Genomic DNA, 80,896 nt, shown 5'->3' on the forward strand with positions numbered 1-80,896 from the left:
TGGTTTTTCTGAGGCTGCGTTTGTTGAGGTTGCGGAGATTATTGCGCAGGCGTTGATTGCTGGTGCTGATGGTAATTCTGCTGTTCTGCCTGAGCTTAAGGAGCGAGTTCTCAAGCTCGCCGAGGCCCACCCACTGTACCCAAATCTGCCGAAGATCGGAGAATAATCATGGCTGACTTGCTACCTGAACACCCAGAATTCCTCTGGAACAATCCGGACCCGAAAAAATCCTATGACGCTGTGATTGTCGGCGGCGGAGGACATGGACTGGCCACCGCGTACTACCTAGCCAAGAACCACGGCATGACCAACATCGCGGTATTGGAAAAAGGCTGGCTGGCTGGCGGCAACATGGCCCGCAACACCACCATCATTCGTTCGAACTACCTGTGGGACGAATCGGCAGGTATCTACGAGCACTCCCTGAAGCTCTGGGAGCAGCTGCCCGAAGAGCTGGAGTACGACTTCCTCTTCTCCCAGCGCGGAGTAATGAATCTGGCCCACACCCTCGGAGACGTACGTGAATCGGTGCGCCGAGTCGAAGCGAACCAGCTCAACGGTGTTGACGCCGAATGGCTGAGCCCGGACCAGGTCAAGGAAGCCTGCCCGATCATCAACACCAGCGATGACATCCGCTACCCGGTCATGGGCGCCACGTGGCAGCCACGTGCAGGTATCGCCAAACACGATCACGTCGCCTGGGCCTTCGCCCGCAAATGCAACGAGATGGGCGTAGACCTCATCCAGAACTGCGAAGTCACTGGAATTATCAAGGACGGCAATAAAGTCACCGGGGTAAAAACCAACCGCGGCACCATCCTGGCCGGCAAAGTCGCCCTGGCCAGCGCAGGCCACTCCTCGGTAGTGGCAGAAATGGCCGGAGTGGATCTTCCCATCCAGTCCCATCCACTGCAGGCACTAGTCTCGGAACTCTTCGAACCGGTCCACCCCACGGTGGTCATGTCCAACCACATCCACGTTTACGTTTCCCAAGCACATAAGGGAGAACTGGTGATGGGTGCGGGCATCGACTCCTACAACGGGTACGGTCAGCGCGGCGCGTTCCACGTGATCGAAGAGCAGATGGCGGCGGCCGTGGAACTCTTCCCGATCTTCGCCCGAGCCCACGTACTGCGTACCTGGGGCGGCATCGTGGACACCACCATGGATGCCTCGCCGATTATTTCCAAGACCCCGGTAGAGAACCTCTACGTCAACTGCGGTTGGGGCACCGGCGGATTCAAGGGCACCCCGGGCGCAGGCTGGACCTTCGCTCACACCATCGCCAACGATGAGCCGCACAAGCTGAACGCACCGTTTGCGCTGGAACGCTTCGAAACCGGCCACCTCATCGACGAACACGGCGCCGCAGCCGTGGCCCACTAAGAACAGGGGAACCAACTCATGATGCTGATTGACTGCCCGAACTGCGGGCCACGCAATGAAACAGAATTTAAATTCGGTGGACAGGCGCACGTCGCCTACCCGGCGGATCCCCACGCGCTCAGCGACAAAGAATGGGCTCAATTCCTGTTCTACCGCAAGAACCCCAAGGGCATCAACGCCGAACGGTGGGTTCACGCGATGGGTTGCCGCAAGTGGTTCAACGCCCTGCGCGACACCGTCACCTACGAATTCAAAGCCATTTACCGAGCCGGCGAAGAACGCCCGGCATTACAGAGCACCGACGGAGGCACCCGATGAGCAACACCGGTTCATACCGCTTGGACGCCGCGCAGGCTGCCGGCGCCCGCGTGAACTTCGAGGAAAAACTCGACGTCACCCTCAACGAACAGCCACTGGCAGCGCTCCGCGGTGACAGCCTCGCCAGCGCCATGCTCGCCTCCGGCATCCGCCGGGTAGGTGACTCGCTCTACCTCAAGCGTCCACGCGGCATCTTCGCAGCCGGAGTGGAAGAGCCCAACGCGCTGGTCCACGTGAACGCCCGTCACGCCAAGGACGTCGGCGAATCGATGCTGGCAGCTCCCGTGGTCACCGCGGTTAATGGCCTCAGCGCCCGCACACTGTCTGGCTTGGGCACCATGGATCCGGCTAAGGACGAGGCCTACTACGACCACGTACATGTGCACACCGACGTGCTCGTTGTCGGCTCAGGCCCGGCAGGCCTAGCCGCAGCCCGCGAAGCATCGCGCAGCGGAGCCCGAGTGATGCTGCTCGACGAGCGTCCCGAAGCCGGCGGCCGGCTGCTTGATGCGGCTCACGAGCAGATTGACGGGATGGATGCTCATCACTGGGTTGCGCAGACCACCGCAGAACTAGCAGAGGCCGAAGAGACCACCCACCTGCAGCACACCACCGTGCTGGGCAGCTACGACGCGAACTACATGATCGCCGTGCAGCGCCGTACCGCACACCTGGATGCGGCTGCCGCTGACGGTGTGTCACGTGAACGCGTCTGGCACATTCGCGCCGGTCAAATTGTGCTCGCCACCGGCGCGCACGAACGCCCGATGGTCTTTGAGAACAATGACCGCCCAGGCATCATGCTGGCCGGTTCGGTGCGTTCCTACCTGAACCGTTACGGCGTCCGGGCTGGCCAGCAGATCCTGGTGGCCACCACCAATGACTCGGTATACCCGCTGGTGACCGAGCTGGCTTCCAGCGGGTCGGTGGTTGCCGTGATCGACGCTCGTGAAAACGTCTCGGTGGCCGCCGCGGAAGCGGTTGGCGCCGGCGTGCGGGTGCTCACCGGATCGGTCATCGTGGACACCGACGCCGGGAGTAACGGCGAACTGTGCGCCGCCTGGGTGGCGAGCCTGGATGCACAGAACAACATCGGTGAGGCCACCCGCTACGAGGCGGATACCCTGGCGATTTCCGGCGGCTTCAACCCGGTAGTGCACCTGCACTCCCAGCGTCAGGGCAAGCTCGTCTGGGATACCACCGTGCACGCCTTCCTCCCCGATACCGCGGTGGCTGACCAGCACCTTGCCGGTTCACTCACGGGACGCTTCGATACCGCCGGTGCACTATCTACCGGTGCCTCCGCCGGTGCAGCGGCAGCGGGCAAAGCCGGGTTTGACACGGTCGCGCGCATTCCCGAAGCTGTCGAAGTTCCGCTCGGTGAAACCCGCCCGGTCTGGCTGATCGCCTCACGCCACGGCGAAGACGCGGTGCACTACAAGTTCCACTTCGTGGATCTGCAACGCGACCAGACCGTCGCCGAGGTGCTGCGCTCTACCGGGGCCGGCATGCGCTCGGTGGAACATGTGAAGCGCTACACCTCGATCTCCACCGCCAACGACCAGGGCAAAACCTCTGGAGTGGCAGCGATCGGGGTGATCGCCGCGGTCCTTGGTATCGAAAACCCTGCAGAAATCGGCACTACCACCTTCCGCGCCCCGTACACCCCGGTGTCCTTCGTAGCACTTGCCGGGCGTAACCGCGGCCAACTGCTCGACCCGGCTCGCACCACCGCGATGCACTCCTGGCACCTTGACCAGGGCGCAGAATTTGAAGATGTCGGTCAGTGGAAGCGCCCCTGGTATTACCCGCAGGCGGGGGAAAGCATGGATGAAGCGGTCTACCGTGAATGCGCCGCGGTGCGCGAATCGGTGGGCATGCTTGATGCCAGCACGCTGGGCAAAATTGAGATCCGGGGCAAGGACGCAGCTGAATTCCTCAACCGCATCTACACCAACGGCTACTCCAAGCTGAAGGTCGGCATGGGGCGCTACGGCGTCATGTGCAAGGCCGACGGCATGATCTTCGACGACGGGGTGACCCTGCGTCTGGCCGAGGACCGCTTCTTGCTGCACACCACCACCGGTGGCGCCGCAGATGTGCTGGACTGGATGGAAGAATGGGCGCAGACCGAATGGCCTGAGCTGGATGTCGTCTTCACCTCGGTCACCGAGCAGCTGGCTACCGTTGCGGTGGTTGGCCCGAACTCCCGCAAGGTGATCGCCAAGCTTGCACCGCAGCTGGATGTTTCCAATGAGGCATTCAAATTCATGGCCTTTGTGGACACCACCTTGGAGAACGGCACCCCGGCCCGGATCAGCCGGATTTCCTTCTCCGGTGAACTTGCCTTCGAAATCGCGGTGCCAAGCTGGTACGGATTGCGCACCTGGGAAGCGGTCTACGCGGCCGGTCAGGAATTCAACATCACCCCGTACGGCACCGAAACTATGCACGTGCTGCGTGCCGAGAAGGGATTCATCATCGTCGGTCAGGACACCGACGGCACGGTGACCCCACAGGATGCCGGCATGGAATGGGTTGTTTCCAAGCTCAAGGACTTCATTGGCAAGCGTTCCTTTAGCCGCCAGGATAACCAGCGCGAGGACCGCAAGCAGTTGGTCTCCGTGCTGCCGGTAGACAAGTCCCTGCGATTGCCAGAAGGTGCGGCCCTAGTGTCCGCGCAGGCACTGAGTGAAAACGGGATCACCCCGATGGAAGGCTGGGTCACCAGCTCCTACAACTCCCCGGCACTGGGCCGCACCTTTGGCCTGGCACTGATCAAAAACGGGCGCAATCGCATTGGCGAAGTGCTCAAAACCCCATACGGCGGCCAGCTGGTCGACGTGGTGGTCTCAGAAACCGTCCTCTACGATCCGGAAGGCAGCCGCCGAGATGGCTAAGCACAGTGTTATTGAATCAACCACCGAGCTGCGCCGCTCACCGGCAGCGCATCTCGATCAGCTAATGGCCGCGGCCACCGTCACCGGTGAACGCGCCGTCGCATTACGCGAGATTGCTTTCGCCACCCAGGTCTCGCTGCGTGCGGTTCCGGGCAGCGCGGGCCATCAGGCATTGGCCCAGGCTACCGGAGTGGGCTTGCCGCAAAAGGTAGGCCAGGTCGCCGGAGAGGTGTCAGGGACCGCGGTGCTCTGGTTGGGACCGGATGAATTTTCGGTCTTCAACGCAGCCGGCGAAAGTCTGAGCCCCGCCTTGGAAGCTGCCTTGGCAGAGCATGAAGGCCAAGTCACCGACCTGTCGGCAAACCGTACGGTGCTTGAACTCACCGGGCAGGCGGCATCATTGGTGCTACGCAAGAGCTGTCCTGCTGATCTGCACCCACGCAGTTTTGCGGTCAACCAGGCGATCACCACCACGCTGGCCAACGTGCCCATTCTGCTTTGGCGCACTGCCGAAAACGGTTGGTACCTGATGCCCCGCGCGTCATTCAGCGAGCATGTGGTGCACTGGCTGGTCGACGCAATGAAAGAGTTTGCTTCCCAACCGGTAATCTAGCCACAGAACGATCAACATCTCCCGCACAAACTTGGGAGCATGGAGGCAATCGTTGGGCCGGTCCACACGCTGGACCGGCCCAACAGTTGCCTGAACTAGGCTTCAATGACGAACCACGGAAGGACCTTGATGGGCAACCAGATCCGACATGTACTGACGTTGCAGTGCCCCGAGGGCATGGGCATCGCGCACGATGTCACCGGCTTTTTAGTAGAACACGACCGCACCATCGTCGAGCTGAAACAGTATGACGACATGTCCTCCCAGCGCCTGTTCATGCGTGTGGACTTCGCCGGGGAGGACGTTCCTGGTCTGCTGGAAAAGATGCGCGAAGAATTTGCACCGATCGCCGCCGAGCGCCAGATGGATTGGCAGCTACGTGAGCGTGGGCAGCGCACTCAGGTGCTCATCATGGTCTCTAAATTTGAGCACTGCCTCAACGACCTGCTGCACCGGGCGCACACCGGATCGCTGCCTATCGACATCGTTGGTGTGGTCTCCAACCACCCAGATCACCGCTCTCTGGTGGAATGGCACAAGGTGCCTTTCCACCACATCCCGGTAACTAAGGACACCAAGCCTGAGGCCGAAGCGAAACTGGAAGAGATCATTGAAGCGACCGGCACCGAACTGGTGGTGCTCGCCCGCTACATGCAGATCTTCTCTGACCAGCTATCCACCAAGCTTTCGGGGCGCACCATTAACATCCACCACTCCTTCCTGCCTTCCTTCAAGGGAGCCAAGCCGTACCACCAGGCTTGGGACCGCGGGGTGAAGACCGTGGGTGCTACGGCGCACTATGTGAACGCAGAACTGGACGAGGGACCGATTATCGCCCAGCAGGTCCAAGAAGTGGACCACACGTACACCGCCGAAGACTTGGTGATCGCCGGGCGCGATACCGAGGCCAAGGCTCTGTCCAATGCGGTGAAGTGGCACTGTGAGGGACGCGTCTTCCTCTGGGGCAACCGCACCGTGGTGCTGCGCTAAATACTGTTCAAAATTTGATGCCCGGCGCTCTGTGCCGGGCATCAAATTTTTGGGTTAACGGCCGGCTTAGTTGTTACTGGCCGCTTCCAGCGCTGAGGAAACGCCTCAAGGCACGGGTCGGGCCGACCTTCTGAAGCAGATATGGGAAGTCGGAGCACTGTTCGGGGATCAGCTGCTGGCTCTCAGAACCCCACAACCCGCCATTGATATTCAGAGACCGCAGCCGCTCATGCAACGCGAACTCAGCGCTCAGATCCGACGCATCCCGCAAGGCGGTATCCACCGCATCCGGCAGCAGCGAAAGAATCAAGGCCAACAAGTCGGGGTTCACCCCGACTTTTTCCCACCGCATCGCAAAGTCACGCCAGAGATCCAAGTGCAAGGCCGAGGTCCCGTGAAGCAATCCGCGGCTGACACTGTTCAGACCCATGAACTGGGAAAACTTATTATCGTAGAGACCCGTTGGAGTGTAGTTGTGCTCTAAAAGCACCGCCGTCCACCGGCGCTCCCAGGCCAGCCTGGAATTTTTGGCTGCCAGCTCGGTTTGCGGCAATCCATATGCGTCAGTTAGCTCGGAATGAGACATGGTAGATCCTTTCATCAACTTGTCCTCGGATGTTCCCCGCGGACCGGTTCTTCCCCTGGGGCACCCCACTGATGGAGGAGGGTTGCCGCGTAGTCAGCCAGGTACTTAGGACTACGGCTCTTGAACCTGGTAAACAGCATAAGCCAAAGCACCGACACTTTAGCTAGGCCCGCTATATGCCCCACGAATACACCCGGCGTTGATCTTCACCGGTGTGAATATTCGGCGTAAGATGTGGCAAACGTAGCTACGGGTCTTAACCTGGCTGCGTGCGCGTCATCCGGTGCCGTATTTAGCCCGGTAGTGGCCTTGGATCGTGGGGATCAAGGGCTTCGGGAATTCGCCGCCCACGGCGTCATCCCATGATGGTGGCCCGGCCGTACGGGCAATTCGCGCCGTGTTCCAGACACCGCGCACACTGGAAACTGGGGGACAATCCAATGAACGGCATGAAGAAGTCCAGAGTATTGACGCTCATCACCGCCGGCATCGCCAGCGCCGGCCTCATGGTGGCAGGCATGGCACCGGCCACGGCGCTTGCTCCAACCACACGAAGCGATAATGCCGCAGTCATCAACTACGTAAATTTGGGTGATTCCTACTCTGCCGGTTTTGGCTCGGGATCTATCAAACCTGGCCCCTTCGACGGTTGTTTCCAAGCCACCGGCCCGACACATGTGACCGCAATCGACCAGCTGCCCGGCGTGGAACTCACCGCCGACGCGGCTTGCGCAGGGTTCAACACTGCGCAGATTGCCCAGGCCGCGGCCGTAGTAGCACCACAACTGGCGGACGCAGATCTGGTGACACTCACCTTGGGTGGAAATAATCTGCAGTGGGGTAAAACCGTCGCAGCCTGTGCCACGGGGAGCACCGCCGGGGCATGCCAGGCGATGCTGCAGATTGGTTACGCATCAATGCCGGCACTGCGTGCCGACGTGCGATCCACACTCAAGCAGATCGATGCGGCTACCGAAGCGAAGATCCTTGTGCTGGGATATCCGCGCTTGTTCACCAGTTCCAACGGTGACCAGCCCTTGATTACGGCCAAGAATGCCCGGGCACTGAATAAGTTAGGTGACACGCTCAATCGGAATATCAAGGCTGCGACTCAAGGCACGGATAGCTCCTTCGTTTCGGTGTCCGGAGCGTTTATGAACCATGGACTGGGTGCCGCCCAATCCTGGATCAGCTTCAACCTGGCTAACCCGGAAGATCCATTCAACTTGCACCCAACCACCACCGGTTATCTCTACGGGTACTATCCAGCGGTCAAACGCCACATCAACCTGAAAAAGTTGGCGCATCACGACCGGTCTCAGCACGAGCACAAAAATTCACGCGCCGGGCATCAGCACGGCTAAGTTAGAGCGCGAGCATGTTGGGGTTCCGGCTAACTTGCCGGACCCCAGCAGCGTGCCATAGAGGCCTCTTAGCCTTGGCAGCCAATGGGGCTCCAGACGTTTGCAGAATTTTGCAGACAACGCAGAAAGTCCCTGTCATACTGGGTTTAACGGCGAAATATGCCGCGAGCAAAGCCGGATACCAACTCGGCCTGAGCAGTGGGAGTACAGATGACCGAGCGTATTTTAGTTGTTGGTGTTGAACCTGGGCAGTCGTCGTCGGTACTGGAAGCGGTCATCGCACTGGCAAGGCCTGCGGACACAAAGATTATGTGCATCTACGTAGATTCCGGTCGATTTGTCACCGAGCGGCTACCCACCGGAGAAATCATCGCCGACACCACTTTCGACGATGAAGAGCAGATCCCGCAGGATTTTCCGCCAGCGCTGGCTGCGCAACTCACCGCGTCTTTTGAAGGTCATCAGGTGCATTGGGAAGCTCGCAGCGTCGCTGGGGATCCAGCCAAAGCATTGGCCCGTGTTGCCGAGCAGCTCGACGCCCAGCTAATCGCCATCGGCACCCGGCGACCGGGGATACGCAGCCGCATGGAAGAGCTCATGGACGGTTCTATCGCCGTTGCGCTGAGCCACAAGCAAAGCCGTCCGGTCCTCGTGGTGCCGCAAAGCCCGCAACTAGCTGACCTGTCGGCCGAAACGAAGTAACCTGGCTTCGCTCCGAGGCGAAAACTCGGCCCACCGCCACGCGCTGAATTACGATGAGTCCATGACATCACACAACGTAGATCTCGCTATAATTGGCTCGGGTTCGGGCAACTCGCTGATTACCAATCACTGGGATGACAAGAAGGTGGCTATCGCCGAAGGCTCAACCTTCGGCGGTACCTGCCTGAACGTTGGATGTATCCCGACGAAGATGTTTGTCCGCCCGGCCCATCTGGCCCGTGGTGTGGAAGAAGCTGCACGGCTCGGCGTGAAAATGTCGGTAGAAAATGTCGACTGGCCCGCCATCCGTGATCGGATCTTCGGCCGTATCGACGCGATTTCCGCCGGCGGTGAGGACTACCGCAAACGCCTGGAAAACGTCGAACTCATCTCCCAGTACGTCACCGTGGGACAAGACAATACGCTGACCGCCCAGGACGGTACCACGATCACCGCCAAGCAGCTCGTCATTGCCGCCGGATCCCGCCCCAGCATGCCCGATATCGAAGGTATCGAGCTTGACGCGGTGCACACTTCGGACAGCGTCATGCGTCTGGACAAACTGCCAGAGTCTCTGGTGATTATCGGCGGCGGGTACATTGCTTGCGAGTTTGCGGCCATGTTCTCCGGGCTCGGTACCAAGGTCACCCAGTTGGTGCGCTCCGGAGCATTGATGCGCCAGCTGGACACCGACATTTCCGAGGCTTACAACAAGGAAGCCGCCGCACATTGGACGGTTCGCTACCACACCGAGGCGCAGGCTCTCCGCCAGACAGATTCCGGTCTGGACGTGGTCTTGGGCGATGAAACATTGAACGCTGAGGCGGTACTGGTCGCCATTGGGCGAATCCCCAACACCGATAAAATTGGCGCCGAACAAGCCGGGCTGGACCTGCACCAGGACGGCCGGCTCAAGGTCGATGAATACCAGCGGGTGCTACGCGCTGGCAAACCTGTCACCGGTCTCTACGCACTAGGTGACATCAGCTCAGCATCGCAGCTGAAGCATGTGGCCAACTACGAGGCACGCCTGGTTGCGTACAACTTAGAGCACCCGGAAGCTTTGCGTAAGAACTCGAATAGAGCCGTTCCGGCTGCGGTGTTCACTCACCCGGAGATCGCAATCATCGGGCTCACCGAAGATGAAGCGCGTGAACAGCTTGGCGCGGAAAACCTCACGGTGAAGACGCAGAAGTTCGGAGATACTGCCTACGGTTGGGCGATGGAAGAACAGAGCGGATTGTTCAAGGTGCTGGCTGACAAGCGCACCGGCAAGCTGGTCGGTGCCCACGCGATGGGCCCGGAGTCTTCAAACCTGATCCAGCCGGTCATCATGGCGATGAACCTGGATATTGACGCACACACCGCGGCCGCCGGCCAGTACTGGATCCACCCGGCGCTGATGGAGGTTGTGGAGAACGCGCTCCTCGGGTTGGACGTTCCGGACTCGGGCTTGCTCTAATCCTCGAAATACAGCTGACGGTGCAACTTGCACCCTGGATTGAACAGCGCATCACAGGCTGGACAAGTGTTCGCCTTGAGGTATTCGTTGACGCTTAGCTGCAGTGAGCAGACCCCGCAGAGTACTGCGGGGTCTGTGAACTTCTCGGCGGGCCACAGCACTACCGGATGTCCGGCAGTTTCTTCATGGCAGAGATGGCATGGGTAGTACTTACCGCAGCAGTAATGCTTGATCGCAATGACGTCGATGTCTTGGTGGTAGTGTGCGCACCGAGTCTGCGCATCTACGTCAACCCCATAAACCTCAGGTTTTTCATTCATGAGTTCTCCTGTTCCTACACCGAGACTACTTGTCGGTGAAGTCCAGGAGTCAAATTTTATGTTGCCTCGACGGAGGATAACGCGGTGTTTAGACGCAGCACTCGATCTCGGACATTCGACAAGCTACCGACGCGTGGTGGGCGTACTTTCAACCTGTGCAGCTCTTAGCGTTCAGATGATCGCGAAGAGATGTCGACATAAGATTTCGCTGATTTCGTCAATCCTGACCATAGCCGACTGGCCCACCGGCTCCGCTTATTGAACACTGCGCAGCTGCACAACCGACTTTGCAATTTTATGGAGTGCAGCGAATTTTCGCTAACAACCTGACGCATGCTGTGCACTGGTGCACCCTTGATGTGCGAAAGAGGCTACTGGTTTGGGACGTTTTCACCTACCATCGCACTGTGACCTAGGACATACTCATTCTTAGTCATCACTGGTGGGTCCGGGTTCGGACCCTCACGCTGGAAGGAAAACCATTGGTATCCGAAACCTCAACCAAGGCCGAACGTAAAGGCTTACGCCGGGTCGTCTCCGCCTCCATGGCCGGCACCGTCGTGGAATGGTACGAATTTTTCCTCTACGCCACCGCCGCCACATTGGTCTTCAACAAGATCTTCTTTCCCGACGCGGGCAACGAGCTAGACAACATCATCAAAGCCTTCCTGACTTACGCGGTAGGCTTCATCGCCCGCCCTATTGGCGGCATCGTCTTCGGCCACTTTGGTGATAAGTACGGTCGCAAGCACCTGCTGCAAATCGCCATCGTACTTGTTGGTGCCACCACCTTCCTCATGGGTTGCCTCCCAACATTCGACTCCATCGGCTATGCGGCTCCGATCTTGCTGATCGTCTTGCGCTTCCTGCAGGGCTTCGCCGTCGGTGGCGAATGGGGTGGAGCGGTGCTGCTTGTCGCCGAACACGCACCAAATAAGGAACGCGGATTCTGGGCCTCTTGGCCACAGGCTGCGGTGCCTATCGGAAACCTTTTGGCCACCATCGTGCTGCTTGTGCTCTCCTCAACACTGAGCGAAGAAGCGTTCTTGGCTTGGGGTTGGCGCGTAGGTTTCTGGCTTTCGGTGATCATCGTGATCGTCGGCTACTACATCCGCACCCGAGTTTCAGATGCCCCGATTTTCCAGGAAGCGAAGGCCGAACTGGAAGAAAACGCGGCAGCCGGTTACGGCGTCAAAGAGGTCTTCAAACGTTACCCACGAGGCGTATTTACCGCCATGGGACTGCGATTTGGTGAAAATATCATGTACTACATGGTCGTCACCTTCTCGATTACCTATATGGCCACCCAACTGAAAATGGATACCTCCGAGATTCTTGGGTTGATGCTGCTGGCACATGTATTCCACGCAATCATCGTTCCTTTGGTCGGGCGAATGACCGATACGCGAGGACGTCGCCCGGTCTACGCAACCGGAGTGATCCTGATGGCAGTCTGGGGAGTCATCGCTTTCCCACTGTTCAACACTTCCAATGACTTCATCATCTTGCTGACTATCACCGGTGGGTTGGCGGTGCACGCATTGATGTATGCCGGGCAGCCTGCCATTATGGCCGAAATGTTCCCCACTCGGATGCGTTACTCCGGTGTATCACTGGGTTACCAGGTCACCTCGATCGTGGCAGGTTCGATGGCACCGATCATCGCAACCTTCCTGTTGAAGGTCTACGGATCCTGGGTGCCCGTCGCCGGCTACATCGTGTTTGCCGCGATAGTCACGATGGTGGCGGTGTACTTTATGAAGGAAACCAAGGGCATCAGCCTTGCCGACATCGATGAGCAGGACCGAATTCAGACCGGGCTTCTCAAGGAAGCAGCCAAGGTCAAGTAACTAGCGGCATGAGCAAAAGGTCGGTCCCGCGGGACCGACCTTTTATCTTATGGATTATCAAGCTGGCATTGCTGGTTTCTCAAGCGCCTATCTTAAGAAATGTTGGCGCTTTGAGCAGTCTCAGCAAGGACTCTCCAGAAGCGATAGTGCGCGCCGCAAAATTGCAGTAATTTCCGGGCTAGGAGCTCCTCCGTAATCGTGAATACCTTTGTGTGAAAGACCCACGCAAAGATGCAAGATGACTTGGCGCCAACGGCGACTCACGATCTGGTATGCGAAAGAAATAGGCTATTTCATGTCGGCCTGTAGTGCACGGTATGTGCGATTGCGCGCGCCAAGAATAAGTGCTCCGATGATTGCTGCCAGCAGCGAGCCGCACAGCACACCGACCTTCACATATTGCGCTTCCTCGCCTTGCGCGCCGAAGGCTAGTTCTCCGACCAGAAGTGAAACGGTGAAACCGATACCGGCGATAAATGACATACCAAGCAAGTCGATCCACTTAATGCTGCGGTCTAACTCGATACCGGGAAGCTTGGTGACCAAGAAGGTCGCGGTGGTGATGCCTATAGATTTGCCGAGGATCAGACCCGCGATGATGCCTAGTGCAACGGGGCTGAGCAGGGATTCGCGCAGTCCCGCAAAGCCTCCGATAGCAACGCCGGCGGCGAAGAAAGCGAAAATTGGGATGGCGATGATCGAGGAAGCAATGCTCCAACGGTCAGCAAAATGAGCTGCTAATCCTTCGTAGACTGGTTCCCCGTCTTTGTTCTTTCCAACGTTGACTCGTGCACGCTTAGAAGCGATAACGGGCACCATGAAGCCCAAAAGCACTCCGGCAACAGTGGCATGAATACCGGAAGCATGAACTAACGCCCACACGCTCACTCCGAGGGGAACAAGGATCCACCACGCACGGACTCCGCGCTGCACTGCAATAGTAAAGAGTGCTAGCGGAAGTAGTGCAATGAGCAGTGGGAGCCACGCCAGATCATCGGTGTAGAAGATGGCGATGATAGAAATGGCGAGCAGATCATCTACTACCGCCAGAGTCAGTAAGAAGGTGCGCAGGGCCGGGGGTAGGAATTTTCCGACCACCGCAATCACTGCTACGGCGAAGGCGATATCGGTAGCCGCCGGAATCGCCCATCCATTGATTGCGTTACTGCCGGAAGTGGTGATGACGAGGGTGTAAAACACTGCAGGTAGCGCGACGCCACCAACGGCAGCGGCGATGGGGACAAGCGCGGTGCGTGGGTTGCGTAGTTTGCCAACTACGAACTCCTCTTTAAGCTCCAGGCCCACCACAAAGAAGAAGATGGCTAGCAGGCCGTCGGCGGCCCAGGCTCCGACGGATAGATTCAAGTGCAGTGATTCGGGACCAAAGGTGAAATCTCGCAGATTCTCATACCAGGGTGCGGCCGGAGAATTGGCGAGAATCAGAGCGGCAATTGTCGCGCAAAGCAACAACAGGCCACCCATGGAATCTTGTTTGAGCGTCTGATTGATTCCGCGCCAGATGGCATGCGGTGCTTGACGGGTTGCGTCAGAAGTTGGGTGCGACAAAGTAAGGTGTCCTTCTTAGAGAAAGGGAAAATGGCGTGAAGGCGCGCGAAAGGTACTTAATAAAAGTGTGTGGGGCGCGCGATTAGTAGCGCGGTGGTGGGCAGCCAGCGATTTCGCCGTGCGCGTTCGTTCCCCAGGAACTCATCCACCCGTTGGTGCCACTGGCACGCTTGGTCAGCAGTTTCCCCTTAGGGAAAACGGCAGCGGTCAAGCGCTGCACATGCGTGATAACCGAGTAGGACATACTTCAACTCTATAGTGTCGGGCCACTGGTCCCTAATGCGGTTTTTGTCCGCTACTTCCTGCTAGCGGTAACTAGACAAAGTCCCCGAAATGGTCCGAATGTGCGAGCAATGCTCACTCACTTGGTATGCAGGTCGGCGATGAATGATTCGGCTCGTCCAAGATTTAGTGCCAACTTGTCGCGCTTGGTGATGGCTCGTTCGGTGTATTCGTCGAGCTTAACACGTGCGGTTTTGTTGCCCGGTTCAGCGTCCAAAATGTCTACTGTGTCTAGCAGTTCGCCCATCTCTTCCAAGGTGAAACCCAGTGGCTTCATAGAACGGATGACCAGCATGCGCTGTAAATCTGATTCGGTATATAAGCGAAATCCGCCCTCGCTACGGGTACTGGCCGGCAGGAGTCCCACCTCGTCGTAGTGACGGATGGTGCGGTGTGAGAGTCCCGTGGCTTCGACCATGTCGCCAATATGTAGGGTGCGCTTGTTGGTGGCTGTTGGTTCGGGTTCATTCATGGGATCCTCCGTGATCGTCAATTACAACCCTACCCTCGCGTTAGGTTAGGGTTGTACTAGATTTTGCAAGCCCTACCGAAGAGGTAGCCCTTGACTCCTGCTGAGCGCAACGACGCGCTACCAAGAATTCTATGCAATCCCAAGGGCTTATGCCCTAAATCCATCAATGAATGGAGTCTCATTCGTGAGCACACAAGCACCCGCAGAACACCAAGCTCTCACACCCGTGGAGCGGCAATCGGTGCTACGCACCCTGAAGTCCCCGCGCCTACTTAAAACCGAAGTACTCGCCGGACTGGTCGTCGCGCTGGCTCTCATTCCAGAGGCCATCGCCTTCTCCATCATCGCCGGTGTTGACCCACGCATTGGTCTCTTTGCGTCCTTTACCATGGCGGTCTCAATCGCCTTCCTTGGCGGACGTCCCGCCATGATTTCCGCCGCTACCGGTGCCATCGCCCTAGTGATCGCACCGTTGGTGGAAAGCCACGGCATTGACTACTTCATTGCCGCAGTAATTATGGCCGGCATTTTCCAGGTTCTTCTTGCGGTCTTAGGAGTTGCCAAACTGATGCGGTTCATTCCGCGTCAGGTGATGGTTGGCTTCGTCAACGCGCTGGCGATCCTGATTTTCATGTCCCAGGTCCCAGAACTACTCGGTGCCCCTTGGCTGGTCTACCCACTGACCGCGTTGGGACTTTTGATCGTCTTCGGCCTACCGAAACTGACTACCGCGATCCCAGCTCCGCTGGTTGCCATCGTCGTCTTGACCCTCATTACCGTTTTTGCGTCCCTGGCTGTTCCCACGGTAGGGGACAAGGGAGAGCTACCTGAATCTCTGCCGGCGCTGTTTTTCCCGGATATTCCGTTGAGCCTTGAAACGCTGCAGATTCTTTTCCCCTACGCCCTAGCCATGGCCTTCGTGGGACTTCTTGAATCACTGATGACTGCCAAGCTGGTAGATGATGTCACCGACACGCACTCGAACAAGACCCGCGAATCTTGGGGTCAGGGTGCCGCAAATATTATTACCGGCTTCTTTGGCGGCATGGGTGGTTGCGCGATGATCGGGCAAACCATGATCAACGTGAAAGCTTCCGGCGCGCGTACACGAATTTCCACCTTCCTGGCCGGTGTCTTCCTGCTCATCTTGGTGGTCGTCTTAGGCGATATTGTTGCGCTGATCCCGATGGCCGCTCTGGTTGCTGTGATGATCTTTGTATCGATTGCAACCTTCGACTGGCACAGTATCAAGCCCTCCAGTCTGCGCGTGATGCCTAAGAGCGAAACCACCGTCATGCTGGTGACCGTGATCTTCACCGTTGCCAGCCACAACCTCGCAATCGGCGTCGGTGCCGGTGTACTGACCGCGATGGTGCTCTTCGCAAACCGTGTGGCACACTTCGTGACGGTGACCCGCACGGTGGAAAACCATTTTGATCAGGAAATTGCGAAGTATGTGGTTAACGGCGAGCTGTTCTTCGCTTCGTCCAATGACTTGTACACGCAGTTCAACTACGCTGAGGATCCTGAGAACGTCGTCATTGATATGCATCAATCACATCTGTGGGATGCCTCGACCATAGCGGCTTTAGATTCCATTACGGACAAGTACGAGAAGTATGGGAAAAACGTGGAAGTTTCAGGTCTGAACCTGGCCAGTACCAATATGCGTGAACGCATGCGTGGAAAGCTCAGCGGTCACTAAGCGAAATGGAATAAAAAGGTGGCGACGGAATCAAACCCGTCGCCACCTTTTGAATAAGAACTCTGCTAGTTTGCCCCGAGCACGTCAATCGAGTCGATCGCCGCGTTTGCATCCTTAGCCAAACTGTCTGGCATCGGTGCACTCTTTGCGGAATCAGCGGCGATCTTCTGGCCTTCATCGCTCACTACGTAGTGACCGAAGGTTTTGATCAGCTCAACGGTCTGCGGATCCTCGTATGAACTGCAGAACAGCAAGTAGGAGACCAGTACCAGCGGATATGCTCCGGGTGCGGTGGTCTTCCGGTCTAGTTCAAGGGCAATATCGTGGGTATCCCTGCCTTCGACGCGTTTAGATTCGGCTACTGCTAGGGCGGCTGCCTCTCCGCTAACCTCGACAAACTCGTCACCAACCTTGAGCTTCACCTTGCCCAAGGTCGCGTCAACGAGTGAATCGTCGGCGTAAGCGATGGTGCCTTCGGTACGCGCCACGGTGGTCACCACACCGGCGTTACCCTGCGCTTTTTCCAAGGAAATATCGTTAGGCCAGCTACCATCGGGCTCGTACTTCCAGACCTTCGGCGCGGCGCTATGCAGATATTCGGTGAAGTTTTCGGTGGTGCCCGAATCATCCGAGCGGGCCACTACCGTCATCGGGACATCGGGCAGTTCCACCTCTGGATTGAGCTTGGCGATCGCAGGATCTTGCCAAGAGCGGATGTCCCGATTGAAGATTCCGGCGATGGTGTCCGCGTCAAGGTTCAATTCACTGATGCCTGGCAGGTTGAACGTGATGGCGATAGGGGAAATGTAGGCGGGGATGTTGATGGCACCGCCGGGACCACACGTCTGTTGGGAGCGCTGGACTTCTTCGTCTTTGAGGTACGCATCTGAGCCAGCGAATTCTGTTGCCGAAGCCAGCAGGCCTTCGCGTCCGGCGCCGGAGCCAACCGAGGCATACTGCACCTGTACCTTGGGATGCAGGACAGAGAAACCGGTAGTCCACGCGTTCATGGCGGCATTTTGTGCGGTGGAGCCACCACCGGTCAAGGTGCCACGCAAGTCGGAGGTATTTGCCTTAGCGCCCTCCTTCTGCGCTTCACCGAGCGGATAATCGGAGCCACACCCGGTAAGTAACACCGTGACTCCAAGTCCGAGTGCCGCGATGGAACGAGGGGATCGAAGAGCAAAACGTCGAGGTGGATTAGCGGGGCGCATCAGGGCTCCTGAGGTACTGGGAGAGTCAGGGAGGGGGAGAAAAAGTTAGCAGTGGTGCCACGGCAGCTGCGAACAGCCACCGTGACACCGGAGGGTTATTTTTCTGCTAGTTCGACATTGCCATGCAAAGTGCCAGTTGCAAAACCGATGGCCAGTGGTTCCTTCGATCCACAGCAAGAATCGGCAGCAGGCGGTGCTTCACTGCCACAGGAATTTGCCGTCGCTGGTGCGTCACAGGAACCGCCCAAATCGGTAGAGCACACTCCAGTTTCCGGGAGGTCCAGCTCGACTCTGCTGGCAGCCTTGTGATCTCCGGACAGGTGAGCGGCGATGGAGCGAACCTGCTCATAACCGGTGGCCATGAGGAAGGTGGGGGCGCGTCCATAGCTTTTCATGCCAACGATGTAGAAGTTCTTCTCCGGGTGGGAAAGCTCCTTTTCACCGTGGGCACTGACGGTGCCGCAGCTGTGGAATTCTGGATCGATCAAAGGACCCAACGCGCGGGGTGCTTCAACGGTCTGGTCCAGATCCAAGCGCAGTTCGCAGAGCATGGCCAGATCGGGGCGGAATCCGGTAGCCGGGACGATGCGGTCCACTTCCAGCACCCGGCCGTCAGCCAGGTTCACGCGCAACTTCTCGCCGGCCGTCAGGGATCTGATGGACACGTTTTCCACCAAGCTGACGTGCCCGTTTTCTACCAGTCGGCGTAGCGAGGTGCCCAGCTGCCCGCGTGCGGGAAGCTGATCTGCTGCCCCGCCGCCGTAAAGTCGAATCGGGTGTGCCTGGCCGCGCAGGCCCCATAGCACCTTGGTGTTCGGATGCTCTTTCTGTAAGCGGCCCAGTGCGATGATGGTGTTCGCCGCCGAGTGGCCGGCGCCAAGTACCAGGAGGGTTTTGCCTGCAAAATCTTCGCTGTCTGCACCTAATGGATCCGGCAACGGGGAAGTGATGAAGCCTGCGGCGTGGGCTTCAGGCTCGCCAATTGCCTCGATACCGGAGCGTCCCACCGGATTTGGCTGGTTCCAAGTGCCGGTGGCATCAATGACCGCGCGTGCCTGGAGGTCCACGGTGCCCTGCGCTGTTTCGGTGCGGATCAAGAACAATGACTCATCGCGGTCTGCGGTGCGTGCCTTATCAATGCCTCGGCCGTCCTGATGCAGGCGGCTGATCTTGGTCACTCGATGACCGTAATTGATCTGTGAGGCCAATTTGGGGTGGTTTGCCAGAGGCTGGAGGTATTGCTCCAGCAATTCAGCTCCGGTAGGCAACTTGGTGTCCCGTGGGGCTACCCAGCCGCCGGTGTTTTCCAGCAAGCGCCGTGCGGCGGCATCGATGTTGAAGCGCCAGGGGGAGAACAACTTGATGTGCTTCCACTGTTCAATGGCGGCGCCAACGCTCGCCCCTGCTTCGAGAACTAGAACTTCTTGATTCTGTTCGATCAGGTGTGCGGCGGCTGCCAGACCGATTGGTCCGGCGCCAATGACAACTACGGGATGGTCCTGGGTCATTTTGGCTCCTAGCAGATGCAATTACGTGGTGGGCAGAAGCTCTGCGATGAGCGTTTCGATACGGGCACGGATCTCATCGCGGATCGGCCGAACAGCATCAACACCTTGGCCGGCCGGGTCATCCAGCTGCCAGTCTTCGTAACGTTTGCCGGGGAAGATTGGGCAAGTATCACCGCAACCCATGGTGATGACGACGTCTGAGTCTTTGACGGCCTCAGTGGTCAGGATCTTCGGGGTTTCGGCGGATATGTCGATGCCCAGCTCGTGCATGGCTTCAACCGCTGCCGGGTTGACCGTGTTGGCCGGGGCCGAGCCTGCTGAGCGGACCTCGATACGCCCTTCAGAGAGATAGGAGAGGAACGCTGCGGCCATCTGCGAACGGCCGGCATTGTGGACACAAACGAAGAGTACCGAAGGCTTTTCTACGTTGCTCATGAATGATCTCCTAGGAAGAAATAGTTGTCGAAGTGGTGGGGAAGAACTTTCGGGCCCACAAAGCTACGTAGACCAATGCAATGAGGATTGGTACCTCAATCAGCGGCCCGACCACGCCGGCGAGAGCCTGGCCACTGGTCGCTCCGAAGGCCGCGATAGCCACGGCGATGGCTAGTTCGAAGTTATTGCCAGCTGCAGTGAACGCCAGCGTGGTGGTACGTGGGTAACCGAGCTTCAAGGCGTGTCCGATAAGCATTCCGGCGAAGAAGACCACAACGAAGTAGATCAGTAGTGGAATCGCCATGCGCACTACGTCCAGTGGCTTGGAAATGATGTTGTCCCCTTGCAGCGCGAAGAGCAGCACGATGGTGAACAGCAACCCGTACAGTGCCCACGGTCCGATTTTCGGCAAGAATTTATTCTCATACCAGTGCCGTCCCTTGACCTTTTCGCCGAAGGTCCGTGTGAGGAATCCGGCGAGTAGCGGAATGCCAAGGAAGACTAGCACCGAGAGCGTGATCGCGGCGATGGAGAATTCTGCGCTGGTAGTTTCCAAACCGAGCCAGGATGGAAGCAGTTGCAGGTAGAACCAGCCCAGGGCGCCGAAGGCGAAAACCTGGAAGACGGAGTTGATAGCAACTAATACTGCAGCAGCTTCGCGGTCACCGCAGGCCAGATCGTTCCAGATGAAGACCATGGCGATACAGCGAGCAAGGCCTACGATGATCAGACCGGTGCGGTATTCGGGAAGGTCTGCGAGGAACACCCAGGCCAAGACGAACATGAAGGCCGGAGCCAGCACCCAGTTGATCACTAGCGAAGTGATCATAAGTTTCTTATCGGCTAAAACTCGGCTAGTTTCGTTGTATCGGACCTTGGCGAGGACCGGATACATCATCACTAGCAGGCCGATGGCAATCGGCACCGAAACTCCTGCGACGGTGAATCGATCTAAAAGCGCGCCTAGTTGCGGGAAGATACGTCCTAATCCCAAACCGACGCCCATTGCTAACAGGATCCACAACGCAAGATATCGGTCCAGGAAAGAAAGTTTTACCGACACGGGGGCCGTGTCAGGCGCGGTCGTAGGTGTCACGCAGGCATCGCTCCAAAAGTAGACATCGACGAACGTCGATGTCTCGAGTATCGTTGTCTATATCGACGTTTGTCAATCTCTGTAAAGCGTGTAGAAAAGGGCCGCCTAAATGAGCGCAACCACCACAGGTACTGCTGAGCTGGGTTTACAGGTGACCGATGAGGCGTGCTGTGTTCCAACTCCTGGCGAAAAGGTTCTGCAGCTTACGGAAGCCGAGCTTCTTGCCGCGCGCTTTAAGGCCCTGAGCGATCCCAACAGACTGCGTATTCTCTCCATCGTGTCGTCAAGTGAAGAGTTGGAAACCTGCGTCTGCGACTTATCTGAGCCGCTTGGGTTGAAGCAACCCACGGTCTCCCACCATTTGAAGATCCTGGTTGACGCGGGCATCCTGCATCGCGAAAAGCGTGGCGTGTGGGCATACTTTTCTGTAGTTCCCGGAGCCTTGGAATCCTTGGCCTCAAGTTTATTGCCCAAGAACTAAGCTACGACCCAATCTTTGGCGAGTGACGCGATTTTTCAGTCACTTGCGACGAGACATCATGAGAATGCTCAGGCCTGGCTTGCTTCACAGTCAATTATCTTCCAAAGCATGTAGCTAAGAACATTGTTCTCGTAGTGGCGCAAAAGAAGAGCAATCCGAGGGCGCAGAATTTCTCTTTTGAGTAGTCCACAACCCGTGGAAACCCCGCCAAAATGTCGGTGCTGCGCGGGAAAATAGACTATGAGCATCCAGCATGCATTCACCAATGACGACGACGAACACCGTCTACCGCTGAACCCGCCAGGAACCCGGAGCATCTCCCACCTCGACGGGCCATTAACTAGCGCGATTGAACACGACAACGAATTCGCTCAAGTCCTGGACCTCGCCTCCACCCTCTTCCACGGGCCCCCACGCAGCGACCCCAGCCAAGGACTCATCGAGCTGCAAGCCATCGCGTCCCTGCGCCGTGCCCTCGACGCAGCAGAAGCGATAATCCTCACCGACAGCATCGAGCTCGTCGCCCACGCAGCGGCCGAATACGCCGCCGACACCGCAAGCACCGCCGTCACAGGTGAAACTGAGCAGCAACGCAACCAACGCATCAGCGCCCACTACTACGGTGTGGACCCAGCCAGTGACCAGATCATCACCTCCAGCTTCGTGGCTGAAGCGGCCGTGGCCTTACGCGAGACCGTGGAAAAAACCCGGTCGAAACTGTTCACCGCCAAAGGGCTGCGCTACCTATGCCCCGACACGTTGAATGCCTTATCGCGCGGGGAGATCACCACTAAAGCCGCCCAGGAGATGGTCAAGCAAACCCAGGACCTGGCCCCCGAGGACATCCGCCGAATGGAGCACTCGCTGTTACCGGTGGCGAAAACCGCCAGCGATGCGAGTTTCAGCCAGCGCGCCCGGCGGTTGCACCGTAAATTGGATCCTGTCTCGGCTGCTGAACGCCACGAAACCGCCGCCGAGTCACGCTGCCTGACGCACTGGAATGAACCCGATGGCATGGCGGCGTTGAAACTCTACGCCCCGGCTGCCGATATTCACGCCATCGTCAACACGGTGAAGTCTTTCGCCAGGCAAGACGTAGATCCAGACGATTCCCGGACCCAAGCTCAGCGTGAGGCCGATATCCTGCGTGACGCCCTGCTTGACGGATGGCCTGCTGGTGGCGGAACCCCATTGAAGCCACGGGTAGTGGTGACAATCCCGGCGGTGGAAGCACTCGCTAATCCGAAACGCGGGTTGGCTGAACTTGAAGGGTACGGTCCGATTCCGCTCGGGGTGGCTTTAAATCTAGCCAAGGACGCACCGTCGATGCTGCGGGTGCTGACCGATCCGTGGACCGGGGCGGTCATCGATGTGGGCCGCAGGCAGTACCGTCCGGCAAAGGCGTTGAAGGACTTGCTGATGGTCCGTGATCAGTGCTGCCGGTTCCCCGGGTGCCGGCGTACCGCGCAGAGCTGCGAAGTTGACCATATTGATGATTTTGCCAAGGGCGGGCATACCAACCGGAGCAATTCGCAGTTGCTGTGCAAGCGGCATCAGATGTTCAAGCACGCGCTGGGCTGGAAGCCGGCCAGCCGCCCTGACGGGTCGGTGGGCTGGCGGACGCCGCATGGGCTGAATTATGTGTCGTTGCCCGGCAGTGTGGAGAATGTGGGGAGCTTTGAACACATCCATGACCGTACCCCGGTGTTGGAAGTGGGTCTGACTGATCAGGTGCGGCGGGTGCTGGGGTGGCCTGATCCGCCTGATCGGGTAGCCAGCTGAACGCTGGCTGCCCTAGATAATTTGTTGAGTGACTGAAATTTTCGTTCACTACCGCTGTATCACATCACCTATTGAGAGTTTCGTTCTCACCCCCTTTTTCGTTTCAGTGGTTTGTGTCCGCTGAACCGAGGTGGTGACTGGTTTCCTCTGGTGTTGTTCACTGACTCCCTAGATCTCCGGCGATTAGATGCACAGCACGAAACTAGGACATTGAGACTCACTGACTGAAAATTTCGGTCAACGCTACGTCTGCAGGGAGACAGATTTTCCCGCTGGAAGATCGGTCCGATGAAAGTTTCTAAGCCAGTAGCTCCGGCTGGCTGTTTGGCAGCGATGCTTCAAACCAATGAAAGCTATTGGTATGGAGAAAATGGTGGGATGAACCAATCACCATTCACCGCAGCATCGTTCAGTGCCCGCACGGTTTCTTGCACCGCCTTATTGCGTAGCGCTTCTTCTCGGCCAACCAACCAATATTCGGAGTGATAACTGAACTCGTCGTGAAGTACCGGAACCATGTTGGCGTAATGCTTGGACAAAAATACTGGCAGCAAACCGATCCCGGCATGATTCATGGTCGCCGCATATTGCACAGCAATGCTCGTTGAAGAGATTGCACGCCGCATGGGAGGCAACGCGCTGGTAGCCTCGTCGAGTTTGTCCACGGTGAGCGCGGTATCAATGTAGTAATTCAGACTGTGAGTCGACAGTTCAGATAGCTGCTTCGGGGTTCCATGAGCTTCAAGGTAATCAGCGGTGGCGTATAGCCGTAATTCGTAGTCCAGCAACTTGGTCGAGGCTGCTTTGCGCACGCTCGGTTCACCAATGACAATCTCCAAATCCATGCCGGTTCGGGTTTGCCTCGCACGGGTGGTTTCCGAAACGATCTCGAAGACCAACTGCGGGTGGCGTTGCTGGAGTTTAGCCAGGGTAGGAGCAGCCAAGTGGGCGCTGAAAGCATCCGGTGCAGCAATTCGCACGTGTCCACTGAGCGCATCTGGGTCTTCCTCGGTGCCGATGGCAGCCACGGCTTGTTCGATGGCTTCGGCGCTGGTCATTGCCCGCCGCCCCAGATCGGTCAGTTCCCATCCGTTGGGGGAGCGGGTGAGCAGGTGCCCGCCCATCGCCTTTTGCAACGCATCGATGCGACGGGAGATCGTCGAGTGATTCACCCCAAGGACGGTCGCTGCTGCGGTATACCGGCCAAGCCGCGCCACGGTCAGTAGTGCAATCAAGGATTCAAGGTGGCGGTAATCGATCTGGCGGTCCATGGCTCTTAGTCTGCCATGACCGGTGTGCGCTAGCGCACAATAGGCTTGCGTTATTGGCGTGCCTCCTCTCATTGAGACTTCGTTCTTATCCCGTTTACGCTGGCCTGACAAGGACATTAACCTAAGCACAAGAAAAGACGCGGGGTAGGGCGATGAGCACGTATGCATGGATTGGACTAGGGAATATGGGCGGGCCGATGACCGCGAACCTGGTAAACGCCGGGCATGCGGTGCGCGGTTATGACCTGAATCCGCAGGCCTGTGGCACCGCTGCCGAGGCTGGGGTGCAGATCAGCGACTCCATCGCGGAGGCGATGGAAGGGGCAGATGCGGTATTCACGATGTTGCCCAAGGGCGAGCACGTACGTTCGGTTTATGAAGCGGAAGGTGGCGTATGGGCCAACGCGACCCCGCAGATGCTGCTACTGGATTCATCTACCGTTGACATCGAATCTTCGCGAGCGCTGCATGACGAGGCGACCGCGCGCGGGCTCAGTTTTGTCGATGCCCCGGTCTCCGGGGGAATTTCCGGGGCTGCTGCCGGCACGCTCGCCTTCATGCTTGGCGGAGCACCGGAACTCATGGAGCGCGCGCAAGAACTGATCTCACCAATGTCAGGAAAAATCATAGTTGCAGGTGGTCCCACCAGCGGTATCGCAGCAAAAATATGCAATAACATGATGCTGTTCATCGACCTGATGGCCAGCGCCGAAGGATCTCAGCTAGCTGAAAAGCTCGGGTTGGATCCGAAGGTGTTCTGGGAGATCGCCTCGGTCTCTTCCGGGCGTTCCTGGGCTCAGCAGACCTGGTATCCGGTACCAGATGTTATTGATACGGCCGCGGCAAACAACAACTTTGAAGCAACCTTCCGGGTAGACCTGGCACGCAAAGATGTGGGACTTGCGCTTGATGCGGGTGCGATGACCGGGCTGGATCTGCCGGCCGCGGCTCTTGCCCGTGAACACTTCGACCGGCTCATTGGTGAAGGATTGGGCGACAAAGACTGCTCGTTGATCGTGAAGAACCTGGCGCCCGATGGCAAGGTGCGCGGTTACACCCCGATGACTGCTGTTCCGGCTGGAAAATAAATCCATGCGCACCATTACCGCTGCGGTCCTGCACTCCACCGGGGCAATGCGCCCCTACGCCCAGAGTAAGCCGCTGGTGATCAGCGAAATACAGTTGGCTGATCCGGGGCCTGGAGAAGTACTGGTGCGCATCGAGGCCGCAGGCCTGTGCCATTCGGATCTTTCGGTTATCGAAGGCAACCGGCCGCGTCCGTTGCCCATGGTGCTCGGACATGAAGCCTGCGGCATCATCGAGATGCTCGGCGAGGGAGTCACCGATCTGCATCTGGGCCAACGCGTGGTGAGCGTATTTCTGCCGCGCTGCGAAAAATGCGCCGCCTGCGCCACCGGTGGCAAACTGCCATGCACCGCGGGAAGTGCGAGCAATGCAGCAGGAGAATTGCTCACCGGAACCAGACGTCTGTCCAGTGTTGGGCAACCGGTCAACCACCATTTAGGCGTCTCTGCATTTGCTAGTCATGCGGTACTTGACCGGCGTTCGGTGGTCCCGGTGGGTCAGGACGTGCCGGCCGAAGTGGCCGCGGTCTTAGGCTGCGCGGTGCTCACCGGAGGTGGCGCACTATTAAATGCGGGCAAACCGGAACTCGGTCAAACGCTGATGGTGATTGGCTTGGGAGGGGTCGGGATGGCCGCTTTGCTGGTGGCCATCGCGCAGAGTGCAAAGTGGCCGGAGCCGGCTCGGCTGATTGCCGTGGACATGAACCCCGGCAAGTTAAACAGCGCGTTGGAGTTTGGTGCCAGCGAGGCTTATACCCCGCAGCAGCTAGCGACCGCGGAAATTACCGCCGACGTGGTCATCGAAGCGGCCGGGCACCCGCGGGCCTTTGAAACCGCGGTGCGGGCTACGGCGCCCGGAGGAACCACTGTCACCGTGGGGCTTCCTCCACCTGGGGCGTTGGCTGAAATCGAACCGCTGGCCCTGACTAGTTCGGCGCGTACCATCATCGGCTCATATCTAGGCTCGGCAATCCCTGCCCGGGACATTCCCTACTATGAAAGTCTCTGGCGCAGCGGCTTGCTCCCGGTGGAAAAACTATTGTGCGGAAATAAAGAGTTGAGCGAAATCAATGAGGCTTTTGACCAACTTGCCGACGGCAGTACCATCCGCCAGCTGATCACCTTTCCCTCGCCGAGCAGGCTGGCTGTCAGGCCGTGATAGTTTAGCGATTATGTCCGTGAAGAATTACCCCTCCAGCCTGCCGAACCTGCGTGAGGCCGGCGGGCTGCCAGCGGCCGGGGGAAGAATCCGTTCGGGTTTGCTCTACCGCAGCGCCGTGCCGCACACTATTGATGAACCACTGACCGGGTGGTTGGGTACCGAAAATATTACTCAAATTTTTGATCTGCGTTCCACCGTGGAGACCAGCCGGCTAGCGGGCTTCCCCGAAACCTTGCAAACGATCACACGCACCAGATTGCCCTTGCTCGAAGGCGCGCTAGCGGTACCGAGCACCATGCCGTCATTAGATGAGCTCTACCTTCCCCTGGTGGCAAACCATGGGGATGTGTGGGCCAAAATCGCCGGTGCCGTCGCCCGATCGAACGAAGCCACGCTAGTGCATTGCACCGCGGGCAAGGATCGCACCGGGGTGGCGATCGCCGTGCTGCTCTTGGCAGTCGGCGCCGATCGTGATGCAGTGCTGGCCGATTACACCGCGTCTACCGCCGCACTGTCCGGTCCTTGGCTTGAATCAATGCGTGCGATGCTCGCTGCCCACGACATTACGATGACAGAGAAAATGCAAAACCTGATGGTTGGTACCAGCATCGCCGGGTTGGAGCGCGCCCTGGATCTAGCCATTACCGGGCACGGTTCAATCGCCGATTATCTGCTGGCTCACGGATTAACCGCTAAGCAATTTGAAGCCTTGGGACGGCGGTTGGTGAGCGGCTCATGAATCTGCCTGCGTCACCTGCGGGGCCCAAGGCCCTAGCGACGTTGACCGACCGGCAGATCTTTGACTATCTATGCTTAAATCAACCGGCCACCCGCACCCAGATCTCCACCGCGTTGGGGTTGTCTAAACCCACCGCCTCGCAGGGTATTTCACGTCTCCAGGAAAATCGGCTGGTTAGCCCAGTTGAGGTATTGCCGGGTGCCGACGCTGCGGTGCGCCGTGGCCGTGCTCCGGAAAGCTACGGGATCAATCAGGGCTACGGGCACCTGCTCGGGTTGAGTTTGGAAGCCGGTACGCTGCTCGGGCGCACCACCGACCTTGCCGGGTGCATCGTCGTGCAGGGGCATCGGGTGGTACCTGCCGAGGCGAGCGCCGCTCAGGTGCAACAACTGGCAGGGAGCATGGTTGAAGAGCTCACTGCCGCCAGCTCAGGGCGCACGCTTGGCGCGGCGCTGTCGCAAAGTTCACCGGTGCTCCGTGTCGGGGTGGACGCCACCGCGCTGCCTACACCGGTCTACCCAGGCTCTTCGGCCTCGCTGGTGCCGGTGGTTCAAGAGTTGACCGGCGCACCAGCGGTGCTGGATAACGATGTGAACTGGATGGCTGTGGCGCAGGCTCGGCACGATCAACCGGCGGCTGCCTCATCGATGATGCTGCTCTATGTGGGTCCGGGGATAGGCACCGCGCTGGTGATCGATGGCACGGTGCATCGCGGGGCCAGCGGCACCGCCGGCGAGCTCAATGGCTTGCGGCTGGCGCACCAGACTTTTCTGCAGCGGCTTGCAGCAGCCGGCCTCACCGAGGAGGGCAGTTCGAAGGTGGACTGCACGCGATTGGCCAAACTGCTGGCCGCTGGCGGACCTGTTGATCCGTTGGTAGATAGCTTTACGCTGGTCTTAGCCGAGGTGCTGGGCAATCTACTGGCATTTTTTGATCCACAGCGTTTGGTGCTGTGCGGACCGCTGGCGCATTTCGAGGCTTTTACGAACAGCCTTAATCAGGCGCTGGCTAGTAGGATGGGATCCAGCAGTAGCGTTGTTGAAGTCAGCGAGTTAGGCGAGGACGCGGCTTTGCGCGGTGCCTTATTTGGGGCGCGTGCGCAGTATCTGTCGCGGCTGTGGTCCAACTACCGCATCGAAGAGGCGTAGGCGTTGACGGTATACGCCAGCAGTAGCTATTGTAAAGAGTCCTTATAATAGTTTTTGGTTTGTTCATTTGAGTTGCTCAACTACATGAACCACACGCAGGGGAGTAACCGATGTCAGCAAAACATTCGGCGTCAGCCGGAACACCGGCGCAGTTTGCGGCCATCGGACTGGACCTGGGTGGTTCGTCGATCAAATACGGGCTGGTTGATACCTCCGGTGAGCTGGTGCAGAGCACCTTTGGGCAAGCGACCACCCCGGAAGGTGCACATCCCGATGCCGTGGCCGAAGTTATGGCGCAGATCCTGCGCGACTTGGCCGAGCTCACCGGCGAAGACCTCGCCGGGCTGCCTGCCGGAATTACCGTTCCGGGGATAGTCATCGACGGAGTAGTGCATTCGGCGGCTAATATCGACGAAGCCTGGATCGGCTTGGACGCCGCGGCGCTGCTGAGCAAAACACTGGATCGCCAGGTAGCGATCCTCAACGATGCCGATGCCGCAGGCATGGCCGAGGTCTATGCGGGAGCCGGAGCCAGAAATGGTGAACCAATTCTGGGCAGCACCATGCTGCTCACCTTGGGTACCGGCATCGGCTCGGCTTTCTTCCGCGACGGGGTACTTTTCCCCAACATTGAGTTCGGGCATCTGGAAATTGACGGGTTCAACGCCGAAAGCAAGGCCGCTGCCCGGGTCATGCGTGAAGAAAACCTCAGCTGGGAGCAGTACATCACCCGGTTGCAGCGCTACCTGTCGCAGGTCGAATTTTTGTGCAGCCCAGACTTGATCATCATCGGCGGGGCCATCTCCGAGGACCATGAGAAGTTCTTGCCGAAGTTGAACCTGCGGGCCAAACTGGTGCCCGCCAAATACCACAATGCCGCCGGAGTGCTTGGCGCCGCACACCGCGCCATGCACCTAAGCACCTAGGATTTAAATGCACACGATCAACCCGAACGCTGAAATCAAACTCGTCGCCGTGGACATGGACGGCACCTTCTTGGACGGGGAAGGCCAAATCCCGGAGGCCGCTTGGGCGGTCATTGAGGGGCTTCAGGCCAAGGGGATCAGCTTTGTTCCGGCCTCTGGACGGCAGTTCGCTACCCTGCGTGAGCAGTTTGCAGCCCTCGGCGAGATCGCGATCATCGCCGAAAACGGCACCGTGGTGATGCACGGCGAGCAGGAAATCTATTCCAACATCATCGACGCGCAAGCGGTCACCTCGGTGATTGCAGCGACCCGCGCGCAGCGGGCGCTGGATGCCGGGCTGGTGCTCTGCGGCCGGCGTACCGCCTACGTGGAACGCGACGACGAGGTCTTCCTTGCAGCCATCGCCCCGTACTACCGCGCGGTGCAAGTTGTCGCGGACCTGGACCTGGTCGAGGATGAAATCATCAAAATGGCGGTCAACGTCGCAACCGGCCAAGTGCAGGCGATGGCCACTGCCCTGGATGTCCCCTTGCAGGTGGTAGTTTCTGGAAGCCACTGGGTGGACGCGATGAACCACGGAGTGCACAAGGGGCTGGCGCTGAAGGCACTGCAGGACAAACTCGGTGTCACCGAAGATGAAACCGCGGTCTTCGGGGACTATCCCAATGATTTGGAAATGATCAAGGGTGCTACCTATTCCTTCGCCATGGCCAACGCGCACCCGGTGGTTGCGGCTGCGGCGAACTTCACCGCGCCGGCAAACACCGAGCATGGGGTGCTGCAGGTCTTGCGGGCCTACCTGGAAGGGCGCAACGAGCTCTAGGAGTTAGATGCCGTCTTGCTGCGCTAAATGGTTGGCGATGGCGTCGAAGGCGCGAATCGTAGGAAATAGCTTGGAAGCATCCTGCGGATATGGCCAGCTGGAGAGCTTCACGCCAATCATCTTGGTGGCCGGGTTCATGTAAATCATCTGCCCGTGGATGCCAAGGGCCAGTGCGACATTTGAATTCGGGTAAGGGAACCAGATCTGGTTGCGGTAGCGTCCGCCGGGCATCATATTATCGCCTGGGGAGTCCGCAAAGGCTTTGAGCTGATCCTCGGTGCTGTCAAATGTATCGGTGATCCAGGATGGGTCAAAGACCCGCTGTCCACTGAGCGAGACCCCGTCGTTGATGTAGAGGTGGCCAAAGCGGGCGAGGTCGCGCAGGGTTGCATTAAAGCCGCCGTCGAACATGCCGGTTCCGAACTGGTCGGTACCCATCACCAGGTCCTGCTGCGCACCGATCTTGGCCCAGACATATTCGGAGATTAGCTGGTGCATGCGCGCCCCACCGGCAGCCTCCAGCACCCAGCCGAGCACGTCGGTCTCGCAGGACCGGTATTCAAAGGCACCACCATGGGAGGTTTTAGCCTTCAGCGTCAGCAGGTAGTCATACATGCCGATGGGTCCAATGGCGCCGCTGGGCGGCGTCCAGCCAATGGCTTCCTCCAGCATGCGTACCTCGGCCTCGGGATCCAGGTACTCCTCGGAGAACTGGATTCCCGAACGCATATCCAGCAGGTGGCGTACTGTTGCCCCGGCGTAGCCGGAGCGTTCAAGCGCTGGCACGTAGTCGGTGACCAGCTTGTCCACGTCGAGCTTTTCCGCACTCACCAGCGCTGCTGCCACCGTGCCGACGACTGTCTTACTCATCGACATCAGCAGGTGGTCGGTCAGCGAGGTCATGGTGTTGTAGTACTTCTCCACCATCACCTTGCCCTTGCGCATGATCAGCAAACCGTCGGTGTTCGTCGAGTTGATCACTCCGCGCACGGTCAACGAGGGATCCGTGGCGCTGCCTTTAGCGACCTCGAGATCGCCAATCTCCATTTCGGTGAACGGCAGCTTGGTGATCGATTCGTCGCCGCGTGAGACCTTGGTGGTCGGCAGGAACTCGGCGATATTCTGGAAGGATACCTGGATGTTTTCCGGGTACTGCCAGTTAGCGATCGTTAACTCGGGTACCGTGAGGCCGCTGGACATCTAGTGGTCGCTCTTCTCTTAGAAACGCTGTGTGCTCTATCTTTTGGAGCCTACCACCAGCACTTGAACGGGACTGACAAACTAACCTACTGCGCGGTAGCCGGTGGAACGTCGATGCCTTTGTACTGTGCACGGATCGAAGAGATGAAATGCTTCGCGTCAATGGTCAGCTTGGTCTTCTTCTTGCCCTCGTACTGCAGCTTCGACTTGGTTACAAGTACGCCCAAGTCAGCACCCTTCCAACGGTAGTCTTCAACACCATAGATGCGCAGGAAGAACGCTTCCTTATGGTTCTGCAGCTGGTGCCAGTCCAGTGCGCTGCGCGAGAACTGCAACTTGCCCTTTGAGTCCAGGAAGTACTTGCCGGTGCGCGGCGCGTGGGTGATGTACTGCACGATGTCATCAGTTTCCTTGATGATCATATGGCTCCACACATCGGCCCCGGACAGCTCCTCCCAGCGCGCATTAATCTCATCCACGTCCAGCTCGAATTCCACATCCAGGTACTCCAGCAGGTGGAAGAGGAAAAGCGGAACGTCCGCGTAGGCTCCGGCGGTCACATTCGTGATCGCGCTGGCCCCGGAGATGCGTGGGTTCAATTCGCCCAGGTACACCTCGTCGGTATCGGTGTCTACCAGTACGTCGACCTCGAAGAAGCCGCGGTAGCCGGTGGACTTCAGCCCCGCACCCACCTTGCGGACCAGTTCAATAGCGCGCGCACGCTGGCCGTCGGTGACCACATCCGGGTGCATCTCGTTACCGCACCAACCACCCTTGTAGGGAGTCAGTTCCTTGTAGCCGGCCAGTTCGGTAAGGATTGGTCCGACCACGGTGCCGCAACGGGTAAGTACCGCTTCTACGGCCACGGGCTGATTGTTAATCCGCTTCATCACCTTGAGCTGTTCGCCGATGATGTCCTTGGAATGTTCGTTCCAGTCTGCTTCGTTCGTGATGAAGAAGGTGGTTTTACCCGAATCTCCATATGGGGTCTGCACTACCAGGTCGTCACCGAGCTTCGCGTCACGCGAAAGCTTCTGCAGCGCGGAGTAAGTATCGGCGGTGCCCAAGACGTTCGGGACCGAGTGGGCGCCGGCGGCATTGCCCAGTTCGGTGGTGACAATCTTCGAATCCAAATGGTTGCGCAGTTCCGCCGAAGGCAGGATCAGGTCATAGCCCAGTTCTTCACAGATTGCCTCGGTTTCCTCATCGAAGAACACCATTGCGATCTTCGGACGAGGCCCGCCCGGAGCGGTATGCGTGTCGATGTACTCGCGTACCTCGGGATTTTCCAGCAACCAGTTGTTGATTTCTTCGGCGCTCTGGAAATCAATTTGCGGCTTCTCGCTCGGGGTGAATACCCGCGGGTGGTGGCCATCCCAGCCGTCGTAGTAGCTGATGTAGCTGAATTTGCGCACCCACCGATCAAGACCCAAAAGATTCACCGGGGTGGCGCCGACGAAGTAAATCGGGGTGGAATTGGTGCGGAAGAAGTGGCGCACCTCGCTCATATTCTTCAGCTTGCGACCAAAGTTCACCACACGTGGAATCTCGAGGTCGGGATCAACATCGTTATACGCGGCATCAACCGCAACGTTGGCGGTCATATCATCGAGCACAGTTTCCTGCGCTTGTGCGGCATCTGCCTGCTTACGTAATTTGGCTAGATCGCTGGGTTTAGGCATCTGCGGTCGTGCAGCGCCTTCGCTCGCCTCAAGAAAATTTGCCATGGTGTCGTTCCTTCAAACTGGTAGACCTAAGTGATGATGCTCTGCGCCCGCCGTTGGACACAATCTGAACCGGATAACTCACTCCATGGTTGTCGGTGCGAGTAAGCCGGGTGAAGCCGGGAGGTTAATCGGGAATGAATATTTAGTTTGTAGACGCGTTAGCGTTGAGCATTAGCTTAGACGCGCCAAAGTCCTAACGTGAAGTAGATGACACGTTAGGATTTTGGACGTCATAAGGCTTAGTCAGCTTTTCTATGCGAGGTAGTATCCGATGGCAGACAACGCCGCGCGAACACCGGTATCCAGCGCCGGAATGTAGTCGGGCAAGAAGTGCGGAGAATGATTGACCGGGGCAGGACCATTACTGAGGTCAAAACCGCCGAACATCCAAAACACGTTGGGTACATCCAGCGCGTCCGCCAGCGCCCCAAAGTCTTCCGAACCCATGGCCGGCGGAGCGAAGCGAACCTGGCCCGCCCCGAATTCCTGGCCGAAGGCCGCGGCTACCGATTGAGTTTGTTCGGGATCATTGTAGAGCCGTGGAAAATTGTAGAGTTCCTCAATGAGCGGGGCTTGCGCGTTAGCTGCCACCGCTTCGGCATTGATGATGCGGTTGACCGCGGCCAGCACCTGGGCGCGGACCTCTTCGGTGAGCGTGCGGATGTTCAGAGTGAATTCCGCGCGGTCCGGAATGATGTTTTCCTTCAGCCCCGCATGGAACGTCCCGCAGGTGATTACCGCCGGGCTCAGCGGATGCAGCTCGCGCGAGACGATGGTTTGCAAACGCGTGATGATATGCGCGCCAAGTACGATCGGGTCAACCGAATCCTGAGGCTGCGAGCCGTGGGACTGCTTGCCGTACAAGGTCACCTTCAGGGAGTCGGCTAACGCCATCGCGCTGCCCTCGGTGACCGCGATGGACCCGGTCTGGAACGGAAAGACATGCTGGCCGAGGACTACCTGCGGGTGTGGAACTTTATCCCACAATCCGTCGGCGAGCATGGCGCGCGCCCCGGCGGCAGTTTCCTCTCCGGGCTGGAAGATCCACAGCACCGTGCCGGACCAGTTCCCGGTACTTCTGGCCAGCACCTGTGCGGCGCCAAGCGCGGAGGCTACGTGGGTGTCATGGCCGCAACCGTGCATTACCGGCACCTCGGTGCCGTCGGCCAGCACTCCGGTGTCCACCGAGGCGTAGGCCGCGCCGGTGTCTTCCTTGATTGGCAGGCCATCGGAGTCTGCGCGGAAGGCGATGACCGGACCTTCCCCGTTGCGCTGGATGCCCACCACTCCGGTGCCACCGCAAATGAAGTTCTCGATGCCCAGCTCGTTCAGTCGTTCCTGAATGTATGAAGCCGTGGCATGTTCGGCCATCGATAGTTCGGGGTGCGCGTGCAGGTGCAGATAGTTTTTGTGCAGCGTGCGGGTTTCGTCCTCGATCAGCGCGGTGCTCAGCATGATGTCCTTTATCTTGAGGGGTAAATGTTCCGGGGGAAAGTACTCTGGTCTAGTCTTCGGTGGTGGCAACCAATGCTTTGCGGTCACGCAGCACCCAGGAAACCAGGATCGAGGCGATGACCACCAGCGCGGTAGCAAACATTGCCACCGCCGGGGCGGCCGGCAACACCACGAAGTTCATCAGCAGCGCCAGCACGATAGCGATGATGGTGGGACGCAGCGACTTCATCGCGACGATCGACTGCACGAGCACCGCACCCATCAGCGAGGGCAGGATGTAAAGCCGGGCTACGTCGATGACCTCGGCGGGAACCTGGGAAACCAGCCAGGTGCCAAGTACACCGACAAATAGCAGCAGACTGGTCAGGTGCACCGTGGCGGCACCACAGATAGCCATCACCGCGGCGAGATCCCCGCGCTTGGTTCCGGGCTTCGCTCCAATCGAGGACTGCGCCACGATGGCAGCTGGCAGTAGCTTGTTGGAAATATTGCCGATCATAAATGCTTGGTACATCGCCGCGGAACCCAGAATCGGGAAGTAGGTTACCGGCTCTACGATCCACAGCACCCCAAAGGTTGCCGCGACGGCGAGGAACGCCACCCAGATCATCGAGGGGGCAATCTGCAGGCCGGAGAAGAAGACCAGATAGATCGGGCCGAGCAGCGAAAAGATCAGCCCCGCGGTCATGGTCAGTGAGCCGTAGCGGGTGGTCTGCTTTTCAAAGCGCGCCATCGAGGCGTCGGCGCTTGTCAGATTAATGGTTGGAGTGCTCATGGGGTTCTGCTCCTGGTCTTAGGCTGCGGTGTGCAGGAAGTAGCCGGCGGTGATGGCAATGGCGATGGAGATGCCCAGCGCCCATTCCTTCAACCATTTCGCGTGCAAAACCTTGGCCAGCAGCAGGCATAGGCCCATGCTTGCCGCGGAGACCGCCACGAGAATCATGTGGATCGATGACTTCGGCAGCTCTGCGATGGTCAGTGCGGAGAATGCTCCAAGCAGCGCGGCGGTAGGGATCAGCGCCATCACCGCGGGGTTGCGCTTGGCGAGCGACTTGCCGCCCTTTTTCATGATCGGGGTCAAAATCAGCGTGGAGAGCATCCACATTGCTCCGGACAGGCTCATCGCCACCAAAGCGACGGCGAAGACCTGCTGGGTGTAGTCGGCTCCGCCGAGGGTGGCGCCCATGGACACTGCAGCGATATTCGCAGAGCCGGTTTCTGCCGAGACCGAGCCGATCAGTCCGATACGGACCAGCACCGCTGGGGTGCCAAAGAGTGCCAGCAATGCGATGGCGACGAAGACGACCGCCAGTGAGGGGCCGATGGAGGCGACGGCCCCGGCGCGGAAGGATTCCTTCAGCTCGCGTGCCGGCATATTCACGTGCGGCGCGGCAACCTTTGCGGCTCGCGCATAGAGGATCGTCTGGATGAAGATGACTGCGAACACGCCCAAGGCGCAGAACCACAGGAAGGGGGTGTTAGCGATGGCCCAGATGTCGGTTGAACTGGGATCGCCAGCGGCCAGGATAAGTGGTGGCTGCACGGTGGACTCCTGAAGGTAGGTTGCAGATGGTGCGATGTGATGTGCATCGCTTCTACCTATAACGATGGTGCTCAGCGGCGATATCGACAATAATTGGCACAAGTTGCCAGTATTCTGTCGTTTTCCACCAAAACATGGTCAGACGATGGGAAAAAAGACGGAAAATCGTCAGAAAAGACCGGGTCCTCAGTGGCCAACCTAGGCAAACGCCGAGCCGGAAAATACCGATGGCCGCCGGCCAGCACCCCACAGGAGCACCCCATGGAGCAAAAAGACGAGTTCAACGAGCTTGAACGGAAAATAGTGATCGCGCTGCAAGCCGATGGGCGCGCTATCTGGCGCAAGATCGCCCAGGTTTTCGGCGAGCCCGAACGCACCGTGGCACGCTACGGGCAGGGGCTGCTGGCCAGCGGAAGAATTTCAGTGGCGGCAATCCAGCACCGCACCGGCTCATTGGTCGCGGCCTTTACCTGCGCGCCGGGTACCGTGCGGGTGGCCTGCGAGGCATTGGCGCAACGCGGGGACACCAGCTTCAGCTATATGGTCACCGGGCAAAGTGATGTGGTCACCGAGCTGCACTACGACGGGGATCTGGCCGAGATTCTCACCATGCAGTTGCCGGCAACCCCGGGTATTAATGCGCTAGCGGTCTATCCGATCCTGAAATACTTCAAAACCATCCGCGCCTGGCGTGCCGAGCCGCTGCCAGAAGCGGCGGAGCGCGCGTTGCGGCCGGCCAGCGGCGGGGAGCTGACCGAATGGACCCCGGCCGGCGGGCTGACCGAGAATGACAAGCTGATCATCGAGGTGCTGCGCAAGGACGGCCGGGCCTCGGTGGACATGATCTCCCGGCAGGTGAAGATGAGTGAATCATCGGTGGCCCGCCGGGTGGACTGGCTGCTGCGCGGCGAGCATATCTCCATCCGCACGCTGGTGGAACCGGCGCTGCTGGGCTACCCGGTGGAGGCACTGCTCTGGGTGCAGACCTCCCCGCACAGCGTTGAGCAGCTCGGCCAGCGGCTGCGGCTGCTGCCCGAGGTGCGCTACGCCGCCGCGGTGGCGGGGGACGCACAGCTCATCGTTGATGTCACCGTGCGCACCCAAAAGGACCTGTACCGATTCATTTCCGACACCCCGTGGGGTGAGATGGTGCAGCTGAAGACCGCGATGGTGCTTTCGGCACGCAAACGCGGCGGGAAATTATTCGCCGTTTAGCGTGGCCGCAAAGTCGTTTTGGCTGAACTCGAATCCGGCATCGGCCAGCACCCGGGAGGTGACCTTGCGTCCGGTCAATGCCACGCGGGCATTGGAGCCGAGCACCGCCGCGCCAAGCTTGGGCAATAGCGTGCCGGTAGGAAGCCCTGGCAACCCGGCGGTTGAACGCAGCGCAGCCATCACCTCGGAGTTGCGCAAAGGCACCGGATGCGCCGCATGGATCAAGCCCACGGGCAGCGAAGTGCCTTCTAAGCCAAGCAGGATCCGCACCAAATGCAGCCAATCTTCCAGACCAATCCAGCTGAACCACTGCCTGCCATCACCCATTGGCCCACCCAGACCGGTGTGCACCAGCGCGGTCAGCGGCTTGAGCAGCGGCGCATCGGGATGCATCACCAGCGCGCTGCGCAGCACATAGCTACGGTCGGCGTTGACCTTCGCATCATAGAAGGCCTGCTCCCAGGCGGAGGCAACCCCGGTCATTTCCGCAAGTGCCCGCTCACCGGTAGGCAGCGGACTGTCTTCGGTAAATTCTGCTTCACCGCCATCGCCGAAGATCGCGGTGGTGCTGGACTGGATCCAGCTGGCCAAGGCGGTGCCCAGTCCGGCGGCGGCCTCGGCCAGAGTCTGTGTGGTGCGCACCCGGGAGGCGGTGAGCTTTGCGATATTTTCGTCGGTGTTGCGCTTGTCCACGCGCTCGCCGGCCAAATTGATCAGGTGCACCGGGAATTTGGCGTGGCTCAATGCACTGGTCCACGCGCCTTGGTGCAGTCCGTCCCACGGGTACTGGTCAGCGGGGAAGTCCGCTTCAATATGCCGGGTGAGCACGGCCACGGACAACCCGCGGCAGACCAGCTCGGCCACCAGATTGCGTCCGAGGAACCCACGTCCGCCGGAGATCACCACCCGCACCGGAACGGTGCGGTGCGCTCCCGAAGGAATGACCTTGAAGAGTCTGGCGCAGGCTAGTGCAAAGTCCTCGCAGAGGGTGTTGGCGACGCTGAATTTGAAGGCGGCGGTGCCTGGACCGCGCAGGATCACGGTGAAGCGCAGGATCGCTCCGGTACCGGCGGCATCTACCTGCCAGCGCAATACCATTTCGCCACCGGGCTGCGGCTGGGTGAACTCGACCAGGCGCTGAGCCGGATTGCGCCGGGTGATCGAGCCTGCCGGCGCGGTCTTTTGATGCAGCGGGCCAAAGATTTTTCCCGGGGCCAAAAGATCAACCTTGGTACCTACTCCGCGCTGGTCATCGTGCACCACAAAACCGTCGAAGCTCTTCATCCAGCTGCCGGTCTGCGACAGGTTGCCGACGATCGAATACACGGCCTCGGGATCTGCGGCGAGGTATTGCGATTCGGTGCGCTGCCAGCGAGTGAACTTAGTGAGCGTCTGCGCCATGGCTGGATCATCCTTCGAGGTGAAACGAAACTTCGGACACCTCTAGGTTACTGTGCACCGGGTGCCACCGGCACCCGCTACGCGCCGATTGCGCTCTGGGTGAGCGTGGTGCACCGGCGTGGAGGCGGTTAAACGCAGAAACCGGCGTTGTGCGAAGCGATGAAGCTTTGCACAACGCCGGTAACTTGAGCGTTTATAGCGCGGTACGCCTTAGGCGGTGACCTTCGCGCCAACCTCTTCTTCCATCGAGGTGAATTCAGCCTCGATTTCAGTGCTTGGTTTGAACGTTGCACGCGAGACGAGCCATGCAACCACGAGGCAGACCAAGAAGCCTGGCACAATTTCGTACATGTTGCTGGACAACACATCGATATTGCCCCAGATGAAGACAACGGCTGCACCGGTGATCATGCCGGCGAAGGCACCAATCGCGGTGAGTTTACGCCAGTACAGGGCCAGTAGCACGATGGGACCGAAGGCGCCGCCGAAGCCGGCCCAAGCGAAAGCCACCAGGTCCAGGATCGAGGAGTTCGGGTTCAGTGCCAGCAGTGCTGCGACGACCGCGATGACCAGCACGCCGGTGCGTCCGAGCATCACTAGCGCCTTCGGCGAAGCCTTGCGACCGGTGATGTTGTAGAGGTCTTCAACCAGTGCAGAAGAGCAAACGATCATCTGTGAGGACATCGTTGACATAATTGCTGCCAACACGGCCGCGAGCACTAGACCAGCGACGAATGGGTGGAAGAAGACTTGGCTGAGCAGCAAGAACACGGTTTCGCTGTTTGTCTCGCTCAGCGGATCCTTCGCAAAGTACGCGATACCGATCAGCGAGGTCGCGATTGCGCCAATGGAGGTCAGGAACATCCAGCCCACGCCAATGCGACGTGCAGTCTTTGCCTCGGCTGGAGTACGCAGCGCCATGAAGCGGACCAGGATGTGCGGCTGACCGAAGTAACCCAAGCCCCATGCAGCGGTGGAGAAGATCGCGAGGACCGCGACCCACCAGGCGTTGTCGGAGAACGAGGAGAACAGGTTGAATGCCTCGGGGTTTGCCGTGGTGATGCGCGAGCCCAGAGTTTCGAAGTCACCGATCTGTATGACAGCGACGATAGGTACGGCAATGAGTGCGGCGAACATCAGCAGGCCCTGAGCCACGTCGGTCAGCGATGCGCCAAGGAATCCACCAAACAGGGTGTAGAGCAAGGTGATGACCGCTACGAAGATCATGCCGCTCAGGTAAGGCCAGCCGAAGGAGGCATCAAAGAACTTGCCGGCGGCGACCATGCCCGAAGAGACGTAGAAGGTGAAGAATACCAAGATGATGACCGCGCTACCGATACGCAGCAGGTGCTTATTATCCTTCAGACGCTTTTCAAAGAAGCTGGGGATGGTGATGGCGTTCTGCGAGATTGCGGTGTAGGAACGTAGGCGAGGAGCCACGTACTTCCAGTTCAGCCAGGCGCCGATCAAGAGACCGATACCGATCCAAGCCTCGTGCATGCCGCCAAGGTAGATTGCGCCGGGCAAGCCCATAAGCAGCCAGCCGGACATGTCACTTGCACCTGCGGACAGGGCTGCTACCCCGGGCTTCAAGCCACGGCCTGCAAGCATGTAGTCGTCGATGTCGTTCGTTCGTCTAAAGGCTACGTAGCCGATGCCGAGCATCGCGCCCATGTAGATGACGATCGCGATGATCTGATAGGTCTGGTCAGACATTTTCCCTCATTGCCGTTTATTGTCCGTCGGAGCGAGTGGTCACCCGAGTAGACAGCGGATCTTGTGGTGCGAGTCACCACTATTGCACTTAAATTCCTGTTTGTCTCGGTGACCTACTTCGCTCGTAATCGTTTTGTGACCTTAGGAACACTACCGAACTACCTGGCAGAAGCAGAATCGAGTTTTCTTAGGCGGACTGATTTTTTAGCTGTTCGTGCACCAAGGTGCGCACCGCTGCAATGGAGGGGGAGCGCGCTGAAGAGTGGCGCATGGCGGTAAAAATAGTGCGCACCGGGGAGTTGTCTAGATCTACGAAGCGCAGCTGCCGCTCGAACTGTGTCCAGACCAAATCGGGCAGCAATGCCACCGCGGTGCCGGTTTCCACCAGGGTGACATGTGCCTGAAGATCTGCCGTTTCGTAACGCACGTCGGGTTCAAAACCGGCCATGCGGCAGGACTGTTCCGCCCAGTGGCGACTCGCGGCTCCCGGGGGTTCCATCACCCAGGGAAGGGTGGCTGCCTCGGTTAGCGAAGTGACGCGATCAAAATCGGTATTGCCCTCGCCGCCGAACAGTGGAAGAGCTAAACGAATCGGATCATGGGCTAGATGACGGCGATCTAAGGACTCAAAGATCGGGGCGGCGTGACCTTGATACTGTTCGGCAATCACCAGATCAAAGTTCCGCGCACTGGTTTCATGCAGTGCTTCCTCCGGCTCATGCTGGGTCATTTCCACGCGCAGATGTGGGTGCAGATCATGAAGTTTGCGCAATACCGGAGGCATGACCGCGAGCATTGCGGTCTGGAATACTGCCAGTCGCACGGTGCCCGAGACGCTGGACATGGTCGCTGCCAGATCTGCTTCGGCGCGTTCCATGGAACCCAATAATTCTTCGGTGTGCGCCACCAGAACTTGGGCCTGTGGGGTGAGTGCCAGCTTGCGTCCATTGCGGCGCAAGAGCTCGACTCCGGCCTCTTCTTCGAGTTGACTCAATTGCTGGGAAACCGAGGAAGGAGAGTAGCTCAGTACGTCCGCCACCTCGGCTATCGTTCCGCGAATACTTAGCTCCCTGAGTAGACGTAATCTTCGCAGTTCAAGCATGGGTTCAACTCCGGTCTCTACGCGGTACTTTGAGGGTGCAAAAGGGGTGATTTAAGCACCTGTCAATACATTAGCAAACCCGAAGTGAAACGTTCGGTTTTGTTCACTTTTGCTTAAGCAAAGTTAGGGTCATACTCGAATTGCACACAGCATTTTCGCGGCCAACTATCCGGTGATTCCGTAAGCTCGTCAGCCATCACGAAATTCGCGTTCGGTGTATTTAATCCAAGTACGCATCGCATCGAAGGGACCGACACAACATGTCATCCTCTATCACCACCGCACGAACCGTCGCACCGGCGGTCGACTCGGCAGGCAACCCCCTGACCCTTCCGGCAGAACTTGCAGACGAGACAATTAAACTAGTCCGTCACTGGCTGACCGAAGCCTCCACCTTCCCTATCGATGCCTCCGCAGCCCGGCTGGCCGGAGTACTCAAGGACCCTAAGGGTCTGGACTTCACCGTCGGGTTTGTTGATGGTGTCATCCGCCCTGAAGATCTAAAGGTCGCCGCGGGCAACCTGAAGAAGCTGGCCCCGATGGTGCCAGGCTTCCTGCCTTGGTACATGCGCAAGGCAGTCGCGCTGGGCGGCACCATGGCACCGGTACTGCCATCGATCGTTGTGCCTATCGCGCGCCGTGTGCTGCGCGAAATGGTGGGACACCTGATCATCGACGCGTCGGATCACAAGCTGGGCGGCGCGATCTCCAAGATCAAGCGCGACGGCGTCAACCTGAATGTCAACCTGCTCGGTGAGGCGATCCTCGGCCAGGGCGAAGCAACCCGCCGGCTGGACGGCACCACCAAGCTATTGAGCCGCGATGACGTGGACTACGTCTCGATCAAGGTCTCTTCCACCGTCGCCCCGCATAACCATTGGGCCTTCGACGAAGCGGTGGAGCACATTGTCGAAAAGCTGCGCCCACTGTACGAGCTGGCAAATATGGCAGCAAAGAAGAAGTTCATCAACCTGGACATGGAAGAGTTCAAGGACCTGGAGCTGACCATCGCGGTCTTCACCAAGATCCTGGCACTGCCAGAGTTCAAGGAACTGTCTGCCGGCATCGTCTTGCAGGCCTATCTACCTGACGCACTGGGCGCGATGATTGAACTTCAAGAGTTCTCCGCAGCCCGTGTGGCGCAGGGCGGTGCTCCTATTAAGGTGCGCGTGGTTAAGGGCGCTAACCTGCCCATGGAAATCATGGAGGCGGACATCCATGGCTGGCCGCTAGCCACCTGGCATTCCAAGCAGGACACCGACACCAGCTACAAGTCGGTACTCGAATACGCGCTGCGCCCGGGCCACGTGGACAACGTGCGCATCGGCATTGCAGGACACAACCTGTTCGACATCGCATTAGCGTGGCTACTTGCCAAGGCGCGCGACGTCAAGCACGGCATCGAGTTTGAAATGCTGCTGGGCATGGCCACCGGCCAGGCCGAAGCGGTACGCCGCGACGTCGGCGAACTATTGTTGTACACCCCGGTAGTGCACCCGGCTGAATTCGACGTGGCCATCGCCTACCTGATCCGCCGTCTCGAAGAAGGAGCCAGCCAGGAAAACTTCATGTCCGCGGTCTTCGAACTGGAGAAGAACGAGGAACTCTTTGAGCGGGAGAAGAACCGCTTCCTCGCCTCGCTGGAAAACCTGCATGATGTGGTGCCGGCCTCGCACCGCGTACAAAACCGTCAGGAGTCCGACCCGGCACTGACCGGGATCGTGGCCGGGTTTGCCGACGGATCCACCAGCTTCTTCAATACCCCGGATACCGACCCTGATCTTGACGTGAACCGCAGCTGGGGACGCGGGATCCTCTCCAAGATGCAGGATTCTAAGCTCGGCAAGGATCTGGTTGCGGCCAATACCCTGCACTCGGCCAGCGAAATGGACGAGGCCATCGCCATGGGCGTTGACGCCTCGGCACAGTGGCAGGCCCTGGGTGCGCAGGCCCGCGCCGAAATTCTGCACCGCGCCGGACTGCTCTTTGAAGAGCGCCGCGCGATGCTGCTGGAGGTACTCGGTTCGGAATGCGGAAAGAACATCGACCAGGGTGACGTGGAAATCTCCGAGGCGATCGACTTTGCGCACTACTACGCGCAGCGTGGACTGGAACTGGACACCGTTGATGGCGCAACCTTTGTGCCTTCGAAGCTGACGGTAGTCACTCCGCCGTGGAACTTCCCCATGGCAATCCCTGCCGGTTCGACCATGTCCGCACTGGCCGCCGGCTCCGCGGTGATCATCAAGCCTGCCACCTTGGCCTCGCGCATCGGTTCGGTGCTGGTGCAGACCCTCTGGGACGCCGGAGTGCCTAAGGACGTACTGCAGCTGGTGTTCGCCGGCAACCGTGACCTGGGTACCCAGCTTGTGTCCGACGAGCGGCTGGATCGTTTGATCCTCACCGGTGGCTACGAAACCGCAGAACTCTTCCGTTCCTTCCGCAAGGACCTGCCACTGCTGGCGGAAACCTCGGGCAAGAACGCCATCATCGTTACCCCGCATGCGGACCTGGACCTTGCAGCCCGCGACGTGGTTGCCTCGGCCTTCGGGCACGCGGGGCAGAAATGCTCCGCCGCCTCACTCGTAGTACTCGTTGGCTCCGTGGCAGATTCACGGCGCTTCAACAGCCAGCTGATCGACGCGGTGAAGTCGCTGAAGGTCGGTTACCCATGGAGCCCGGAATCCCAGATGGGCCCATTGATCGATGAGCCAGGTGAAAAGCTGAAGCGTGGTTTGACCACCCTCGGTGCCGGTGAGCGTTGGGCTGTGGAACCGAAGCAGCTTGATGACTCGGGCAAGCTCTACTCGCCAGGCGTGCGTTATGGGGTCAAGCGTGGCAGCGAATACCACCTGACCGAATACTTCGGTCCGATCCTTGGCGTGATGACCGCACCGACCCTGGAGGAAGCAGTAGAGCTGGTCAACGAGGTCGACTTCGGGTTGACTTCGGGCTTGCACTCGCTGGACCGCGATGAGTTGGCTTACTGGATGGAAAACATCCAGGCCGGAAACATCTACGTAAACCGTGGCATCACCGGCGCTATCGTGCAGCGCCAGCCATTTGGCGGCTGGAAGAAGTCCGCCATTGGTGCAGGCACCAAGGCTGGTGGCCCGAACTACCTGGTCGGCATGGGCAGCTGGGTTGACGCACCGGTGCGCGAAACCGCCGCACTGTCCGTCTTTGACGAACGGCTGCTGAATGCAGCGGAGCTATCCGAAACCGACGCGGCGTGGCTGCGCGGTGCGCTGGGTAGCGACAAGCTGTGGTGGAATCAGGAATTCAACCAGGCTAAGGACCGCTCGGGTCTGGTCTCGGAACGCAATATCTTCCGCTACAAGCCGGTAGACGTCACCGTACGCTTCGAGGCCGCAACCAGTGAACACGGTGTGGCCGAGGCGCTGCGTGTGGTCGCTGCCGGGGTCACCGCAGGATCCCGTGTGCTGCTTTCCAGCGAGCTGGAACTGCCTCGCGGGGTGCGCAATCTGTTCGCCGAACACTCGGTGATCGTGGTTGATGAGGATGCGGAAGCTTTCGCCGCCCGGGCTGCTCGCCTGGCCGCGAAGACCGGACCGGCTTCTTCGTCACGAATCCGTTTGATCGGTGGTTCGGTGAAGGCTCTGGCCGAGGCTACCGATGGCAAGCCGGATGTGGCGATCTACGCCTCGCCGGTCACCGGTGCCGGACGCGTGGAAATGCTGCCGTTCCTGCACGAGCAGGCCGTGTCGATTACCGCGCACCGCTTCGGTACGCCGAATCACCTCAGCGATGAATTGATCTAGCAAACCGCTGATTTTTAGCGCACAGTCCGTGGGCCGGTCCGCACCTCTTCTTGAGGCCGGACCGGCCCACGGTGCTTAACGATGGTTAAATGAGACAGTATGGAGCTGGCCTGAAGCGGCATTCGAACGGATACCATCTCCTGTAACTCATCATGTCTGGTAGCTTCAGGTATTGGCGCAAAGTGACGGATCCTTATTCCAAAAGCTCTCCGACCCCGCGAAAGTTTATTTCACCGAGGGTGACTATGTGCAGGTATTGCTCCGGTGCTGCTTGTTCAGCGGTCTCCCGACTGCAATATAGAGCCGTGGGCTGTGGAGACTCCATGATCCCGAAGATTGGATTCCCATCGGCGTCCTCATCGTACGATGACAAAGTAGTATGCGTGAGATACAAAACGCAGCCTCCTGCCAGGTCTATGCTTTCAGCACCCTGCACCTTTCGGGCTTCCCAGCTGATTTTAGTGTCTAGATACTTTTCCTGAATCGCAAAGCATTCACGTTCACTGGCCACGATCGCAATTATTGGCTCTATGCATTCCAGATCCGGAAACGGGCTGGGTTGTTTACCGTAGACAACGTAAACCATCAGGTCCTGTGAATGTTTCGAGCCAAGACGAATCTTGAGTTTTGTCAGGATGCTGCTTAGAGACGGCATGGAACCTCCTTCTGTACAGGAGTATAGGCGCCAGCATATTAATTCCTGCCTTTGTAGACAATAGTTCCGAGAGCGCTACCTGACCAGGTGGTTTTTCGAAGACTTACATGTCAGTGCGTGATTCGTCTGCTCGAAGACAGGGTTACCGCAAAGTCCGGACAGTCTACCCAATTCATAGGTTGATTGGATAAAGTCATTCAACTGCATTTCCTACGGGTGCGCGTACGTGATAAGCGTGAAAGGTAACCAACCCACGCTCCAGGCTGAATGTGCTGCCCTGGGCTGGGATGACATCCCGGTGGCCGACAGGATGGAAGTCTGGGAACGCGGCAGGTATGTGCGCCGTGGGTTGAAGCTGGGGCCCCCGGTCGACTCGTTGAAGATTGCTTGGCAGTGGGCATTGCAGGTGGGCCAGCTGACCCGTATCAGCCAGCGGACAGCCAACGGCAAGATCAGGCGGGAGACTGTTTACGTGGTGACCTCGCTGGCGCCTGGCAGGGAGAATGCAATGGTGGTTAACCGGATGCTGGTGAACCATTGGGGGAATCGAGCATTAGGTCCACTGGGTTCGTGATGTGGGGTTCAACGACGACAAGAGCCATATCACGCGTGGGGCAGCGGCCAGGGTGGCTGCGTCTTTGGTGAACCTGACGTTGTCGGGGATGCGGTTGGCCTGGTTTGATCAGATCGCTAAAACACGGTGTCGGGAGCGCGGATGATAGTCATCCATGGTGGTCAGCTTTCTTGGAGGTAGGGGACATGCTCAAGTATGAGACTCCACCATCCAGGTCCTTTCTTGGTGGCTTGACGTAAATGAGGTGTCAGCAATCCCACTGCAGGCAGTGCTGACACCTCACTCGTTTCAGATTTTGGCACTATTCGATTAGTGCTGTGACGAGCCGGATTGAGGACGCTGCGATGGCGATAAGCCCGATTACTCCGTAGAGATTTTGCCATCATGTATTGCGTAAATCGTCCATGACCGATGTTTTGTTAGCCATTATGATGAGCAGCAATCCTAGTAATGGAGCGATTAATACAGGCGAGGATTAGAACGTGAGGGTTACGACTAACTCGAAGGCCAAGATGAGTCCGGTGATGGTCTTAGCCATGGGCGAGCCAGCTCTTCTCATCAAGCAGGTAGTCGCTACTCTGAGCACCGCACGAATTGCTATTACCGAGGTCGTTGGCAGAACTATGCCCGTCCGTGTTGCCCATGGAGCGGTGCGTGGGTCAGCGTGAGGACTTCGAAGGCAATTTCTCAGGACCGGAGTAGCGGGCTGCTATCGCATCGGCGGCGACCGCAAACCACGCGGGCAGGATATAGCGTGCCATGGTGGCGAGCATAAAAGTGGTCAGCGATCCGTCGGCCGCCTGAGCGGTGTTCAGCGTGAGGAAGCCCAGCCCCAGCCCGGTCACCAGGCCGGTGATCCAGCCAGCCAGGCGACGTGGGCGAAGAATAAACCAGCCGGTGAGGGTGAGTAACGGAAGGATCAGGCCAAGGGTGTGGAAATAGCCTGTATAGGCTCCGGTTAGATCCAAGGCAGAGACGAAGAACCAGTCGCCGTATTCAATGGTGCCGAGTACCGGGAGTTTGAGCAAGACGTCGAGCAGCAGGCTAAGCATGATGATCCCAATGCCGAAGATTTTTGCCGCACGGGTGATCGGCAGCAGCCACAAAGCGGCCAGTACCAGGCAGCGCAGTACCCAGAGGCTGACTACTACCAGGGCGTTCGAACCTAAGACCAGATGGGTCATGGCTAGCGCCGTGTTGCCGGCTAATCCTAGGAGCACCGCGAACCAGATGAAGATGGACAGTGCTGAAAGCTGCATGCGTGGTTTGTTCTCGGTCACCGAATCAAGTGTAGTCAGCGCGGCTGTGTACTAGCTATATTGGCGGTTTAGAGCTCCAGCTTGAGCGCCTTGCGCAGGGTTAGCGCCCCACCGGTGTGCATTACCGCCCGGCGGTAGATGCGTTCGGCGAACAAAATGGTGAACCAGCAGGTAGCCAGCGTGATTGCGAGCGAGATGATCGGTTCGACCAGCGAGATTTCTCCGCTGAGCAGACGGATTGGCATCGCCACGGAGGAAACTATTGGCACATAGGACGCGATCACCAGGAAGCCGCCCTTGGCATAGATCCCGATGAAGAGCACCGCCATCAGCACTCCGATGACCGGCCCGGAAGATTGCTGGAGGTCTTCGGTGCGGCTGGCTAGTGCACCGAGTGTCGCCCAGATGCCTGCGAGCACCAGGAATCCGCCGAGGAAGAAGACCACAAACCAACCAGCTACCTGCGAGACGACTCCAAGAAATGGGATCTGGACTGGTGAGAGATAGGCGGCGAGCAGACCGACCGCTAGGAAGAGCAGCAATTGGGCGAGTGCGAGAATCACGTTCCCCAGGATTTTGCCGGCGAGCAGCTGACGAAGGTTGATCGCTGAGGCAAGGATCTCCACTACTCGGTTTTGTTTTTCTTCGATCACCGAGTTGGCAATAGGCATGCCGAAGATGATTGCGGACATGTAGAACAAGAACGAAAAGAGCAAGGCCATGGCCTGGATCATTGAGGATCGTTCGGCGTCCCCATGCATTTGGCTGATCTCCAGCGCTTTATCGCCCGGCAGCTGGTCTGTGTTCAGGCCGGCCGAAGTGAGCAGCTGCGCGGTCAGCACCTTTTCGGTGGCGTCACGCAGCGCCCCTTGCAGCTTTGCCGGGACTTCATCGGATCCGGTGAGCATGAATTTATTTGCGGCGCTCTGGCTCAGCGTGGCATCAAGCTGACCGGCATCTAGTTGCGCGGTGGCATCATTGGGCGGCAACTGTTCGACGCTGATTTTCAACTGTTCTTCGGCATCGGAAGCTGCTTGGTTGAGCACGGTGAGGCTGGCCTGGTCGGTGGCGGCCACCGAAAATTGCGTGGTGCGGGTGGCGAGAAATCCGGTTACGGCGATCGAACCGATAATCAGCAACAGCGTGACAAGGGTGGAAATGATGAAGGCCTTGTCGCGCAGTTTAGTTTCCACCTCGCGCAGGGTGACGATCAGCCAGGGGTGAGTAGTTTGGGTGCTCATGCGATGATCTCCCGATAGATATCTGCCAGTGCCGGGCGGTGCACGGCAAATTCTGTGACGTTGCCGCGGGACAGTGCGTGGGTGAGCACGCGTTGGGAATCGGCGACGGTAGCGAAGCTGACCAGGGCGTTGGAACCTGACAAGTCGATCACTTCGACTCCAGATTCGGTACGCAGCCAGCCGGCATCTGCGCCTAAACAAAGTTGGTAACGGGAGGTGTGAGCCGCACGTAGTTCTTCGGCCGAGGCATTGGCGCGGATCTTGCCATCTTGGATAATCACCAAATGATCAACCAAGGTGTCCAGCAGATCTAGTTGGTGTGAAGAGAAGAGCACCGGGACGCCGCGGGCCGCGTAATCGGCCAGAATCGAGCTCATCGCGTCCACAGCCAGTGGGTCCAGACCACTGAAAGGTTCATCGAGCACTAGCACGTCTGGTTCGTGCAGCAGCGCGGCGGCCACCTGGACACGTTGCTGGTTTCCCAGCGAGAGCGACTCGAGTTTTGACTTGGCGCGGTGTTCCAATCCGAAGCGGGAGAGCAGCTCCATGGCGCGCTCGCGGGCGGTAGCCCGAGATAAGGAGTGCAGTTGACCCAGGTAAATCAGCTGATCGATGATTGGTTGTTTGGGATAAAGCCCGCGTTCTTCGGGCATGTAGCCAAAGCTTGGCCGGGTCGGCGCCGACAATGTTTTACCGTCTAGAGACACGTGGCCGGAATTCGCGGCGAGGAGCCCCATGATGATGCGCATGGTGGTGGTTTTCCCGGCCCCATTGGCGCCGACAAATCCGGTCAGCGCACCGCGCGGCACCGCGAAGCTGACCTCATCCAACACCTTGGTGCCGGAAAATGAGCGGCTGATCTGGTGGAGTTCGAGCATGGGCGGGGCCGTCTTTCTGGCGTGTGGTCACTGTACTTCCAGCTTAGGCAGGTCGTTGTCCATCTACGTGAGCCGGAGGGATGAAACTATTGGATGAGCCCGGCACGGTGGGCGTAGAGGGCCGCTTGCACCCGGTCGCGCAGGTGCAGTTTGGCTAAAAGATTGGAGAGGTGTGTTTTCACCGTCGCTTCGGACAGTGATAGCACCTCGGAAATTTCCTGGTTATTTTTGCCTGTGGCCAGCTCGGTGAGCACTTGCAGCTCGCGGGCAGTTAGTGCACGCAACGGGGTGAGGTCTGACTGGTCGGCGCCGGCGGTGAGGGCCGTACCGGTCTGGCGTTTGATGAGTTTGAGCGTGACCTCAGGGGAGAGCAATCCGTAGCCGGCGTGGATTTGGTGGACTGCGGTGATCAGCAGTTCGGGTTCGGCATTTTTCAGCAGGAATCCGCTGGCGCCGGCATCAAGTGCGTCAAATAGGTAATCTTCGCGGTCAAAGGTGGTCAGCACAATGATTTTGGTGCGTGTAGACCCGGAAAGCTGGGTGGTGGCTCCGATGCCGTCCAGCTGTGGCATTTGAATATCCATCAGTGCCACGTCTGGGGTGAGCTCGGTGATCAGCGCTACCGCCTCGGTCCCGTTACTGGCAGCGCCGATGACTTCAAGGCCCGGATCTGTTTCCAAGATGAGCTTCAGCGAAGAACGGATCAACGGTTGATCATCACAGATCACCACCGAAATTTTGCTCATGATTCAATCCTGTCGATGGTATCTGGCAGACGGAGTCGCGCGCGGGTGCGCCAGCCGCGTGGGATGCGCGGACCGATTTCTACGAGGCCGTGGTGTAGTGCAGCGCGTTCGCGGATGCCGCGTAAGCCAAAACCTGTGCCCGCTGTGTCTGGCCGGGGGGAGCCCTGGTCGGTGACTTCAATTTCTACCCAGGTACCTTGCTCGTCGATTCCTGAGCGTAACGCGAGGGTGGCGGTGCGTGCGGTGGAGTGGCGGCGCACGTTGGCTAGCGCTTCGCCGCTAATCCGGTACAGGGCCAGTGAGAGTCCGGGGGCCAGAGAGTCAAAGAAGTCGTGGCTGTGTTCATCGCGGGAGAGGCTCACCTGTAGTCCTTGCGCGGCATTCTCTTGAAGAAGCTGGGAAATTTGGGCAATGGAAGGTTCCGGGTCACGACTGGAGGACATACCGGTTTCGGAATGATCCAGTGACTGTTCGCGCAGCACGCCGAGCAATGAGCGGGTTTCTGCCACCGCGCTGCGTGCGGAGGATTCAATGCCGCGCATTAACTCGATGGCCTGTGCCGGATCCCGGGGTTGCACTAATCGGGCGGCGGAAGCTTGCACCCCGACGGACGCGATGTGGTGGGCGATAACGTCATGTAATTCTCGCGCGATGCGCAGCCGTTCCTCGTTGACTGCGCGGGCGGCGAGTTCTTCTGCCTGGACGGCGATGCGTGCTGCCTGGCTGAGTACTACCGATTTGGAGTAGGAGTTTGACCAGCTGGTTAGCCCTATGAAGATGGCGCCGCCAAAGTAGAGTGCATTGATGACGAAAGAGTAGAGCGGTAGGGCCATATTTTCCGGGATGGAACCCATGGGGTTCTCAACCATCAGCTGGTTATTGGCCGCGAAGAGGTCGCTGGTGAAGAAAGAAATGATCAGCCACACTGCCATACTCAGCAGTACCAAGCCCATTGCGGTCCACAGCCCGCGGCGGTTGCGCGCCCAGGCTACCGCGGTGTAGAGACCCAAAAAATAGCCTAACTGAGCACAGAATTGCATGGCCACCGTTGCGGTGGCAGTGGACCCGCCAATCAGAAATGCGGCGGATCCGATGAGCATCATGGCGATCGGCCAGCGTCTGCGGAACATCAGCGGCAAAATCAGTGCCGCGAGCAGTGCAAAGGCCAGCGGGCGGTCCGCACTTTTGCCGGCCTCGGTCATCGACAGCACCAATTCCTGCATCAGCAAGGCCAGAACGAAGAAGCCCAGTGCCGAGAAGATATCGCGGCGAAGTGCCGCCGGGGTGGGTGCCTCGCGTTCCCAGTCGGGCGGTGGCAACGAGGGGACGCGGCGGTGCAGGAGCTGCGAGAGGCGGAGCATGGTCTCTTCCTCTTTCGGGTATCGATGGCGAGATTGATCGTCCGCACAGGACTTTACCTGCCCGGCGGTGCCCAATGGATGAGTCTTGCGGATTACATCGTTCGTCGCGGTAGGTGTCATTGAACATGGTCAAATAAGTTACCGGACGGTAATGTGATGGCATGCACATGATTTTTCGCATCCTGATGATGCTAGTCCGAAGCAAGAAAGCTTCCAAGATCTCCATGCTCGATTCCGGGTCGGTGCCGATGCGCGCCACGTTCACGGATATCGACTTCGCCGGTCATATTAATAACGGAATGTACTTCTCAATCTTTGATCTGGGCCGCTTCGATCTGATGTTCCGCTCCGGAGCCTGGGACGTACTTCGAAAAAATAAGTGGACCCCGGTGGTGCAAGCCGAAACTATGACCTTTAGAAAATCGGTGAAATTGGGCGTGAAGTTCACCCAGGAGACTCGGGTGTTGGGCATGGACGAGCGTTGCATCTACTTTGAACAGCACATCGTAGTCAACGGCGAGATTTACGCCCGCGGATACATCGCCACACGAATGACCGGCAAAAAAGGGCCGGTATCGAACGAGGAAATCCTCGCCGCTCTGGGAACCACCCTGCCCGAAGACCGGGTGCTGCCCGAATGGATCACCGCATGGCGTGAAGCAAGCGCTTTGCCTGGAGCCCGCAAACCGGCACCGTTCTCCCTCATCCGTTAGGGCTAAAGACTACTGGTGGGCGGCCTTCAAAAACGCGGTGATCAGTGCCGGATCTTTCACTCCGCGCGAGGACTCCACCCCGGAGGAAACATCCGCGCCGCTGGCGCCAGACTCGGCGAGCGCCGCGGCGACGTTTGCTACGCTGAGCCCGCCGGCCACTAACCAGTTGCGGCCGGCGGCAAGGGTGCGTACCTTGGCGTAGTCCCAGCTTTCGCCGCTGCCGGGCACCGCGGCGTCAATCAGTAAAAAGTCTTCACCCCAGTACTCAAATTGCTCTGCTGGCGCATCCATGCGGACCGCGCGGATGACCCTGAACCCTGCTTCGAGTACCGCGGCTACCTCCGCTGGGGTGCGCGTGCCGTGCAGCTGGATCCAGCCAACGCCTGCTTCGCGAGCCCGGGTGATTGCGGTTGCGGTGTCTTCGCTGCGGAATACCGCTACGGTGGCGACACCTTCGGGTACTAATGCGGTCAGGGTGGCAGCCTGCGCGGGGGTAATTTCACGCGCCGAGGTGGTCAACACAAAACCGAGTGCGTCGGCTCCACCGGCTACTGCCACGGTGACATCTTCGGCGGTAGCTAATCCGCAGATCTTGACAAAGGCGTGGGTGTTCATCGGGAGACCTTCGCGGTGGGGTGTTCATGGCTCAGGTGGGTGGGGGTGTACCCGCCCGGGGCGTTGGCACGGATTTCAAGTAGTTCACGGGCGTGATGCCAGAGCCGGGAGTCTTCCTCGCTGACCGGTTCCCATGCCTTCACCGGTACAGCGGTGCCGGATTCGTCGCGGGCCACCATCACCGTCAAACAGTAGGTAGTCAGCTCCAACTGATTTGTTTTTGGGTCCCCGGAGCGCACATGCACCGCGATGTGCATGCCCTTGGTTCCGGTGTAGACCAGCCGGGCTTCAACCTCGACCAGGTCTCCAATGTGCAGCGGACGGTAAAAGCGCACCCCGCCGGAGAAGACCGCGACGGTGTCCAACCCGCTGTAGCGGCTGGCGCACAAATCCGCTGCCTCGTCGATCCATTTCATCACGATGCCGCCGTGTACCTTGCCGCCCCAGTTCACATCCGTGGGGGCTGCCATGAAGCGCAGTATGACTCTTTCGGCGGTGCCCGCATCGGTGTATGACTGGTTGTTCATCGAAGCGACGATGCGCTCACGAATATCAATGCGCGCCAAGGCATGCTCACGTAATTCAAGTTCACGTGCGGTGCCCGGGGTAAAGGACGGTACGGGTGTGGGTTTCCCCTGCTCGTCTACCGCTACGAAGATCACCAAGCAGGTGGAGGAGGTGACAGGTTTCAGCTCGCGCGGATCCGAGAAGGAGACCTCGGTACGGATATGCATGGAGCTGCGCCCGGTGTACACCACCGAGGCAGTTACCTCCACCAGATCCCCGGAGTGAATCGGGTCAGCGAAGTGGATGTTACCGACGTAGGCGGTCACACAGTAATTTGCGGACCAGCCCACCGCGGCGGCGTAGGCCGCCTTATCTACCCATTCCAGCACGGTTCCGGCAGCCACGGTCCCGGTGATTCCGGCATCTGTGGGTGCTGCGAGGAAACGCAAGGTGACAGAATGCGGGTGCTTAGCCGTTGGCGGAGTAGTCATTTAGCTAGTTTCCCCTCTCCGGGCGGTGGTTGCCAACCTATGACGCGTGGCTTTCGTCCTAGGATGGAGGGGTGCGTAGGGTCTTTGGAATTTTTTCGGCATCCACCGCGGCGGTGGTCTGCCTGGGGTTACTCTCGGCCGTTGGCACCGTGGGACTGACGGTGCTCATTGGCCGCGCCATCGACTTGTTTCACAACGGGGAGCAATTAGACCTCGGCTGGTACCTGGCCGCGGTCCATGAATTGTTATTAGTAGCGCTGGCCACGTTATTGACTCCGGTGCTCATCGCACGGTCCGCACGTAAGCTCACAGTTTTAGAACGTCACCGCTTGGTTCGCCACTACATGGATATTGGACCGCTGGCGGTACGCCGCTTAGGGGAGGGTGAACTGGTAGATGCCGCAATGGACGCGGTAGACCGGTCGGTACGATTCCGTACCGGGTTCATTGGCCCCGCGATCTGCGCGGTAGCCACCCCGGTGCTGGTGCTCATTTCTATTATGTTGTTCATTGACCCGCTCAGCGCCGGACTGCTGTTGATTCCCACCGTACTGGTGCCGCCGATTGTCCTTGGATTTCAGAAGCTGTTCCGTGGTTCGTCCGGAGAATACCGCCGGGCCCAAGGAATACTTTCGGCGACTTTTGTCGATGCCCTACGTTCATTGAATATGCTCAAACTCAACGGCGGCGCCGCTTGGATGGGGCAGCGTATTGGTGTGGCCAGTGAAAAAGTACGCTTGCAGGTGATGAAGCTACTAGCCCGAAACCAGCTGGTGCTACTGGTCATCGACGCGAGTTTCGCGGTGCTTCTGCTGGCTACAGCGGCACTGTTGGCCTGGTGGCGAGTCGGTGCGCAGGCGATCACCGCTGGGGAGGGAGTCTCGCTGATTCTGCTCAGCTTCCTGATGCTGGCCCCGGTCAACTACGTGGGCAGCTTCTTCTATATCGGGATGACCGGTCGCGCGGCGGAAGAAAAAATCGAGTCAGTCATGCAAACCCCGTGGCACCGCTCCTCGGCTAACCCGCTGAGCGTCAACCTGCGCGAGGACACCCTCCAGCTAGAAGATCTGGGTGCCGGGTATGAAGGCTATCCCGAAGCGCTGCATCAATTAAACTTTAGTTTCCCACCCGGTTCGAAGACCGCGGTCATTGGTGCCTCGGGTAGCGGCAAAACCACGTTACTGCGAGTACTGCAAGGACAGTTGGAGACTAGCGCAGGAATTATCCACGAAGGCCATCAAGCACTCGGCCCCGCCACCTTGCGCTCTAATACTGCAGTAGTTGAACAAGGTGCGACACTCTTTGGGCTAAGTGTGCGGGACAACCTGCTCTTCGCGCATCAACAGGCGAAAGACAAGAAGCTGATTGAACTTATCGAACGCGTCGGACTGTCGGATTGGTTTGGGCGGTTGCCTGCGGGGCTGGACACGGTACTCGGCGAGGGCGGGGCCACACTATCCGGAGGCCAGGCACAACGTTTGGCTATTGCACGGGCCTTGCTGGCTGAACGTCCGATCCTCTTATTGGATGAACCGACTAGTTCGTTGGACGTTAAAACCGAGGAGCAGGTGCTGGCCACCTTGCGCGAGGTAGCAGCGGATCTGACGGTTATTACCGTCACCCACCGGTTGGGCTTACTCGCCGATTATGATCAGGTGCTGGTCTTAGATCAGGGACGGATTGTGCAGGCCGGGGCGCGCACCGAACTGTTAGAGCGCGAGGGCTATTTGAAACGGGCCATGGAGAATTTCACCGACCGTGTGCACTCACTTGGCGGACGGCAAGGACCGGGGGAGCAACCATGAGCAAGCCGCAAACTCTTCCTGGCTCCTTAGCCAGTTCCCGCTGGCTGATCTCCCACACCCTGGACCTGCTGCCACCGTTGGCGCTCGCCAGCCTGCTCGCCTGTCTTAATCGCTTGGTCGGCTTGGGTATTTACCTGCTCGCCGGTATGGGACTGGTCCAAGTGATTGGCCTTGAACTTCCCGGGCAGCTCCCCCGAATACATTTTGGGCTTCTTATTGTGGCCATCATCTTTGCCGGACTGCTCAAAGGCGGGCTACGCTACGCGGAACAATATGTTGGGCATAAGGTCGCCTTCCTGGCGCTGTCCCGGCTGCGTTCAACGATGTATGAGGCCTTTGCAAAGCAGGCACCCTTCACCGCGGCTACTAAGAGTTCTGGATCGCTGCTGGCCAAAGCCACCCGCGATATCGACAAGGTAGAGGTGTTCTTCGCTCATACCCTGCCACCTATGGTGGCAGCAGTGGTGGTTAGTGCCACGGTGAGTTGGTGGACCTACCTCAACTTCGGCAGCACCCCAGCGCTTATCCTGCTGGGCGGGTATGTGATCGTTGGACTTCTCCTTCCAATGATCGGAGTGCCGGCCTTGCGAAGCGCCGCCAGTTCAGCGGCCGCCTCACGTGGCAAACAAAACCAGCTTGTGCTGGAATCACTGGCAGGCATCGAGGTGCTTCACGCCTTCGGTGCCGGGGAGCAGATGCTTAAACGACTGGGCACCACCGCTAGCGCCGACGCGGCGCAGGGCAAGCGTGCAGGCTGGGTCACCGGACTACGTGCGGCACTGAGCCAAATAGTCATTTGGGGCAGTGCCTTGATACTGGTGCTCGTATCCGAAGCCTCGTTGTCAGCCACCATCATCTTAGTGGTCATCGCGGTGCCCTCCTTTGATTCTGTGCGCGCGGTTGACGGCTTTGTTCTCGGACTTCAAGATTCCCTGGCTAGCGCTCGCCGATTGTTCGCGACAGCAAGCGCCCCACCGGTGGTGGCCGAGCAACCGGGCGCCGTGGCACTGCCGCATACCGGAACACTGAACGTGCAAAACCTGAACGTGTCACACGGGCAACGTCAGGTCGTGACGGACGTTGATTTCAGCATTTCGCCGGGCGAGCTGCTGACAGTTGTCGGAGCCTCGGGCTCGGGGAAGTCCTCGATTGCCGCAGCTTTGGTCCGCGCACTTAAAAGTGACGGAACGTTGAGTCTGGGCGAGGTATCGCTGGACACGGTTCCGCTAGCGGAACTTCGCTCACGTATTGTCCTGGTCGCCCAGGAAGCGGTGATGGTCCGCGGCAGTATCCGTGAAAATCTTGTTTTGGGGGCCGTAGGGATTACCGATGAAGAACTGCGCTCGGTCATCAACGAACTAGGTTTGGGCCCATGGCTCAGAGCCCAACGCGATGGGCTGGACACCCGGCTAGCGGATCGTTCTACCAGTCTGTCCGGGGGACAACGTCAACGTTTAGCTTTGGTACGCGCGCTGGTGCGCCACCCGGCCATATTGATCATGGACGAATCGACCAGCGCATTGGATGCGGACAGCGAGCAACTGGTGCTCAAGGCCATTAATGAGCGGCGCGGATACGGGATGGGTGTGCTCTTGATCAGCCACCGGTTAGCCGCCGTCCGCGAGGCCAGCGCGGTGATGGTGCTCGCTGCGGGAACAATTGTCGAGGCCGGGACGCCTCAGTCGCTACTTGCCAATACCAGCGGGGTGTTCTATTCAATGGTGGTGCGAGAAAACGATTGGATTACTGCCGAGTCACCCTGACAGCTTTCCATACACGTACTAGTGTCGGGTACATGATGCGAATAGTCGTGATTCTGTTTTTGTTCGTGCTGGCGGCCGGGTTTGTGCTCACCGCGCTCCTTGCAGGGACATCGGGCAACTGGGTGTGGTGGATCCTGGTGGTGCTGACCGCGGCGCTATTGGCGGTGGGAATCCGAGACGTTACGCAGAAAAGACACTCGATCCTGCGCAACTTCCCAATCCTGGGTCACGCAAGGTATCTCTTTGAATTCATCCGCCCCGAAATTCAGCAGTACTTCATTGAACGCAATACCGACGGCGCGCCCTTCAACAGAGATACCCGTTCGATGATCTACGCCCGCGCTAAGGGCGTGGACAGCCACAAGGCTTTTGGCACCGAACTTCAGGTTAATGAGGTTGGCCACGAATACCTGCTGCACTCCAGCGCACCGGTGGCCCCAGCGACCGAACAGCATAAGATCAGCATCGGCTCCAGCCAGTGCACCCAGCCCTATGAGATCTCCTTGCTCAATATCTCCTCCATGAGTTTCGGAGCATTGTCCGCAAACGCCGTACGTTCCATGAATAAGGGAGCGGCGATGGGCGAATTTGTCCATGAGACCGGTGAAGGTGGATTGACCAAGTACCATCTGGAATTCGGGGCAGATCTTTTCTGGGAAATTGGCTCGGGCTACTTCGGGTGTCGTACCCCCGAGGGACGTTTTGACCCAGAATCCTTCGCACATAAAGCAAACCTTCCACAGGTCAAAGGCATCACCATCAAGATGTCCCAGGGCGCAAAACCCGGACTGGGCGGCGTGCTGCCGGCCGCGAAGGTCACCGAAGAAATTGCCGAGGCCAGACAGGTTCCCATGGGGGAGGACTGCATCTCTCCGGCAAGCCACCCAGAATTCTCCACTCCCCGGGAACTGATGGCCTTTGTTGCGCAGCTGCGTGAACTGGCTCAGGGCAAGCCGGTGGGAATCAAATTCTGTGTCGGCTCACGCACCGATGTGATGGCCATCTGTAAAGGCATGATCGAAACAGGCGTGCTCGTTGACTTCATCACCGTTGATGGCGCCGAAGGCGGTACCGGTGCTGCCCCGCTGGAATACGAAGATCATGTGGGCACCCCATTGACCGAGGGGTTGCTGCTGGTACACAACGTCTTGATGGGCGCAGGGCTACGCGACGAAATCCGGATAGCGGCTGCCGGCAAGGTGGCTAACGGCTCGGATATCGTCAAACGACTGATCCAAGGTGCAGACTTCACCTTTGCAGCGCGTTCCATGATGATGGCGACCGGCTGCATTCAAGCGCAAAAATGCCACACGAATCATTGCCCGGTCGGTGTGGCCACGCAGAGCAAGCGCCTGCAACGCGCCATCGATGTGGAAGATAAAGGCCACCGTGTCTACAACTACCACCGGTTGACTGTCACCGAAGCCGGACAGATCATGGCCTCCATGGGCCTGGAAAGCCCGGATCAGCTGAACACTCGGATGCTGCGCCGTCGGGTGAACTTGCAGTCCACACTTTCCTACGCCTCGCTGTTCCACTGGCTGAAGCCCGGAGAGCTATTGCACGATGCTCCGCCGTCGTGGAAAGAAGACTGGGAAGAGGCAGACGCAGACCACTTCGGGGAGCATGTTGCAGTGGCCTATGGCCGGCCGAGAAATGTTGCGTTGAAGCACCACAATCGGGCCAGTGCAGAGCACGACGAGACGAAAGCGCCGCGTATTGACGCGACGAATTCCTTGAAAGTTGTGCCACTTCCACACGACGTCACAAGGCCCGAAGGCAAACCAGGAGTCTAAGACCGTCGGTTAGCCGTCCAATAATGCCAGCAGCTCGGCCTCGTTCACCGCGGCCGGGCTGTTTGGTTTCCACTGCGGGTTGCGGTCCTTGTCGATGATCTGCGCACGGATTCCCTCGGCAAGATCCGGCAGATGCATCAGGTAATCAGCCAGCCGCAGTTCGCGGTCTAACGCGCTGCGAAGGTTTTGCTCCGCGCGGGCTGCACGCACACTATGGAACGCGGCGGCCACACTGGTCGGTGAATTGCCCGCGATGCTGGCGGCGGCCTTGCGGGCCGCTGGGTGCACCATCTCGGTCAGCCGCTCCAAAACTTCAGCCAGCGTGGGGGCTCCAAAAGCGTAGTCGACCCAGCCTTGTTCAAGTTCGAGCTTGTGCGATTCGGGAACCGAATGCAGCACCTCGATGGCTGAGGCAATATCTGCGGAGCCCAGCCCCACGAGGTCATCGAGTTCGTCAAAGATGGATTCGGCGAACTCGGTGGAGATGACCGCGTCGGCGAAACCCAGGAAAACCGCATCCTCACCGCTAAACGAGGCGGCAGTCATGGCGAAGTATTCGCCAAAATGACCCGGGGCGCTAGCGAGCAGATGAGTTCCGCCAACATCCGGGGTGTACCCGATACGCGCCTCGGGCATGCCCATGGTGGCCTGTGCGGTCACTAGACGGACCGGTGCATGGCTTGCCAGGCCAATGCCCCCACCCATGGTGATCCCGTGCGCCACGGTGATCAACGGTTTGGGATAGACCGAGATCAGGTGGTCGGTGTCGAACTCTAGGGAAAGCAGCGCCAAAAAGTCTTCATGAGCACCGGTGGTGAGCGCCGTATGGAAGTTTGCGATATCGCCGCCGGCGCAGAATCCACGCTCGCCGTTACCGGTGAGCAAGACCAACTCGATTTTGGGATCTTCGGCCCAGAGATGCAAGACCCGGTGAAGTTCTTGCAGCATCTGCAGGTTCAGGGCATTAATTTTCGCTGGACGGTTCAGCTGCAGATGCCCTACCGGTCCATGCACTTTTGCGATGACAAGTTCTTCCAAGATCGCCCTTTCCTAAACAGCCGGCAGTGATCGCTTTCTACCCTAGTCGGAAAGGATCTGCGTGAGCCGGTCCAAAACGAGGGCGACTTTAGGCTTCTTCGAATTCTCTGGCTTCAGCGCAAAAATAGAGCGCGCCAACCTAATTTCCGGAGCATCGACAATGCGCAGACCTTCGGGAGCCTGAGTCATCGCCAGGTCTGGGACCAGCGCGGCGCCCAGACCCGAGGAAACTAAACTCAGCGAGGCGTTAAAGTCATCGCAATACGCAGCTACCTGCGGGTGAATATTGTATGAGGCAAAGAGCCTGGAAATCAGTGTGGCGTCGGAAGTGCCAGGGTGGTGGAAAATCCACGGCCATTCGGCCAACTGGTCCACGGTAAGCTGCGCGTCATCGGCGATAGGCCACGAGGCCGGAATGACCACACGGAACTGATCATCGCCAAGCCATGCGCGCTCCAAGGAGGCGGGCCAGCTAAGCCCTCCGGGGCCCACCTGGAAAATCAGTGCGAGATCAAGATCCCCGCCATTGCCAAGTCCGGCGACGGTCTGCTGGGGCTCACCGATCCACAGACGCAGGTTAATTCCCAGCGCGTTCCAGTCCTCGGAGGTCAGTAACTTCGGCAGGGCGTAAGTGGCCAGCGAGGGGAAGATCCCAAGCTTGATTTCCTCACGCTCGCTGGAGTCCGTGGAGATGGTGGCAACGTCTGCCATCAGCGCGTCGAGGTCCGTCAACACCCGCTTGGCATGGCGGACCATGCGCATCGCACCGGGAGTAGGCGTAATTGAACGGGCACCGCGTAAGAACAATGTTGTTCCGGTGCTGCGTTCTAGGGCTGTCATTTGCTGGGAGACGGCGCTGGCGGTATAGCCCAGCCGGGTTGCGGCCGTGGCAAAGGAACGATGCGCCACCACTTCGAGCAGGGTACGCAGATGGACTGGATTGATCACTTCTAAATTCTAAACGCAGAAGCCTAAGGGATGCTTAGTCAGTGAGCTAGTCCTCATCTTCGTCGTCGTTGGACTCCTCGGTGAATTCATTATCCAGCTGTGATTCGGTTTCCAGATCGTCATCAAGCAGGTAGCTGCGAGTCGCGAGCGGATCGATGTTGCGCATAGTTTCGGGAGCATCGCTGGAGCCTTCGTAGGCTTGGGAATCGCGTCCGTCATCCGGCTCGTAGATATCGTTCCCATATTCTGGATTGAAGTCGGTTGGTTCAAAATCCTTAGTCATCGCGTACTCCTCCACAAATTGCGAGGGACCCGACGAGAGTCGGGGTTATCCCTCGTGACATCTCGTAATCACAGCCTAGGCCGGTAACCGTTTCAAGGAAAGACTTGTATTTTTAGCACTTTCAGTGATTGTGTTCGGCGTAGTGCTCCAGCAGTGGAGAGGTGCGGTAAGCCAAGTGCGTGTGCAACGCGAAGGTAGTCTCCGAACGGGTTACACCCTTGATCCGCAGAATTTGCCGTAACCCCGATTGCAGCTGGTGGGTGTCGGTGGCGATGAGCCTGACCCAGACGTCGCCGCGGCCCGAGGTTTCGTGGATTTCCAGCACATTAGGGATCTGCCGCAGTGAGGTCACCACGGTATCCAGTTCGCGGTGAAGAACTTCCAAGGTGACAAAGGCCAGCACGTCATAGCCGAGTGTGGACAAATCTACATCTCTGCCGCCGGCACGCAAGATCTCTGCACGCTGGAGCCGGCGTAAACGGGATTGAGCGGTGTTTCGTGCCACCGCAACTTCGTCGGCAAGCTCTGATATCTGAATTCTGGGATCACGGATTAACGCCAGCAGAATTTTCAGATCGACGTCATCCAAACGCACCATTTGCTCACTCCTCAGACCCCTGTGGGGCAATATTTTGATTATTTTGCTCAAACTCTAACAACTTTTTAGACCCGCTGCCCCGATTTGCCGGATATTTGTGAGTGAACGGTCTAGATCAGTAGACATTTTCTTACAGATCGCTCAACTAGCCGGTGGGGTAGCGAGTAACCCCGCCGGCAAAAAACTTTCTAATGCAACAACCTGGCCAGATCCCTTGGACCACGCGCCGCTTCGGAGAAAACATGTCGGTAATCAGTGAACTACGCATGCAACCGACCCGAACCACCGTGCGCTCATGGAATCCCGGGATCAATACCCGGTTAAGCATCACGGTGCTGGTCAGTTTCACCCTGCTGGTCGGCGCAAACCTTGCCACGCCGCTGTACCCCCAGCTACAGCAGGACCTCGCACTTGGTGCCATGGGCACCACCATTGCCTTCGCCAGCTACGTCTGTTCACTGATGTTTTTCCTTTACATCGTGGGCCACTGGTCAGATCACATCGGACGCCGCGCCGCATTGGTGCTCGCCATTATCGTCTCCCTGGTGGGAACCATTAGCTTCGGTAGTGCCTCAAGCCTGTGGGAACTGTGCTTGGGCCGTGGATTGCAAGGAGCGGGCGTGGCCCTCGCCACCGGAGCCAGCGCTGCCGCCTTGCGTGAGTTGCTGCCGCATAAGCCCGAATGGGCCTCACGCTTCACATTGCTTGCCTCCTCTGGTGGTGTGGCCTTCGGTCCGGTTCTTGGCGGTGTGCTTGCGCTGCTGCCTGGCGGGCGCACCACCGTGTTTACTATCCAAGCAATACTGCTCCTAGCAACCCTGATCCCGTTGGTCGCGTTGAAGGCACGCCCGGCCATCGCAATGGCCGGACGAGGAGACCGCCATCGGGCCTTAGCACCGCGCAGATTAGGCATCCCGGCAGAGGCGCGCGCAAAATTCTGGATGGGTGCACTGGTCGGATTCTTGAGCTTTGCGGTATTTGGTTTTGCCTTGTCGCTGGCACCGGGCTACTTCGCGCAGGTCTTCGAGCTGGATTTCCTCCCGGTGATCGGACTCATCGCAGGCTTGCCCCTAGGTGTCTCGGCCCTCTCCCAGGTGGTTATCCGCGGTGGAAAACACCTACTGCCTGTCGGGTTAGTGATTCTGGCAGCCAGCACCATCGGGCTAGTGATCGCCGCCGAACATGGTTCATTGTGGTCAGCTATCGTCGCGCTGGCGCTCATTGGGCTAGGCCAGGGGATGGCTTTTAGAACCGCATTCAGCGGTGCGGTCAACGCCGTCTCAGCGTCACTGCACGCCCAGACCGTCTCCACCATTTATCTGGTGACCTACTTAGGCAGCGCACTGCCGGTGATCGCGTTGGGCTGGGCCGTGGGAGTTTATGGCCAAGAGTTAAGCATTTTAGTCTTCAGCATTCTCTGCGCATTACTGGCCCTCGTGCTGACCTGCTGGTCGGTCACGTCACTGGTCCGCGAGCGAAAAATTTCGGCGTAGCCTAGAAAGCATGAGTACCTCCCCAACTTTGGCGGCCTCACGGGCCGCTACTTGGGCGGTTGCCGCCCGAATCCTCGTTCCAGCAATATGGCTGGGAATGATTATTGGAATTTCCTTCATCGAAGCACCCTTGAAGTTCACCGCTCCGGGAATCACCATCCCCTTGGGCTTAGGGATTGGCCGGTTAGTCTTCACCGCCATGAACGCGGTAGAAATTGTGCTCTTTGTCTGCTGGCTCGCAGGAAGCTTTAAACGCCATATGGACCGTGCCTGGTGGTGGATCGTGGGAATCGCTGGATTCTTGTTGCTGCTTAAAGCGGCAGTGATCCGCCCCGGACTCTCGGTACGCACCGATGCGGTGCTCGCCGGTAATTCCGATGGCGGATCACTGTGGCACTACGCGTATATCGGCGTAGAAGGTGTACTCACCGTAACGCTGGTGATCGCGTTGGTGCTCGCGTGCAAGCGTTGGGTCAGTATTAGCCCGCGCTAACCAGCTGGCAGGCGTCCGCAGTCAGCTGGACCGACTTCAATCGATCCTCTTCATGCAACGGGCTATGCACGGTAATGAGTTCATCAGCCTGAGCATTCAGCGCAAATTCCTGCAGGTATTCGGCGACCTGTTCGCCGGTACCTATGGCGGTATAGCGCATCATATCCAAGATCTGTTCGGCCTGCGGGGTAGTCATCACCATATCGAGCTCTGCCTCGGTGAATTCCTTCTTGGCGTTTCGGCCCAAGAAGGATGACACGCGTTGGCGTTCAGCCTGTACCTTCAATTCATGAGCTTCAGCTGCACTGTCCGCAGCGATCACACCCACGCCGGCGATCACATATGGTTCGGCCAGCTGAGCCGACGGCTTGAACTGCTCGCGGTAGGTCTTTATCGCCTGATGCAGCGCCGCCGGGGCGAAGTGCGAGGCGAAGGAATATGGCAGGCCAAACTGCGCGGCGAGCTGAGCGCCAAAGAGAGATGAGCCCAAAATGTAGAGCGGAACGTTAGTTCCTGCGCCAGGGATTGCCTGCACCGTTGGCACCCGTGATTCACCGGCCAGGTAGGCCTGAAGCTCGAGCACGTCGTGCGGGAAGGAATCAGAGGCCGACGGTTCGCGGCGTAGCGCACGCAAGGTGGTCATGTCCGTACCGGGGGCACGGCCCAGACCTAGATCGATACGATCTCCGAAGATCTCGGCCAGGGTGCCAAATTGTTCGGCGATCACCAAGGGGGAATGATTCGGGAGCATCACACCACCAGAACCCAAACGAATTTTTTCGGTGTGGTGGGCTACATGGCTGATAAGCAGCGAGGTCGCGCTGGAGGCGATGGTTGGCATGTTGTGGTGTTCGGCGTACCAAACACGTTCATAACCAGCGCGTTCGGCAAGCTGCGCAAGCCGTACCGATGATTTAAAAGAGTCGGAGATGGTGCTGTTAGGAGCAACCGGGGCAAGATCAAGAATCGAAAGCTTCACACCGGGTACAACCGACCTAAGTGCGGGAGTATTCCGGGAATGGAGTTTAACGTGAAAACGTCGCCTTCCCTGATGATTCTGGGAAGGCGACGTTATCGCTCAAGTCTGTAGGCTATTCGCCGTAGAACTTTAGAGTCCGCGGATGTCCGCTGCCTGAAGACCCTTAGGGCCCTCAACTACTTCGAACTCAACCTTCTGGCCCTCTTCCAAGGAACGGAATCCCTCGGTCTGGATGGCGGAGAAGTGAGCAAAGACGTCTGGATCTCCGCTGTCTGGAGCGATGAATCCGAAGCCTTTTTCAGCGTTAAACCATTTGACGATACCGGTTGCCATTATATTCTTTGGTCCTTTCAGACGTTCCTCACCGTTCTTATCGGTGAGCTTGGTTGTAATCCACGTGAGACTTTGAAACCGAAATTTCGCCATCTAACGAAGCAGCCAAGTCATTCACTTCACGTCTAGAAGGGGTTCGCGCCAACCATGCGGATCGACATTCACAAACTTCTAAAGGGTTCTTCGCGAATTACTTTGGAACTACACTGCCTAGCCTACGTCGAGTTTCGCAACTTTTGAATATCTTTGACCTAATTAATCAAGATTTTCAAAAAGTGTCCTAATTCGTTCACCGAGTAGCGGGTTTGATGATTCGCGCCACCACGATTGCGGCGACCAGAGCTAAGACCGCAGCGATGCTCGAGGTAATGAGCACTCCATTGTCAAAAGCGTGGGCTGCGGAGGCCAAAAGGTCTTGTGCTTGGCTGGCTGGTAATCCTTGGGCAATTTGATGTGCGCCGCTCAAAGTTTCGCCAGCTAAGTGGACTTGCGTCTCGGTGAGAATCTCGGGAACTCGCAATTGAGCCGCGTACACGGTGTTCAGGATCGTTCCGAGCACTGCCACGCCGAGCACCGCGCCAACCTCATATGCGGTCTCGGAGATCGCCGAGGCGGCCCCGGACTTCGCCGCGGGCACCGCACTGAGCACCATGTCGTTAGACAGGGTCTCGGACATGCCTACACCGATGCCCAAGATGCAGAACGCCACCATAAGCCAGAAGACATCTCCAGAAGATCCTGCAAAGACCACTAGCGCGTAGGCAAGCGCGGAGAGCAGCAGACCTCCGACCATAATGCCCGGCGCGCCGAAGCGGGCGGCCAGCGGAACCGAAAGTAAACCGAAGGCCATGGTCAGCACGAGCCCGGGAGTCATCAGCAGGCCCGCCTCAAGCGGACTGTATCCGGCGATCAGCTGCAGGTGCTGGGAAACGAAGTAAATGAAGCCGACCAGGGAGAAGACTCCGATGAGGTTCACCGTCAACGCACCGGAGAACACGCCATTTGAAAAGAGCCGCACGTCAATCATCGGGTTTGTTAAGACCAATTGCCTTCGTACAAAGGTGATTCCACTGACGATTGCCAAAGACAACGCACCGACCGCAATGTAGAAAGGTTCGGTAGTGAAGGATTTCACCGCGTACACAAATGGCAGCAGCGTGAAGATCACTAAGACGATCGACCAGGGATCAACACGCCCGGGGTTTGGATCCTTGGATTCGGGCAGGAGTAAGAGTCCGCCAACGAGCAGTGGAAGAAGCATCGGGACGGCTAGCAAGAAGACCGAACCCCACCAGAAGTGTTCCAGTAAGATCCCGCCGACGATAGGACCGAGCACGGCGCCGCCGGAAAAGGCGCTCGCCCAGATGGCAATCGCGGTGCGGCGTTCTTTCGCATCAGGAAAGATGTTGCGGATCAGCGACAGCGTGGCAGGCATGAGCATGGCCCCGAAGACGCCCAGAAGTGCTCGTGCCAGCACAAGTTGGAACGCGTCGGTGGCAAAGGCGGCTAGAGCGGAGATGAGTGCAAAGCCGGTGGCGCCGATCAAAAGAACTTTTCGTCGGCCAATCCGGTCACCTAAAAACCCCATGGGTACTAGCAGTCCCGCGAGGATCAATGGATAAATATCAATGATCCACAACAGCTGCGCCCCGCTCGGGGACAAGGCAGTCGAGATAGCGGGAACTGCGAATGACAGTACGGTGTTGTCCACTGAGATTAGGAGTACTGGAAAGAGTAGTACTGCTAGAGCGGCCCAGCGGCGCGAACGACTCAGAGTCAAGGTGCGTTCGGTAATCTGTGAGCTCATGGGATTGGCCTTTAAAAATTGTGTGTTGAGTGAGGAGAAGTTGTTCCTCGTTCATAACTATACCGTCCGGTTGGTATAGTTACCATCGAATGTAAGGTTAAATCCGTCACCGTCTTACGAAGGAGTTCAATGGCTCGCCCACCAGCGGCACGCAGCAAATGCCTCGATGCCTATATTTCGCTGCTCTGTGAAGAAGGCGAACGCGCCGCAACCTTGGAAGCCACGGCAAGCCGAGCAGGAGTGTCCAAGGGGGGACTGCTTTATCACTTCGCTTCAAAGGAGGCGCTGGCCGTCGGGGTGATCGAATCAACCGAAGAGCATGTGCAGTTGGATCTGACCCGCATGAGTGAAGTCCCAGAAGGTGCGTCGGTTTATTACGTGCGGACTTCCGCAGAAGTTGATACCGAATTGGACCGGCATTTAGTGGCGGTGCAACGTCTGGCCCAGGCCGGTGTCATCAGCGCCTCGGAGATGTTAAAAGATGTGCACTCCCGGTGGTTCCAGCTGATCTTGGACGAGGTAGGTGACCAATCGATAGCTCATTTAGTGATCCTGATTGGTGAAGGACTCTATGCCCATTTAGCCACGCCGGGCTCCTGGTACCAGAGTACTTTTGATGGCCGGCTCCAAGAATTACTAGACTTAGTTCCGCAACTAAAAAAGTTGAAGTAACTCAACGAATATTCTCGCAGGGACGTGTCACATGGCCACAGATGGTGCAAATAAACGACTCAAAGGTCGTATCGGAGCGCTGCTTGGCATTCTGCTGATGGCTTTGTCGCTGCGCGCGGCGGTAGTCTCGGTGCCACCATTATTGGCCCGGATCCAACAAGACATCGAATTCACCGAATTCACCACTGGCCTGCTGGCTATGCTGGCCCCCATTTCCTTTGCAGTTTTTGGACTGCTCACTCCGCGGCTGATTCGGCTCTGGGGCCTAGAGGGAACCCTCATCGTCTCCGTGGGCTTAGCCGTGGTTGGGCAGTTGGCACGTCCATTTATGCCAAATGTTTACCCGTTCTTGGCGCTTTCCATCGTCACCCTGGCCGGTTACGGCATGGGCAACGTGGTACTTCCGCCGTTGGTCAAAAAGTACTTCCCGGACCGTATCGGCGTGGTCACCAGCGGATATGTCACGATGATTGCCATCGGCACCTGGCTGGCCCCGCAATTTTCGGTTCCTTTCGCCAATATCGGCAACTGGAAAACGTCTATTGGTTCTTGGGCGCTGCTGTCTTCCATCGTGCTGATCCCCTGGATCGTGCAGCTATTTGCTGACCGCCGTGTGCAGCGTCCCGAGACTCAACTGCCAGCGGTGGGTGGGCATGACATTGTGCGAATCAACCCCTGGAAATCCAAGGTGGCCTGGGGACTGGCGATCTTCCTTGCTGGGAACTCCGCACAGACCTACGTCTACTTCACCTGGCTTCCGCCATACCTTCACGCACAGGGGCTCAGCGAAGCCAGCAGCGGCAATATGCTGGCACTGTTCGCGATCCTGGGACTCCCGGTGAGCTTGCTGGTTCCGCTATGGGTTCCACGGTTAAAAAACCCGATCATCGCAGTGGGTGTTTTTACCGCCTGCTGGATCGTGGGCCACCTGGGAATTTACCTTTCACCAACCTCTGGAACCTGGTTCTGGGTTTCCATGGCAGGGCTCGGACAGGGAACCTTCGCAATCGCGTTGCTGATGATGAATCTGCGCTCGCGCACCACCTACGGTTCCGGGGTGCTCTCCGGTTTTGCTCAAGGTTTAGGTTATGCCGGTGCAGCGGTTGTGCCGATGCTATTTGGCATAGTCCAGCAGGCCAGCGGCTCCTGGGCAGCGGCCTTCTCGATGCTAGGTGTATGCATCGTGGTGATGTTGGTGGGTGCAATTATCATCAACCCGCCACGCACCATCGAAGATACGGCTCCGGGCGCGGAGGGCGAGGGAAGACTCGAACGCGTTCAGTAGCAACGCCTAGAAATGTCGCTGTGGCCCGTCATGCGGCGGAGCGCTCGGGCTGGGGCGATACCAATGACCGGCAGCCAGCGGAATCCGCCAGCCAAACTTCAACGAGGCCAGACGAATGGCGAAGGTGAGCGCCGCAATAGCCACCACAACCACCGGGTTGAATAGCTCTAGGCTCCAGAACACTGCGGTGAGCGTGCCGCCGAACATCGCGGCAATCGCATAGATATCGCGCGGGTTAAACAAATCTGGGGTGACGTTGGAAATCACGTCGCGTAAGAGGCCACCCCCGACTCCTGAGATGACTCCTAGCAGTACCGCGGTCACCGGGTTGAAGTTATGCTGCAGCGCCTTCATGGTGCCAGTGACACAGAACAGGGCTAACCCGGCCGCGTCAAAGACCAGCACCAAACGGTGAAGTTTCTGAATAGCCGGGGTAAAGCCGTAGACCAATAATGCGGCGAGTACCGGTGGCGCAAAATATATTGGGTGCGCAAACGTTGCGGGGGATTCGTTAAGGATCAAATCGCGAACTACGCCGCCGCCTAAGCCGGTGACGCCACCTAAGAACAACGAACCGAGGATGTCGAAACCGCGGCGCGCAGCCATCAGCGACCCAGCGACCGCAAAGAAGAAAATGCCAACGAGATCGAAGACAATGAGCATGGAAGTGGCCTTCAGCGAGTTGAAATGGAAACAGCAGAGCTAATTATGCTCGGAACTACTGCGCTCGAATAATTGTCGAAAGTTTTACTAAGGTATTCAGGTTCCGCGTGGTGATCAGGTACTTGCGGGACTGAGCGGCCACCAATTTTGCTACCGGAGTCTCTAAGCTTTGCCCTTTCGGACTCACCCAGCACAGTGCTCGGCCGCGAAGGGCCGTTTGCTGTGCCGGATCCAGCGCAGTCGCCGCAAGCTGAAGTTGCTGGGAATCCTCCTGACTGGTGCACAGGCTAAGGTATCGGTGATATTCGTGATTGGTATCCGGTAGTTGCACCGGGAAGTCCTCAGAAAGCTCATGGACCTCCTGCGCGGTGAAGACTAGACAGGGAATCGCACGAGAATAATGTTGAGCCAATAGTGCTTCGCAATGCTCACGAAGCAGTGACGCGTCATCGTGTGGAGCCTCCATGATCGCGTTGCCACTGGCGAGTACCGTTTTTACCTGGCGGTATCCGGCATCGCTGAGCAGCGAAGCAAGATCTTTCATCAGAATCTTGACCCCACCGACGTTTACTCCGCGTAAAAACAGCACAAATTTAGCCATAGCTCCATCCAAGCGCACCGTGTTATGGCTTGTCGAGGGTCGTTCTGAGCAGAATATGTGACTAGTATCTAACACATGCCTCAGCACATGCCTTATGGATCCTGGCCGTCAACTATCTCAGCCGAGCAAGTCGCGGCCGGTACTAAACCTTTGGGTGCCGCTTCCTTCTTCGGCGACAAACTCATTGTGCAAGAAGGCCTGCCTTCCGAGGGCGGTCGGATGACCCTGGTGGAGTATGACCGCCACAGCCCTGAAGCGGGACGAACCCTTATTGATGCTCCCTATAACGTGCGTTCGCGAGTGCACGAATACGGCGGCGCTAGCTGGCTGCTGTTAGCGGGGGATGTACCTGCGGTAGTCTTCGCCAACTTCAGCGATCAGCGAGTGTATCTGCAGCTGTTGGCAGACGAAACCCCGATTGCCTTGACCCCGCAGAGCATGGTCGATTCGGACCCTGCGCTGCGTTTCGCAGAATTTGTTCCCGGCCCGGCAGGGCATGTCCTGGCGATTATGGAAGATTTACGCGGTGAACCAGTCCGCCATATCGTGGAAATTCCTCTTGATGGCAGTGCTAGCGAAGATCTCGCAGCGATTCGACTGCTCAGTTCTCCCGCGCGCTTTGTTGCCGGTCCACGGTTGAGCCCTAACGGTGAGCAGTTGACTTGGATTAGCTGGGAACACCCAAATATGCCATGGGACAGCACCGAACTTCACCTCGCAGAATATTCCATGCAAGGTTTCTTGCAAGACACGGTCATTGCCGGAGGACCAGACATATCGGTACTGCAGCCCGAATGGGCTGATGATGACCGCCTGGCATTTATCTCAGACTCCTCTGGTTGGTGGAATCCTTACACCTACCAGCTCAGCTCGGGACGTACCGTCCGACTGGTTGACCGCGCTGCAGAATTTGCCGGCCCACTATGGCAGGTAGGCACCGGATGGTACCTAAGCCAAAACCCGCAGACTCTGCTCTGCTCCTATGGAACCGGAACTACTAAGCTTGCACGGGTTCACACCACCACCGGGGGACTAGAGGATCTAGATTTGCCTTTTGCCCGGGTGCGTCCGCTGGATCTTGACGGCGATTGGTTACTGGCCCGAACGTCCTCGTTGACCAATGGAGAAGAAATCTCCTTGATCAATATCGAAACTCTAGAGCACAGCTGCGTAACCCGATCCATCGAGCAGCTGCCAGACCCGCAAATGCTTCCGGAGGTCGAAGAGTTTGAGTGTGTTAATGAGGCGGGCCAGGCTGTGCACGCGCTGCTCTACAAACCTCGCCAAGTTGGCTACGCCGGGCTTGAAGGGGAACTCCCACCGTATGTAACCTTCGTTCACGGTGGACCTACCAGCCAGGCCGTGGCCACATTGAGCACCTCCATTGCCTACTACACATCACGCGGTATCGGGGTAGTGGATGTGAACTACGGTGGCTCCACCGGATACGGACGCAACTACCGTAATCGACTACGCGGGGCATGGGGTGTTGTTGACGTTGCCGATACCGTCACGGTGATCAAGGCGCTCATCAACCGGGGGCTGGCAGACCCGCAGCGGATAGGTATCGAAGGCGGAAGCGCCGGCGGATGGACCGTGCTGTGTGCGCTGACATTCTCCGACGTGTTTACCGCTGGGATCAGCCGTTATGGTGTCTCGGACTTAGTGGGACTGGTTCAAGATACCCATGACTTCGAGTCCCAGTACATGTTTTCGCTTGTCGGTCCGTATCCGGAGGCTGCTGATCTCTATGAAAAGCGGGCTCCGATCAACCATGTGGAGAAGATTTCCTGCCCGGTGTTGCTCTTGCAAGGTGACGAGGACAAGGTGGTACCGCCGGCACAATCACAAGTGGTCGCCGACGCCTTAGCAAAGCGTGGAATTCCGCATGCCTACATCCTGTTTGCTGGTGAACAGCACGGCTTCCGGCAGTCGGCCAACATCATCAAGGCCTTGGAAAGTTCATTGGCGTTCTACGCACAAATCTTCGAATTTGAGACGGATGTTCCCGCCATTACGCTGAGCTAGTCCTCGGTGTCCAACCAAGAGGAGCGCAGGCGATCCATTTCGCGGCGGTCCTTCTTGGTGGGGCGTCCGGCTCCTCTGTCCCGTATGGGAACTTGCGGGACGACTACCTTTTCACGCGGCGGAGTATGGTCCAGATAGCATTTAACCGCTACCGGGGCACCGACACGTTTGGAAATGAGCCCGGTGACTTCCAGTTCCCGGTCCCAACCGTCTTTGCGTACACGGATGCGATCTCCAGGAACAACAATTTGGGAGGCTTTGACCGGATCCCCGTTAAGCCGAACGTGTCCAGCCCGGCAGGCAGTCGTCGCGGCCGAACGCGTTTTATAGATACGCACGGCCCAAAGCCACGCATCGAGACGGACCTTACCGCGAGTGGGAATTTCGACCATGATTCAAAAGTCTAGATCACCGCGGGGTTAGTTACCTGCCGCGTTGGAATCCTCGCAGGCGTTAACTAGCCGATCCTGCAGCGCACGCGGGGCCTGATCTCCGGCGCTCGCTAGCTCGTTGAGAATATCAATCATGGATTGTGGCAACCCACCACCCTCGACCGAAGTAATGATGGAACCCAGCACGCGCAACTCTCCGGCGTCAATGGTTCCGTCCTGAATTGGAGCGCACGCCTGGCGTACCATTTCCTTCGCGGCAGCATCGGTTAGCTGTGTGGCGGCTGACGACGCGGTGTCCTCTAAAACGGAACAACCTGCGGTCAACGCTGCGAGCGACGATACGGCAAGTATCGCAGCAGTTTTTCGAATAGTTACACTCCCCATAGTTACCAAGTCTAACGTCCAAGTTTTAGGATCAGCTGGGTGTCAACCGAGTCGATCATCTGAAGAATAAGCTGTGTGAGGCACAATGGTTCGGTGAGTAGCACAGAGCAGAGAATCCTTGAACAGCTGGCCATCGAACTATCTGGCGACAGCACAGTAGCTATCTGGCAGGCCAAAGCCGCCGTTGAACTTTTGGACTCCGGATCCACAGTTCCGTTCATCGCCAGATACCGTAAAGAAGTCACTGGCATGCTCTCCGATACTCAACTGCGCCTTCTCGAAGAGCGGCTGCGCTACCTGCGTGAACTTGAAGAACGCCGCGTGACGGTCCGCGAAGCAATTATCGAAGTCGGAAAACTCACCGGCGAACTAGATTCAGCCATCACCGCCGCAGTGACCAAGGCCGAATTGGAAGACATCTATCTTCCGTTCAAATCCAAGCGCCGCACCAAGGCTCAGATTGCGCGAGAAGCGGGTCTTGAACCTTTGGCAGATCTACTCCTAGCCAATCCCAACACCGATCCGCAGGTTGCAGCGGGGGAGTACCTGAACGCAGAGGCCGGTTTTGCTACCGAGTTAGACGCGCTCTCCGGTGCGCGCTCGATTGTGACCGAACGAGTCTCGCAAGATATCGTGCTCGCACCCGAGTTGCGTGAGCGCCTCTGGAAAACCGGCAGGATCGGGGCCAGCCCCGCAGCTACTGCGACCGCGGAGGCTCAAGGAAAGTACAAGGACTACTTGGACTATGTAGCGGCGCTGGATTCCTTGCCTTCACACCGGGTGCTCGCGCTACTGCGTGGGGAGCGTGATGGGGTGCTGAAGCTTCAGTTTGCCGAGGCGGACCCGCGCGATGACCAAGCCTTAGCGCACGCTCGTGCCGGGTACGAGAACGCTATCTCTGCGTCCTTGGGCATCAGCACCGGTGGCGACTCACCGGCAGCAAGCTGGCTGCAGCAGACAGTACGTCTAGCGTGGAAAGCCCGCTTACTAACTCGTTTTGAATCAGATCTTCGGGCTCGCCTCTTTGATGCTGCCGAGGATGAATCGGTCAAGATCTTTGCTGCTAATCTCCGCGATGTCCTGCTGGCTGCGCCGGCCGGAAATAAGGCAGTGCTTGGCCTTGACCCGGGACTGCGTACCGGGGTGAAGGTGGCAGTGGTGGACCTGACTGGCAAGGTTGTGGACATTGCCACGATCTACCCGCATGCACCCGCCAACAAATGGGATGAATCGGTTAAGACGCTCACCAAGCTGGCGCAGAAACACGGCACCTCGCTGATTGCTGTAGGTAATGGCACGGCCGGTCGTGAGACGGACCGCCTGGCGGCTGAAGTGATCAAGGCTCTGGGCGGTAAAGAGCTGTCCAAGGTCATCGTTTCCGAGGCAGGCGCCTCGGTGTACTCGGCTTCCGAACTTGCCAGCCAAGAATTACCAGATCTAGATGTCTCAATCCGCGGGGCGGTATCTATCGCCCGCCGCTTGCAGGACCCTCTCGCGGAGCTGGTGAAAATTGATCCAAAATCCATTGGGGTGGGTCAGTACCAGCACGATGTGAGTGCGACAAAGCTAGACCGGGCACTGGACGCGGTGGTTGAAGACTGTGTGAACGCGGTGGGCGTGGATGTTAACACCGCCTCCCCGGCATTGCTCTCACGTGTTGCCGGTGTAGGTCCACTATTGAGCAGGAACATTGTGGACCACCGAAATGCTAACGGTGCTTTTGCTACGCGACGCGAGCTGCTGAAGGTTCCTCGCTTGGGCGCCAAAGCCTATGAGCAGTGTGCCGGGTTCTTGCGCATCACCGGTGGCAAGGAAAAGCTGGATGCGTCCTCGGTGCACCCGGAAGCTTATACATTGGCCAAGAGTTTGCAACAAGCGGCAGAGAGCCGTGGGCGACGCTTAGAAGAATTAGATCCAGCGGAATTTACCACCGAACAATTCGGTGAACCAACCATTCGCGATGTGATTGCAGAACTACGCCGTCCCGCTCGTGACCCGCGTGGCGAATTTGTGACCGCTGCGCTGCGTGAGGGCGTGGAGAAACTCTCCGATGTGCTGCCGGGGATGATCATGGAAGGTACGGTCTCCAATGTGGCGGCCTTCGGCGCCTTTGTCGATTTGGGTGTGCACCAGGACGGACTGATCCATGTCTCGGCAATGAGCACTAAGTTCATTTCGGATCCGCGCGAAGTGGTCAGCTCGGGGCAGATAGTTAAAGTGAAGGTCCTTGAAGTTGATGCTGCTCGTAAGCGAATTTCTTTGACCTTGCGTTTGGATGACGAACTGCCCGGAGAGAAAACTGTTTCGGAGCCGTCCAAAGCTCGTACTGGACAACGTCCCAACGCTGGAGCGAAGACTCGAGCGGACCGCGCCCCAAAGGCGGGACGCCAGGCAGCTCCAGCGCCGAGCGGAAACACCGCGATGGCCGAAGCATTGCGACGTGCGGGGTTGGGAAAGTAAGCCCGGCAAATCTGTTCGGTTGCCCTAACCTTGGTTAGCATCGGCTCAATTAACTACTGGTCAACTCAAAAGTGTTCGCTAATTACTCTGCTAATTAGTGTGTCCGAACTTCGATGACAAGTAGGAAAATGAGTCGTAGTCTTTAGTCATGGAACTTACAGGAAAACTTGCAGAAGCCTTCAACACTCAGTTAACTCTCGAATTGACCGCTGCGACCGTTTACCGTCAGCTGGCAGTGGAGATGGATGTCATGAGCCTTTCCGGCATTGCCGGTTGGTTCCGTGCGCAGGCAGCCGAAGAAATCGTGCACGCGGAAAAGTTCATGACTCATATGACCGACCGTGACGCACACCCAACCATCGGTGAGCAGCCGGCACCGCAGATGAACGTCAAAACCGTTGCTGACGCCTTCGCAGTGTCTTTGGCTCACGAACGGAAAGTTTCGGAAGCAATCCGTGAACTGTACCGACTGGCGCAGACCGAGGATGACATCGATTCGATCCCGATGCTGAACTGGTTTATCGAGGAACAGGTCGAAGAAGAGGCCACCGTATCCGAGATTCTGGACCGTCTGAAGCTTGTCGGGGATGACGGAAGCGGCATCCTGCGACTGGACCGTGAGCTCGGCTCACGCCCACCGGCAGGCGAATAAAACCACAAGAAGAGAAAAACTCTTCAAACATGAAATAAACTTAGGGAATCAGCTACTTGCTGGTTCCTTAAGTTTTTCTATATCGAGGTGGTTGTGAACCAATTGGGTTATCCGCATCCTTCGGCTCGGACGTCGTCACCGACGCATACGCACCGCACGACGGCAGAGCTGAAACTACGCAAGGGTGCCGGGCGACACTACCTTGTTCAGAGCAATCTGAGCACCGGAACTGAAATTGCGCTCGTTGAAGTGCGAGGGTCCTGGGCTCACGTATATGTTCACCGCATCTATGGCTGGCTACCAAATATTTACCTGGAGCCGATTCCGTCAGCCTTTGACGAAAAAATTGAAGGCCAGAGCGAAGACGAGCAAAGCCCACGGGTGCTTTCGCGTTATTCGTTGATCGAAGCCACCCACGTCACCACCGCTACACTGAACCTTCGCAAAGGAAGCGGCACCGGTTATCCAGTGCTCAAGGTGATTGAGCAGGCGAGCAAGGTGCGCATGGTTCTGCAGCAAGGGTTGTGGTCACAAGTGCAATTCGGACAGCTGTTGGGCTGGGTGCCGAGCATGTATTTGCAGACTCTGCCCTCACGCCCCGCTAAAGGTGGGCTGATTGCTGTACCGAATCAGCGTGCATTAACCACCATCCGGCTCAACGCTCGCCGTGGACCTGGAGATCATCACTCATTAGCGCGCATTTTGCAGTCAGATACGGCGGTGATTATTGTGGCGCGTCAAGGTGCGTGGCGGCAAATTGAACGTGATGGTGAAGAAATGTGGATTCCAGCCACGCAGCTACGAACCGTTTATTAGGCCGTTTTCAGGTCAGCGGAAGTAATCAAACCATTCTCCGTGGCGATCACCGCAAGCTGAACCCGGTTGCTGACATTAAGCTCGTCCATTAAACGTGCTAAGTGAAGTTTTACAGATCCTTCGGAAATATGCAGGGTACGAGAAATCTGTGTATTGGTGAGGCCGGCCGCCACGGAATAGATCAGCCGCCGGTCCCGGTCATTGAGCGCTTCGATGATGCTCTGATTCTGAGTCCGGTGAGGAGAAAGCGAAACCATTTCCCAGCCGTCATCTGGTACTGCGAAAATTTTGTATCCAGTTGCGATCAGACGAAGTGTGCTGGGTAATTCTTCACTGATCGAGCTTTTGGAAATCAATGCCGAACTCCCTGCAGAATAAGTGAGCAGGGTTTCGGTGCGGTCATATTTAGTTGCTAATACGGCGACTCTGGTATTTGGTGATTCGGTGACGATCGACTGGATCGCCCGATAGATATCATTACCGTTTAATGACGCTTCAAGAAGGACAATGTCGGGGCGGTGCTCCGAAGACGCGGATACTGCGCCGGCCATTGAATCCGTAATTTTTTCGATGACAATATCGTCGGCCAGAGCTAAAACGCCTGAAATTCCGGCTCGCGAAAAATGATCGCTATCTGCCAAATGAACCCTAATCTTGCTCATTGGGGACCACCTTTGCCTCAAAATGCAACGAATACGACAGCATTGAACGACCCCAACACGTCCCCACGTGCATTTCATTTCTTCAGCTGGCTTTATCATATGGCCATTCGGCCACTTTTTGTAACCGACAAGGTCATAGTCGATCAATTTGCGAGCTAATACACTCACCAATTTTTCGATGAATTGAATCGAATTTTTCTGCAAAATACCGAAAAATAGGCCTTTTAGTGAGCTAAGTTACTGCCCAGTTCGCCTACTAGTTCTTTTTTTATAGCCGTTCAGCTCATAAGTTTGACCTGAATTTGCCCAGAAATGGCTGAACATAACCTGTGAGTTCGTGTTTATCGAACATAAGGTCAAAGTTGGGCATATTTAGTCTCGCCCGGATCACTTAGCTAATCATGGAGGACATCGGTGCAAGCGAAGCAAACCCCTACTAAGCAGAGATCAGGCCCGCGCGCTGCTCGCCGTGTACTTGCCGGCGCAGTTGTGGCCAGCCTTTTTACTGCACCTTCTGTGACTGCGGCTTTTGCTGCTCCTGCGGATGATTCGGAAGCATTCGGCCAGGTCATCAACGTCGACGGACTTGGCTTGGACGTTGCCGATGCCGGTTACTCCTACTCAGCAAACCCAAGTTCGTCTGCAACTCAGACGAACCCACTGAATCTTGAACTGCTTAGTGGACTGCTAGGTATCGAGCTGGGCACCCTAGAGCTACCAGTCATCGGTGACGATGGAACTGGCCTTATCCAGCTGGGACAAGCTGGAGCAATGTCCTCCCACGCAAGCGCGGACACCGCTACCCATGCGAAGGCTTCTGCCGGCGTCTTGGGCGGCGACGGTGGCTTGGCAGTTGACGGCAATACCGCAGAACTAGCTTCTATCGACCTGACTAAGCTGTTCAGCCAAGTTGGTGTAGCCGGTCTGACCAATGAAGTCCTCGATGTTGCTGAACTTCAGCTGGGCGCACTCGGCTCCACCACCGAGCGCACGGATGGCGCAGACCCGACACACGAATACAAGATCGCTTCCGCGACTGTAGACCTGCATAGCCCGCTGATCTCCCAGCTGAGCGCAGACCTGACCACCACTACTACCGCTCTCGGAAATGCGCTGGACGGAATTGCTGGCGCCGGTGGACTGACCGATACGATCAGCAGCTCGCTAAACGCTGTCAATATAAATCTGCTCCTTGCGCAGATAGGCCTGTCGAACTCCAATCTGGTTGTCAACGGCCTAGATGATGTTACCGGCACCCTGAGCACCGTACTTGCTCAAGAACTGGTTTCCGACACCGGTGCGGTTTCGCTGAACTTGGGCGAAGGCACAGTAAACATTGATTTGTCCAAGATCATTGCGGGCGGGCTGAACGACCAGCCTAAAAACACTCCGTTGCTGGACGACGCTACTGCGGCGCTGATTACGGCTGAACTGACCGGATTGCTGAACGAAGTCACCGCTAACCTCACTGGTGCAGTCAACGAAATCCTTGCTGAAGCAAGCTTCACGCTGACTGCAGACGCCGATGCTGTGGTGCTCGGCGCTGATCTCGTTACAGGTGGAGTTGATATTAGTGGCTCATTGAGCGACCTGCTCAATGGCAACACCGACGCTTTCGTTCTTGCAAATGACTTGACGCTCCTGCCCGGTCTCGGCGGCATCAACATTGGATCGCTGCTCGACAGTGTTCTTGAACTAGTTCTTGGAGTAACAGGCCCAGCCTTCCAGAGCGTGAACGCACTGCTTGATGGCTACCCAGACGGTATCAAAGCGCTGGTCACTGGAGTTGTCGCGCCAGTAGTTAATGGTGCAGTCGAGCCGCTCCTTAAAGAGGTTCTGGAAATCACCATCAACGAACAGGGCACCGTAGCTTCGACTGAAGTGACTGTTCCAGCGTCGACCGCAGATGTTGCTGCTCCGGCTGCAGCGCAGGTTGTAGAACCAGCTGTAGACGGTGAACTGAACTACGTAACCGCGCTCTCGATAGAGGTTTTGCCAATTCTTGGTGCCTCGGCTGTTGGCGTTGACCTGGGTACCTCGGCTGTTCGTGCAGCAGCTGAAGCGCCCGCAGTGGCCGTTGTCGATATATTGACTCCTGCTGAGGATTCGGAAGTTCCTGCTGGTGACGTAGAAGTTACGGGTACTGGCGAGCCTGGTGTTGAGCTAGACGTAGCTATTGATGGTGGCACTCCGGATAAGGTCACTGTTGGCGACGACGGTACGTGGACTTACACCTTTGTTGGCGTTGAAGCTGGTTCGCATGAAGTGACTGCTACTGATGGTGCTACTGAAGACGCGGTGAATTTCACTGCGGCTGATAGCACTGCAGATAACACCGCCGCGAACACTGAGGCTAATACCGATGCGAACACGGATGCGAATACCGATGTGAACACCACGGATAACGCTGATGCGAACACGGATGCGAACACGGATGCGAATACCGATGCGAACACCGATGTGAACACGACGGATAACGCTGATGCGAACACGGATGCGAACACGGACGCGAATACCGATGCGAACACCGATGTGAACACGACGGATAACGCTGATGCGAACACGGACGCGAATACCG

The 80,896-nt window shown here is 58.0% G+C and carries 73 protein-coding genes and 1 riboswitch; of the genes, 35 read left to right on the forward strand and 38 right to left on the reverse strand.

Going from position 1 to position 80,896, the window contains the following annotated elements; genetic code table 11:
- The first annotated feature begins 168 nt into the window (after positions 1 to 168).
- The 5 genes from VJ369_RS06955 to purU all read left to right on the forward strand — a co-directional run bounded on the left by VJ369_RS06955 (position 169) and on the right by purU (position 6,207).
- Entirely contained in the window at positions 169 to 1,386 is a 1,218-nt protein-coding gene (locus VJ369_RS06955) for a sarcosine oxidase subunit beta family protein (RefSeq protein ID WP_324091365.1), read from the forward strand.
- A gap of 18 nt (positions 1,387 to 1,404) precedes the next feature.
- Positions 1,405 to 1,704 (forward strand): sarcosine oxidase subunit delta, encoded by a 300-nt coding sequence (locus VJ369_RS06960; protein WP_105678320.1) that lies wholly within the window; start codon positions 1,405 to 1,407, stop codon positions 1,702 to 1,704.
- A complete protein-coding gene (locus tag VJ369_RS06965; protein WP_324091366.1) occupies positions 1,701 to 4,604 on the forward strand; it encodes a sarcosine oxidase subunit alpha family protein in 2,904 nt (967 codons plus the stop codon). Before VJ369_RS06960 ends, VJ369_RS06965 begins: the two co-directional genes overlap by 4 nt.
- On the forward strand, positions 4,597 to 5,217 hold the full coding sequence (gene soxG, locus VJ369_RS06970; protein WP_324091367.1) for a sarcosine oxidase subunit gamma family protein: 621 nt from the start codon (positions 4,597 to 4,599) through the stop codon (positions 5,215 to 5,217). Before VJ369_RS06965 ends, soxG begins: the two co-directional genes overlap by 8 nt.
- A 129-nt stretch (positions 5,218 to 5,346) precedes the next feature.
- Positions 5,347 to 6,207, forward strand: a complete 861-nt coding sequence (gene purU / locus VJ369_RS06975; RefSeq protein WP_324091368.1) for a formyltetrahydrofolate deformylase — start codon at positions 5,347 to 5,349, stop codon at positions 6,205 to 6,207.
- Between the two features lie 73 nt (positions 6,208 to 6,280).
- Here the strand turns inward: purU and VJ369_RS06980 are convergent, their stop codons facing one another.
- Positions 6,281 to 6,793 carry a hypothetical protein gene (locus VJ369_RS06980; protein ID WP_324091369.1) on the reverse strand — a complete coding sequence of 171 codons (513 nt, stop codon included), beginning with the start codon at positions 6,791 to 6,793 and terminating at the stop codon, positions 6,281 to 6,283.
- A 10-nt stretch (positions 6,794 to 6,803) separates the two neighbouring features.
- Positions 6,804 to 6,919, reverse strand: a riboswitch (SAM riboswitch).
- A gap of 323 nt (positions 6,920 to 7,242) precedes the next feature.
- On the opposite strand from VJ369_RS06980, the gene VJ369_RS06985 reads away from it, so the two are divergent.
- The 3 genes from VJ369_RS06985 to VJ369_RS06995 all read left to right on the forward strand — a co-directional run bounded on the left by VJ369_RS06985 (position 7,243) and on the right by VJ369_RS06995 (position 10,321).
- Positions 7,243 to 8,157, forward strand: coding sequence for a GDSL-type esterase/lipase family protein (locus VJ369_RS06985; RefSeq protein WP_324091370.1), 915 nt, complete (start codon positions 7,243 to 7,245; stop codon positions 8,155 to 8,157).
- A 210-nt stretch (positions 8,158 to 8,367) separates the two neighbouring features.
- Positions 8,368 to 8,859 (forward strand): universal stress protein, encoded by a 492-nt coding sequence (locus VJ369_RS06990; protein WP_324091371.1) that lies wholly within the window; start codon positions 8,368 to 8,370, stop codon positions 8,857 to 8,859.
- A gap of 61 nt (positions 8,860 to 8,920) precedes the next feature.
- The gene (locus VJ369_RS06995; protein WP_324091372.1) at positions 8,921 to 10,321 is read left to right on the forward strand and encodes a mycothione reductase; all 1,401 of its coding nucleotides are present in this window, start codon (positions 8,921 to 8,923) and stop codon (positions 10,319 to 10,321) included.
- On the opposite strand, the gene VJ369_RS07000 is transcribed toward VJ369_RS06995, so the two are convergent.
- Positions 10,318 to 10,641, reverse strand: coding sequence for a CHY zinc finger protein (locus VJ369_RS07000; protein WP_324091373.1), 324 nt, complete (start codon positions 10,639 to 10,641; stop codon positions 10,318 to 10,320). The two genes, VJ369_RS06995 and VJ369_RS07000, sit on opposite strands and share 4 nt — an antisense overlap.
- Positions 10,642 to 11,123: 482 nt before the next feature.
- Between VJ369_RS07000 and VJ369_RS07005 the strand changes: the two genes are divergently transcribed.
- Positions 11,124 to 12,491, forward strand: a complete 1,368-nt coding sequence (locus tag VJ369_RS07005) for an MFS transporter (protein WP_324091374.1) — start codon at positions 11,124 to 11,126, stop codon at positions 12,489 to 12,491.
- Between the two features lie 288 nt (positions 12,492 to 12,779).
- On the opposite strand, the gene nhaA is transcribed toward VJ369_RS07005, so the two are convergent.
- The 3 genes from nhaA to VJ369_RS07020 all read right to left on the reverse strand — a co-directional run bounded on the left by nhaA (position 12,780) and on the right by VJ369_RS07020 (position 14,811).
- Complete coding sequence (gene nhaA, locus VJ369_RS07010; protein WP_324091375.1) at positions 12,780 to 14,057, reverse strand: Na+/H+ antiporter NhaA; 1,278 nt, start codon at positions 14,055 to 14,057, stop codon at positions 12,780 to 12,782.
- An 82-nt stretch (positions 14,058 to 14,139) separates the two neighbouring features.
- On the reverse strand, positions 14,140 to 14,301 hold the full coding sequence (locus VJ369_RS07015) for a hypothetical protein (RefSeq protein ID WP_170947804.1): 162 nt from the start codon (positions 14,299 to 14,301) through the stop codon (positions 14,140 to 14,142).
- A gap of 117 nt (positions 14,302 to 14,418) precedes the next feature.
- Positions 14,419 to 14,811, reverse strand: coding sequence for a MerR family transcriptional regulator (locus tag VJ369_RS07020; protein ID WP_324091376.1), 393 nt, complete (start codon positions 14,809 to 14,811; stop codon positions 14,419 to 14,421).
- Between the two features lie 166 nt (positions 14,812 to 14,977).
- Here VJ369_RS07020 and VJ369_RS07025 point away from each other — a divergent pair, with 166 nt between their 5' ends.
- Complete coding sequence (locus VJ369_RS07025) at positions 14,978 to 16,516, forward strand: SulP family inorganic anion transporter (protein ID WP_324091377.1); 1,539 nt, start codon at positions 14,978 to 14,980, stop codon at positions 16,514 to 16,516.
- Between the two features lie 65 nt (positions 16,517 to 16,581).
- On the opposite strand, the gene pstS is transcribed toward VJ369_RS07025, so the two are convergent.
- From pstS to arsB, 4 genes are all read right to left on the reverse strand, one after another.
- Complete coding sequence (pstS, locus tag VJ369_RS07030; protein WP_324091378.1) at positions 16,582 to 17,730, reverse strand: phosphate ABC transporter substrate-binding protein PstS; 1,149 nt, start codon at positions 17,728 to 17,730, stop codon at positions 16,582 to 16,584.
- A 95-nt stretch (positions 17,731 to 17,825) separates the two neighbouring features.
- Positions 17,826 to 19,238 (reverse strand): NAD(P)-binding domain-containing protein, encoded by a 1,413-nt coding sequence (locus VJ369_RS07035; RefSeq protein ID WP_324091379.1) that lies wholly within the window; start codon positions 19,236 to 19,238, stop codon positions 17,826 to 17,828.
- A gap of 21 nt (positions 19,239 to 19,259) precedes the next feature.
- The gene (locus tag VJ369_RS07040; RefSeq protein ID WP_324091380.1) at positions 19,260 to 19,673 is read right to left on the reverse strand and encodes an arsenate reductase ArsC; all 414 of its coding nucleotides are present in this window, start codon (positions 19,671 to 19,673) and stop codon (positions 19,260 to 19,262) included.
- 10 nt (positions 19,674 to 19,683) lie between these two features.
- Entirely contained in the window at positions 19,684 to 20,769 is a 1,086-nt protein-coding gene (gene arsB / locus VJ369_RS07045; RefSeq protein ID WP_324091381.1) for an ACR3 family arsenite efflux transporter, read from the reverse strand.
- A gap of 109 nt (positions 20,770 to 20,878) precedes the next feature.
- Here arsB and VJ369_RS07050 point away from each other — a divergent pair, with 109 nt between their 5' ends.
- Together VJ369_RS07050 and VJ369_RS07055 are read left to right on the forward strand one after the other, a co-directional pair.
- Positions 20,879 to 21,250, forward strand: coding sequence for a metalloregulator ArsR/SmtB family transcription factor (locus tag VJ369_RS07050; protein WP_324091382.1), 372 nt, complete (start codon positions 20,879 to 20,881; stop codon positions 21,248 to 21,250).
- A 240-nt stretch (positions 21,251 to 21,490) separates the two neighbouring features.
- Positions 21,491 to 23,032, forward strand: a complete 1,542-nt coding sequence (locus VJ369_RS07055; RefSeq protein WP_324091383.1) for an HNH endonuclease signature motif containing protein — start codon at positions 21,491 to 21,493, stop codon at positions 23,030 to 23,032.
- 353 nt (positions 23,033 to 23,385) lie between these two features.
- Here VJ369_RS07055 and VJ369_RS07060 read toward each other — a convergent pair whose 3' ends face one another.
- Positions 23,386 to 24,303 carry a LysR family transcriptional regulator gene (locus tag VJ369_RS07060; protein WP_324091384.1) on the reverse strand — a complete coding sequence of 306 codons (918 nt, stop codon included), beginning with the start codon at positions 24,301 to 24,303 and terminating at the stop codon, positions 23,386 to 23,388.
- Between the two features lie 152 nt (positions 24,304 to 24,455).
- On the opposite strand from VJ369_RS07060, the gene mmsB reads away from it, so the two are divergent.
- The 6 genes from mmsB to VJ369_RS07090 all read left to right on the forward strand — a co-directional run bounded on the left by mmsB (position 24,456) and on the right by VJ369_RS07090 (position 30,186).
- On the forward strand, positions 24,456 to 25,391 hold the full coding sequence (gene mmsB / locus VJ369_RS07065) for a 3-hydroxyisobutyrate dehydrogenase (RefSeq protein ID WP_324091385.1): 936 nt from the start codon (positions 24,456 to 24,458) through the stop codon (positions 25,389 to 25,391).
- 4 nt (positions 25,392 to 25,395) lie between these two features.
- Positions 25,396 to 26,547, forward strand: a complete 1,152-nt coding sequence (locus VJ369_RS07070; protein ID WP_324091386.1) for an alcohol dehydrogenase catalytic domain-containing protein — start codon at positions 25,396 to 25,398, stop codon at positions 26,545 to 26,547.
- 19 nt (positions 26,548 to 26,566) lie between these two features.
- Positions 26,567 to 27,289, forward strand: a complete 723-nt coding sequence (locus VJ369_RS07075; protein WP_324091387.1) for a tyrosine-protein phosphatase — start codon at positions 26,567 to 26,569, stop codon at positions 27,287 to 27,289.
- A complete protein-coding gene (locus tag VJ369_RS07080) occupies positions 27,286 to 28,437 on the forward strand; it encodes an ROK family transcriptional regulator (protein ID WP_324091388.1) in 1,152 nt (383 codons plus the stop codon). The genes VJ369_RS07075 and VJ369_RS07080 overlap by 4 nt, the downstream gene beginning before the upstream one ends.
- 110 nt (positions 28,438 to 28,547) lie before the next feature.
- Positions 28,548 to 29,363: a polyphosphate--glucose phosphotransferase gene (gene ppgK / locus VJ369_RS07085; RefSeq protein ID WP_324091389.1), complete on the forward strand. Its 816-nt coding sequence runs from the start codon at positions 28,548 to 28,550 to the stop codon at positions 29,361 to 29,363.
- A 7-nt stretch (positions 29,364 to 29,370) separates the two neighbouring features.
- Positions 29,371 to 30,186, forward strand: a complete 816-nt coding sequence (locus VJ369_RS07090) for an HAD family hydrolase (protein ID WP_324091390.1) — start codon at positions 29,371 to 29,373, stop codon at positions 30,184 to 30,186.
- A 3-nt stretch (positions 30,187 to 30,189) separates the two neighbouring features.
- On the opposite strand, the gene VJ369_RS07095 is transcribed toward VJ369_RS07090, so the two are convergent.
- From VJ369_RS07095 to VJ369_RS07115, 5 genes are all read right to left on the reverse strand, one after another.
- A complete protein-coding gene (locus tag VJ369_RS07095) occupies positions 30,190 to 31,386 on the reverse strand; it encodes a serine hydrolase (protein ID WP_324091391.1) in 1,197 nt (398 codons plus the stop codon).
- 86 nt (positions 31,387 to 31,472) lie between these two features.
- A complete protein-coding gene (locus tag VJ369_RS07100) occupies positions 31,473 to 33,113 on the reverse strand; it encodes a biotin carboxylase (protein ID WP_324091392.1) in 1,641 nt (546 codons plus the stop codon).
- A gap of 252 nt (positions 33,114 to 33,365) precedes the next feature.
- Complete coding sequence (locus VJ369_RS07105; protein WP_324091393.1) at positions 33,366 to 34,568, reverse strand: amidohydrolase; 1,203 nt, start codon at positions 34,566 to 34,568, stop codon at positions 33,366 to 33,368.
- A gap of 49 nt (positions 34,569 to 34,617) precedes the next feature.
- Positions 34,618 to 35,343, reverse strand: a complete 726-nt coding sequence (locus VJ369_RS07110) for a hypothetical protein (protein ID WP_324091394.1) — start codon at positions 35,341 to 35,343, stop codon at positions 34,618 to 34,620.
- 18 nt (positions 35,344 to 35,361) lie between these two features.
- Positions 35,362 to 36,111, reverse strand: a complete 750-nt coding sequence (locus VJ369_RS07115) for a DUF5058 family protein (protein WP_324091395.1) — start codon at positions 36,109 to 36,111, stop codon at positions 35,362 to 35,364.
- Between the two features lie 261 nt (positions 36,112 to 36,372).
- On the opposite strand from VJ369_RS07115, the gene VJ369_RS07120 reads away from it, so the two are divergent.
- Complete coding sequence (locus tag VJ369_RS07120; RefSeq protein ID WP_324091396.1) at positions 36,373 to 37,326, forward strand: AsnC family transcriptional regulator; 954 nt, start codon at positions 36,373 to 36,375, stop codon at positions 37,324 to 37,326.
- Here VJ369_RS07120 and VJ369_RS07125 read toward each other — a convergent pair.
- The 3 genes from VJ369_RS07125 to VJ369_RS07135 all read right to left on the reverse strand — a co-directional run bounded on the left by VJ369_RS07125 (position 37,312) and on the right by VJ369_RS07135 (position 41,545).
- Positions 37,312 to 38,727 carry an NAD-dependent epimerase/dehydratase family protein gene (locus VJ369_RS07125; RefSeq protein ID WP_324091397.1) on the reverse strand — a complete coding sequence of 472 codons (1,416 nt, stop codon included), beginning with the start codon at positions 38,725 to 38,727 and terminating at the stop codon, positions 37,312 to 37,314. The two genes, VJ369_RS07120 and VJ369_RS07125, sit on opposite strands and share 15 nt — an antisense overlap.
- Positions 38,728 to 38,937: 210 nt before the next feature.
- Positions 38,938 to 40,443: a sodium/proline symporter PutP gene (gene putP, locus VJ369_RS07130; RefSeq protein WP_324091398.1), complete on the reverse strand. Its 1,506-nt coding sequence runs from the start codon at positions 40,441 to 40,443 to the stop codon at positions 38,938 to 38,940.
- 187 nt (positions 40,444 to 40,630) lie between these two features.
- Positions 40,631 to 41,545 carry a LysR substrate-binding domain-containing protein gene (locus VJ369_RS07135; protein WP_324091399.1) on the reverse strand — a complete coding sequence of 305 codons (915 nt, stop codon included), beginning with the start codon at positions 41,543 to 41,545 and terminating at the stop codon, positions 40,631 to 40,633.
- 260 nt (positions 41,546 to 41,805) lie between these two features.
- Here VJ369_RS07135 and VJ369_RS07140 point away from each other — a divergent pair, with 260 nt between their 5' ends.
- Complete coding sequence (locus tag VJ369_RS07140; RefSeq protein WP_324091400.1) at positions 41,806 to 45,327, forward strand: bifunctional proline dehydrogenase/L-glutamate gamma-semialdehyde dehydrogenase; 3,522 nt, start codon at positions 41,806 to 41,808, stop codon at positions 45,325 to 45,327.
- 193 nt (positions 45,328 to 45,520) lie between these two features.
- Here the strand turns inward: VJ369_RS07140 and VJ369_RS07145 are convergent, their stop codons facing one another.
- The gene (locus VJ369_RS07145; protein ID WP_324091401.1) at positions 45,521 to 45,982 is read right to left on the reverse strand and encodes a hypothetical protein; all 462 of its coding nucleotides are present in this window, start codon (positions 45,980 to 45,982) and stop codon (positions 45,521 to 45,523) included.
- Between the two features lie 235 nt (positions 45,983 to 46,217).
- On the opposite strand from VJ369_RS07145, the gene VJ369_RS07150 reads away from it, so the two are divergent.
- Both VJ369_RS07150 and VJ369_RS07155 read left to right on the forward strand, forming a co-directional pair.
- Positions 46,218 to 46,556 carry a hypothetical protein gene (locus tag VJ369_RS07150; RefSeq protein ID WP_324091402.1) on the forward strand — a complete coding sequence of 113 codons (339 nt, stop codon included), beginning with the start codon at positions 46,218 to 46,220 and terminating at the stop codon, positions 46,554 to 46,556.
- A 482-nt stretch (positions 46,557 to 47,038) separates the two neighbouring features.
- A complete protein-coding gene (locus VJ369_RS07155) occupies positions 47,039 to 47,224 on the forward strand; it encodes a hypothetical protein (protein ID WP_324091403.1) in 186 nt (61 codons plus the stop codon).
- On the opposite strand, the gene VJ369_RS07160 is transcribed toward VJ369_RS07155, so the two are convergent.
- From VJ369_RS07160 to VJ369_RS07180, 5 genes are all read right to left on the reverse strand, one after another.
- Positions 47,216 to 47,815, reverse strand: a complete 600-nt coding sequence (locus VJ369_RS07160; protein ID WP_324091404.1) for a hypothetical protein — start codon at positions 47,813 to 47,815, stop codon at positions 47,216 to 47,218. The two genes, VJ369_RS07155 and VJ369_RS07160, sit on opposite strands and share 9 nt — an antisense overlap.
- A 68-nt stretch (positions 47,816 to 47,883) precedes the next feature.
- Positions 47,884 to 49,056, reverse strand: coding sequence for an ABC transporter permease (locus tag VJ369_RS07165; protein ID WP_324091405.1), 1,173 nt, complete (start codon positions 49,054 to 49,056; stop codon positions 47,884 to 47,886).
- Positions 49,053 to 49,934: an ATP-binding cassette domain-containing protein gene (locus tag VJ369_RS07170; RefSeq protein WP_324091406.1), complete on the reverse strand. Its 882-nt coding sequence runs from the start codon at positions 49,932 to 49,934 to the stop codon at positions 49,053 to 49,055. The genes VJ369_RS07165 and VJ369_RS07170 overlap by 4 nt, the downstream gene beginning before the upstream one ends.
- 86 nt (positions 49,935 to 50,020) lie before the next feature.
- Positions 50,021 to 50,680 (reverse strand): response regulator transcription factor, encoded by a 660-nt coding sequence (locus VJ369_RS07175; RefSeq protein WP_324091407.1) that lies wholly within the window; start codon positions 50,678 to 50,680, stop codon positions 50,021 to 50,023.
- Entirely contained in the window at positions 50,677 to 52,041 is a 1,365-nt protein-coding gene (locus VJ369_RS07180) for a sensor histidine kinase (protein WP_324091408.1), read from the reverse strand. The genes VJ369_RS07175 and VJ369_RS07180 overlap by 4 nt, the downstream gene beginning before the upstream one ends.
- A gap of 161 nt (positions 52,042 to 52,202) precedes the next feature.
- On the opposite strand from VJ369_RS07180, the gene VJ369_RS07185 reads away from it, so the two are divergent.
- Entirely contained in the window at positions 52,203 to 52,754 is a 552-nt protein-coding gene (locus tag VJ369_RS07185) for an acyl-CoA thioesterase (protein WP_324091409.1), read from the forward strand.
- A 9-nt stretch (positions 52,755 to 52,763) separates the two neighbouring features.
- Here VJ369_RS07185 and VJ369_RS07190 read toward each other — a convergent pair whose 3' ends face one another.
- Both VJ369_RS07190 and VJ369_RS07195 read right to left on the reverse strand, forming a co-directional pair.
- Positions 52,764 to 53,369, reverse strand: a complete 606-nt coding sequence (locus tag VJ369_RS07190) for a phosphoribosylanthranilate isomerase (RefSeq protein ID WP_324091410.1) — start codon at positions 53,367 to 53,369, stop codon at positions 52,764 to 52,766.
- The gene (locus tag VJ369_RS07195; protein ID WP_324091411.1) at positions 53,366 to 54,367 is read right to left on the reverse strand and encodes an acyl-CoA thioesterase; all 1,002 of its coding nucleotides are present in this window, start codon (positions 54,365 to 54,367) and stop codon (positions 53,366 to 53,368) included. Before VJ369_RS07195 ends, VJ369_RS07190 begins: the two co-directional genes overlap by 4 nt.
- A 71-nt stretch (positions 54,368 to 54,438) precedes the next feature.
- Between VJ369_RS07195 and VJ369_RS07200 the strand changes: the two genes are divergently transcribed.
- Genes VJ369_RS07200 through VJ369_RS07210 form a run of 3 tightly spaced genes read left to right on the forward strand, consistent with a single transcriptional unit; the run spans position 54,439 to position 59,731 of the window.
- Positions 54,439 to 56,172 (forward strand): ABC transporter ATP-binding protein/permease, encoded by a 1,734-nt coding sequence (locus VJ369_RS07200; RefSeq protein WP_324091412.1) that lies wholly within the window; start codon positions 54,439 to 54,441, stop codon positions 56,170 to 56,172.
- The gene (locus VJ369_RS07205) at positions 56,169 to 57,935 is read left to right on the forward strand and encodes an ABC transporter ATP-binding protein (protein WP_324091413.1); all 1,767 of its coding nucleotides are present in this window, start codon (positions 56,169 to 56,171) and stop codon (positions 57,933 to 57,935) included. The genes VJ369_RS07200 and VJ369_RS07205 overlap by 4 nt, the downstream gene beginning before the upstream one ends.
- Before the next feature lie 32 nt (positions 57,936 to 57,967).
- Positions 57,968 to 59,731: an FMN-binding glutamate synthase family protein gene (locus tag VJ369_RS07210; protein ID WP_324091414.1), complete on the forward strand. Its 1,764-nt coding sequence runs from the start codon at positions 57,968 to 57,970 to the stop codon at positions 59,729 to 59,731.
- A gap of 9 nt (positions 59,732 to 59,740) precedes the next feature.
- On the opposite strand, the gene VJ369_RS07215 is transcribed toward VJ369_RS07210, so the two are convergent.
- The 4 genes from VJ369_RS07215 to VJ369_RS07230 all read right to left on the reverse strand — a co-directional run bounded on the left by VJ369_RS07215 (position 59,741) and on the right by VJ369_RS07230 (position 62,598).
- Positions 59,741 to 60,769: an enoyl-CoA hydratase/isomerase family protein gene (locus VJ369_RS07215; RefSeq protein WP_324091415.1), complete on the reverse strand. Its 1,029-nt coding sequence runs from the start codon at positions 60,767 to 60,769 to the stop codon at positions 59,741 to 59,743.
- A 42-nt stretch (positions 60,770 to 60,811) separates the two neighbouring features.
- The gene (locus VJ369_RS07220) at positions 60,812 to 61,717 is read right to left on the reverse strand and encodes a LysR family transcriptional regulator (RefSeq protein WP_105676013.1); all 906 of its coding nucleotides are present in this window, start codon (positions 61,715 to 61,717) and stop codon (positions 60,812 to 60,814) included.
- 46 nt (positions 61,718 to 61,763) lie between these two features.
- Complete coding sequence (locus tag VJ369_RS07225) at positions 61,764 to 62,000, reverse strand: hypothetical protein (protein ID WP_105676011.1); 237 nt, start codon at positions 61,998 to 62,000, stop codon at positions 61,764 to 61,766.
- A 121-nt stretch (positions 62,001 to 62,121) separates the two neighbouring features.
- Positions 62,122 to 62,598, reverse strand: a complete 477-nt coding sequence (locus VJ369_RS07230; RefSeq protein WP_324091416.1) for an Lrp/AsnC family transcriptional regulator — start codon at positions 62,596 to 62,598, stop codon at positions 62,122 to 62,124.
- Positions 62,599 to 62,840: 242 nt separating this feature from the next.
- On the opposite strand from VJ369_RS07230, the gene VJ369_RS07235 reads away from it, so the two are divergent.
- Together VJ369_RS07235 and VJ369_RS07240 are read left to right on the forward strand one after the other, a co-directional pair.
- Positions 62,841 to 64,091 (forward strand): MFS transporter, encoded by a 1,251-nt coding sequence (locus VJ369_RS07235; protein WP_324091417.1) that lies wholly within the window; start codon positions 62,841 to 62,843, stop codon positions 64,089 to 64,091.
- A gap of 10 nt (positions 64,092 to 64,101) precedes the next feature.
- Positions 64,102 to 64,584: a hypothetical protein gene (locus tag VJ369_RS07240; protein ID WP_324091418.1), complete on the forward strand. Its 483-nt coding sequence runs from the start codon at positions 64,102 to 64,104 to the stop codon at positions 64,582 to 64,584.
- On the opposite strand, the gene VJ369_RS07245 is transcribed toward VJ369_RS07240, so the two are convergent.
- The 3 genes from VJ369_RS07245 to VJ369_RS07255 form a co-directional block, all read right to left on the reverse strand.
- Positions 64,571 to 65,563, reverse strand: a complete 993-nt coding sequence (locus VJ369_RS07245) for an LLM class flavin-dependent oxidoreductase (protein ID WP_324091419.1) — start codon at positions 65,561 to 65,563, stop codon at positions 64,571 to 64,573. The two genes, VJ369_RS07240 and VJ369_RS07245, sit on opposite strands and share 14 nt — an antisense overlap.
- A gap of 129 nt (positions 65,564 to 65,692) precedes the next feature.
- Entirely contained in the window at positions 65,693 to 65,896 is a 204-nt protein-coding gene (locus VJ369_RS07250) for a cold-shock protein (RefSeq protein ID WP_096255687.1), read from the reverse strand.
- Positions 65,897 to 66,185: 289 nt separating this feature from the next.
- Positions 66,186 to 67,703: an MFS transporter gene (locus VJ369_RS07255; RefSeq protein WP_324091420.1), complete on the reverse strand. Its 1,518-nt coding sequence runs from the start codon at positions 67,701 to 67,703 to the stop codon at positions 66,186 to 66,188.
- Between the two features lie 129 nt (positions 67,704 to 67,832).
- On the opposite strand from VJ369_RS07255, the gene VJ369_RS07260 reads away from it, so the two are divergent.
- Both VJ369_RS07260 and VJ369_RS07265 read left to right on the forward strand, forming a co-directional pair.
- Positions 67,833 to 68,375, forward strand: a complete 543-nt coding sequence (locus tag VJ369_RS07260; protein WP_324091421.1) for a TetR/AcrR family transcriptional regulator — start codon at positions 67,833 to 67,835, stop codon at positions 68,373 to 68,375.
- A 31-nt stretch (positions 68,376 to 68,406) separates the two neighbouring features.
- Entirely contained in the window at positions 68,407 to 69,660 is a 1,254-nt protein-coding gene (locus VJ369_RS07265; protein WP_324091422.1) for a CynX/NimT family MFS transporter, read from the forward strand.
- 6 nt (positions 69,661 to 69,666) lie between these two features.
- Here the strand turns inward: VJ369_RS07265 and VJ369_RS07270 are convergent, their stop codons facing one another.
- Positions 69,667 to 70,323 carry a trimeric intracellular cation channel family protein gene (locus tag VJ369_RS07270; RefSeq protein ID WP_324091423.1) on the reverse strand — a complete coding sequence of 219 codons (657 nt, stop codon included), beginning with the start codon at positions 70,321 to 70,323 and terminating at the stop codon, positions 69,667 to 69,669.
- Positions 70,324 to 70,378: 55 nt separating this feature from the next.
- Positions 70,379 to 70,924 carry a DUF1697 domain-containing protein gene (locus VJ369_RS07275; RefSeq protein ID WP_324091424.1) on the reverse strand — a complete coding sequence of 182 codons (546 nt, stop codon included), beginning with the start codon at positions 70,922 to 70,924 and terminating at the stop codon, positions 70,379 to 70,381.
- Between the two features lie 75 nt (positions 70,925 to 70,999).
- On the opposite strand from VJ369_RS07275, the gene VJ369_RS07280 reads away from it, so the two are divergent.
- Complete coding sequence (locus VJ369_RS07280) at positions 71,000 to 72,952, forward strand: S9 family peptidase (protein WP_324091425.1); 1,953 nt, start codon at positions 71,000 to 71,002, stop codon at positions 72,950 to 72,952.
- On the opposite strand, the gene VJ369_RS07285 is transcribed toward VJ369_RS07280, so the two are convergent.
- Positions 72,949 to 73,344 (reverse strand): RNA-binding S4 domain-containing protein, encoded by a 396-nt coding sequence (locus VJ369_RS07285; protein ID WP_324091426.1) that lies wholly within the window; start codon positions 73,342 to 73,344, stop codon positions 72,949 to 72,951. The two genes, VJ369_RS07280 and VJ369_RS07285, sit on opposite strands and share 4 nt — an antisense overlap.
- Before the next feature lie 27 nt (positions 73,345 to 73,371).
- Positions 73,372 to 73,728 (reverse strand): hypothetical protein, encoded by a 357-nt coding sequence (locus VJ369_RS07290; RefSeq protein WP_324091427.1) that lies wholly within the window; start codon positions 73,726 to 73,728, stop codon positions 73,372 to 73,374.
- Between the two features lie 93 nt (positions 73,729 to 73,821).
- On the opposite strand from VJ369_RS07290, the gene VJ369_RS07295 reads away from it, so the two are divergent.
- The 3 genes from VJ369_RS07295 (at position 73,822) to VJ369_RS07305 (ending at position 77,656) form a co-directional block, all read left to right on the forward strand.
- Complete coding sequence (locus VJ369_RS07295; RefSeq protein ID WP_414652629.1) at positions 73,822 to 76,188, forward strand: Tex family protein; 2,367 nt, start codon at positions 73,822 to 73,824, stop codon at positions 76,186 to 76,188.
- Between the two features lie 148 nt (positions 76,189 to 76,336).
- The gene (locus tag VJ369_RS07300) at positions 76,337 to 76,840 is read left to right on the forward strand and encodes a ferritin (protein ID WP_324091428.1); all 504 of its coding nucleotides are present in this window, start codon (positions 76,337 to 76,339) and stop codon (positions 76,838 to 76,840) included.
- A gap of 93 nt (positions 76,841 to 76,933) precedes the next feature.
- Positions 76,934 to 77,656, forward strand: a complete 723-nt coding sequence (locus VJ369_RS07305; protein ID WP_324091429.1) for an SH3 domain-containing protein — start codon at positions 76,934 to 76,936, stop codon at positions 77,654 to 77,656.
- Here the strand turns inward: VJ369_RS07305 and VJ369_RS07310 are convergent.
- Positions 77,653 to 78,318 (reverse strand): response regulator transcription factor, encoded by a 666-nt coding sequence (locus VJ369_RS07310; RefSeq protein ID WP_324091430.1) that lies wholly within the window; start codon positions 78,316 to 78,318, stop codon positions 77,653 to 77,655. The genes VJ369_RS07305 and VJ369_RS07310 overlap by 4 nt on opposite strands.
- Positions 78,319 to 78,732: 414 nt before the next feature.
- Between VJ369_RS07310 and VJ369_RS07315 the strand changes: the two genes are divergently transcribed.
- Positions 78,733 to 80,896, forward strand: a 2,164-nt coding sequence (locus tag VJ369_RS07315; protein WP_324091431.1) for a choice-of-anchor G family protein, incomplete at its 3' end; no start/stop codon positions are given.

It is taken from the genome of Glutamicibacter sp. (assembly GCF_035257265.1).
Classification (GTDB): domain Bacteria; phylum Actinomycetota; class Actinomycetes; order Actinomycetales; family Micrococcaceae; genus Glutamicibacter.

Bases quoted from the DNA above. Each gene is read 5' to 3' on its own strand.
- VJ369_RS06955 (WP_324091365.1), top strand. From the start codon at position 169: ATGGCTGACTTGCTACCTGAACACCCAGAATTCCTCTGGAACAATCCG.
- VJ369_RS06960 (WP_105678320.1), top strand. From the start codon at position 1,405: ATGATGCTGATTGACTGCCCGAACTGCGGGCCACGCAATGAAACAGAA.
- VJ369_RS06965 (WP_324091366.1), top strand. From the start codon at position 1,701: ATGAGCAACACCGGTTCATACCGCTTGGACGCCGCGCAGGCTGCCGGC.
- soxG (WP_324091367.1), top strand. From the start codon at position 4,597: ATGGCTAAGCACAGTGTTATTGAATCAACCACCGAGCTGCGCCGCTCA.
- purU (WP_324091368.1), top strand. From the start codon at position 5,347: ATGGGCAACCAGATCCGACATGTACTGACGTTGCAGTGCCCCGAGGGC.
- VJ369_RS06980 (WP_324091369.1), bottom strand. From the start codon at position 6,793: ATGTCTCATTCCGAGCTAACTGACGCATATGGATTGCCGCAAACCGAG.
- VJ369_RS06985 (WP_324091370.1), top strand. From the start codon at position 7,243: ATGAAGAAGTCCAGAGTATTGACGCTCATCACCGCCGGCATCGCCAGC.
- VJ369_RS06990 (WP_324091371.1), top strand. From the start codon at position 8,368: ATGACCGAGCGTATTTTAGTTGTTGGTGTTGAACCTGGGCAGTCGTCG.
- VJ369_RS06995 (WP_324091372.1), top strand. From the start codon at position 8,921: ATGACATCACACAACGTAGATCTCGCTATAATTGGCTCGGGTTCGGGC.
- VJ369_RS07000 (WP_324091373.1), bottom strand. From the start codon at position 10,641: ATGAATGAAAAACCTGAGGTTTATGGGGTTGACGTAGATGCGCAGACT.
- VJ369_RS07015 (WP_170947804.1), bottom strand. From the start codon at position 14,301: ATGTCCTACTCGGTTATCACGCATGTGCAGCGCTTGACCGCTGCCGTT.
- VJ369_RS07020 (WP_324091376.1), bottom strand. From the start codon at position 14,811: ATGAATGAACCCGAACCAACAGCCACCAACAAGCGCACCCTACATATT.
- VJ369_RS07025 (WP_324091377.1), top strand. From the start codon at position 14,978: ATGAATGGAGTCTCATTCGTGAGCACACAAGCACCCGCAGAACACCAA.
- pstS (WP_324091378.1), bottom strand. From the start codon at position 17,730: ATGCGCCCCGCTAATCCACCTCGACGTTTTGCTCTTCGATCCCCTCGT.
- VJ369_RS07035 (WP_324091379.1), bottom strand. From the start codon at position 19,238: ATGACCCAGGACCATCCCGTAGTTGTCATTGGCGCCGGACCAATCGGT.
- VJ369_RS07040 (WP_324091380.1), bottom strand. From the start codon at position 19,673: ATGAGCAACGTAGAAAAGCCTTCGGTACTCTTCGTTTGTGTCCACAAT.
- VJ369_RS07050 (WP_324091382.1), top strand. From the start codon at position 20,879: ATGAGCGCAACCACCACAGGTACTGCTGAGCTGGGTTTACAGGTGACC.
- VJ369_RS07055 (WP_324091383.1), top strand. From the start codon at position 21,491: ATGAGCATCCAGCATGCATTCACCAATGACGACGACGAACACCGTCTA.
- VJ369_RS07060 (WP_324091384.1), bottom strand. From the start codon at position 24,303: ATGGACCGCCAGATCGATTACCGCCACCTTGAATCCTTGATTGCACTA.
- mmsB (WP_324091385.1), top strand. From the start codon at position 24,456: ATGAGCACGTATGCATGGATTGGACTAGGGAATATGGGCGGGCCGATG.
- VJ369_RS07070 (WP_324091386.1), top strand. From the start codon at position 25,396: ATGCGCACCATTACCGCTGCGGTCCTGCACTCCACCGGGGCAATGCGC.
- VJ369_RS07080 (WP_324091388.1), top strand. From the start codon at position 27,286: ATGAATCTGCCTGCGTCACCTGCGGGGCCCAAGGCCCTAGCGACGTTG.
- ppgK (WP_324091389.1), top strand. From the start codon at position 28,548: ATGTCAGCAAAACATTCGGCGTCAGCCGGAACACCGGCGCAGTTTGCG.
- VJ369_RS07090 (WP_324091390.1), top strand. From the start codon at position 29,371: ATGCACACGATCAACCCGAACGCTGAAATCAAACTCGTCGCCGTGGAC.
- VJ369_RS07095 (WP_324091391.1), bottom strand. From the start codon at position 31,386: ATGTCCAGCGGCCTCACGGTACCCGAGTTAACGATCGCTAACTGGCAG.
- VJ369_RS07100 (WP_324091392.1), bottom strand. From the start codon at position 33,113: ATGGCAAATTTTCTTGAGGCGAGCGAAGGCGCTGCACGACCGCAGATG.
- VJ369_RS07105 (WP_324091393.1), bottom strand. From the start codon at position 34,568: ATGCTGAGCACCGCGCTGATCGAGGACGAAACCCGCACGCTGCACAAA.
- VJ369_RS07110 (WP_324091394.1), bottom strand. From the start codon at position 35,343: ATGAGCACTCCAACCATTAATCTGACAAGCGCCGACGCCTCGATGGCG.
- VJ369_RS07120 (WP_324091396.1), top strand. From the start codon at position 36,373: ATGGAGCAAAAAGACGAGTTCAACGAGCTTGAACGGAAAATAGTGATC.
- VJ369_RS07125 (WP_324091397.1), bottom strand. From the start codon at position 38,727: ATGGCGCAGACGCTCACTAAGTTCACTCGCTGGCAGCGCACCGAATCG.
- putP (WP_324091398.1), bottom strand. From the start codon at position 40,443: ATGTCTGACCAGACCTATCAGATCATCGCGATCGTCATCTACATGGGC.
- VJ369_RS07135 (WP_324091399.1), bottom strand. From the start codon at position 41,545: ATGCTTGAACTGCGAAGATTACGTCTACTCAGGGAGCTAAGTATTCGC.
- VJ369_RS07140 (WP_324091400.1), top strand. From the start codon at position 41,806: ATGTCATCCTCTATCACCACCGCACGAACCGTCGCACCGGCGGTCGAC.
- VJ369_RS07145 (WP_324091401.1), bottom strand. From the start codon at position 45,982: ATGCCGTCTCTAAGCAGCATCCTGACAAAACTCAAGATTCGTCTTGGC.
- VJ369_RS07160 (WP_324091404.1), bottom strand. From the start codon at position 47,815: ATGCAGCTTTCAGCACTGTCCATCTTCATCTGGTTCGCGGTGCTCCTA.
- VJ369_RS07165 (WP_324091405.1), bottom strand. From the start codon at position 49,056: ATGAGCACCCAAACTACTCACCCCTGGCTGATCGTCACCCTGCGCGAG.
- VJ369_RS07170 (WP_324091406.1), bottom strand. From the start codon at position 49,934: ATGCTCGAACTCCACCAGATCAGCCGCTCATTTTCCGGCACCAAGGTG.
- VJ369_RS07175 (WP_324091407.1), bottom strand. From the start codon at position 50,680: ATGAGCAAAATTTCGGTGGTGATCTGTGATGATCAACCGTTGATCCGT.
- VJ369_RS07180 (WP_324091408.1), bottom strand. From the start codon at position 52,041: ATGCTCCGCCTCTCGCAGCTCCTGCACCGCCGCGTCCCCTCGTTGCCA.
- VJ369_RS07185 (WP_324091409.1), top strand. From the start codon at position 52,203: ATGCACATGATTTTTCGCATCCTGATGATGCTAGTCCGAAGCAAGAAA.
- VJ369_RS07190 (WP_324091410.1), bottom strand. From the start codon at position 53,369: ATGAACACCCACGCCTTTGTCAAGATCTGCGGATTAGCTACCGCCGAA.
- VJ369_RS07195 (WP_324091411.1), bottom strand. From the start codon at position 54,367: ATGACTACTCCGCCAACGGCTAAGCACCCGCATTCTGTCACCTTGCGT.
- VJ369_RS07205 (WP_324091413.1), top strand. From the start codon at position 56,169: ATGAGCAAGCCGCAAACTCTTCCTGGCTCCTTAGCCAGTTCCCGCTGG.
- VJ369_RS07210 (WP_324091414.1), top strand. From the start codon at position 57,968: ATGATGCGAATAGTCGTGATTCTGTTTTTGTTCGTGCTGGCGGCCGGG.
- VJ369_RS07225 (WP_105676011.1), bottom strand. From the start codon at position 62,000: ATGACTAAGGATTTTGAACCAACCGACTTCAATCCAGAATATGGGAAC.
- VJ369_RS07230 (WP_324091416.1), bottom strand. From the start codon at position 62,598: ATGGTGCGTTTGGATGACGTCGATCTGAAAATTCTGCTGGCGTTAATC.
- VJ369_RS07235 (WP_324091417.1), top strand. From the start codon at position 62,841: ATGTCGGTAATCAGTGAACTACGCATGCAACCGACCCGAACCACCGTG.
- VJ369_RS07240 (WP_324091418.1), top strand. From the start codon at position 64,102: ATGAGTACCTCCCCAACTTTGGCGGCCTCACGGGCCGCTACTTGGGCG.
- VJ369_RS07250 (WP_096255687.1), bottom strand. From the start codon at position 65,896: ATGGCAACCGGTATCGTCAAATGGTTTAACGCTGAAAAAGGCTTCGGA.
- VJ369_RS07255 (WP_324091420.1), bottom strand. From the start codon at position 67,703: ATGAGCTCACAGATTACCGAACGCACCTTGACTCTGAGTCGTTCGCGC.
- VJ369_RS07260 (WP_324091421.1), top strand. From the start codon at position 67,833: ATGGCTCGCCCACCAGCGGCACGCAGCAAATGCCTCGATGCCTATATT.
- VJ369_RS07265 (WP_324091422.1), top strand. From the start codon at position 68,407: ATGGCCACAGATGGTGCAAATAAACGACTCAAAGGTCGTATCGGAGCG.
- VJ369_RS07270 (WP_324091423.1), bottom strand. From the start codon at position 70,323: ATGCTCATTGTCTTCGATCTCGTTGGCATTTTCTTCTTTGCGGTCGCT.
- VJ369_RS07275 (WP_324091424.1), bottom strand. From the start codon at position 70,924: ATGGCTAAATTTGTGCTGTTTTTACGCGGAGTAAACGTCGGTGGGGTC.
- VJ369_RS07280 (WP_324091425.1), top strand. From the start codon at position 71,000: ATGCCTCAGCACATGCCTTATGGATCCTGGCCGTCAACTATCTCAGCC.
- VJ369_RS07285 (WP_324091426.1), bottom strand. From the start codon at position 73,344: ATGGTCGAAATTCCCACTCGCGGTAAGGTCCGTCTCGATGCGTGGCTT.
- VJ369_RS07290 (WP_324091427.1), bottom strand. From the start codon at position 73,728: ATGGGGAGTGTAACTATTCGAAAAACTGCTGCGATACTTGCCGTATCG.
- VJ369_RS07300 (WP_324091428.1), top strand. From the start codon at position 76,337: ATGGAACTTACAGGAAAACTTGCAGAAGCCTTCAACACTCAGTTAACT.
- VJ369_RS07310 (WP_324091430.1), bottom strand. From the start codon at position 78,318: ATGAGCAAGATTAGGGTTCATTTGGCAGATAGCGATCATTTTTCGCGA.